This window comes from Adhaeribacter swui, assembly GCF_014217805.1.
Classification (GTDB): domain Bacteria; phylum Bacteroidota; class Bacteroidia; order Cytophagales; family Hymenobacteraceae; genus Adhaeribacter; species Adhaeribacter swui.
Genome location: NZ_CP055156.1, coordinates 3,287,270 through 3,402,612, shown reverse-complemented (window position 1 = coordinate 3,402,612; position 115,343 = coordinate 3,287,270). Strand labels below are relative to the sequence as shown.

Here is a 115,343-nt window from a genome sequence, read left to right as displayed (position 1 = left end):
TAAAATGAATGCTCAGAAAAAAGGCCAATAAAATAAACGAAATTTTCATAGCGATAAGGTTTAAATGTAAGCATCTACCCTCTTGATGTAAAACCAGGAGTAAATGCATAAACTTAGCCTACCAAAATACAAAATCAGTTATCGCGCGGGTTAATGGTGTCCGAAATTTTAATTTTTTAAAATTATCTTTTTCGTAGCCAAATTCTTTAATCTTTCTTCTGACTGGCCCGGAAAAGTTTTTGCTTTTCGTCTTTGGATAAGCTCTCGTAACCCGACCGCGAAATTTTGTCCAGAATTAAATCAATTTCGGTTTGCGAGGGTTCGCCACTCGACGACGCGGAAGAATAAGAAGTGCTGCGGCTTTGGTTTTTATAAGTTACTTTTAAAGGAGTACGGGGTTTAAAAAGATTCCGGAAAAAATTAGCAATCCCGTGAATAGGCCGCCCTAAATCGGTGCCCCGCTGCAGTTGTTTGATAAATACAAACCCGATTAATGCGCCGCCCAAATGCGCTAAATTACCGCCGGCATTATCGCCGATTGCGCCCGAAATAGATAATAAAACAAAAAAGGCGGCAATGTATTTGATTTTTACCGGACCAATAAACAATAAATTAAAAGTATAATTGGGCAGTAAAGTAGCGGCTGCCACGGTAACGGCCAACACACTCGCCGACGCCCCAATCATCGTAGCATAAATCGCCCGGCTTTGATAAAAAGGAATCAAGTTGTAGAAAAGCACAAAGAAAATTCCTCCGGCCAAACCGCCCAGCAAGTACAAGCTAACCAGTTTTTTATCGCCTAAATATTCCCGGATAATCATTCCAAACCAATACAGGTTTAGCATGTTAAAAATAATGTGAAAGAATTCCCGGTGGGTAAAAAAGTAAGTAAAAATAGTCCAGGGCCGGGTAAGGAATATGCCCGGATTAGCCGGCATGGCAATATAATCCAGAATGGTTTCAAAAACGCCATCGGTTTGCGTAGAGATTTTAAGGATTACCCGTACCAGGAGCAATACCACAAAAATAATTACATTAATCAGAATCAACTGATTAAGGGCGTTGCGTAACCGGAACGCATTCCGGATATCGTCAAAAATACTCGTCATAGAGGTTGGTTAGTAAAAATCAGTTCGGTTCCGTTCCCAAACTTTAATTAAGATAAACGCAAAAAGCATACCTCCCAAATGGGCATAATGCGCTACGTTATCGCCGGGCATGCGTTTTACCCCCGCGTAAAGCTCGTAGGCTCCGTAGAACAACACAAAATACTTGGCTTTAATGGGAAACGGAAAAAATAACAAAAATAATTCTGTATTCGGGAACAACATCCCAAAAGCCAGTAAAAGACCAAACACCGCCCCGAAGCCCCCACCATCGGAATGTTAATTATACTTTCGTAAATGTTTTTGATAGCTTTTTTAGAAGCCGCAATTATGGCCGGATCGTTAGCATTGCGTTTGTACTCCACAATAGCTTGCTTGTTGTAGCCGCCATCCAGGTGCTCGTCCAGGAAAGCATTTAAAGCTTCCGGTGACGGATTTACCAGAAAAGATTCCATTTGCTGCTGCATATTTCCAAACTCGTAAGTACGTACCCCGGTATATAATACGCCAGCTCCAATGCCGCAGATTAAGTAAAAAATTAAAAATCGCTGCGCGCCCCAACGGTACTCCAGCATCGGGCCGAAAATAAATAAACTGAGCATGTTGCTGAACAAATGCCCAAAGTTGCCGTGCATGAACATATAAGTAAAAAACTGGTACGGCCGGAAATACTGCGACCGGAAGCCGTATAAGGCAAACGGCGCCGAACTGCCAAAATAGCTGAAAGCCAAAAAAGCCACAACATTTATAATCAAAAGATTACGAACCGTGGGGGTTATGTTTATCATATCAAATAAATCAATTTTTTAAAAAAAAGTGTTGCAGCTGCCCCAGCTCCATCATCACTAACGTTTTCTGGCCCGAAGGCGTATAGTTGGGCATCTGACAGGCAAACAGTTTATCTACCAAAGCATTCATTTCTAAGTCGGTAAGTTTGCTGGTAAACCTGGATGATACCCGTTTGGCCATGGCCCGCGCCAGGTTTTCTTTCTTAGAAAGCGTTAACTCCTGCTGATTGTTTTTGTATTGCTCCAGTAATTCTTCCAGCAAAGCTTTTTCGTCGCGCGCGGGCACATCGGCCGGTATGCCGTTTAACACAATGGTGTGTTTACCAAACTCGCTAAACACAAAACCCAAAGCATTAAACTCACCGGCCAGTTGTTGCATCAAATCGTAATCGTTCGGCGAAAGTTGTACGGCTTGCGGGAACAACAAAGCCTGCGAACCGCCACTGTTCTTCTGCAGCGAAGCCGAGTATTGTTCGTACAAAATACGCTCTTGCGCCGCTTGCTGGTCCACGAGCATAATGCCCGATTTTACCTGCACCATAATGTATTTCTGGTGTACTTGCAGCGCTTTTTTACCTGAAGGTTCCGGATTACTTAGGTTACTGAACCCGCTTAAAAAATCCAGTTCGGTTAATTTACTTTCGTCGGGTTCGCGCGCAAATTCCCGCGATGGTTGCGTTAAAGGCTCAAATACCTTTTGCCAATCCTGTTGCTTGGTAACGTTACTTTTAACCGGATTTATTGAAATGGGTTTAGCCGGACTGGAGTTCTCCCGGATAAAATTTTCAAAATTACTCGCTTTTTCAAATTTATTCTCTTCAAAGGATGGCGTAACGGGCTTTAAAGGCGCAAAATTTACGTCGCCTTCAAAATCCAAGGACGGGGCAATGTTATGCACCCCCAACGATTGCTTTACCGCCGCCCGCACAATGGCATATACCGTTTTTTCGTCTTCAAACTTAATTTCAGTTTTGGTAGGGTGCACGTTTATATCAATGCTTTCGGGTGCAATTTCCAGAAACAACACGTAAAACGGATGGCTGTCTTTGGGCAATAATCCTTCGTAGGCGGTTTGCACGGCGTGGTTCAGGTACGAGCTGCGGATGTACCGTTCGTTTACAAAGAAAAACTGTTCGCCGCGGCTTTTTTTGGCAAACTCCGGCTTGCCAATGTAGCCTTTTACTTTTAAAAACGGGGTAATTTCTTCGCAGGTGGCTAACTGTTCGCGGTAATTATTGCCGAATAAGTTTACAATGCGCTGGCTTAATTTACCGGCGGGTAATTGAAAAATTTCAATCTCGTTTTGGTACAGCGAAAAAGCAATGTCCGGGTGGGCCAAGGCTACGTGCATAAACTCATCCAGAATATGGCGCATCTCAACAGGGTTGGATTTTAAAAAATTGCGCCGGGCCGGTACGTTAAAAAATAAATTTTTCACGCAAACCGAAGTACCATCGGGCACCGCCACCGGTTCCTGGCTAATAAACTCCGACCCTTCGATCACGAGTTTAGTGCCGGTATCGCTGGTGCGGGTTTTGGTTTTTAGTTCTACCTGGGCCACCGCCGCAATTGAGGCCATGGCTTCGCCACGGAAGCCCATAGTCCGGATCCGGAACAAATCTTCGCTGGATTTAATTTTGGAAGTGGCGTGTCGCTCAAAACACATGCGGGCATCGGTTTCGCTCATGCCCAGGCCGTTATCTACCACCTGAATCAATTGCTTGCCGGCTTCCTTCACAATTAACTGAATATTGGTACTCTGCGCATCAACTGCATTTTCGAGTAGCTCTTTCACCACCGATGCCGGACGCTGCACCACTTCGCCGGCGGCAATCTGGTTCGCTAAGTACTCGGGTAACAAATGTATAATATCGGGCATGCAGCACTCTCTTTTTTAAAATCGGGCAAACTTAACTAATATCTTTAAACCAAACACCACCAAACAACCAGACTAGCCTCTACCCGGAATCAACCAAATTACGTTATATTCCGGATTGATTTCCGTTTTTTAAAGTTAATCAATCAAAAAAATAATAGTATTATTACAAACGAAATGTTGGGTTCTGCGTTTTGTTTTTGTTTCGAGCGGTGTAATCAGGTTGTAATAAAATAAATTTTTCGGTCGGAAGTTAAAACTATACAGATAGGAGCCGAAATGAAAAAGATTGATTTTATCGCTTAAACTAACTTCGGCAAGCCGGTGTTGTAGTAGCACGAACCCTGGAGTCGGAGTAAAATCTATTATTACAAAATTAGGTTTTATTCTGACCTATTCAAATATATAGTACCCGTACCCATGTGGAAGAATTTTTTATTTTTTTTAATAATTAGTGCATTTATAGGGTTAAGTTTAGTGGTATCGTCGTTTACCCCCACCGATGAGCCAACGGTTACAGAAGCAGAAAATAGCTGGGTAGATAGTGTTTTTACTTCCCTTACTTTTGAGCAGCGGTTAGGCCAGTTGTTTATGGTTACGGCCCTTTCTAACAAAGGCTCGGCGCACGTACAGCAAATAGAAAAATTAATTACCAATTATAACATCGGTGGCCTGATGTTTATGTATGGCACCCCTTACAAGCAAGCGGCCTTAACCAACCAATACCAAGCCCGTTCCCGGGTACCTTTACTCATTGCCATGGATGCCGAATGGGGCTTAAATATGCGCCTGGATAGCAGCATGCACTTTGCCAAACAAATGACCCTGGGTGCGATGGCCGATGAGCACTACGTGTATTTAATGGCCCAGGAAATTGCCCTTAACTTGCGCCGGCTGGGCGTACAGGTAAGTTTTTCGCCGGTACTGGATGTAAACAGTAATCCGCAAAACCCGGTTATTGGCAACCGCTCTTTTGGCGAATCTAAAGAACAGGTAAGCCGCCGGGGCATAGCTTATATAAAAGGTTTACAGGATAACGGCGTTATGGCCGTAGCAAAGCATTTTCCGGGCCACGGCGACACCGATACCGATTCCCATAAAGCTTTACCGGTCATTAACTCTGATTTAAAACGGCTTACTGAAGTAGATTTATACCCTTTTATGCAATCGTTTCAGGCGGGGCTTAAAGGCGTAATGGTGGGCCACCTGTACATGCCCCAGTTCGACTCCACCGAGAAAAAAGCCACTACCCTATCGCATAAACTGGTAACCGGTTTATTAAAGCAAAAAATGAACTACCAGGGCCTGGTTTTTACCGATGCCTTAAACATGAAAGGCGTGAGCCAGGGTTACAAACCCGGCCTGGTGGATGCCCAAGCCTTGCTGGCAGGTAACGATGTTTTGCTTTTTTCGGAGGATGTGCCTACTGCTATCGCCGAAATTAAAAATGCCATTAACCGCGGCGATATAACGCCCGCAGAAATTGATGCCCGCGTCCGGAAAATTTTGCACGCCAAATACTGGGCCGGCCTGAACCGTTACCAGCCGGTAAATCTGGCGCATTTAAAAGAAGAATTAAACCGCCCCCGGAGCCGGGCCGTGCAACACAAGCTCTACGAAAAATCAATTACCTTAGTAGCTAATCATGGGAACGTACTGCCTTTCCGGGAAGTAGATACCACCCGCTACGCGCACGTGAGCATTGGCATCCGGCCCGATAATCCCTTTACCGAAACCTTACAACACTATGCTCCTTTTGCCACCTATAACGTGCGGGAACGCTACGTACCCGATTCGGTGCTGATTAACTTACGTAAAAAGCTAGGCGGTTACGATGTGGTGGTAGTAAGTATCCACAGCCTCAACAGCACCTCGGTAAGCAATTACGGCATCGGCGAAAATACCCGGACATTTATTAAAAATTTACAAAAAGAAAACCCCCGCCAGAAAGTAGTGGTTTGCGTGCTGGGCAATGCGTATAGTTTAAAGTTTTTTGAAGGTAGCAAGTGGCTGGTTTGTGGTTACGAAGATAATCCGGTGGCGCAAAGCGTGATACCACAAGTGTTGTTCGGGGCGTTGCCCGCCCAAGGCAAATTACCCGTTACCGCATCAGCGGCTTTTCCGGCGGGGTTTGGTTTAGAAACAGCCAGTTTAAACCGTTTGCGCTACGATGTGCCCGAAAGCGTTGGCCTGGACTCTAACGTACTCACCGAAATTGACGACCTAGCCATGGAAGCCATCAACGAGAAGGCAACGCCCGGCTGCCAAATTTTAGTTGCCCGCGACGGCGCCATTGTTTTTAATAAATCTTACGGAAATTTTACTTACGAATCTGCTAACCCCGTTACGGCCAGCACGCTTTACGATATTGCTTCTATTACCAAAGTAGCCGCCACTTTGCAGGCTATTATGTATTTAAAAGATCAGGGTAAACTGGATTTAAACGAAAAACTTTCGCGGTACTTGCCCGAGGTAATTGGCACCAACAAGCAAAATTTACTTATTAAAGATATTTTATTGCACCAGGCCGGTCTGCAGCCGGGCATCCCCAACTGGCAAAAAACTATTACGGCACAACAGTTAAGCCCTACGTATTACGCCAGCGCCCAAACTACCATTTACCCCAACGAAGTAGTACCGGGCGTTTACTCTGTTAAAACCATGGAAGACTCTTTATGGTCCTGGACGGTGCATTCCCGGTTATTGCCAAAGAAAAAAGGCACGCCCAGCGAAATGAAGTACAGCGACCTGAGCTTTTATATATTAAAGCGGGTAGCCGAGCGGTTACTGCAACAACCCATCGACCAGTTTACCAGCCAGTATTTCTACAAACGATTAGGTTTGCATTCAATCACTTATAATCCGTTAACCATATTTTCAAAATCGCAGATTGCCCCTACCGAGTACGATAATTATTTCCGGAGAACTTTGGTTTGGGGAACGGTACACGACCAGGCCGCGGCTATGTTGGGCGGGGTGGCCGGGCATGCCGGCTTATTTAGTACGGCTACCGATTTAGCCGTGCTCATGGAAATGAACCGGCAGAACGGTAATTACGGAGGTATTTCTTATTTTAAAAGCCCGGTAGTAACGGAGTTTGCCCAGCAACAAAACCCAACTAACCGTCGGGGTCTAGGCTGGGATAAACCCGACCCGAGCGGCATAGGACCTACCAGCAATAAAGCTTCGGTTAATTCTTTTGGCCATACAGGCTTTACCGGCACCTGTGCCTGGGTAGACCCGGACCAAAAATTAGTTTACATCTTTTTATCTAATCGGGTATACCCCACCGCAGCTAATCAAAAACTATTAACCCACAGCTACCGCACCCGCATCCACGATGTGATTTACAAGGCTATCCTGACTAAATCGTAACAAATTTTTAGTTAATTCACCGGAAACAGAATAGCCCGATTATCTATTTTTTTAAATTTTAGCTTTATTTACGGGCAGTTATTCTCCCTTTAATCTACAGTGGCCGTAAAAAGAAATTAATTAATGTAATGGTTTATCTTGGTTTACCCAGGATAGCTTTATTTAAACCGAACATTTGTTTCGCTGGTTGGTTGTAGTACCAAATTTACTTTAACTCATTTTTTATTAACATGAATATCGGAGTTGTTTGTTACCCAACATTTGGTGGCAGCGGTGTAGTAGCCACCGAACTGGGGAACGCCTTGGCATTGCGGGGCCATAAAGTGCACTTTATTACTTACAGCCAACCCGTACGGCTCGATTTTTTTAGCGCTAATGTATTTTATCACGAAGTTAATATACCGTCGTACCCTTTATTTCAACATGCCCCTTATGAACTGGCGCTGGCCAGCAAAATGGTAGATATCGTGCAATTCGAAAAATTAGATATTCTGCACGTGCATTACGCCATTCCGCACGCCTCGGCTGCTTTTATGGCCAAGCAAATTTTAAAAACCAAGGGAATTAACATTCCGGTAGTTACTACTTTACACGGTACTGATATCACACTGGTCGGCAAAGACTCGTCTTACGAACCGGTGGTAACATTTAGCATCAACCAATCCGATGGCGTTACGGCAGTTTCGAATGACTTACGCCAGGAAACGTATAAATACTTTGCCATCGAAAAAGAAATTGTGGTTATCCCCAACTTTATTAATCTGGAACGTTTCCGGAAACAACATAAAGAACACTTCCGGGCGGCGATTGCGCCTTTCGGCGAAAAACTTTTGGTGCATACGTCTAACTTCCGGGGCGTGAAACGGGTGCAGGACGTTTTAAAAATATTTGATAAAGTACGCCGTAAAATACCCAGCAAACTGTTACTGGTCGGCGACGGGCCCGAACGCCAGAAAATGGAAAAACTGTGCCGGCAACTAAAAATTTGCGGCGATGTGCGGTTTTTAGGCAAACTCGATGCCGTAGAAGAAGTGTTATCGGTGTGCGATTTGTTTTTAATGCCTTCTGAGAAAGAAAGTTTTGGGTTAGCCGCGCTCGAAGCCATGGCCTGCGAAGTACCGGTTATATCTACCAACGCGGGCGGTATTCCGGAGTTAAACCTCGACGGCATTACCGGTTTTGTAAGTAACATCGGCGACGTAGACGACATGGTAAAAAATGCCTTGTACGTGCTGGACGATGCCAATCTACCGCAGTTCCGGGCCAATGCCCTAGCCCGAGCCCGCGAATTTGAAGTAGAAAAAATTGTACCCCGCTACGAAGAAGTTTACCAGAAGGCAATTAACGAACAACTCCAGGAAGTAACAACCACAGCTTAAAATGGTTAATCATACTGACCAAAGTATAACCTATATAAAAATCAAACTAAAAAGAGCAGCTCGAAGCCGCTCTTTTTAGTTTAAAATGCAACCACGCCTTTTACGTACTTAATCTTTACAGTTATAACAGGTGGTTAAGTGAAATAGTAGAGGGTAAATACCCGCGCTTAAAGAATTAAATTATTAAAATGAAAGCTACCACTTATTTATTCGTAATCCTGATTGCTTTTGGTGCGGCCACAAGCTGTAACGGGAATAATAAAGCAAAAAACCAGGCAACAGCAGCGCATGAGTCTGCTAAGCTCGATCAAAGCTCCTATGAGATTTTAGGCATAAAGGCTACCGCAGCCGTCGAAAATTATTACGTACTGCTTAAATCCGGAACAACCGACTCTGCCTCTCTCCAGGGTTTTGCTAATAAGTTTAAAAAAGAACATTGCACGAAATGCACTATCAATCTGTATGATGATCGGGAAGTGGAAAACCTGGTAACAAAAAATTCCCTGGAAGGCAATGATTACCTGCAAGTAGCAGATCATTTTGTAGCTAGCCTACCAGCCAGCTTGAACACCATTCAGATGTATCCGTTGCAGGATAGTAAATACAAAGAATTAGGCGGTAAAAACTGGAAGAAAAGCCCTTTATAAAACTTATTCTAATAAGTTAGCCTACCTGTTTCGGCATACCGCCTTAACCGGTTTATTTGAGATTACCAGAGGTTCGCCGCGTATCTGAACCAATTCATATACCTCAATAACCCGTAAGGTTTTTCAATTTAAGCAGCGGTTAAAGCCTGTTATTTGCTTTATAAAAAAGAAAAATTTAAAAAAATGAAGCAACTGGATGATGCTACGTTGCAAATAAAACAAAAACTGCTTGATAAAATAGCAGCTTATCCGCTGGATTTTAGCCCAACCGATTTTGCCTTATTAGTTAATCCGGAAACCCAATTAACTTTTACCGACTTACGCGAATTACTCTTGCGCATCTTTGATTTAAACGAAAATTCCCTGCAGCAAGAATCTAACTCTACTACCGGGGCTATAGGTTTATTAAACAAAATCAGTACGTATTTCCGGCAGCGGCAGTATTACCGATTAATCAAAAACGGCTTTCGCGATTTGTCTTGCCCCGAACGCAAAATTATTGTGGCGGAAGGCGATTCGTGGTTTCAGTTTCCTTTGATTATCAAAGACATTGTAGATTGGTTGCGCACCGACCCCAACTTTGCCGTTTACAGCATTGCTTACGGCGGCGATTGGTTTACCAATATTTTATATGACGAAAAATACGTGGAAGAACTTTCTATTCACCGGCCCGACGTATTTTTAATTAGTGGCGGCGGCAACGATTTACTCAGCGCCAACCGCCTGGCTATTATGGTGGATGCCGAAGCCAAAGGCCCGCTACGATCTGCAACCGAGCTGAAAAATTTATTGGCTCAGGAAACAGAGCAAGACAAAGCCGACATGCTGGTGGGTTATCGTTACCTCACCAAAGATTTTTATTCTTTTATCTGGTTGTTAAAGGCGCAGTATTACAAATTGTTTCAGGGAATATGCAGCTCCGGCAAATTCGACAAAATGCAGATTATTACCCAGGGTTATGATTATGCCTTCCCGACGTATAAATACCGCTGGCTGCAGTGGTACCGGCTACAGCCTTTATTAAACTGGCTAGCCGGCTCGGGCAAATGGCTAAAACGGCCGCTCATGATTAAAGGCATCCGGAATCAGGAAATTAGTCGGCAAATTATAAAAGCCCTTATTTTTGAAGTAAATCAGCTATTTATCGAATTAACCAGCCAGTTTACCAACGTATATCATGTTGATTGCCGCGGCACGGCTCCCCACTTCCACGATTGGTTCGATGAGCTGCATCTGCCTTCCGAAAAATACCGCCAAATTGCCCAGGCTTATCAAAAATGCATTGTTAATCCGCCAGCTAATAAAGTAGCAAAAGTAGTATCGTAATTTTTTCCTTATCTTTATACCGGTACTTTTTAAAATTACCAGCTAAATCTCATTTAAAAGAAGCTGGTTTTTCATCTTAAATTTTAAATTTTTTTTAAAAAAACTGGTTTAGAAGCAATAATAACACGCTGATTTCTAATTTTTAGAATAAAGCCATTTATCGTTTCTATAAACTGTAAAAATTTTTCAACTTTGGCTTCTCATATCATTCTATTCTCTTTTTTGCCATGATCAAAGATAAATTCTTCATTATAGATTTTGATAGTACGTTTACGCAGGTAGAAGCACTGGATGAACTGGGGGAAATTTCGCTGAAAGACTACGAAGATAAAGCGCAGATTTTAGAAGAAATTAAAAATTTGACTAACAGCGCTATGGATGGCCGTAGCTCATTTACCGAAGGTTTAACCCAGCGGTTGGTTTTATTAAAAGCCAATAAAAAGCATTTAACCCCGCTCATTGCCACGCTTAAAACCAAAGTATCGGATTCTATTCGCCGCAACAAAGATTTCTTTACCGCCTTCGCCGATCAAATCCTGATTGTTTCCAGCGGTTTTAAAGAATTTATTACCCCTATTGTTACGGAGTACGGCATTAAAGAAGAAAATATTTATGCCAATACGTTTGTGTACGACGAGAACGACAACATTGTGGGCTTCGATCAGGATAACGTGTTGTGCCGTGATAAAGGCAAGATAAAATTACTGGAAAATCTGGCGCTGCAAGGCGATGTGTACGTGCTCGGCGATGGCTACACCGATTACGAAATTAAAGAAGCTGGCTTAGCCAATAAGTTTTACGCCTTCACCGAAAATGTAGCCCGCGAAGCGGTAGTAGCCAAAGCAGAACATATTGCCCCGAGTTTCGATGAGTTTTTATACCAAAATAAACTCCCAATGGCTATTTCTTACCCGAAAAACCGGATCAGCGTATTGCTTCTGGAAAACATTCACCCGGAAGCCGTGCGTTTGTTTAAGCAGGAAGGCTACCAGGTAGAAATTATGAGCACGGCTTTAAACGAAGAGCAATTGTGCGAAAAAGTAAAGAACGTTTCTATCCTGGGCATCCGGTCTAAAACCCAGGTAACGCAAAAAGTAATCGAAAGTGCCAATAAATTAATGGCGGTAGGCGCCTTTTGCATTGGCACTAACCAGATTGATTTAAAAGCCTGTGCCAAAGCCGGCATTGCCGCGTTTAATGCACCTTACAGCAACACCCGCAGCGTGGTAGAACTGGCAATCGGCGAAATCATCATGCTGTCCCGCAATATTCCGACCAAGAGCGAGAAAATGCACCAGGGCAAATGGGATAAATCGGCGCATAATAGCTTTGAGGTGCGGGGTAAAAAACTGGGGATTGTGGGCTACGGCAACATTGGCTCGCAATTATCGGTACTGGCCGAAGCTATGGGCATGGAGGTGTACTACTACGACATGGTAGAAAAGCTCCAGTTAGGTAACGCAAAAAAATGTACTTCTTTAAAGCAATTATTAAGCATTGCCGATATTATAACGCTGCACGTAGATGGCCGCGCCAGCAACAAAAATTTATTTGGTCCGGCGGAGTTTGAGGCTATGAAAGATGGCGTTATTTTCCTGAATTTGAGCCGCGGCCATTTAGTAGATATTCCGAGCCTGGTAAAAAATATAAAATCAGGCAAAATCATTGGCGCTGCCGTAGACGTGTTTCCGTACGAACCGGCCAACAACGCCGAAGAGTTTGTAAACGAGCTGCGTGGTTTACCCAACGTAATCTTAACACCGCACATTGGCGGTAGTACCTCCGAAGCCCAGGCCAACATTGCCAACTTTGTGCCGAATCGGATTATGGAGTACATTAACACCGGCAATACCTACCAAAGCGTTAACTTCCCGAACATTCAGTTACCCGAATTAAACAATGCGCACCGTCTTATTCACGTGCACGACAACGTACCGGGTGTGTTAGCGAACATCAATAACGTACTAGCCAGCCACCATGTGAATATCCTGGGCCAATACTTAAAAACCAACGAAAACATCGGCTACGTTATCACCGACATCGACAAAGCCTACGATAAAAACCTGATCGGCGACCTCCGCAGCATCGCCAACACCATTAAATTCCGGGTGCTATATTAATGAGTTGAAAGGTTGGAAAGTTGAAAAGTTAGAAGATTTGAAAGTTGAAAAATTTAAAAATTTTGGTAAGGACTTATGGTGTGATTTATATTTAGAGTCCACCTTGTAACCTTTCAACTTTCTAACCTTGTAAACTTTAAGCTGTCTAACTTTCCAACTTTTCAACCTTTCAACTTTCCAACTACAAAATGAACAACAAAATATACTTTACGCCGGGGCCTTCGGAATTGTATCCGACCGTAGCGGCGCATCTGGCTACGGCCATGGCTAACAAGGTTGGTTCTATTTCGCACCGGAGTCAGCAGTTTAAAGATATTTACGCGCACGCGGTAACCGGATTGCGCCAATTGCTGCAATTACCGGATAATTGGGATATTTTGTTTGTGGCCTCGGCAAACGAAGTGTGGGAACGCGCCATTCAGAATAACGTGGAGCGCAAAAGTTTTCATTTGGTAAATGGGTCTTTTTCGAAACGTTTTTACGAGATTTCCCTGGAATTAGGCCGCCAGGCTACCAAACACGAAGTAGCTTTCGGTGAAGGCTTTTCTATCGATGACTTAGATATTCCGGCTTCGACTGAGCTAATGGCCGTGGTGCAAAACGAAACCAGTTCCGGGGTAAGCACGCCGGTTACAGAAATAAATAAACTACGTACCAAATTAAACCCGGAAACCTTAATTTACGTGGACGCGGTTTCTTCCACGCCTTACCCTAACTTTGATTATAACCAGATAGATTCGGTTTATTTTTCGGTGCAGAAAGGCATGGGCTTGCCGGCTGGTTTAGGCATTTGGTTAGTGAACGGCCGGTGCGTTGCCAAAGCCGAAAATTTAAAAAATAAAGGCTTATCGCTGGGTTCGTACCACAGCATTCCGGCCTTACTCAGCAAAGCCCGGGCTTTCCAGAACCCCGAAACGCCTAACGTGCTGGCTATTTACCTGTTGGGTAAAGTAGTAGAAGAAATGAACCACCATGGTATCGCCACCATCCGGCAGGAAACAGAAACGAAAGCAAAACTTATTTACGATTACCTGGCTACCAGCCAAACTTTCAGCGCGGCGGTAACTAATCCGGCGCAACAATCCCAAACAACGATTATTGCCAATACCAAAATTTCATCCGCGGAAGTAATAAAAAAATTGGCGCCTTTTGATATGGTAGTGGGCAGCGGTTACGGCAGTTACAAAGACACCCAAATCCGGATTGCTAACTTTCCGGCGCACTCCGTGGCGCAAGTGCAAGCGCTGGTTTATAAGCTACAAGAGCTTTTTAACTAGCAACGACTAAGTAAAAGTAAAAACAAAGCCGGTAAGTATTCGCTTGCCGGCTTTGTTTTTATAAAATAATAGGTCTTTGGAAAAAAGCTGTTTGTGAAGACACAAACAGCGGTACCAGAAGCCGACAGCATCAGCCTTTGCCCGTGTGTACATCATTGCCGCCTGACTAAATCTATTATCTGGTTTAGGTTTAACGAAGTGTAACCTGAACCTACAAATCAATGCCTGTTTTCAACTGGCCGGAAGTTGAAAACTTCCTCCTATTATAACCCACCAGCTACAAGCTGGCAGGAAGAAAGAAAGGGCACCCACAGCTACAAGCTGGCGAAAGCAAAGAGGTATTGTTTCTCCCTTGTCCATCGCTTGCCTGCAATTATACCTTCCCTTAAAATAAATTTATGTGAAAATTTAAAAATTTAAAAAATCTGATTTATTTCCCGCTTAATAAAAGTTAAGGCAGGCGTGGTAGGATCGCTGTTTTGGGCAATTACAGTTTCCAGTATCCGCTTAGCTAAGTCAGTTCCTTTGGCATTTTCAGGCAGCTCATGAAAAGCTTTGTTTACCATGGTAACTACGTCTTCTTTGGCTTGTTTTACGTGTTCCCAGGCCGCCTCGCTCATATATACCTGCTGCGACACATTATGGCTAAACTCACTTCTAATTTCGGCCAGCAGCGTGTACTGAAATTCCACCGCATTTTGCCCGGCCGGACTCACCCGGATTAATAGATTACTCGGGGCAATGCGCTCCAGCAACAAACAAATCCGTTCGTAAGCCTGCAACCGGATGGGTAAAACAATGTCGGTATTTTTTAAGCGTATATCTAAAACGCGGCGCTGGGTTTCTTTGTCGAGGTATGCTTTTATTACCAGATACATGCTCAGAAGAACTATAGCCGCGGGAACGATTGCCATTAAAAAATTAAGAATGTACTCCTGCATAGTTTGTTTTTGTTTTCTTAGTTCCGGCCCAATTACCTAAATACCGGAATCATTTGTTTAAGCTACCTGTTACTTGTTTATATTGGTTGTGCAAAACAATAATAGGGAATATTAGTTATTTTTGAGAATAAATTATTAAACGACTTTTATGGCAACTTCCACTTTAAATAAAATTGCACCCATTACCATTACTCCCAAAGCTTTAGCCGAAATAAAAGCCATTATGCAGGATAAAAACGTACCAACCGATTATGGGTTGCGCGTGGGCGTACAAGGCGGGGGCTGCTCCGGCATGTCGTACTTATTAGGTTTTGATAAAAAGAAGGATGGCGACGAAGCGTACGAGATAGATGGCATTCAGTTGATCATGGATAAAAAACACGGCATGTACGTAATGGGCATGCAGATTGACTTCCAGGACGGCCTGAACGCCCGCGGATTTACCTTTAACAACCCGCAAGCCACCAGCACCTGCGGTTGCGGCAGTTCTTTTTCTTCTTAATCTTAGATGAAGCGTTACACATTTCACTGAAAAGCCACCAGAAGGTGGCTTTTTGTTTGGCACATTTTTAAAAATTAAAATTTTATTTCATTTCTAACGTACTTACTTGGAGCCTTTTCAAGTCTCCAAGCTCAGGTGCTGTCTAGTTTGATAAGTACCCAGTTTGCCTCGTGGCCGGCGGGCCTCTAAACCCCTCCGCCTACGGCACCTCCCCTAAAAACAGGGGAGGAAATGCCGCCATTCATTTTCCTCGACTGCGTCTGCGGAATTTTGCTCCGCAAAACCGGAACCCTAGCAGGTGCTCAACAGCCAAACTGGTATCTTTGCACTTAGCTACGACTTTTACTTATAAATTATTATTAAATTGTATAAAGCGGAATTCTTTAGTATCTGCTATTAGGAGAAGCAGAACCAGGAAGTTTAATTCCATTAACTCTTATAATTATTAGCCGCCACTTATATTTATTTTTCTTCTCTTTTGATTATATAAAATGTGAAAGAAAAGCTGGAGCTAAGCGCCACTGATACCAGTTTGGCTCTAGAGGGCCTTCTAAGATTCCGGTGTGACGAATAGCCACATTTCGCAGCGTAGAATAAAAGTAGAAATAACGGCATCTCCTCCCCTGTTTTTAGGGGAGGTCCCGCAGGGGGAGGGGTTTAGAAGCCCGTCGGCCATGAGGCAAACTGGTTACTTTTCAAGCTAGACAGCACCTGAGCTTGGAGACTTGAAAAGGCTCCAAGTAAGTACGATAAAATAACCTTCGGCTTAATATTTTAAAAACATATTACTAAAACTTCCATTTAACAGCTTATTTAAAGCCAATGCGGGTTCCGGCTTTTAGCCAGAGTAAAGTCGGATACTTTACCATGTAGGTAGGCACAAGTTTGAAAACTTGCGCCAGAAAAGGGAGATTTGACAAGCACAAAAAATTCTTCAGCTAGCAGCGAAACTTAAATCAGATATTAAGCTAATAACTCGCTTACGTGTTTCCGAATGTTAAAGCAAATCTGATCGATGGGCAAATCGTTGGCATCAGTGCCAAATGGGTTTTCAATTTCTTCGGCAATCAGCTCTAAACTGGCTAAGGCATATAAAATTAAACCCACCACGGGCACAATGTAATACCCCAAACTAAACACCCAGCCAAATGGCAAAGTCATGACGTAAAAGAAAATAAATTTTTTAATAAATACGCTGTAAGTAAACGGAATGGGCGTGTTTTTAATGCGTTCACAAGCGCCGCAGTACTCCGTAAATGTTTTTACCTCCTCGTTTAAAATCCACAACTGAGCATCGGTTATTTTGTTTTTTTTAAATAAATCATGAACCCGTTGGTACATGCTGGCAGCAATTTGATTGGGAATATGTTTGCCCGGTTTTAAATCCAGCACCGGATCTAGTTCGTGGTAATCTTCGTTTTCACGAAGTAAGTTTCTTAAAGCGTAAGCGTAATTCGGAATGGTTTTCCGGAAGAATTGCTTATCGCTTTCGTCGGTAACAAAAGCCTCTAGTTTAATAGCTAAGTTCCGGGAACTGTTAGTTAAGCCGCCCCAGATTTTACGCCCTTCCCACCAGCGGTCGTAGGCGGTGTTGGTCCGGAAAACGAGCAGCAACGAAATGACAAAACCCAGTACATTGTGCATCATGCCCACATTGCGCAAGTTCTGCGAATCGTTTACGCTGATAAAATTAATCTCGACGTAAGCAATGGCAGCCGAATAAACGCTAACTGCCAGCATTAAAGGCAACAATTTCCGGAAAGTATCGGCCCGGGAAAACCGGAAGATAAAAGTAAACCAGTCTTTGGGATTGTAATTAATCAAAATTTAAAAAATTGAAGTTAAATAAAGGTGAACTGTCGGCTCTTTTAAAAAATAGCAGCTAATAAAACAACCATTTAGATAATTCGCGGTACGTTGGTTTTTTGCCGTACAACAAAATACCTACCCGGTAAATGCGGGCGGCAACCCAGGTGGTGCAAACAAAGCCCAATATCAGTAACAGCATCGATAGTACAATTTGCCAGCCCGGTACGCCAAAAGGCAGGCGCAGCATCATGGCAATAGGCGAGGTAAACGGAATCATCGACATCCAGAAAGCCACCGGACCATCCGGATTTTTAATAATAACCGTTTGCGCCACAATAAACGACAGCACCAGCGGAATGGTAATGGGCAGCATAAATTGTTGCGTATCGGTTTCGTTATCTACCGCCGAACCTACGGCCCCAAACAAAGCGCCGTATAACAAATAGCCCCCTAAAAAGTAAAACACAAAACAAACCAAAAGTTTCGGGATATTCAGGTTATCCAGGGCGGTAAGCATGTTGTTCATTTCCCTGGCCTGCTCCGGGTCTTTGCTTTCTTTCAAAGTTTCGGTAATCCGGTCGTTCGAGAAACGGTCTACCTCAAAACTCGACGAAACCGCCGCCGTAACCGCCGACGACAGAATAATCCAAAGTAGAAACTGGGTGAGCCCCACCGCCGCAATACCAATAATTTTACCCGCCATTAACTGAAATGGCTTCACCGACGAAATAATAACTTCGACAATGCGGTTAGTTTTTTCTTCGATTACGCCCCGCATAATCTGCACGCCGTAAATAAAGATAAACATGTAAATTAGAATAGCGCCCAGGTAACCGGCAGCCGTGGTAACCATGGCATTGTTGCTTTGCTCGCCGCTATCGCTTAGGTTGGTGGTGCTTATATCTACGTCGGTTTTCATTTTATCCAGCACCTCCCGGTCAATGCCCGACTGCTTAAACTTTAAGGTTTCTACTTCTTTTTTTAAAATATTTTCTAATTGCACCAGCTTGGTAATGCCCAGGTTCGTTTTTGAATAAAGCCGGATACCGTCGGGTTTTTCTAAATTTAGTTTCGGGATGTACAACAAAGCCGTATAATCGGTTTTTAAAAAAGCCGCTTTTTGAATTTCTAAAGGCCCGCTCACCTGGATAAACTTTGTTTCGGCATTATCTTTAAAGGCATTGGCAAACAAACCGCTTTCGTCGAGCACTTCGATGGTATCGGTGGTATCGGATACGGTGGCTAACCAGATGGGCACTACCATAATAGAAGCCAGCAAGATAGGCCCCAGCAAGGTCATGATGATAAAACTTTTTTTCCGGACCCGTACCAGGTATTCGCGTTGAATAATAAGCCAGATTTTATGCATCCTGATTTTCTTTTACTTGTTTAATAAAGATATCGTTAATACTGGGTACCAGTTCCTGCAAAGCGTGAATTTCTACCCGGTCGATTAAATAACGCAGCAAATGGTTGGGTGTAACGTCGTGCAGCAGTTGTATTTTGGCCCGGAAAAAGTCGCCGGTTTGTTTTTGCTCTATCACCTTAAAATCGGGCGATAGCACCATCAGCCGCCCTTTGCCTTCTATTAAGTACGTGTTGGATTTGTAGGCATTTTTAATTTCCTGCACCGGTCCGTTTAAAATCATGCGCGACCGGTTAATTAAAGCAATATGGTCGCACAATTCTTCCACAGACTCCATGCGGTGCGTCGAAAAAATAATGGTAGAACCCGCTTCGCGGAGCGCCAGAATTTCGTCTTTAATTACGGTAGCATTAATCGGGTCGAAGCCCGAAAAAGGTTCGTCCAGAATAATTAACTCGGGTTGGTGCATTACGGTAGCAATAAACTGTACCTTTTGCTGCATGCCTTTCGATAAATCTTCGATGGTTTTACTTAGCCACGAGCGGATTTCCAGTTTATCTACCCATTTTTTAATTTTTTCGGTAGCTTCGCTTTTAGATAAACCTTTTAGCTGCGCCAGGTAGAGCAACTGCTCCCCTACTTTCATTTTTTTATACAAACCCCGTTCTTCCGGCAAATAACCCATCGACCGGATGTGGTTGGGATGCAAGGGCTGGTCTTTAAAGTAAATCTGGCCGGTGTCGGCTCCGGTAATTTGGGTTATAATCCGGATAAGGGACGTTTTACCGGCTCCGTTAGGCCCTAATAAGCCAAAAATACAACCAGTTGGTATGCTGAAAGTAATATCCTGTAAGGCCAGATGGTTCGCGTACTTTTTACTTACTCCGTCAATTTTAAGTATGCTCAAGGCGGTAGGTTTTATTTTCAAATTTAGGCTTTCCCGTTGGATACACAAGGTTTCAGCGCCATTGAACTTAAATTATCTTGGGAACTGGTTCTCTTTTTCAAGCCATTTACTGTCGGAAATTTTCCATCTCTTCTGGTGCAAGTTTTCAAACTTGTACCTACCTTTAAGGTAAAGTCTGTGACTTTACTCCGGCTTTTAGCCGGAACCCTGATCGGCTTTGGCAAACTGCTAAAAAGTTAATTTTTAAAAATTCACTATTCTACCAAACTTACTTGGAGCCGGTTCCAGTCTCCATATACAGGTTCCATCTTATTAGATACGGCTGCGTTTGCCTCATGGCCGGCGGGCCTCGTCCATCCCTGGTTCAGGCTGGTGATCTTTCCTTTCCTCGTATCTCGGAATGCTGCGCACCGGAAAGCTCAAAGGCCTTCACCAGGGATGGACTGAAATCAATTTTTTAAATTTTTAAAATTTTACTTTTTTTGAAATGGGCTGTTATACATGGAATTTGTATTTAAATCTAAGGCAACACGGCAATATTTTATCCTTATGTCCAACCAGTTTTGCTTCCAGAGCCAAAGAGGAAAACTCTCAATAGCATCTCATTTTTAAATTCTTCCTGCTATTTCAAAATACAGCACAAAATAAAATGCATAAAAAAGCCTCTTCTTTATTCAGAAGAGGCTTTCATTAACTTTAATCTTTGCAGATCTTAATAATCTGCGTAATCCTGTTAATCCGTGAAAATCCGCGATCTTATTGGAAGTATTCTTTCATTTTCTCGAAGAAGCCTTTTTCGTTTTTACCGGGGTTAGGCACAAAGTTATCGGAGCTGCGCAGTTTTTCTAAAATCTGACGTTCGTCGCTGGTTACGTTTTTGGGCGTCCAAACGTTAATGTGGATCAACTGATCGCCTTTGCCGTAACCGTTAATGTCTTTAATACCTTTACCGCGTAAGCGCAAAATTTTGCCACCCTGGGTACCCGGGTCAATTTTAATTTTTACTTTTCCTTCAATGGTAGGCACTTCAATGTTGGCTCCCAAAACAGCATCCACAAAACTGATGTATTGCTCAAATACCACGTTGTTGCCCTCGCGTTTCAGCAATGGATGAGCTTCTTCTTCAATCTGAATAAGCAAATCACCGGCAATGCCGCCGCGTTGCGGTACGTTCCCTTTGCCACTCATCGAAAGTTGCATGCCATCACCCACACCGGCTGGTACGTTAATCGCAATTACTTCTTCTTTTAACTCGCGGCCTTCGCCGTGGCACACATCGCAGTTCTGGCTTACTTTCTGGCCTTCACCATCGCACACGGGGCAGGTCGATGTAGATACCATCTGGCCCAGCATGGTGTTCACTACTTTTTTTACCTGGCCGGTTCCCTGGCAACCGCTACAGGTTTGCAGCGCGGTACCATTTTTAGAGCCGTTACCGCCGCAAGCATTACAAGCTACGTAGCGTTTTACTTTTATCTTTTTCTCAACGCCGTTGGCAATTTCTTCGAGGTCGAGTTTTAGTTTAATGCGCAGGTTAGTACCTTTCCGTACCCGGCGCCCACCCGAGCGTCCACCACCAAAGAACGAATCAAACGGGCTGCCACCGCCATTGCCAAAAATATCGCCGAACTGGGAGAAAATATCTTCCATGTTCATGTGGCCGTAACCACCGTTGCCATTTACGCCCTGGTGGCCGTATTGGTCGTATCGACCCCGTTTTTCCTGATCGCTCAGTACTTCATAGGCTTCGGCGGCTTCTTTAAATTTGTCTTCGGCCGTAGGATCATCCGGGTTTTTATCCGGGTGAAATTTAATAGCAATTTTGCGGTACGCTTTTTTAATTTCGTCGGCACTGGCGCTTTTGCTAACTCCTAATACCTCGTAATAATCTCTCTTAGCCATGGCCTATGCTCCTATAATAACTTTCGCGAAGCGAATTACTTTATCGTTCAGGTAATATCCTTTTTCTACCTGGTCTATAACTTTACCTTTTTGGGTTTCGTCGGGGGCCGGAATCTGGGTAATGGCTTCGTGCAGGTCGGCATCAAAAGTTTGCCCTACGGCTTCCATCGGCTTTAATCCTTTTTGCTGCATAATCGATTGCAGCTTATTATAAATTAAATCTACCCCGGCTTTCACGCCTTCTACATCCTGGGCCGTTTCCATCGCCTGACGGGCCCGGTCAAAATCGTCCAGTACCGGCAGCAAGGCCACCATCATTTCCTGGTTGGCGGTTTTTAATAAATCCAACCGTTCTTTCGAAGTCCGGCGTTTATAATTATCAAATTCCGAATACAAACGCAGGTACTTATCTTTTAAATCATTCAGTTCTGCTTCTGCTTTACTGCTCTGGCCATTTTCTTCTACCTTTTCCTCTTCGGCAGGCGTATCGGGCTGGGCAGAGTTGGTATCTTCCGGTAAACCAGCTTCGGTTACATTCTCAAATTCTTCGGCTTCGTGGTTCGTATTTTTATCCGCTGACATAGCTTATATTATTCTTCCTGTTGTGTTTGAAGGGAAGGTATCAATTTATTTGCCAAAGCCATATCGTGACAAACTGGCACATTGTACACCTTTAATTCCCTTCTGTTAAATGAAAATTTATCTTTTTTAATTCCGTATAAAAATTAAAAATTTAGCTGGCCGTTAAGACTTGCCAAATCATATCTTTTAAAACCTGAATATTTTTCTGGGTAATGCTGGAAATAAATACCGAAGGCACATTGGCCGGCAGCGTAGCCCGGATTTCGTTTTCCAGTTCTTCGTCCAGCAAATCCGATTTGGTAACGGCCAGCAAACGTTTTTTCTCCAGCAGCTCCGGATTGTAGGTTTCCAGTTCGTTCAGCAGAATCTGGTATTCGTTAGCAATGTCGGCGCTTTCGGCCGAAATCATGAATAACAAGATGGAGTTACGCTCGATGTGCCGCAAAAACCGCAAGCCCAAGCCCTTCCCTTCCGAAGCGCCTTCAATAATCCCCGGTATATCGGCCATCACAAACGATTTATAATCGCGGTAGGCCACTACGCCCAAATTAGGCACCAGCGTAGTAAAAGGATAGTTAGCAATCTTAGGTTTCGCCGCCGAAACTACCGATAGTAAAGTAGATTTACCCGCGTTCGGGAAACCAACCAAACCCACATCGGCCAGCAGCTTTAATTCCAGAATCACCCATTCTTCCAGGCCGGGTTCGCCGGGTTGTGCGTAACGGGGCGTTTGGTTGGTGGGCGATTTAAAATGCGCGTTGCCTAAACCACCCCGGCCACCCGGCGTTAAAATAACGGTTTGGCCGTCTTCGGTAATTTCGGTTTTAACTTCGCCGGTTTCGGCATCGCGGGCAATGGTGCCAATGGGTACTTCCAGAATAACATCGTCGCCGTTGGCGCCGGTAGAGGTGTCTTTACTACCGCCTTCGCCGTGTTTGGCAATTACGTGTTTCTGGTATTGCAGGTGCAGCAACGTCCAGAGTTGGGCATTACCCCGCAGAATAATATGGCCGCCGCGGCCGCCATCGCCCCCATCGGGTCCGCCTTTAGCATTTTTTTTATCCCGGAACAAATGTGAAGAACCTGGCCCGCCGTGTCCGGAACGGCAGCAGATTTTAACGTAATCAATAAAATTAGATGTAGCCACTAGTATGGGTTTAGTCCACGGTCCATGATCGATAGACCACGGCCATAGTTCGTAAGTTTAGAATTTTACAATTAGCTGTATTAGATTATAACAAATACCAGTAACTGCTTCGTTCTAAAAGTGGTTCAGTTAGTGCTTAATATTAAAATTAGGTTGCAGATTTTTTCACTTTTTTTAAAAAATCGGGTTAGCAGCGGCTTCACTTTTAGGCTACCAGCGAAATTTTAAAAGTAAGATCCTGTAAAATTCATCCTGGTAACCTAAAATAAGAGCTATACTTAACTGCTCTTCTCCCAAAGCAAATTGTAAAGTTCTGCAATTATAGTTGAACGATCACCTATGGTCTATCGACCATGGACTATCGTCTGTTTACGCTTTTAGCTGCGTAGCGTACGAATCAATGATATCGCAGATTTCGGTGAAAATTGCCTCGATTTCGCCGATGCCGTTAATAGCGTGGTATTTACCTTGGTTGGCGTAGTAGCCGGCTACCGGAGCAGTTTTGGTGTTGTACTCTTGTACCCGCTTTCTTACCAATTCCTCGTTTTGGTCGTCGGGGCGGCCGGAAGTTTGACCCCGCAGCAGCAGGCGTTTGGTTAGTTCTTCTTCGCTTACTTCCAGGGCAATCATGCCGCTGATGGCGGTATTGTTTTGATCCAGCAAAACATCCAGGCTTTCGGCTTGTTTTACCGTGCGCGGAAAACCGTCGAAGATAAAACCAACCGCATCTTTATTTTCTTTTAACTTAGAATCAATCATCCCGATTACCACTTCGTCGGGCACCAGCATTCCCTGATCCATGAGGCCTTTGGCCCGCAAGCCCAGCTCGGTGCCGGCCGCAATTTCGGAGCGGAGTAAATCACCGGTAGACAGGTGAATTAAATGGTAGGTATCAATTAATTTCTGACTTTGCGTTCCTTTGCCAGCGCCCGGAGGGCCGAATAAAACAATATTTAACATGCCTGAATTAAATTATTAAACTCAAAAGTACAAATAAAATTGATTACCAAAAGAAACACCGCACAGGAAACCCGATTCAGGAAGTAATTAACTACAAAATCAGGCTTCTTTTATTTTATACAAATGCCGCAAGTTGCGTCCTAAACCATTATAATCTAAGCCGTAACCCACCACAAAATCGTTCGGGATAGAAAGCGCCGCGTACTTTATCTGTAACTCGTGCTGCAAACAAGCGGGTTTTAAAAGCAAACTGGCAATTTCGATGGTAGCCGTTACATGGGTCTGCAGTTTCTCTAAAAGTTGGTGCACGGTATGGCCGGTATCCACAATATCTTCCAGAATAATCACGTCCCGGCCGGTCAGGTTTTCGTTCAGGCCCACTAATTCTTTCACGGAGCCGGTGCTTTGCGTGTTTTGGTACGAGGCTAATTTAACGAAGGAAATTTCGCAGGGAATACGCATTTCTTTCATTAAATCCGAAGCAAACATAAACGAGCCGTTTAATACCGCCAGAAAAAGCGGCGTTCGGCCGGCGTAATCCTGGTTAATGCGGGCGGCTAGCTTTTCAATAGCCAGTTTAATCTGGCTTTCCCGTAAATAAATTTCAAACTCTTTATCGTGCAGTTCAACAGTAGTCGCGCTCATTATTTAGTTGCAGGTTTCAGGTTGCAAGTTACAGGTTTTAGGTTGCAGGTTACAGGTTAGTGGTTTTCTTTATGTTTTCGGTTTGTTAAGCGATTATAAGAGCGGTTAATTTATAAAGCTGAAAATGAAAAAATTTAAAATACGCTTTAGTTGTGCTTAGAGTTAGCGCAGCGCTCTAAGTACCTTTTCGTGCGGCCAATCTCTGATTGGCGTTTATCGGAATTACTGGTCACGCCAATCAGAGATTGGCTGTCCAATAATGGGTAGAGACCGCTAACGCGAACTCTACCCATAACTTCCCTTGGTGAACTCTACCCATAACTTTCTATTTAAATTATCCTGCGGAAAGAGCTTATTACTGCATATATGTAAAGGCCGAAAAACGAAAAATTTAAAAAATTTGCTTTTAACTGTAGATATAATCAACCCTCAAACCAGAAAATAAAGGTAAAGCTTTTTGTAAAAAGAAAGCCCTTAAATTTCTTCAGGGCTTTCTTTCATTTTTTAAATTTTAGCTTTTTACCGGTGCGCCAGGTGTACTACTTTGCTATCTGGTTTAATAGCCGACACCGCCGGGGTAATGGTTTGCTGTTTTAATTGCTCGTGGTTTAATGCAGGAGCCGATTCGGTGGTAGTAACCGCAATGTGCGGCGCAATTACCAGCGAAACAATCGACATCAGCTTAATTAAAATATTCATCGACGGGCCGGAAGTATCTTTAAACGGATCGCCCACGGTATCGCCGGTTACCGAAGCTTTGTGCGCATCGGAGCCTTTGTATTCCATTTTGTTATTAATCATCACGCCTTTTTCAAAGGATTTTTTGGCGTTGTCCCAGGCACCGCCGGCATTGGATTGAAACATTGCCATTAAAACCCCGGATACTGTAACCCCGGCCAACAGACCACCCAACACTTCCGGACCAAAAGTAAAACCAACCACAATGGGCACAATCAAAGCAATAGCACCCGGTAACATCATTTCCCGGATAGCGGCCCGGGTAGATATCGCCACGCATTTATCGTATTCGGGTTTGCCGGTGCCTTCCATAATGCCGGGTATTTCGCGAAACTGCCGACGCACTTCTTCCACCATGGCCATGGCCGCCCGGCCTACCGCCGAAATTGCCAGCGCCGAGAAGATAAACGGAATCATGCCGCCCACAAATAAGCCCGCCAATACGCGGGCATTGGAAATATCAATAACGGTAATGTTAGCGGTACCCATAAAAGCCGCAAACAAAGCCAAAGACGTGAGCGCCGCCGAGGCAATGGCAAAACCTTTACCGGTAGCGGCCGTGGTGTTACCTACCGCATCCAGGATATCGGTGCGTTCGCGTACTTCTTTGGGTAATTCACTCATTTCGGCAATTCCCCCGGCGTTGTCGGCAATCGGGCCAAAGGCATCAATGGCTAATTGCATGGCGGTGGTGGCCATCATACCGGCCGCCGCAATGGCTACGCCGTACAAACCAGCCGCTTCGTAAGACAGAATAATCCCCCCGGCTAATACCAGAATCGGCAGTACCGTAGATTCCATGCCCACGGCTAAACCACCAATTACGGTAGTAGCGTGCCCGGTGCTGCTCTGGCGCACAATGCTCATTACCGGCCGTTTGCCCATGGCAGTATAATATTCCGTGATAATACTCATTAAAGTACCCACCACTAACCCGACCAACACGGCGTAAAACACATCCATCCGGCTAAAGTCGAAGCCCCGTAGGCTCAACGATTCGGGTAGCATAAAAGTAATTACAAAATAAGACGCTATGGCGGTTAAAACTACCGACGACCAGTTGCCCAGGTTTAAAGCCCGTTGCACATCGCCGCCTTCGCTCACTTTCACAAACAACGTCCCGATCATGGAGAAGATAATGCCCAGGCCCGCAATCACCATGGGTAACAAGATGGGAGAAATACCACCAAAATTATCCGTAACGGTAATCTCACGGCCCAGTACCATGGTAGCCAGAATGGTGGCTACGTATGAGCCAAATAAGTCGGCGCCCATACCGGCTACGTCGCCTACGTTATCGCCTACGTTATCGGCAATGGTAGCGGGGTTCCGCGGATCATCTTCCGGAATACCGGCTTCTACTTTCCCCACTAAATCGGCGCCCACGTCGGCAGCTTTGGTGTAAATACCGCCGCCCACCCGGGCAAACAAAGCAATACTTTCGGCGCCCAGCGAAAAGCCGGTTAATACTTCCAGGGCCCGTTCCATTTCTTCGGCGTTGTAGGTATCGCCCACAAACATGGCTTTAAAAACAATAAACAACGTCCCTAAACCCAAAACGGCTAAACCAGCTACGCCCATGCCCATCACGGCACCGCCCCCAAAAGATACATCCAGCGCTTTGGATAAACTGGTGCGGGCCGCCTGGGCCGTGCGCACGTTGGCCTTGGTAGCAATGCGCATCCCGATAAAACCAGCCAGCGCCGAAAACAAGGCCCCAATAATAAAAGCCACCACAATTACCGGCGACGAATTTTCGCCGACGGTACCCAGGTAGCCCAAAAACAAACAGGCAATAATGGCAAAATAAGTTAATACTTTGTACTCGGCTTGCAGAAAAGCCATGGCTCCTTCCGCAATATACTTGGCAATCGTCGACATTTTAGCGTCGCCGGAATCTTGCCGGCTCACCCAGGCAGATTTCACAAATGTATACAGTAAGGCAATCACTCCGAAAGCCGGAATCAGGTAAACAATGTTCTCCATGTAAACGGGTTTAAAGTTGTTGAAAATGCTTTAAATACTATATTGGTATCTGGTAAATTAAATCTTTTAATTCCACAACTGCAAGCCAATCACGGATTTAAACAGATTTAACAGATTACACGGATTTTAAAGTAATTAAGAAGCCATTGTGTATTTAAAAATTCATAGTTAAAGTTATAATGGCCGTATGTTTTCATTAACTAACACCTAACTTTAGGTATAAATGAGAGAAAACACGTCGATCAGTATTAAATCTTTTAAACTAGTAATTTAGATATAACAGATAGTAACTAGTTCAATAAAAACCTTAAAATTCAACTAAATTTTACGCAGTAATTGCTTTCACCTTTTTTATTATTCCAATTACAACATGCAAGAACCGGAAAAACTAATCTTTTCGACTATTACCAGTAAAATAATAGGTTGTGCTATGCAGGTGCACACGGTATTGGGTAACGGTTTTCCGGAAATTGTTTACCAACGTTCTTTAGCCATTGAAATGCAGGAAGCCGGATTACAATTTGCGCGAGAATTAGAAATGCCGCTATACTATAAAAATATAGAGGTTGGTACCAGGCGAGTTGATTTTCTGGTAGAAAGTAAAGTTTTAGTAGAGTTAAAAGCCGTTTCAGAGATTAATACTCTACATTACGCACAAATCATCAATTATCTTACTGCTTACAAATTACAGGTAGGATTGCTTTTCAACTTTGGAGAAGAAAGTTTAAAATTTAAACGATTTATAAAAAGCTAAAACTTAAATAACTTATCCTTTCCACAAATCCGGGTAGTTTAGCAAATAACTTTTCATTCAAAAATTTGCGTAATCCATTCAATCCGTTTAAATCCGTAATCTTTACCGGATATCTCACCAAAATACAGATGGTAAGAACCTGTAAGGCTAGTTTAATGGATAAACTTTAAAATGCTAAACAGCTTTATTAGTTAAATCACTCAGATAGTCCGTTTCATTTATCTATTTAAGAAATTTATTCAAGTAATTGAACGATTGTCGCTCCTATCATTTACCATCCAGAATCCGTGAAATCCGCTAAATCCGTTTAAATCCGCGATTAGAGTTCCCGCATCAGCACTTGATACAAGGCCACCATACTATCTATATCGTCCTTATGTACTATTTCGTCCGGCGAATGCACGTTGTCTTCCGGGGCACCCACAAAGCACCAGTCCCAGGGAATATCGCTTTGCTGCAAATCTTTGCCGTCGCTGCCGCCCGCCCCCTCTACTTCCAGTTGAAAAGAAACATGAGATTGTTGGGCCAAAGAGATAATTTTATTCACAAAACTGCGCCGCGGAATAAGCGAGTCGCGCATAGATATAACTACGCCCTGGCCAGGATGTACGCCATCGGTTACCCAGGTAATATCCGAGATTAAAGCTTGCTTTACCCGGTAGTTATCGTATAAGTAGCGGGCCAGGTAAGCCACCGAGCCGCCTTTATGTTCTTCCCAGCACGAAAACACAATAGCCCCGTTTTCCAGGGTTTCGGCTACGCGCAGGGCATTGTAAACCCCCAACCTATTGTCCAGGTAACACGATTGCACCGTATCCTGGGTTTCCCGGAAATTGCAGGCAAAAACCAGCTCCGTGCCCCGGTCAATTTCCCGCTCAAACTCGTACTGCAAACTGCCATCTTCCTCCGAAACCTGCAAGGTGCAGGCAATCGGGCCCTGACTGTCCTGGCCCACCAACTGGTAACCCGTTTCGGTATCGGGACCGCCAATTCTTACGAGCTGCCGGCCGTAGCGCACCGTAAAACCAATCGAATCGATGTGCGCGAAAATAGCCGTCCGGGGCTGACCAAAAACCAGAATAATGCAATCCTGAAAGTCTTCGCCCGCCAGCACCTGCGGCGTAACGCGCCAGTTGGCTTTGTTTTGTTCAATATAATTTAAAAGAAATTGCGTGAGTTGCACCTCGTTGCCCGAAGGGGCATGTATCTGGCATAGTTGTTTTAGTAGTTCCATCGTCGTAAAAATGCGTATACTGTAAATTTTTAAAAATCCGGGAGTACAAATCTGAAATACACTTTTGTTTGCCCTATCTCCCCATGCAGTTGTTTCGCTGCTTAAAAAATAGGGTTCCTGGTCGTGTTTCTACCTCCTGCACCGGTTATCCTGGCCGAATATTACGGATAAAAACTTGTTTTAGCCTAAGTTCGCTATACGTGCTTACCAGCACAAACGACCAATAAGCATAGCTGCCGGTGAGATAATGTTAATTTGTTGATTTTTTTTCTTCCAATCTATTTGGGTCATTCCGGAGAAATCTAATTGGTTACCTATTGATTATATCATTCTGGGATTAGATCCTTCTGGAATTAAATCCTTTTGCAATTTTTTGAATTCTTGTAGGATGAACAAAACAAAGAAGAATAACTCTCTAACGTTGGTTCGAGATAAGAAAAGAATACAGCGTTATTCATCTTTAGGTATGTCATCCTGAAAGGATCTAATCGGTTACCTACTGGTTAGATCCTTTCAGGATGACTTAAATGAATATAAAAATAATTAGAAAACTTTTTCTCTCTTGCTAGTACTTTTAGTTGTTCTTTGTGTAGATAAGTTCTTATCGAACTCACGTTCTTTATTAAATTTCGCCCGAACTCACGTTACAGGAGTGCTTCTGATTTTGAATAACAAATTCAAGACATCGCCATACCGGCTGGTACAAAATACCCAAGTCCCTCTGGTAAATAGTAAATTTTAAAAATTTAAATTTTTGGTTGCCAGGCCAGTTGCAGATTGCTGCTCTAAAATCGGGCGGACTGCTTTTGATTTACGTAGAAAAGAGTACAATAAACCTGGCTTCATTGCCCCGGGCTAACCTTTGATTGCTCTAAATGCAGCTGGTTGCTTCCGCTGCAGCGATCGTAACCTGCCACCCGTATTTTAACTTTAACACGAACCAGCTTTTATTATTTTTTACTTTTGGTAGGATTTATTCAAGAACAAGCAGCACTTTTGGCTAATTTTATAGAACATTACAATTATTTTGCCTCCGGAACCTTTATACGATAAATATTAGTTTAATTTTAACGTAAAAAGCTTTTTATTTAGCGCATGAAAAAACTGCTTTTATTCTTTTTAGTAGGTTTACTTCCGTTTATCAGCCTGGCCCAGGACCAGGGAGAGGAAGGTCCCAAAAAAGAAAACATGCCCCATGCCATTCCTCTGGACACGTTTTTCATGCGGGATTTATACATCGACTCCATTGATATTCTGCCGCAAGCCATCGAAACCGACGGCTGGCTGCTCCTGAACGAAGATATCAAAAACGAGTTAATGGGGGCCGTGGATAACATGTACAACGCCAAGTTCGAACGGGCCGAAAAGCAGTTCCGCTCGCTGCGGCGGCGGTACAAACAACATCCCATGCCTTACTTTTTAATGGGCCTGAGCAACTGGTGGAAAATTGTGCCCACCAACGTGCAAACCACCCAGTACGACGAGCCTTTCTTCGCCTACATGGATACCACCATTACTTTTGCCGAACGGATGTACGAGAAAGATAATAAAAATCTGGAAGCGGCCTTTTTCCTGTCGGCGGCTTACGGTTTTCAGGCCCGCTTACACTCCGAGCGCAGCAACTGGCGTAAAGCAACCGTGTGCAGCCGCCGGTCGCTGGAGTTTCTGCAAAAAAGCCGCGTCGCCAACGGTCTAAGTCCGGAGTTTTTGTTCGGCGAAGCCCTCTATAACTACTATGCCGTCTGGATTGCCCAGAACTATCCTTTACTCCGGCCCATTATTTTGTTTTTCCCGAAAGGCAACAAGCAGTTGGGCTTGCAACAGCTTAAAATGGTAGCCCAGAACGGATTTTACACCGGCACCGAAGCCAAGTTTTTTCTCATGAAAATTTTGGCGAACGAAGAAAACGACCACTTTGCCGCCATGCCCATAGCCCGGCAGCTAGCAACTACCTACCCCGACAACGCTTATTTCGAGCGCTTTTACGCCATGATGAATTTCCGGGAAGGCAACTTCCGGGAAGCCGAACGACTCGCCAACGACATCCTGACGAAGTACAACAAACGCATGCCCGGTTACGAAGCAATCGGGGGCCGCTACGCTTCATATTATTTAGCGTATATTTGCCAGAACCGGAAAGATGTAGCCAAGGCCAAGCTGCTCTACGAACAATGCATCCAGTTTGCCCGGCAAACCAACGAAGTGGAATCGGGTTATTACATTGCCTCGCATTTAAACTTAGGCCGCATTTACGCCCAGGAAAAAGACCTGGTCCGGGCCAAACAGCACTACGAAGAAGTAAAAGACAAAGCCGAACGCAAAACCGACGCCTTCCGCGAAGCCCGCGATTTTTTACGGAAGAATAAAAAGGTGTAAAGCGGTTCCAAGTTGTAGGTGACAAGTTGCAAGTTTTAACCTACTAATTATTTATCTCAAACTAACCACTTTAACTTTTAACCTACTCACAAGTGGATTCTAAAGACCTTTTACTTACCCCTATTTACCTAATATTAATTTACATTTTAGCTTATTGGGTAAGAGGTTCATTCACAAACCGGTACACTGAAAAGTATTTTATTCCGGCTTTAACGGTGAAATTGATCGGTGCAATTGCATTAGGCATTATTTATCAGTTTTATTATGGCGGTGGCCGACCCAGTGGAGATACTTTTAATTATTATAATCAAGGTCAAATTATAGTACAGGCTATTAATAGATCGTTTAGTACCGGATTAAAATTATTTATGGCGAATGGCGAATTTGATCAAGGCACACTCCAATACGCCAGCCGCATTTTATGGTATCGCTCTCCTACCGAGTATTTTATAGTAAAATTATCCGCTTTTTTCAGTTTACTCAGTTTTAATACCTATACCGTTATCGGCTTATTTTTTGCTGTTCTAAGCTTTAGTGGAATGTGGGCCTTGTACCAGACCTTTTTAAAAATGTTTCCACAACTTTATAAAGAGTTAGCCATTGCTGTTTTTTTTCTGCCTTCTGTTTTCTTCTGGGGTTCGGGCCTTTTAAAAGACTCTATTACACTGGGTGCCTTGGGCTGGCTCTTTTATGGATTTTATGCCACTTTTATTCAAAAGAAAAACTTACTTCTATCAGGTCTTATTATATTAGGAGCAGCCTACGTTATCTATACTGTTAAAGTGTATATTCTGCTATCCTTTTTACCACCTGCCCTATTTTGGGTATTTACCGAAAATAACCAGAGGATAAAAAGTAAAGCACTTCGTAATCTTGCTAAGCCCATCTTTATTGGACTTGGCTTAGTAGTTGCCTATTTAGGTGCTACCAAATTAACGGAAGGCGATACGAAATACGATTTAAACAATATTGAAGAAAGATCCCGTATTAACACTATATACCTCACCCAGCAAGTACAAACTGGTTCCGCGTATAACATTGGTATTTTTGATGGCAGTATTAGTAGCTTATTAACAGTTGGGCCTCAGGCAATCATTGTAGCCTTATACCGTCCGTTTCTGTGGGAAGTACGTAATCCGGTTATGTTTCTTTCGGCTATAGAAGCCAGTATCTTTATATTTTTAACGTTAAGATTCTTCTTTAAAACCGGGTTCTTCAAAACTTTGTTTTTAATCGGCTCAAAACCAATTTTAACTTTCTGTTTTCTTTTTTCCTTAATTCTAGCTTTTGGAGTAGGTACCAACAGTGGCAACTTTGGTACGCTGGTGCGGTATAAAATACCATTCATGCCTTTTTACCTGGCAGCTTTGTACATTATGCCTAGTTACACAAAAAGGCCTAAAAAGTTAGTCCGGTTAGTTAAAACCGCATAGTGTTGTTGTATTTTGTTACGAGCAGCTTTCCCCATTTCTAACCTAAGGCTGGGATCACAAATAATTTCTTTTAGATTATCGTACCATTCTTGTGGCGTATGACAAATAAACCCATTTACCCGGTCGTCTACAACTTCGGTATTCATGCCTACCGGAGATACTAACGCCGGAATGCCAAGCGCCATGTATTGTAAAGCTTTAAAGGCGCATTTTCCTTTTGCCCAGATATCATCTTTCAGCGGCATTAAACCTATGTTAAACTGAAGCAGATCCGCAATTTCCGTTTCTTTTTGCCACGGCTTGTACACTAGGGAACGAACAGGTAATTGGGGAGCCTGATTAGAAACAACCCAAAATTCAAATTGATACTCCTGTTCCAGCTTTTGCAGAACGGGAACTATTTGGTTTAAATATTTTAAGGTAGAATGCGTTCCCGTCCAGCCAATAATTACCTTCTCTGTATTCTGATCTTTTACTTGGTTATGCAGGTTTACCGTATCAATAGTAGTTGGATTCACAATGGCATTCGGGTTATATTGGCGGGCATAATTCTGGAGGTAGGTATTGCCACAACTTATTTTATACGCCCACTTGCAAATTAAACTTACTTTGTGGTGCCATTTGATACCGGCCACGATTTTATTATTTTCAGAAGTATTAGGTAGCCAGATAGCATCGTCAAAATCATAGATAATCCTTTTTTTTAATATTTTAGCCACTATCCACTCAAACCAGGGCGGCCCAATGGGAGTTGCCTCCCGGTGTATAAAAATATAATTGTAACGGGTAACTGTAAAAAGTAATAAAAACCGCTTAATAAAACCATTTATAATTCCCCAAGTTTTCTGCAAAGTATAACCTGGCTTGTATAAAATTTTCCAGGTGGGTTCATTTATAAACGGCACTAATTTAAACTGCCATTTCTTTTCCCGTAGAAATTCTAAGTACTGTTCAAACCGAAAACGCTGGGAAGGAGCCTTACTATGAGGATAGGGTACAACAAACAAAATCTTCATAGAAACATAAAAAAAAGGATTACAAGCATAATTTTAATCTACCTTACTAGTAGTATATATAGTTTTATTTCCCCCTAAATCAGTATTTAGATTTCCACAACAACTGTTCAGCCAATATCCCATTGATTTAGCAAGTGGATGCTCAAATTTAAAAGTACAGTTTTTATACTGTATGCTACGGATCAAAGCAATAAAATCACCTTTTGGATAATCCACATTTTTAAATAAGAAATTGCAATTACTAAATTGATATTTTTCTTCAGGGAGCCATGAACTTGAACCTTGAACCCAACATAGTTTTTTCTGATGAGCAATAAAAGAACATCCGCTAAATGAAACCCTCTTTCTACCATTAGATTCAATCAAAAACTTACCATAAACTGGTTTTCCTTCAAAAGGCTTATCTTCAAATTTACTATTAATAAATTTAGTAGCTGCAACATCGTTAGAGGCATTAAAACCATGAACAAAGGAGCCATATATATTACACTCTATGAAAGTAAATACAGGCCTATTAATCCATATAGACCATGCGGACACTCCCCAGAATGTACAATTTTTGAAAGTGCAATTTTTACTATCACCATTATCTGCAACCAGACCGCAACCATTGTTATTGATAAATTCACAATCCTCAAAATAACCATTATTGATAGGTCCAACTTCAGCTTCAATGTCAACACCTGCCCCTGGTGGTGAAGCAACTGATGCTTTTCCTGTATTATTAAAGGAGGATTTTTTTATTACTAACCCATTTCCACCAATCCAAGAAAACCCTTGCCTTCCATTAAAAGAGAACTTAGAATTAATAATTTCAATTTCATCTCTTAGATTATCATTAAAAGAATTTGCAATACTAATTCCATCTAAGGCGAAATGATGAACATCTACATTATTAATAATTAATTTTCTACAATTTTTTATAAAAAAGCCATAATGGGGTAATTGCCTTCCAACATCTCCATAAATTCCACCTAAACTTATAGACTGATTATTTCCATCAATTTCGAAGTCATTAACTTTAATGTTTTTGCAATTTTCAAAATTGATACAATGCCCGATAAATGCAGCGTACTTATAATCAACAAAATTTCTTTTAGAGCTAAAAACTTTTCCGGTACTTGGGTCAAAAGAACCAAATTTTAATCCTTTAATATACTTTAACTTACTACCTTTTTGCCCAGACAAGGTAAAATTCTCTATATTTTTAAATTTTAGTACATCGGCTCCTTCGTAAGCTGGTTTTCCTTCATGCCCCTTTGTAAAGGTTTGTTTTCCTATCAAATAGGTCCCTTTAGAAATAATTAATTTACCATTACCACCTCTTTTATTAAAATAAGCAGCTGCTTTTTCAAATGCAATTTGATCATTCGATTTTCCATCTCCCTTTGCTCCGAAATACTTAATATCTTTAATTACAAATCTATTTAGATTTACATCATAATCATTCACAAATAAAGATGTGTAGAAGAATATTAAAATCCAGTTAAAACTTAAAATCATGAATCAATTCTTGAAGTAGTAAGTAATTCATTATTTATATACTCATAAAAATTTCTTTATATAAGGATTTGTATTTTTCAATTGAACGATCTGAAAGAGCAAAGCTACGGCACCTTTTAATAACATCCTCTCTACTTTGCTCTCTTAACCATACTTTGATTTCATTTAGGACTTTATTATTAGAAATTTTTGAAGTATCATCCATAACAATACCAATTTTATACTGCTGACAGAAGATATAATCATCTGAAATTCCTTTAGGAATAATAATAGGTAAACCACAAGCCCAATATTCTCCATCTTTAATTGGAGAGCAAAATCTTTTACTTGGATTTTGTCTTACAGGAACTAAACCAAAATCTGAAGCAGATAAGAATTTACTTACTTCTAATCTATTTAAAGTTTTAACAATAAATTTTTCTTTGTTTAATTTTTTTTTATTTAGAAAACTATAAACATAGGAATGGTCATCAGGAGTTAAAATAAAATATTTAAAATTAATTAATTTATCTTGTTCCAGGTCATACATAAAATCGAATATTTCTTCATCCATATACATCCCCCCGAACTTTCCTAAATAGACAATAACGCAATCATCATCATTTACATTGAATTTGCTTCTAATTTCTTTCCGGTGCTTCTCAGAATAATAAAAACAACTTGCATCAACACAGGATGGCACTCTATGCAATGTAGCGTTAACACCCTGTAATTTTAGCCTATCAATCATTGCTTTCGTAGCAGTAAATATAAAACTTGCTCTAAAAGCCACCTTAACTTCCGATTTTTTTAAAAGTCTTGCTTCCCAAGAGGATTTCTTCCAAACGCCAGCTTCGATCATATAATCGGTATGGGGTTCATAAGTATGGACTAAATGCGGTACACGAAACAGAGTAGCTAAATGATGAGCAATTACGGCACCTGGAAATCCTTCTGAGTATATGGCCTTTGCTCTAAATCTTAAAATAAGATAACTAGCATAAATCAAACCCCAGGCAAAGTCAAATGCTTTTTTCAAGATTTTAAACCTTCCTGAATGCCAACTTGTCTGGAACCAAAGAATGTTTTCTCTATTTAATTCATCTTGAAAAAAATTCAACTCGCTCTTATCTGTAATTTTATATTTTTGCTGCTCAAAGGTTAAAATAATAAATCTCAGTTTCGTATCTGAGTTTAAGTTTCTAAAATATGGTAAAACTGCACTCTGAAAAATTGGATCTTTAAAGCTATAATAGGCAAAAATAAAGATATTTTTATAGTTATTTTTCATATCTAGCTTATAGCTCTTTTTCCAAAACCTGAACTATTCTTTCTGCACTTTTGCCATCTCCATAAGGATTAACAGCTTGCGCCATTTTATTATAAGTCTTCTGGTCTTCGTAAATTCGTTTAAATAAATTAACAATATTACTGGCAGTAGTACCTGCTAATACGGCGCAACCTGCCTCTATCCCTTCCGGTCTTTCAGTATTATCGCGCATAACAATCAAAGGAATATTTAAAGAAGGCGCTTCTTCCTGTATGCCACCAGAATCAGTTAAAATAAGAACAGATTTACTCATTAAGTATAACAACTGATCATATGGCAGAGGATCTATTAAATGAATATTTTTATATTCTTGCAGAAACTTGAAAACCGTTTGTCTTACATTAGGATTTAAATGTACTGGATAAACAAATGATAGTTCTTTATGCTTATCCGCAAGCATCGCTAAAGCTTTACAGATTTCTTCAAAACCTTTACCGAAATTTTCTCTGCGGTGGCCTGTTACCAGAACTAACCTTTTATTTTCAAAATCAGGAAAACTAATCTCTAAGTTAGTCTTATATTTTTCTTCATCGGCCGCAATTTTTTTCATCGCCAATATCAGGCTGTCTATAACTGTATTTCCTACAATGTAAATACCATTTAGATTCTCTTTCTCAAGAGCTTTAGCTGCTTTTTCAGTTGGCGCAAAATGAAAGTCAGCAACAAGCCCAATTATTCTCCTATTTACTTCCTCCGGGAAAGGCGAAAATTTATCGTAAGTTCTTAAGCCTGCTTCTATGTGAATAACCTTTACTTTGTTGTAAAAGCAAACCATAGATCCAACCATTGCCGTAGAGGTATCGCCCTGCACAATTATACCATCAAATTTATACCTGCTGATAACTTCTTCTAGTTTTTGAAACAATATGGAGGTTAAACCTGATAAACCTTGGTTATTAGACATTACATTTAATTCAATATCAGGCCATAAATTAAAAAAAGAAAAGATTTGCTCCAGCATTTCTTTATGCTGACCTGTTGAAATTAGAACAGGATTGAAAAATTTACTTTCCTTAAACTTTAAATAAAGAGGTATTAATTTAATAGCTTCCGGCCTGGTACCTAGCACTATTGCAATTTGCTTCATAAGGTTTCTATAATCTGCGCTAATCGTTTAGCATTGTATTCGGCGTCATAAAGAGGATCAATATGGCTAATTTCAAAATATCCTCTTCTTTTAGCTGTGAAAGCGTTAATAGCCCTTGATATATATTCTTTTAATAGTTCTTTGTTTTTATGTTCAACTACATCGCCTAATCCTTTTTCTATAATTTCCCAGGAGGAACTATTTTTGCTGGTAATAGCAAGAACTCTTCGCTTAGCAGTCATATAATCCAGGAGCTTAGACGGAAAATACATTGCTTGCCGTGGATCTTTTATAGGATTATCAATTACGAGCAAGACATCTGCATTTCTTTGTAATGCTAAAGCATTCTTAAACGGCATTTCTCCTAAATGTTTCACAAAAGGTAAAGTACAAGAATCGAAAAGCCCTTTATTATACCTATCCAGAGCTCCGGCAAATAAAAACTCAACATTGTCAAATAGAGAAGAATTGTAAGTAAACATTTCATCAAGAGTTTCAAAAAGTACTTTCGGGCTTCTTTCTTCTACTAATCCCCCAGTGTACACAAACTTAAGTTTTTTCTCAAATACAAATTCTGATTTTAGAATATCATCATTATCAAAAACATTTGGGAATAACACGAACTTGTGCTTATAGTTAGGATATAGTATTTTATAGTGCTCAATAGTTAAATTAGAAGTAAGGCAAATCTTATCAGCATTTTCAAAACATTCCTTTTCCATTTTCTTATGGCTTATATAAGTTTCACCTGTATAAGCATGTAAAGGAGAATCTGCCCACGGATCGCTTAAGTGCATAACCCAAGGAACCTGGTAGAATTTCTTAAGCTTAAGTGCCATAATACTAGAGCTCAAAGGAAATGATCTGGAATATATAACATCTGGCTTTGTGGTTATTTGGCGAGTTACTTGCCTCCATTGCCAATGAAAAGTAAATTTTGAATCAGGATTCTGCAAAATATTCGGCGATATCTTGCGTATTAAAAAGTTAGTTAGCTTATTTTCAGCGATTTTAATTTCAACTTTAGATTGACTTTTACTTACATAAGATTCCAATTGAGCATCGTAAGGCATAAAGAGCGTAGGAATCTTAGAAGTTACAACATTGATATCAATACCTTCAATTATTGAAAGGTATTTAAAATACTTGGCATTCTGTAAGCACTCTGGATCACTTTTAGGAGGAAAAGCAATCGAAACCCACAACACATTCTTCACAATTTTATATACTTCAGAATTATACTTTCTATTCTATCAAGTTGTTTTGCATAGGTATTATCATAAGCAAAGGCTTTTCTTTTATGTTGCAAATCTAAACTATTGTAGTAATCTAAGCTTGTTACAACTTTTGAAAACAAGATTGGTAAATTTTCATTATTATCAGCCATGACCAACAAATCCTTGTATCTGGCATATTCGTCTATATAATGACTTAAAACAATCTTACCTGTACTAAAGTATTCTAGAAGCTTGTGAGGATTTGCCATAGAAGCAATATTCTCATCACCTTTATAGCACATTAGAAACATATCGAACAAACACAAATAATGAGGGAGTTCTTTAGAAGGGATCTGCCCTAAAAAATAGACATTAGGAAGCACTTCTAATTGATTAAAAAACTCTTTATTTATTTCGGCATTACTTAAATTATTTGAATACCTTGGACCTATAAAATAGAACCCACAATTTAGATTTTCTGAAATTATTTTATAAAGCCTCTCTTTATCTAAATACTTATAATTTAAATTACCGACATATCCTACTTTAACTAATTGATCACCAACAAGAGAATATTTAATCAAACTTTTATTATCAATAAAATGAGAGGCCAATCCATGATTAACAAAATACTTTGGAAGCTTTATTTCACTAAATTTGTTAAGTATTTTATGTGCCGTTGAAAATATCACATCAGCATTTTTTGCAATTAAGTATTCTTTAGTTGTGTGATGCACATCCACTGAATGATAAATCTTAAATTTTGATAAAAATAAATTTAATTTTTGAAATCTAAACGGATCAAAGCTCCAAACAATATCTAAATCCACATTTAAAACCTTCAATATTCTTGTTATATCTAGTTTCATTAAAAAACTAGACAACCCAGCTGGCAATTTATTTAAACCTCTAAATATGGGGGTATAATCAACTATTTTGAGATTGGAACAGTCATTTAACTGCTGAACAAATACTTTTTTACCTAAACCCTTACTCGGCGGATTAAGATAGAATACGATATTACCTCGTTTAACTAATTCTAAGGCATAATGATGCTTTGAAACGAAATTCGCCCCCCAAGGTTCAGGAGATATTAACAATATATTACTCATTCAAATAAACATTCTCTACTAACTCTAACAATTGTTTACAAGATTTTGCAACATATATTTTGGCACCGGAAAGTTTTGGAAAAATTGTTTCAAATTCGTTACAAACATGTTCAATCCCTTTACTTGATAGAATAATATTTTTACCACCAAAGTAACTTGCTAAAACAGCAGTACCACCATGAACTGAAATAAACTTTTCACAATTCGCATATAACATCAATTGAAATTGATTAAAACTATCAAATTTATTTTCCGAGCTATTAAAAAGATCCTCTGCAAATAGAATTTTATCATAGTACTTGTTCCGAATAACCTCTTTTTCATTTAAATTATAAACTTTACTATTGTCATTAACAATCAAGTCTGAAGAAGGTCTATTATAAATTAATGTAAAATTAGGAGAAAGAACTTTAATCAAGTATTCTAATGAGGGAATATCAATATACGAAATAGGCCCCCCATCCCATTCTGAGTTATATCGATTTGCTATAACAACAATTGGTTTATCAAAAATAAATAGATTATTTTTATAATGACTTTTGAATGGAACTTGCGCCCACTTACTATAATCATACTTCAAGCTATGATCTTGGCTATTTGGTATTTCTATATCATAATTAAAATCACACCATACTCTTTCCTCATATTTCTCTATATGATTTTCTGAAAAAAAATATAAACCTTTAGTCTGTTTTGAAGAATATGTTTGTTTTAACGTTCCATTTAAATGATGCCAATATGCAAAAGGCACAACAAATTTTAATTCTGGAGCAAATTCACTATTATAGCAGATTACTTTATATGGCTTTTTTAAAATAAAATCATGTATAAAATATTTACATTGGACAATTTTACCTAAATAAAAGTATCTTATGAAGTATCGACATGTTTGCGGCATTTCATAATGCCTTATCAATATATACAACGTTAAAAGCTTATTAAAAAATAGCTTAAATATTTTACTTATATAATTTAACACTTTTCAAAAGTTAACTTAATAATATATGCTACTTATTACTACTAATTAATCTAGCTATTTGTAAGTAGTAAGTTTGATACATCTTTCTCATATTCCAAATAGATTTTAATGAACTATAATTATACTTAAAGTCAATTCTATTTTCTAATTGATTATAATTTTCTCTAACTAAGAGATTAAATAAAGATTTAAGTGTAATTTTTAAAATATATAAAGTATCTTTAATCCAAGAATACTTGTTTAATTTACGACCATTGATTAAATGCAAATAGATCAACAATTGAATACTAGAATAAGCAATAGCACTTGTTAATTTTTGCAAATAATTAATTGTTAATCTTTCAGCTGGCATATAATGATAAAATAATAACTTTTCATCATAATATAGTTTATACCCAATTAATGTAGCAGCATAACAAAGTTCATAATCTCCACCCGAAGAAAGTAATGCACCTTTTCGATCGGTTAAAATACTCTTAAACCCTTTCTGATTAAGTCTAGTAAATACTTCTTTTTTTATAAACAAACCTGCACCATAAAGCGCAGGTTTGTTTGAATCTATATAACCAGATTTATTGAATTGTGGTGCAGTTGCATAGAAACTACTGTATCTGTTATACCAAGCTGGTATATTTACGTCCGAAACTACTTCGCCTTTTCCACCTACTATGCCAACTTCATCAAATTCTTTTAAAATAGAAAAACCTAATTCCAAATAATTAGGAGTTAACCAATTATCATCATCACAGAATAAAATAAAACTAAACTTAGAACACTCTACTCCCATCTCTCTAGCAAAGGTCAATCCAGGTTTGGGTTGTTTTACTACACGAAATGGAATATTAGTATTGTATTTTTGCCATTCATATTTAGCAACTTCAAAAGTATTATCAATTGATGCATTATCAATAACAATAAGTTCCCAAGAGACAATCTCCGAAACTTGCTGTAAAGCTAATCTTTTTAATGTTTCTGGCAATCTAATAGCACTATTATAACAGCAGACAATTACTGAAATACCAAGTTCATTTGAGCTGTTCATTAAACAAAATTTTATTATTTAGATGCAATAATTATAATGTAAACGATTTTGAATACAATGTATTAAATTGTATTATTTTACAAATATATCATTACATATTTTTATAATTATATAGACTACTAACAATTTTTAATTATACTACAAAAATATTACTGACTCTCTAAAGACCTGTGGAAATGACTCTAGATATTCATTGTAATTAGAGTCAAATTCTGCTATATAATTAGCATAAGAATATACTTCATTTCCAAATAGATTTGCATAAAACCCTATAGAACTTATATTAACAAAAAATTTAATATTATTATTACTCTTTGCTATACTTTCTATTGGTACAGAGTACGGAATTTCTTCGAATAATATTTTATTATCTACACTAAGCATTTTCCTAAAATATTCATCTTCATTTCTTCCCAATTGAGCTGGATGAAGTTTAAAATAAATTTTATTATACCTTTTTTCTTCAAAATACTTTAATAACTTTAATATACCACCTATATGAAACTGTATTTTAGTAATGTTATAAATAGAAATAGCATCAAAAATCCAAATAATGCTATTATCATATTTATACTTTAATTTTATACTATTGTACTGGAAGTTCGGATTTAGTACTATTAGGTTATTATAACCAGGAAATGCTTTTGATGATATTGCATATAATTTTTTATAACCATCCATCATTGGATTCTTATTCTTTATTCTAAATAAATAGGCGATTCTAACATAAAAACCTATTTTATAATTTTTACTATCTATAATATTCTTATGCTTATAGCTTCCTAAACCCTCTTCCATAATACTATAGCCTAGGCATTTAGAATTTGAAATAAGTAATTGTATAGATTTTATACCTGTTTGTGGTACATAAAGATAAAATGAATCATTATAAGTTATTTCTTTTATATACCGATCAAATAACCAAAGCTTTTTGAATGACTTAGTTATATTAAAATGAGCAGGAAACTGATCAGGAGGTGACGTAAATTGCCATTTAAAACTTAAAAATTTATTATCTATTACAGCTTCACGATCAAGTATTATGATTACATCTTTAATTAAAATATTTTCATGTTCTATAATTGCTTCAGCTATAATAGAAGTTATAGTACTATGAACAAAAAAAACATGCTTCATTAGATATTTTCTTTATTTAATTCTCTATATAGTTTATACAGAAGCAAACTTATAAAACATGCAAATAAAATTGTGATAGTAATTTTAAATCTCACATTAATATCTTTCAATATAAATACTGTTGTAGATAAAAACAGTATAATAAGCATCCATCTTAAAGGATAATATTTAACATCTTCAATCTTTTTGAAAACATTTAGAAAGTAAGCAGAAAAACCCATATAAAGCAAAGACAAAAAAGTAGTAACTGCAGCAGCGTAGATACCATAAATAGGAATAAATATTAAATTTAAAACGAGATTAGTGATACCTGCTATGAAAGAAATTTTCCATAACTGACTAGTTTTCTCATGATAAAACAATTTGTTTACAGCACCCACATACATAGGTCTATAGGAATATGCCATTATAATTAATATACCTACCACATAGCCTTTTTGTAATTCCTTGTTACTAATTAAAATTTGAAAAATTTCCTTAAGCCATAATGCCAAAATAGAACATATAAATAACACACCTCCTTGTAGTAAGAAAGTTAAATCACGTGCTGCATATTGTGAACTAGTAGTACCTTTTGCATAATACCTCAAATAAAATGGGGATACGGCCTGATTAATGGCCATCACCAAAAAACGGATATAATTACCAAAATTATACCCTACATTATACAATCCTAAACTATTAATATTCACTTTATAATAACCTAAAATTACTCTATCAGCACTATCTAATAAATAAGAGGAATAATAGTGTGGGATAGTAGGTAAACTTATCTTGAGGTATTTTTTTACTCGTTTCAACTTGAATTTAAAATTTGGACTTAAATCATGTTTAAAATATACAGGATAAACATAGAATAAGAATGTCACCAATACAGCCGTTGCAGATGAAATAAACCAACCTAAGTATCCCATTTTCAAATAGGAAATTGTAAATAGATTCATGAATACTGCAACAAAACCTGAAGTTGCGGAAATAATGCCTATCACTAACGGCTTTTGTTCTAATTGATAATAGTAATTACCAATAATATTGGTTGTGTTGAATAAAAGTGGAGGCAGGCAATTCAAAAATATTATAGTATATAAGTGCTCGTTTGCCTCAGAAGGTAAAATACAGTATAAAAAGAGAGCTAATAAAAAGGTATAGGCAATAGACCAAACCGATAGAATCCCGTGAATCTCTTTCCAAAATCCTTTGTAACGAGTTCGTGCTTTGATAAAGTAATTACTTAATACTACTGGAAGACCTAAACCACCAATTGCTCCTAATGCACCAGTATACGCCTCTACTAAACCAGCAATTCCGTAATCTTTAGTAGTTAAATCTTTAGTAATAATGGGCAATATAAACAAACTAGCAATTTTAGGGAGCTGAGGAGCTAAACCATAAATTAAAGTATGGGAAATTAACTTTTTTAACATTCAACAGAATTACTTAAAACCGGCCTTTTAAAAATTCAGCAAAGCTCCAATCTAACGGAGTATCCAGATCAACTGAAGTAATATCATCCATTACATATTTCTTTACTCTATCTAAACCAGTCAGCGACTTAGATTTAAGCATTTGCGGATTAATTATATAAAGAGCACCGTTATATTGATAAACTATTGGGCAATCTTGCCGACGGACGAAATTGGCTTTTTTTGACTTCTCTAAATAACCGTGTTCATTCTCTTCGGCCAATACATAATACGGATTCGCATCGGTTACTTTTACCGAAACTACCATGTCCATGTCAGGCGAAAATACCAGCAGGGCTTCTTTCACTTGTTCTGCTTTCCGGAACGGAGAGGTAGGTTGTAATAATATTATTTTATCAATAGTAGCTTGCTTTTGTTCATAGAAATTAAGGGCATGTAGTAAAACCTCGTTCATGCCGGCGGTATCACTGGCTAGCTCAGGCGGTCTCTTAAAATCAACCTTAAACCCGTATTCCGTTACTGCTTTAATTATGGCATCATCATCCGTAGATACACAGATAATATCTTCTGGTTTAGCTACCGCTTTTGCTACGTCTAATGTATAGTGTATTAAAGGTTTCCCATTTAAAGGTTTAATATTCTTACCCGGTATTCCTTTAGAACCACCTCTCGCCGGAATAATATATAGGTCTGCCATCACCAATTAATATGTTTTATATCTTCCTGCGCTTTTAAGTAATCTTCTTGTTTACCTATATCCAACCAGTATCCCAGAATAGGATAAGAAATTACGTTTTGGTTATTTTTAATTAGCAATTCCATTAAATCGGTGGCATTATAGAATACTCCTTTCGGAATTAACTTTAATATTTCTCTTTTTACCAGGTAAATACCGGCATTCGAGTAATAGGTATAACTGGGTTTTTCTTTAAAATCCCGGATTTTAGAGTCTTCCACTTCCAGAACAGCATAAGGAATGTTTACCTGGTAAGGTACAGTTGCAATGGCAATATCAGCATTGCGGTCCAGGTAAGATTGAAAGAAATCTTCAAAATCAATGTTAGTGAGCAAATCAGAGTTCATAATCAACACATGCTTACTCTGAAAATCTTCGATTAAGCTGATGGCGCCTAAAGTGCCTAACGCCTCTTTTTCAGCAATGTACCGGATATTAGCCCCTTTGGCCTGACCATTACCAAACGCTTCAATTAATTGCTCGCCTAAATATTTAATGCTAATCGTAATATTTTCTATACCGAAGTAGATCAACCGATCAATATTATGCTCAATGATAGGTTTAAGCCCAACTTTTAAGAGTGGCTTCGGTATAGAATCCGTTAAAGGCCTTAATCTTTCCCCGCGCCCTCCGGCCATAATTACGGCATCTACTGGTAGCAGCGATTTTTTACTGGCCAGATCAATAATTTTAATTAACTTTTTGTTTTCATCTACTATTGGTACCAAGGCTATTTTACTCTTCCGGAGCATGGCAATGTTTTCTAAAGAAGATTGCCCCTCGTACAAAAACCGAAAGTTCCGGAACATAAAGTTTTCAACGGAAGTGTCAATATCCTTTCCGGCAATAAGCCCCCTTCGAATGTCCCCATCGGTCAGGGTACCTTGCAGTATTCCATTGTCATCAACAATAAAAAGTGTTTTAAATTCTACTATTGCCCGATCTAATTGAATAAGCGCTTCTCTACCTGTGGTACTTGGAGGAATAATATTATTATCTAGGGACATCATTAAATTTAATTCACCTTAAATATTACTAAATGTATAATTGGTTAATTTACTTATCAATGTATTTGATTACCTGGAATGATTCTGCATATTCAACACCAACACTGGCTCCTCTGTAAGTTGCTAATGCTTCAATATTCTTCAAGCTTCTTGGAAAAGGATGTTCTCCTATTTCTGATTCATAAATTTTCATTATATCTAATTTTTTGTTTAGAAATTTAGATATATCAATAAAATAGTTTGGAATAAACGCTTTCTCTAATAAGGCTGGGCCAAACTCTGTTTCAGAAATAGTTTCATACATTAATACTTGCTTTATAAAAGGATATCGAAAAGATTTTGTACAAGCCATTACTGCATCAAAAATTATTCTATGATCTGAATGTGCATCAGATCGATTGTGGCAATAAATAATTTCTGGTTTAAAATCATTAAATACTGAAGATACTTTAGGAACCATTTGAATAATTGAACTACTGGACAGCGACATAGTAGGAAAATCAAGTTTTATAATTTGATCTACCCCTAATTCTTTGGCTACTTTCTGAATTTCAATCTGACGACTTAATACCCTATCTTTAGAGAATCCCTGATGCTCAAAAATGTTAGTTACAATTAACCAACAAACCTTATCTCCACTAGCTTTATGTTTTAAAATGGTGCCTCCTACTCCTAAAACTTCATCATCAGGGTGTGCAGCAACTACTATCACATTTCTCATAAATAGTCTCCCGTGTTTGGTAGAATCTCAAAACCATGTTCAACTAATTCAATTGCTCCATTAGATGTTTTCACTCTAATTATATTACCAGTCACTTCAAGGACTTTACCTGGCTCTATATTTACTTCACTCCACAGAATTGGATTTGCTTTCCAAATTTTTATTTGTTCTCCTTTATAATCAATATGAGCTCCAACATACGGCTTGGTTAATGCTCTCACTAGATTATAGATAGTCTTAGAATTCATTCTAAAATCAATTTTTCCATCCGCGATTCCTCTTTTACGCCAGGTATTTCCTTCTACAGGTTGTTTTACAGTTATTAAATTACCCTCTTGAAGAGCTTGTGTAAAGGTTGGAATTTGAACAAGGGCAGCTTCAATTATTTTATTATATAATAACATCGCATCATCAGTATCTGAAATATCAATAAACTGCTGAGAAACAATATCTCCGGTATCTGCTCCTTCATCCATAATAAAAAAAGTAGAAGCTGTCTTTTTTAATCCAAGAACCAATGCCCAAGTAAGCGGATGCCGACCTCTATTATAAGGAAGTGCGGCTGGATGAAATCCTATAACACCTAAAGGAGCAGTGTTTAAAAGATCAGTTTTGATTAAGCTAGACCATCCAAAACAATATATAACATGAGGCTCTAAATGCTTAATATAAGCTATGTTATTAGGATGATTAATATCATTAACATATTTAAAGGGAATACCTTCCCTTAAACATATTGGAGTTAAATCTTCAAAATCTGAATTAAATTCATTTTTTTCCTTTGTTATTACGCCCACCACATTCGCACCTATTTCAATCAGCTTTTCTAAGGTAACTCTGGAAAACAATACCGTACCTATAAATACAATGCGCATGTTACAAAATATCGTAAAACTGCTTTTTAATTAAGTTTTCTAGTTCAATGCTTTTAAGTACTGGAACAATTTGTTCAGATGCGTTTCTACTACCATATGGATTTTCAACATGAATCAGCGTTTCTTTAAACTCAACAGTAAACAATTTAGCTAAGCCCTGCTGAATTGATTCTATGGTAGGTTCACAATCTATTACACTAGTGGCTTTTATTCTCCCCTGTTGTCTCGCTCCTATATTTAAAGTACCCACTTTGAAGCTGGGGGCTTCTATCAAACCACTTGACGAATTACCAATAACGCCATCCACAAATTGCAAAGCAGATAAATAACGGAGTTGTCCTAAGTTTGTAAAAGCAATTGATTTTTGATTGTTTTCTGACACAAATTGATCGATCAAATTAATTATTACTCTACCATCTGTATCTGCATTTGGCTTCGTAAAAATTAAGCCGACTTCATCAAGATCATTAAGTGCGTTCAATAGATTGTTAAATTGCTCTTCAGCAGTAGCCATCTCTAATGTTACTGGATGAAATGTAATTAAAAGATTTCGTGGCAAAAGCTGGAATTGAATAGACTCCTCAAATGCTTCTTTATTTAGTAATTTAACTCTATTAATATTTTCTATTCCTAATGCTCCTACATTCCAAACTCTGGCAGGGTTCTCTCCTAATTGGATAACCCTATTACGATATATTTCAGTTGAGGTAAAATGCAGATGGCTCATTTTTGTTATAGAGTGCCTAATAGGTTCATCAATTAACCCGAAAGTTGACTCTCCCCCGTGGCAATGTGCAACGGGAATCCGAGAGACCATTGCAGCTGCAACTGCTGAGAAAATCTCAAATCGATCTCCTAACACTAAAATTAAATCTGGCTTCAACTCTTTATAAGCTTCTACAAAGCTTATTAGTCCTAATCCCATAGCTTTACCTACACCAACTGAGCTATCAGAGGATAAAATGGTTTCAATTTTTTTATTGATAATAAAACCATCAGACTCTATTTGCCGATAAGTTAAACCAAACTCAGGAGATAAATGCATACCTGTTACCAGTATCAAAAGTTCTATCTCATCATCTTCCTTTAAAGCTTTTAAAGTCCAATATAATAAACCATATTCAGCTCTTGTGCCTGTAATAACAGCAATTTTCCTCTTCATCTAAAATCTTCCCATTTTAAAATGTCCCCCTCAAATAGGTCATTAGTTGCGACTTTCCCACAAACGTGTTCCCATAACATTGGAGATATACCACCAGCTGGTCTTTTAGCAATAAGATGATCCGCAGTAATCATTTCGTTTTGATTAACTTTCTTGAGAATATGAATACTTTTTCTTACTACTTCTTTATTTTTCAGTTCGGAGGGCGATGGCCTTTTAATACCATCTCCCATAGCGGCCTCTATATTGCGGATAGCCGTAACCATGGCTTTTAATTCATGGGGCTCCAAGGAGGCAATATGATCCGGCCCTTCCATCGTTTTATCTAAGGTAAAATGCTTTTCAATGCAAACGGCTCCCATAGCTACCGCTGCAATTGGAACCTCAATACCTAAAGTATGATCTGAATACCCCACAGGTACCTGAAAAGCTTGCCCGATTGAAAGCATGGCTTTTAAGTTTACATCCGGCATGGGTGTCGGGTATTCTGTATTACAATGTAGAACGGTAATATGGGCTCTATTGGTGCCGGCGTTTTCCAGAACCTCCAAGGCCGCTTCAATTTCAGCCAGATTAGCCATACCGGTAGATAAAATCACCGGCTTCTGCAAAGAGCCAATTTTTTGTAGATAAGGAAAGTTGGTAATTTCTCCGGAAGGAATTTTAAAAATATCTATGCCTAAGTCATTCAGGAGATCAATACTTTCCAGGTCAAAAGCAGTAGATAGAAACTTAATATTTTTGGTTCTGCAGTATTCGATTAAAAGGTGATGGGTTTTAGTGTCTAACTCTAGTTTTTTTAACATGGCAAACTGAGAGTTATCATTGTCGTTAATATTCTTAGCCTGGTATTCGGCTTTTCTAGCTGATTTACTTACTAATTTCTCTGCCTGAAAAGTTTGAAACTTAACATAATCTACTCCGGCTTCTACAGCAGCATCTATCAGCTTCTTGGCAAGCTCGATACTGCCATTATGATTTACTCCGGCTTCGGCAATTATAAGCGTTCTGTTCATTTCATATTTCTTTAGCCGGATTACCAACTAAAACAGAATTTGTCTTTCCTGTTTTAAGCACAACGGCACCGGCTCCTATAACTACTTTATCCTGAATAAAAATTCCGTTCTTCAGAATGGCCCCACTTCCAATAAAGACTTCATGGCCTAGGCTACATTCCCCATTGATCACCGCTTTGGTCGAAATATGGCAATGATCTCCAATGGTAGCATCGTGCTCCACGATAGCCGAGGTATTGATAATGCTATTTTTACCAATACGGGCAGCGGCATTTACAAAGGCCTGGTGCAATACTACGGTACCTTCCGCTAAGGTTGCGTGTTTAGATACATACGCCGTAGAAGCCACAATAACCGGCAAAATAGCCCCGGCATCTTTGGCCAGTTGAAATAATTGCTTTCGTTTAGCCGCACTTTTTAATTGCCCCACGGCAATAATCACGTTGGGTATACTGGTAATAAACGCATGCAAATCGGCATCGGTACCCAAAACCGGGTAACCCAATAGGGTTTGTCCCACTTTATCCGGACTATCGAGAATACCCGCAATTTCGAAACGCCCTTCCGACTCGATAGCTTCTATTACGGATTTGCCATGCCCGCCTGCGCCTAATAACAGAATACGTTCTTTAGCCATTCACTCGCACGCTACTGGGTATATTAACTAATCTTTCTTCTATCCATTCGGCTACCGGCAAATCCGTCCGGGGGCAGTCTTTAAACATATCCAGGCGGTGCATTAATTGCCAGGCGGGGCGGGTCATTACCCCGTGGTCGTTGCTATAAGCCAATAAGGCATCGCGGTGGCTCCTGTTGGGGCAAAGTACAGCATTGAGCCAGTAATTAGACCGTGCTCCGGCAGGTTCCTGTATTAACTTAAAAGCAGTTTCTCGCTCGAAATACTTTTTGTACTGTTGCGTTAATTCGCGCTTATTCGAAATAAATTGATTTAGTTGCTCCAGTTGGGCGCAGGCCATTGCGGCGTTTAAATTTGGGAGGCGGTAATTAAAACCAATATGATCATGCACGAAGTCCCAACGATGCGGCACTTTGGCCTGGGTGGTTAAATGCTTGGCCATTTTCCCCAGCTTTTCATCATCCGTTACAATCATGCCGCCGCCGCCGCTGGTTATTGTTTTGTTGCCGTTAAAGCTGTAGGTACCCAATAACCCGAAGGTACCCGTTTGTTTTCCCCCGAAAGTACTCCCCAGGGATTCCGCCGCATCTTCTATCACCGGAATAGCATACTCCCGGCAACTGTTTATTATTTGTTCGATTTCAGCGGGATGGCCGAAAGTATGCATGGGCACACAAGCGGCTATTCGTTTTCCGGTTTCTCTGTGGTAGGTATTACCCGCACGAAATTCGGTTTGATTTTTTAAAAAATCGCTTAAAACATCCGCAGAAAGCCCCAAAGTAGATTTATTTATATCCACAAATAACGGCGAAGCACCTACGTAGGAGATGGCATTGCAGGTAGCAATAAAAGAAAAGGGCTGGGTTATTACTAATTCGTTGCGGTTTACGCCGGCCAGCAATAAAGCCATGTGCAAGGCGGCCGTGCCATTAACCGTAGCTACCGCATAGCGGGCACCAGTATAATCCCGGATCATGGCTTCAAACTGATCCACGTACTTACCCACCGACGAAACGTAAGTAGAATCGATTGCGTCCAACACATACTTCCGTTCGTTCCCCACAAAACGGGGTTCATGCAACGGTATAAATTCCTGCCCCGGAAAAAGCTCTTTAATAAACTGACAAAGCGCTACAATGGCACTGGAAACAGCATGTTCGGTAATGGGCTGAGAAGTTAAAGACATATTTACTTACAGTACCTATTTTTTTATTATAAACAACTGATTTTAAACGTTGTAAATATCTGCTTTGTACTTAGCTAAATTTTCAGGTTGTTTAAACCAGTTAATCGTTTCGTCTAAGGCTTGGCTAAAACTATACTGCGGTTGCCAATTGGTAAGGCGCTTGATTTTTTCATTAGAGCCGAAAAGCCTTTCTACTTCACTTTTTGCCGGCCGCAACCGAACATCATCGCTAATTATTTGGGCTTGCGGGTTAATTTTAGCAATTAACATTTGAGCTAATTCGCCAATAGTAATTTCGGATTGAGTAGCAATATTTACTTCTTCACCGATGGTTGCTTCTGCTTTCGCAATCTCCACAAAGCCATTAGCCGTATCTTTTACAAAGAGTAAATCTCTGGTGGGGTGTAAAGACCCTAATTTAATTCCATTTTTACCGGCAAGTAATTGCGTGATAATAGTAGGAATAACCGCCCTGGCAGATTGCCGGGGCCCGAAAGTATTAAAAGGCCGCACAATGGTAACGGGCAGATTAAAGCTCCGGTAAAAAGATTCCGCGATTGCATCTGCGCCAATTTTAGTAGCGGAATAAGGAGACTGCCCTTGTCGCGGATGTTTTTCGTCTATGGGTACATAAAGAGCTGTTCCGTATACCTCGGAGGTGGATGTAACCAGAATTTTCTGCACTCCTAAATCCCGGGCTGCTTGTAAAATATTTAAAGTGCCTTTGATATTCGTATCTACATAGCTATCCGGGGAGTGGTAACTATAAGGGATAGCGATTAAAGCCGCCAGATGAAATACGATTTCACAACCCTGCATAGCCGTCCGTACCCCATTAGAATCCCGCACATCACCCGTAAATACTTCTATTTGTTGCAACTGATCTTTAGCCAGGGTATCTAACCACCCCCAGGTATTAAAAGAATTGTAATAACAAAAAGCTTTTACTTGGCAGCCTTCCTCTAAAAGCCGTTCTACTAAATGGCTACCGATAAAGCCATCCGCACCGGTTATAAGAACCTTTTTATTTTTTAAATTCATTAATGCAGTTAACCAAATTTAGATCAATTTTTAAAATCCACTAAAGTTTCTTTGTTAAGTAACAGAAAGCTTTTCTGCTTTATATGTACACTTAGTACTATATTCCTGCAAAACCGCTAAAGTTCTATTTACCTTTAAACTTATTTAAACAAAAGTAGGATTTTTAATCTTAATAAATAACTATTTTGAATTAATGTAATTTTAATTTATCGTCTTAAAGCTTATCGCTGGTTTAAACATCTAGCATTCTGCATATTTCCGATCAAGATCTATCTAAAAAAATTCTATTTAATTTAAATACAAGCAACTATGCAGCATTCTGTTTATTCCTTAAATATTTATATTTTAATTTAATATTTTATTTATCTTAGGAACAATATCAATAAGTTAACTTGAACCCGACAGAAGTATTAATTTACTCAAATAGAATAGCCAATGGCAGTAGTTATAAAATCGCTATAACTATAGTTTTGCTGTTTTTGAATCCTTCAGAAGGAAATAGAATAAGATAACTTTCTTTTAAATGGTTTCTTTTCTTATCTCAAACTCAGGGTAATTTAAATAACATCTATTGTAAACTTTGATCAGAAGTTCTAAATCCTACCCCTACTCCCTTCAAAGAGGGACTTTTTTCATTTAATCGGTTTAATCTAAAAATCTAGGGTATAGACTCACTAAGTTTTGACTTTGATAAAAACAAAAAAACCGCAGGGTAACTGCGGTTTTTTAAAATTTAAAATATAACGATCTTACACGTGTTGCTTAAAATACTCCAGGGTGCGTTTTAAACCTTCGGAGCGGGAGATTTGAGGTTCCCAACCGAGAATTTCTTTGGCTTTGGTAATATCCGGACGGCGCTTTTGCGGATCATCTTTGGGCAATGGCTGGTAGCCTAAGTTTAAAGGCACGCCGGTTAAATTACAGATTTCCTCGGCAAACTCTTTAATGGTAATTTCGTCGGGGTTCCCAATGTTTACCGGCAACGGATAATCGCTGAGTAACAAGCGGTAAATTCCTTCGATTAAATCATCGACGTAGCAGAAAGAACGCGTTTGCGAACCATCGCCAAAAATCGATAACTCTTCGCCCCGTAAGGCTTGCGTAATAAAGGCCGGCAATACGCGGCCATCATCCAGGCGCATGCGCGGGCCGTAGGTATTAAAAATCCGGACAATGCGGGTTTCCAGACCGTGGTGCATGTGGTACGCCATGGTCATGGCCTCCTGAAACCGCTTGGCTTCGTCGTAACAGCCCCGGGGGCCTACCGGGTTTACGTTGCCCCAGTACTCTTCTACCTGCGGGTGAATTTCCGGGTCGCCGTATACCTCCGAGGTAGACGCAATTAACATGCGGGCGCCTTTGTTTTTAGCTAAACCCAACAGATTATGCGTTCCCAAAGACCCTACTTTGAGGGTCTGAATGGGAATACGCAAATAATCAATGGGGCTGGCCGGCGAGGCAAAATGCAGGATGTAATCCAGATGCCCCGGCACAAACACGTACTTGGATACATCGTGGTGGTAAAACTCGAACTGCTCGAGTTTAAATAAATGCTCAATGTTACTTAAATCACCGGTGATGAGGTTATCCATGGCAATAACATGGTAACCTTCCCGGATAAAGCGGTCGCAGAGATGCGACCCTAAAAAGCCGGCACCGCCGGTGATCAGTACGCGTTTTCTTGTCATTGAAGGATTATACGGTTGCTACATCGTGAAGATTCGTCTTCACACCGATGCAATAATACGCAAATCCTGCTTCTTGGATTTCTTTAGCTTCATAAATATTTCGGCCATCGAAAATAACTTTGTCGTTCATTAACTTACCTAACACTTTCAGGTTCGGGGTACGGAACTCCGGCCACTCGGTAATAATTAATAAAGCATCGGCATCAATTAAGGCATCGTGCTGATCATTCGCGAAAACGATGGTATCGCCTAAGCTGTGTTTCGCTTCTTCCATCGCTACCGGATCGTAAGCCCGCACGTTAGCGCCAGCGGCTAATAATTTCTCGATAATTACCAAAGACGGCGCTTCGCGCATATCATCGGTTTTTGGTTTGAAAGAAAGGCCCCACAAAGCAAAAGTTTTACCGGCAATGTCGCCGCCAAAATGATCCATTACTTTGTTGAATAAAACGGACTTCTGGTTTTCGTTTACCGATTCAACCGCTTTTAAAATTTGCATGCTGTAACCGTTCTCCGAAGCTGTTTTAATTAAAGCTTTTACGTCTTTCGGGAAGCAAGAACCGCCGTAACCAATACCAGGGTAGATAAATTTGTTACCAATCCGCGGGTCGCTGCCAATGCCTCTCCGAACCATGTTTACATCGGCACCCATAATTTCGCACAGGTTGGCAATGTCGTTCATGAAAGAAATTTTAGTAGCCAGCATGGAGTTAGCAGCGTATTTGGTCATCTCGGCCGAAGGCACGTCCATGAAAATGATCGGGTGACCATTTAACAAGAAAGGCTTGTACAAGCGGCGCATTACTTCTTCGGCGCGGGCAGATTCAACCCCCACTACAATACGATCTGGTTTCAGGAAGTCGTCGATTGCGGCGCCTTCCTTCAGGAATTCTGGGTTAGAAGCCACATCAAACTCTACGTAAGAATTGCGGAGAGCTAATTCTTCGGTGATAGCCGCTTTTACTTTAATAGCAGTACCAACCGGCACGGTGCTCTTGGTTACTACCACGGTGTAGTTATTCATGTATTTACCAACGCTGCGGGCAACGGCCAATACATATTTTAAATCAGCGCTGCCATCTTCGCCGGGAGGGGTACCTACCGCGATAAAAGCAACATCCGCATCCTGAATGCTCGATTCAATGTCGTTAGAAAAGTGCAGGCGACCTTGAGCAGTGTTCCGTAACACCATTTCTTCTAATCCTGGCTCATAGATCGGCAGGATACCTTTCTTCAAATTTTCAATTTTTTTTACGTCAATGTCAATACAGGTAACATCCATGCCCACTTCGGCCAGACAGGTTCCGGTAACCAGGCCTACATAGCCTGTTCCTACAACTGCAATTTTCATATTATTTTTGGTTAATAGTTAGAGATTTTTGGTGTAACAAGTTTCTCGGATATAAAATTACTAATTATTTTTTGAATTATAGAAAAAAATTAAAAAACTAAATATTTTAAGGCAAATTTCATAATTAATTAACCGGATTTTTAAAAATTAAAATTTACCTCCGGTTAAGTTATTATTACCTAGTTACTTACCAATTGATTTTACGTTCTTAAAATTGGTTTTTACTATATTTCCCGATTTTAACAATTATCGTTCCTGTTTTTGCCAAACTTTGTTTTTCTGCCGAAATTTTTCAATTTTTTAAAAAAATTTTATAATTATTATTCTCCTCCATTGGCCTTTACCCTGCTAAACCAGATATCTTTTCTTAACTATTGGTTGCATGCGGTTTTAAAGATTTAGGCCATCCACTTTTTCCACCAATATTGGAACACGATTAAAGCCCAGATGCGGGCGTGCACATCTTCGGGGTTCGCCGAAAACAGCTTTTCTTTTAACTTCCGGATTTCGTTTACGCTAAAAATATCCTGCGCATGAATAAATGCATCCGATAACAAATCATCGGTAATTAAGGTTTTGAGTTCGTTCCGGAACCATTTCAGCAAAGGCACTTCAAAGCCGTGTTTGGGCCGTTGGTACAACTCGGCGGGTAACATTGTCCGGAAAGCATCCTGCACAATTTTCTTTTTCATGCTTTTATCTATTTTGGACGCCTGCGGCAAACTAAAAGCAAAGTTTACCACCTTGTAATCCAGAAAAGGCGTGCGCACCTCCAAACTGTTCGCCATCGACATTAAGTCTACTTTGGTGAGCATATCGTTGGGCAATACCAGCTGCATATCGGTATACAAAACTTCGTTGATGTCGCCGTCTTCGTGAATGTGCTCCAGAATGCGTTTTTTGCGCTTTTTGTAGATGTTTTTGGCCATGGCCCGGCGTACCCGCTTATTTAATAAATGGCCGGCTTCGTCTTCGTCGGCCAGGGTAGCCCAGTTGTAGTACCGGTCTTTGGCCGAAACCGACATGCCCTCGGCAAAGCGTTGAAACTGGCGGACCCGGTTGCCCCAGGCCGAGTTGCGCGATTTAGGTAATACATCCCAGAGCGGCCCCAGAAAAGTAACTGCTTCGGCCAGAAAGCCGCCTTGCCGCACTTTAAAATCGCCCATGTGTTTGTTGTAGCCCGCAAACAACTCGTCGGCGCCATCGCCCGATAAGGCCACGGTAACTTTTTCGCGGGTACGTTTACTTAAAATATACACGGCCAAAGCCGAGGAATCGGCAAAAGGCTCGTCGGTATAATTTAATACATCAAACAAATGGTCGTACAAATCCTGGTTGGTTAAAGAAAAAACCGTGTGATTGGTTTTGTATTTATCGGCCACTAGTTGCGCGTACCGGGTTTCGTCGAAGAAAGGCTCGTCCTGGTAACCAATAGAAAAAGTATTCAGGTGCGCAGTGTGCCGGGAGGCCAGGGCCACAATTACCGACGAATCGATGCCGCCGCTGAGAAAAGCACCCAAGGGCACGTCCGCAATTAACCGCCGCTGCACAGCCTCATCCATCAAGGTAACCAGCTTTTTCTGTTGTTCTTCGTAAGACAAAGGGTTTTTCTTGGCTTTTTTGCGATCGAAGGGAATGCGGTACCAGGCTTTTTTTAAAACCCGGTTTTTCTTGATGTATAAATAATGGCCGGGTTCTAATTTTTTTACGCCTTTAAATATAGAGGCCGGCCCCGGAATGTAGTTAAACTGCAGGTACTGGTACAACGAAACATAATCAATCTTGCGTTGAATGCCAAAAGCCAGCATGGCTTTCATTTCGGAGGCAAACAGCAAATGATCTTCGTCTTTGTAAATGAGCAGGGGCTTCACCCCCATCCGGTCGCGGGCAATAAACAAAGAATCTTCTTCTTTGTCGTAGATGGCAAAAGAAAAGAACCCGTTTAGTTTTTTTAAAAAATTCCGGCCTTCGGTAATGTATAATTTTAGCAACACCTCGGTATCGGTGCCGGAGAAAAAAGTGTAGCCACTACGGACCAGCTTCTTTTTTAATTCCTGAAAATTAAAAATTTCGCCGTTGAACACGATCACGTACCTACCGGATTCGTCGGTCATGGGCTGCGCACCATCGGCGCTTAAATCCAGAATAGAAAGGCGCCGGTGGCCTAAACCTACATTCTCGAATACAAAATGGCCTTGCGAATCGGGTCCCCGGGTTTCCAAGGCATTGGTGGAAGCTTTGAGTTTAGTTAAAACCTCGCGTCCTTTGTCACTGAAAGCATATACTCCTGATATTCCGCACATGAGGCAAAATTACGAGTTATCACGAAACAATTTAACTTTAAAATGGGCATATTGCCTTTAGGATGGTTTAATCCAATTAAAAATGAAACGCATCCGGGTAGATTTACTGATTACGCCCAACTAAGTTGAGCTGCCAAATAAAATAACCTGACCTTACCGGATTTTTTTAAAATTTTTAATTTTTAGCTACCGAGCGGTAAACATATTCCTGGCTCTCCCAAAACAACGTTACCTTATTCCATCTCGGGCGGCAGTACCCGGTTTAGCTGCCGGATTCCTGGCAAACCGCTTACCACAACACATTCATTATCAATAAATAATATACGATCTCAACAGGTAATCCACAATTTTCTGGTTTTAGGGTGGATAAATATTCAGGGCCGAATGGTTCTTTTCCTTTTTCATAATTTTTATTTTTACCCACATCGCTAAACGAGTGGGCCTATGCAGCAGAGAGAGATAACCAGATCGTATATTGTTATTTTATTGGGGGTTTTACTGGCCATGGCTTCCTGCCGTTCTAGTAAACCTACTTTTAGCTTTGGCCAAAAGCCTTCGGGCATGGCTCTGGATACCAGCCAGCGGATGCTGGAAAAAGCTTTTATTAAAAAATCGCGCAAACTCGACCGGGTAGCCCGCCGGATGGAACGCCGGAATGCCCGCTACGCCAAAACGCACGTCGACCGCAAAATAGCGAAAGTTATTCAGGTAGCCCGTTCTTACCGCGGCACGCCTTATCGTTTTGGGGGCACCACCCGCATTGGTATGGATTGCTCCGGTTTACTGTGTACTTCTTTTAAAAGCATTAATGTAACCTTGCCCCGCAACTCCACCGACCAAAGCAAATATGGCCGCACCGTACGCACCAGCGACATCCGGGAAGGCGACCTGGTGTTTTTTGGCGCCAACAAGTTTAGCAATAAAATTACGCACGTGGGCATGGTTACCGACGTAAAAGGCAAAGACCAGGTTATGTTTATTCATGCCTCTACTTCGCTGGGCGTAATCGAAGACAACTTATACTCCCGGTATTACCAGAAGATTTTTATAAAAGCGGTACGGCCAAAAATTTAAAAATTTAAAAAATATCTGCTCCTGTCCGGAATACCTACAATACGAAGCTGTTTTGTATTTAATAAAAATAGAGGCAACATTCGCCTTGGGTGGTGTCTTCACCACCAAAACAGGATAGATCAGCAAAATACTACTCCGGGAAGCTTCTGATTAGTACCCTTATTTATTACATCTTAGAATACGCAACAGTTTTTAAAGGAAACAGGTATTCTATTTACTATATAACGTGAGTTCGATTTAAGTACATTTTAGGTTTCCCTTATCCATTTTGGTCATCCTGAAAGGAACTAACCAGTAGATAACCGATTAAATCCTTCCAGGATGACGTATTTAAGAATGAATAGCCCTGTTTTCTTTTCTTATCTCGAGCTCACGTTTTATAAGCCATTTTAAAAATACCCCGCAGCCTTCAAGCCTTTATCTATAAAAAAGATAGAGGCTTTTAATTTTCAAGGCCCTACCTCCTACTACCCGAAACCCACTGGCAAACCCCTCCGGTTAGAACTTCTATTTTTTAGGCGGCCTACCATTTATCCTTTGTTTTTACCCCATTCTTAACTTTCTCAAAATCAGTTAATTTTAAATTTTTTAATAAATCAAAGCGTTTATTAATATTTTTTTAATACAAAAGCCAAAAACTTGAATTAAATTTGTATTAAGAAATTTTAAAAACTTAACCTTACTGCATGATCTAAATCTTTTCCCATTCCACCATTCCTTTTTAACTAACTCAGATGTAACCAGTTAAAATAACTTAGTTGCTTAATTCTCGTTTTAACTTTATTCCTGTTCCTTTTTCTATTCGCGTAAACAAACAATAATTATTATTCTTTATGAAGAAGTACTTACTCACTATCCTCTTCTTGTTATTGGGTACAGCCAGCCTGTACGCCCAGGTAACAACCAGTAGTATTACCGGTTCAGTAAGAGATGCGAACGGCGAAGCCTTAATTGGTGCTACCGTAAAAGCGACCCACCAGCCTTCGGGTACGGTGTATGGCACCGTTACCAACGTCGATGGCCGTTTTAACATTCAGAATATGCGGGTAGGTGGCCCCTACGCCGTAGAAGTAAGCTATATTGGCTTTCAGACGCAAACGTATAACAATATTTCCCTGGCATTAGGGGTACCTTACTCTTTGGACGCCCGCGTGGGCCAATCGAGCACCGACTTACAGGAAGTAGAAATTGTAGCGGACCGTTCCGATGTGTTTAACGCCAACAAAACCGGGGCTGCCACCAACATTGGTACCCAGCAAATTGCTACTTTGCCCACCGTAACCCGCAGCTTAGAAGATTTTACCCGTTTAACGCCCCAGGCCAACGGCGTAGGTTTTGCCGGCCGCGATAACCGCTATAACAACTTACAGATTGATGGCGCCAACTTTAACAACGCCTTTGGCTTAAGCGCCCAGGATTTATTGCCCGGTGGCGCTACCCGCCCGATTTCGTTGGATGCGGTAGAAGAAATTCAGGTAAACATTGCCCCTTACGACGTACGCCAATCTGGTTTTACCGGGGCCGGCATTAACGCCATTACCCGCAGCGGTAACAATAATTTCTCCGGTTCGGCTTATACTTTCCTCCGGAACCAGGATTTACGGGGCACCAAAGTAGGCGGCGCCGAAGTAGTAAACCCCGATAACCGCACCCTGACCTACGGTGCCCGTTTAGGCGGTCCTATTATTAAAAATAAATTATTCTTTTTTGCCAACTACGAACACGAGAAAGAAACTTTTCCGGGTATTACCTGGGTAGCCAGCCGACCAGGTGCTACCGGTAACGTAGCCCGTACTACCGTAGAAGATTTAGAACGGGTGCGCCAGCATTTAATTTCTACTTACGGCTACGACCCGGGGGCTTATGAAAATTACGCCAACAAGTTTACGAACCTCAGCGACCGTTTAATTGCCCGCCTGGACTGGAACATTAACGACAAGCACAAAGCCACGCTGCGTTATACTTACGCCGAAGGTACCAGCGACCAGGTAGTAAACGACAACTCCGGTCCGAACCCCCGCTCTTCTTCTTCCCGGGTGAGCACGAACTCTTTGGTTTTTTCTAACTCCAATTTCAGTTTTTTAAATAAAATCAGTTCCTTAACCGGTGAATTAAACAGCACTTTAACGCCTAAATTATCAAACCAGTTATTAGCCACTTACAGCCACAGCCAGGCTACCCGTTCTTTCCCCGGCAGCCGTTTCCCGTTTGTTGACATCTGGAAAGACGGCGACCAGTACATGAGTTTTGGTACCGAGCTGTTCTCCGGCGACAATGATTTGATTAACGATAATTACAGCTTTATCGATAACGTAACTTACTTAGCGGGCAAGCATACCCTTACCGGCGGTATCAGCTACGAGCAAATTGAGTACGGTAATAAATATTTACGGATGTCGACGTCGTATTACCGTTACGCTTCCGTGGATGATTTTATTAATAATGCCCAGCCAACTTCTTACGGCATTACTTACCCCTACGGCGACCCGTACGAGAGCATTACCTTTGGTTTAGCCGGCGCTTACATTCAGGACCGGGTAGCCTTTACCAACCGTTTTGATTTAACTTACGGCTTGCGGGCCGAACTACCGTTATACCTGAACGATTTAGGCGCGAACCCCGCGGTAGATAATTTACAATTGTTAGACCAGGATGGCAACGCCACAACCTACTCCAGCTCGCGTTGGCCGAAGCAAAAAGTTATGTTTTCGCCCCGCGTAGGCTTTAACTACAATGTTTTGGAAGATGGTTCTTTAAAATTACGCGGCGGAACCGGTATTTTTGCCGGCCGGGTACCGTTTGTATTTTTAACCAACATGGCCGGTGGTACCGGTTTAACCAAAAACAACTTAGAACCCGTTCCTGCTACTGCCCTAAATACCATCCGGTTTAATCCGGAGCCTTTGTATTGGGTACAGAATGGTCCGCAGGATGTGTTTTTACCAACGCCCAGCTCCGGTATTCCCAGAAGTATTTCTGTAGTAGATCGCGATTTTAAAATGCCGCAAATCTGGCGTTCGAGCTTTGGCGTAGATTATGTTATTCCGGGTACGCCTTTGGTTGCCACCGCCGATGTTTTATATTCTAAAGACATTCAAGGGGTATACATGTATAATGCCAACCGGAAACCGGCTACCCAGCAAATGAATTACGCCGGCGATACCCGGGATTTCTGGGGTGGTAGCGCCAATGCGAATTACACCAACGCTACCGGTAGCATTGCTGCCGTATTATCAAACACCAAAAAAGGCCATTCTTTTTCTTCTACCGTAGGAGTTACACTGCCTAACCAAAACGGCTTCTTTGGTAATGTGGCTTATACCTACACCCAGGCCAAAGATATTACCGGTAACCCTGGTTCAGCGGCAGCCTCGGCCTGGTCTAACAACTACTCCGTAAACGACCCGAACGAGCAACTGTTGGGCATTTCGCAGTACGCCAGCCCGCACCGGGTAGTAGGTAGCATTTCTTACCGCAAAGAATACCTGAACCATTTAGGCACTACCGTTTCTTTATTCTACGAAGGCTCGCACCAGGGCCAGGGCAATGGCGGTCGGTTTGCCTACACCACCCGCGGCGACCTGAACCAGGACGGCGTTAGCTTAGACTTATTATACATCCCGAATAATTCATCGGAGTTAAACTTTGCCCCCATTACTGCCGGCGAAGTTACTTTTACCCCCGAGCAGCAAAGAGCCGCCTTCGATGAGTTCGTGAACAACAGCAAAGTTTTAAAAAATAGCCGTGGCGGCTACGTAGAACGAAACAATGGCTTAATGCCGTGGTTAAACCGTTTCGATTTCCGGTTATTGCAAGATGTTTTCACCAACATCGGCGAGCGCCGGAATACCTTGCAGTTAAGCCTGGATATTCAGAACGTAGGCAACCTGCTTAATTCTGATTGGGGCGTAATTCAGCAATTAAACGGGGGCTCCAGCTTTAACTACCCGTTATTAAACGTGGCCAGCGTAACCCCCGAAGGCGTTCCTACTTTCCAGATGATTACCATCCGGAACGAGAACAACCAAACGGTATTACCTACCTCGCCTTTCCGGAATTATCTGGCAACTACCAATACCTGGCGCATGCAGTTAGGTTTGCGGTATAGTTTCTAATACAAAAGAACCAGTCTGTTAAAAAGCCCGCCGGTTACGGCGGGCTTTTTTTAAAAATATTTTTTTCCAGGCTATACTATATTTAAAAATTTCTTTTACTTTTGTACCACCAAAACGCAAGGGGGATTAGCTCAGCTGGCTAGAGCGCTTGCATGGCATGCAAGAGGTCATCGGTTCGACTCCGATATTCTCCACTGATTGATAAGCACTTATAGATGAATTTCTGTAAGTGCTTTTTTATTTGCACACAGGTACACACCATTGCCCTTTCCCCCTTTCTAAATTATTTCTGTACTTAATTAAAATAAAATTAACTACATAAAAAAAGCCACTCGAAAGAAAGTGGCTTTTCAATGGCATAAATTTATACTATCGAGTAACGCCTTGGTGAGTTAAAGTGATAAATCCTAAGAAGGTATAATCACTTGTAATTACACCATAAGGATCCTGTTTATCCCGCAAAGTGTATAAACCACTATCTTGTTAATACCATTGGCTACTTCTATACCTGGTAAATAGATTTATCATTACAGTAATTCGTATCATTTGTGCTACATACATTCTGCTTTTCCACCGGTAAAAAGTAGCCCAAATATTATATTAGAACTTGACGGATTAAAAAATTTATTTCTAATACCGTTGAAGAAGAAATAGACCTACCATTTTAAGTTTTAAAAATAATTAACATTAAAAAAATTAAGAAAACATTCAAGTAACACTTTGCCGGTACACAATATTTGTTAAAACTATTATTGTTTGATATTGACCTCCCAAAACGAGAAAACCCTTCCAAAATGGAAGGGTTTTCTTTTTCCCCGCAATCCACCAAATATCAGAATAACAAAATAAAACACTGATTATCAATACAATAAAAACCAAATAAAACCCAATATTTCCTGCTGGCACAGCAATTGGCAAAGGAGGTTCATACTAAAATAAAAATTAGAATATGGACTTACTCTTAACCCCGCTTTTGCTTTTTGCCGGTCTGGCCTGTTTCGGGCTGTTTTTTAAAACCGTGTCTTATTTCGAGCACATTTAACCACGGCCCCATCATGATGACACTTTTGTTTTTCCTGGCTTTGGCCGTGTTTGGGTACCTGGTGTACGTGTTACTCCGGCCCGAAAAATTTTAACCTGCAATTCCTCAAAACATGAATACTGAACTCCTCAGCATAATTATTACCTACGGCCTTACCTTGGTACTGGCCATTCCGCTCGGCAAATACATTGCTAACGTTTTTAAAGGCGAACGCACGTTCCTGGATTTTCTGGCGCCAGTAGAACGGGCCATCCTGCGCTTTTCCGGCATTGATGCCCGCCGCCAAATGAACTGGAAACAACACCTGGTTGCGCTGCTCACCATAAATATGCTGTGGTTTGTGTACGCGCTGGTAATATTGGTTACGCAAGGTAGCCTGTTCCTGAACCCCGACGGCAACCCGTCTATGACACCCGATTTGGCGTTTAACACCGCCATTAGCTTCTTGGTAAACTGCAATTTACAGCATTATTCCGGCGAAAGCGGCCTCACGTATTTATCGCAGTTGGGCATTATTACTTTTTTGCAGTTTGTGTCGGCGGCTACGGGTATTGTGGCTTTAATTGTGGTATTTAATGCTTTGCGCGAAAAAACCACGCAAAACCTGGGCAATTTTTTCGATATTTTATTAAAAGCAACTACCCGCATTTTAATACCGCTCTGTTTGGTAATAGCCGCTATTTTGGCCTTTAACGGTACGCCCACCAGTTTTACCGGCAAAGATAGTTTGGTTACCCTGCAAGGTGATAGCGTACAGGTTGCACGGGGCCCGGCGGCCGGCATGATTGCCATTAAACACCTGGGCACCAACGGCGGCGGCTGGTTTGGCGTTAATTCGGCGCACCCTTTAGAAAACCCCAATTACCTGACCAACATGACCGAAATGGTGGCGCAGGTCATTATTCCGCTGGCCTTAATATTTGCCCTGGGCTTTTACCTGAACCGCAAAAAACTGGCCTGGGTTATTTACAGCGTCATGACGGCGGGTTTCCTGTTGTTTTTAATCCCGACCATTATTGCCGAAACCGGCGGTAATCCGGCGCTAGAACAGATGGGCATCGCGCAGCAAATGGGCAACATGGAAGGCAAGGAAATCCGGTTTGGCGCCACAGCCTCGGCTTACTGGAGCGCCGTTACCACAATTATTTCTACGGGTTCGGTAAACAGCATGCACGATAGTTTTATGCCGGTTTCGGGGCTGATGCAACTCCTGGCCATGATGACCAACGCGTTTTACGGCGGCTGCGGCGTGGGCGTTCTCAATTATTTTATTTACCTGATTATTGCCGTGTTTATCTCGGGGCTGATGGTGGGCCGCACGCCGGAGTTTCTGGGGCATAAAATAGAAGCCCGCGAAATGAAAATTGCCGTGTTAATTGCCTTGCTGCACCCGTTCCTGATTTTAGTGGGCACCGCTTTATCGACCTGGACTTTTGTAAATTATCCGCAAGCCAATTGGGCCGTGCAACCCGCCAACTGGTTAAATAATCCGGGCTTTCATGGCTTTTCCGAAATGCTCTACGAAAATACGTCGGCGGCTGCCAACAATGGCTCTGGTTTTGAAGGTTTGGGCGATAATAATCTATTCTGGAACATTGTTACTGGCTTTATTTTAATCCTGGGCCGTTTCCTGCCGATTATTGGTCCGGTGGCGATTGCGGGTTTGCTGGCCGGTAAAAAATTCATCCCCGAAAGCGCTGGCACTTTGCGCACTGATACCAGCACCTTTGGTATCATGACTTTTGCCGTGATCATGATTATTGCGGCCCTGGCATTTTTCCCGGCTCTGGTAGTTGGTCCGCTGGCCGAATATTTCACCCTTCACTAAATTTTTAAATTTTTTAAAAAATGACTGCTCCCAATACTTCCTTGTTTCAGAAGGAATTAATAAACGAAGCGCTCAAACAAGCCTTCGTAAAACTGAACCCCAAAAGTATGTTCCGGAATCCGGTAATGTTTACCGTTGAAATCGGGACGGCGATTATGCTGCTGGTAAGCTTGAGCGTTTTAGTGGCGCCCGACAAAACCCAGGGCAGCTTTGGTTATAATTTTACCGTGTTTCTGGTTTTATTTTTAACCTTGTTGTTCGCCAACTTTGCCGAAGCCATTGCCGAAGTCCGCGGCAAAGCCCAGGCTAACAGCTTACGCAAAACCCGCGAAGAAACGCCCGCTATAGTTATTCAATCGGATGGCTCACCCAAAACCATCTCCTCGTCGCAGTTAAAAAAAGGCGACATTTTCCTGGTAAAGGCCGGTGAAATTATTCCCACGGACGGCGAAATTATAGAAGGCTTAGCCACTATCGACGAAAGCGCCATTACCGGTGAAAGTGCTCCGGTCATTCGGGAAGCGGGCGGCGATAAATCCAGCGTAACGGGCGGTACCAAGATATTATCGGATAAAATTAAAGTAATGGTAACCACCCAGCCCGGCGAAAGCTTCCTGGATAAAATGATTGCCCTGGTAGAAGGCGCCAGCCGCCAGAAAACCCCCAACGAGATTGCCCTTACCATTTTGCTGGCTGGTTTTACCCTGGTGTTCGTGATTGTGTGCGTTACCTTAAAACCTTTCGCCGATTACGCCAACACGCCCATTTCCATTGCCGCGCTGATTTCCTTGTTTGTGTGTTTAATTCCCACTACCATCGGGGGCTTGTTATCGGCCATTGGCATTGCCGGCATGGACCGGGCTTTGCGAGCCAACGTGATTACCAAATCCGGTAAAGCCGTGGAAACGGCCGGCGACATTGATGTACTGCTCCTGGATAAAACCGGCACTATTACTATTGGTAACCGCAAAGCCACCAGCTTTTACGCCCGGCATTTAGTCGACGAAACCCATTTTATCCGGCTAAGTTACCTGAGCTCTTTAGCCGATGATACGCCCGAAGGTAAATCCATTATTGAACTGGCCAATAGCCGCGTGAACGGGCAACAGCTAAACGGCGTAAAGTTATCGGACTCAGCTTTTGTTAAATTTACCGCCGAAACCCGCAGCAGCGGCGTGAATTTACCCGATGGTACCCGTATCCGCAAAGGCGCATCTGATGCCATTCGTACCATCACCGAAAAAGCCGGTAACCCATTCCCGGAAGATATTGCCATTAAGGTAAAAGAAATTTCGAGCAACGGCGGTACGCCCCTGGTAGTAAGCGAAAACGAAAGCGTAGTGGGTGTAATTGAACTACAAGATATTATTAAAACCGGTATATCAGAGCGGTTTGAGCGGCTGCGCAAGATGGGCGTAAAAACCGTAATGGTTACCGGCGATAACCCTTTAACCGCCAAGTTTATTGCCGAAAAAGCGGGTGTAGATGATTTTATTGCCGAAGCCAAACCCGAAGATAAAATGAACTACATTAAAGCCGAGCAAGCCCAAGGCAAACTGGTAGCCATGATGGGCGACGGCACCAACGATGCGCCTGCTTTAGCCCAGGCCGACGTAGGCGTAGCCATGAACTCCGGTACCCAGGCGGCCAAAGAAGCCGGTAACATGGTAGACCTGGATAATGACCCCACCAAACTCATCGAGATTGTGGAAATCGGCAAACAATTGCTCATGACCCGCGGCACACTCACTACTTTTTCCATTGCCAACGACGTAGCCAAGTATTTCGCCATTGTACCGGCTTTGTTTATCGCGGCCATTCCGGCTTTGCAAGGCTTAAACATTATGCGCCTCAGCAGTCCCGAAAGCGCCATTTTATCGGCGGTAATTTTTAACGCGGTTATTATTCCGTTCTTAATTCCGCTGGCTTTAAAAGGCGTGGCTTACAAGCCCATTGGCGCTAGTTCTTTGCTCCGTCGCAACTTGCTGTACTATGGTTTTGGCGGCGTTATTATCCCGTTCATTGGTATTAAACTGATTGATGTAGTAGTGTCTTGGTTTATTTAAAAAATTTAAGTTTTTCAGTAACAAAGCTGGCGCGAGTACACCACGCTCGTGTCTAACCACGTGGTAGGCCTCTGGCCGGGCAAACCGATAAACTTATTTCAAAAGCGAATTAGCCGGCAAATTTCAACCGGCCAGAGGCCGGACGATAATCATCACGAGCGAAGACGCTCGCGATAGAATGAGAACATAAAAAGTCCCTCTTCGGAAGGGGTAGGGAAAATCACCCTCTCGTTTCAGCAAAAATTTAAAAAAACAGAAATGAAAACGTATTTAATTCCTTCTATAAAATTATCCTTCGTGCTGCTGGTTCTATGCAGCGTTATTTACCCGGTAGTAGTAGCCGGCATTGGCCGGTTAGCGCCGGGTCAGGGCAATGGCGTAAAATTAATGCATAACGGTCGGGTAGTGGGTTATGCCAACCTAGGTCAGGTTTTTACCCGGCCCGAGTATTTCCAAGGTCGGCCGAGTGCGGTAGATTACAATGCCGCCGGGTCGGCGGGTTCCAACAAAGGCCCTTCTAACCCAGATTATTTAGCGGTGGTAAAAGCGCGGGTAGACACTTTTCTGCTGCAAAACCCCACCGTAAAACGCGCCGAAGTGCCCAGCGAATTAGTAACGGCCTCGGGCAGCGGTTTAGACCCGGATTTATCGGTAGCCGCCGCCACCGTGCAAATTAACCGGGTAGCTGCCGCCCGTAATTTGCCCCCTGAGCAGGTAGCTGCCCTCATAAAACAACATACCCAAGCACCGCTGCTGGGCTTTCTGGGTCCCGAAAAAATCAACGTTTTAAAATTAAACCTTGCCTTGGATCAACTGGCTGCTGGTGGTAAGTAAGAGCTAAATGCTCGTAAAAAAAAGCTATAACGGTCTCTTCTCAGTTTTTACTAGATTATATCATAATGAAAGGGTTGTGGACTGTTTATCTTTGGAGCCGGTTCCCGTCTCCATGCTTTGGTGCTATCTAACTTGTTTGCTTCAAGTTTTGCCTCGTGGCCGGTAGGCCTCATTTGGCTCTTTCGGGCTGGTCTAAGCTTCCTTTCCTCCTTTCGTCGGAATGCTGCTGCGCAGAACCGGAACCTTAGAAGGCCCTCAACAGCCAAACTGGTGTCTTTACGCTTAGCTACCAAGTTCTAATTAAAGTCAAAGTTATGCTGATTTATAAAAATTCTATTTCAGGTAAAAGGCTTACAAAATGCAAAAACAGAAATTAGTAAAAGCAGTAGTTAGAAGAAATGACGCTAGTCGGGGCAACGAGGGCCTGCTGGTTTTCCGGTGCCGAAAGGCATTCCGCAGCGGAGCAAGGAAAGGAAAAGCAGCCCGCCCGAGTGTCCCGACGGGGCCTGCCGGCCCGAGGCAAACTCAGCCGGTTAAAGTCCATTAGCATCATTGCCCGGAGACGGGAACCGGCTCCAAAGAACTACTCGAAAACCAGTAAAAAGCTTGTTTTAAAAAGCTAAAGAATAAGGCTTAAAAGAAGCCATCAATCCTAAAACTTAAAAATTACATGAAATTACTTTATCTACTTTTTACCCTCATGCCAGTATGGAGCTTTGCCCAAACCGATTCAACCAGCCAGGTTACGTTTAGCGGCTACGCCGACGTGTATTACGGGTATGATTTTAATACACCGCCCACGCACGAGCGGCCTGGTTTTTTGTACAACCACAACCGCCACAACGAATTTAACGTGAACCTGGCATTATTGAAGGCCGCTTATGCCTCCGACCGGGTGCGGGGTAACTTGGCTATCATGGCCGGCACCTACACGCAGTATAATCTGGCGGCCGAGCAGGATTTGTTAAAACATGTTTTTGAAGCCAACGCCGGCGTGCGGTTAGCCCCCGAACTTTGGCTCGATGCCGGTATTTTTGCCTCGCACATTGGCCTGGAAAGCGCCATCTCCAAAGATAATTATACTTTAACCCGCAGCCTGGCCGCCGAAAACACGCCTTACTATGAAAGCGGAGCCAAATTAACTTACGAGGCGGGCAGCAAATGGGTAATTACTGGCTTGGTATTAAACGGCTGGCAAAATATCCGGGAACCGGAAGGTAACTCCAACAAAGCTATCGGTACCCAAGTTCAGTTTAAACCAAACGCCAACATTCTGTTAAATTCCAGTACGTTTATCGGCAACGAAAAACCGGATAGCGTTCGGCAACAGCGCTATTTTCACGATTTTTACGCCACTTTCCAGCTCAGCGAACAACTAAAGCTGGCCGCTATTTTTGATATGGGGGCTGAGAAACGGGCAGCTAGCAGCCGCGACAACCAGACGAGCGATAAATACAATACCTGGTTTAATCCCACTTTATTGCTGCATTACAATTTTACGGATAAAGTAGGTTTGGGTGCCCGCGCCGAGTATTACCACGACCCGAACGGCGTCATCATTGCCAGCGGAACGGAGAACGGATTTAAAACTTATGGCTATTCTTTAAACCTGGATTACGCGCCCGTACCAAATGTATTACTACGTCTAGAAGGTCGTTTGCTCGATAGCAAAGATGCTATTTTTACCCGCGCCAACCGGGCCGTAGATCAGTCCGCAGCTATTACTTCCTCCATCGCCATTTCGTTTTGAATAATAAGTAAAAGGTAAAATAGAGTAGTTGTTCGTTGTTCGTTATTAGTTGTTCGTTACTCTGATGCTGTACCTTTAAAATTTGAAAAAGTCTAACATCCAATATCCAACATCCAACATCTAATATCTAACGTCTAACGTCCTGCTAATATGCCGGAACAAGAGCAATCGGTGCAGCATTTTCTCGATTTGATTCAGAAGTCGAAGCGGGGAAAATTTAAAATTTACATGGGCATGAGCGCCGGCGTAGGTAAAACGTACCGCATGCTCCAGGAAGCGCACGCTCTGCTTAATAACAACATCGCGGTGCAGATTGGCTACATCGAAACCCACAACCGAGTAGAAACTCATAATCTGTTGGTGGGTTTACCCGTTATCCCGCGCCGCAAGTTGTTTTACAAAGGCAAAGAGCTCGAAGAAATGGACCTGACTGCTATCCTCACCATCCGGCCGGAAGTAGTATTGGTGGATGAACTGGCGCACACCAATCTGGAAGGCTCGAAAAATGAAAAGCGCTGGCAGGATGTAGTAGAACTGATTAATGCGGGCATCAACGTGATTAGTGCGGTAAATATTCAGCATCTGGAAAGTTTAAACGCCGAAATTGAAGAAATTACCGGTATTGCCATTAAAGAGCGGGTGCCCGACAGCGTACTGTGGCTGGCCGATGAAGTGGTAAACATTGACTTAACGGCCGAAGAATTAATTACTCGGTTAAAAGAAGGTAAAATTTACGACCCTTCGAAAATTGAGATTGCGCTGAATAATTTTTTTAAAACCGAGAAAATTCTGCAGCTCCGCGAAATGGCTTTACGCGAAGTAGCCAACCAGGTAGAACGCAAAATAGAAGCCGAAATACCACTGACCAATCAGCTCAAGCCCGAGCGGTTCATGGCCTGTATCAGCACCAACGAGGCTTCGGCGAAAAAAATGATCCGCAAAACGGCCCGGCTGGCTGCATATTACAACTCGCCCTGGCTGGTTTTGTACGTACAAACGGCCCGTGAAGCCGGTGATAAAATTGGCCTTGCCGCCCAGCGGCATTTGATCAATAATTTAAAATTAGCGGCGCAACTCGGCGCCGAAGTAATAAAAGTGAAAAATGAAGATGTAGCCCAGGCCATTGTGGAAACAGTATCGCAAAAGCAAATTACCACGGTTTGCATGGGCAAACCGCATTTAAGTTTTATGCAATACGTGTTTAAACAAAGTATCTTCAGCAAATTGCTGCAGCAAATGCCTCCGGAAACCGATCTTATTATTTTAGCCTGATGAAAATTAAAACCAAACTCTCGTGGGGCCTGGGTTTTTTGTTTGCGGTAATCTTGTTATTGGCCGGCTTAGGGGCTTATTATGCCAACCGCCTGGCCAAAGAAGCCGGCGAAGTTTTAAAAGATAATTACGAATCGCTGGAATACGGCAAAAACATGCTCCAAGCCACCGACCAGTTTTTACCGGAAGACTCCTTAGCTTATGCCGCCGCGATTAAAATTTTTAAAAAAAATTTACAGAACCAGCTAAATAATTTAACTGAACCGGGCGAGCAAGCCATTACCATTGCCATTAAAGAAAACTTTGATCTTTTCAGGCAAACAGCCGGGCCAAAGCAAGACTTGGCTGCTACTAACAAAATAATGGCGGCTATCCGGCAAGATATATTCCGGCTTACGGATTTAAATATGCGGGCCATTGTTCGCAAAAATCAGGTAGCCCAGCAAACCGCCGACCAGGTGATCATGTACCTGGTAATTATTGGCACCTTCAGTATTCTGGTAACGCTTACTTTTATTTTAAATTTCCCGGGTTACATTGCCAATCCTATTCGCGAGCTAACCGCCAGTATTAAGCAAATTGCCAATCGTAATTACGAGCAGCGCCTGCACTTTAAAGCCCAGGATGAGTTTGGTGAATTAGCCGACGCCTTTAACCAAATGGCCCGCAAACTCGACGAGTACGAACACAGCAACCTGGCCCGCATTATTTTTGAAAAACGGCGCATCGAAACCATTATCAACAACATGTCGGATGCGATTATCGGGCTGGATGAAAAACAAATTATCTTGTTTGCCAACAACGAAGCTACTTTACTGCTGGGCTTAACCGAAGCAGATTTAATTAATAAATACGCGCCCGATGTAGCCCTACAAAACGATTTACTGCGGCACCTGCTGGCCGTAAATGAATCAGTTCCGTTGCAGATTTTTAACGAAGGCAAAGAAAGTTACTTCACCAAAGATGTAATTCAGATTAAATCACCCGGTACCGCCAACGAAGAAGAAAAGCTGATCGGCCGGGTAATTATTTTAAAAAACATTACTCAGTTCCGGGAACTCGACCTGGCTAAAACCAACTTTATTGCCACTATTTCACACGAGCTCAAAACCCCCATTGCTTCCATTAAAATGAGTTTAAAACTGCTGCGCGACCACCGTATTGGCGCTGTAAACCAGGAGCAGCAAAAACTAATGGAGCACATTGCCGAAGACAGCAACCGCTTGCTGCGTATTACCGGCGAGCTGTTAAATTTAGCCCAGGTAGAAACCGGCAATATTCAACTACATTACCGGGAAACCCAACCTACCGAAATCATTAATTACGCTACACAAGCCATTTTATTTCAGGCCGAGCAAAAACATTTAAAACTGGAAACCAATCTGCCCAACGAATTGCCGCCGGTAAACTGCGATTTAGAAAAAACAGCCTGGGTGCTGGTAAACTTTTTATCAAACGCCATCCGGTACAGTCCGGAACAAGCCCGTATTGTTATTAGTGCCGGGTCCGTTACCTCCTCGAACAACCGGTTTGTGCGTTTTTCGGTGCGGGATTTTGGCCGGGGCATCGATGCCCGCTACAAAGACCGCATTTTCGATAAATTTTTTCAGGTACCCGATGCTGAGTCTATTAAAGGCGGTACCGGTTTGGGATTAGCTATTTCTAAAGAATTTATAACGGCTCAGGGCGGTTCTATTTGGGTGGAAAGTGAACTGGGTGAAGGTTCTTCTTTTAGCTTTAGTTTGCCAGTAGTTTAACTAAATAATAGTAACATTGCACTACAAGCAATGCCGTTATGACGAATGGGAATATATTAATTATTGATGATGAAGAAAAACTACGGGGGCTACTCGCGCGCATAATCAACTTAGAAGGGTACAAAGTATGGGAGGCACCTAATGCGAAAGCAGGATTAAATTTATTAGAGAAAGAAAACATTGATATCATTATAAGCGATGTAAAATTGCCGGATATTAATGGTATAGAACTTACTGCTCAAATAAAAAAGAAATACCCCTGGACTGAGATTGTGGTATTAACGGCCTACGGTACTATTCAGGATGGCGTAATGGCGATCAAAAACGGCGCCTTTGATTACCTTATTAAGGGAGACGATAACGACCGAATTATACCACTCCTAAGCCGGGCTATGGAAAAATCCCGCTTACAACACCGGATTGCGCAGTTAGAAAAGCAAGTCGAACAAAAGTACAGCTTTCAAAATATTATAGGTAGTGCCCCTGCTTTCCGCACGGTCATCGAGCTGGCTACCCGAGTAGCCCAAACCAATACTACTGTTCTTTTATTAGGTGAAACCGGAACAGGTAAAGAAGTAATTGCTCAAGCTATCCATAACGAGGGAACTCGTAAACAGAAGCCATTTGTAGCGGTTAATTGCAGTGCCTTTCCTAAGGACTTATTAGAAAGTGAATTGTTTGGTCATAAAGCCGGTGCTTTTACCGGAGCAATAAAAAACAAAGCCGGTCTTTTTGAAGAAGCTCATGAAGGCACTATTTTCCTGGATGAAATCGGCGAAATGAATTTGGAGTTACAAGCCAAGTTGCTGCGGGTACTCGAAACTGGTACTTTTATAAAATTAGGTGATAACAAACCCACTACCATTAATGTGCGGATAATAGCCGCCACCAACCGGAACTTACAACAGGAAAGTGAAAAAAATCATTTTCGATTAGATTTGTATTACCGCCTTTCTGTTTTTCAAATTACTTTGCCACCTCTTCGGGAACGAAAGAAAGACATTGATTTATTAGCCAACTACTATTTGTCAGTTTACGCAAATAAACTAAACAAGAAAATAACAGGTATTGATAAAAACTTTCGGGATTTGCTCCAGGAACATGCTTGGAAAGGGAATATCCGGGAATTAAAAAATGTAATAGAAAGAGCAGTTATTCTAGCGGACCCACCTGAATTAACAGTTGAGCAGCTACCCTTTGAAATACGTTTTGCAACTTCCCCCCCCGAAAAAACACTATTTGACTTAGCTACTGTAGAAAAACACCATATTCAGAAAGTTTTACATTATACCAAAGGGAATAAAACGGAATCTGCTCGCTTACTTAATATTGGTATAACCACTTTATACCGAAAAATCCAAGAGTATGTGCTGGAATAATGCAGTTTTTAAATTTAAGAAAAGCAATCTTTCCTAAAAAACTTAGCTCTTTCCTGCCCATGGGGACGGATCATTGTGAAACCATAAGCATGGAAAACCTGGTAGCTTTGTAAAATAGCTTTACAGGTTAAGCGATAAAAAATTCTATTTAATTTATCAAGTTAGCATACTTGTATAAAAAAGGTATTGGGAATTCGTTGTTTTTGCCCACTTCTGCCGCTTAGTGCGTAACAAATGATGGCTCCGTAGTAAAACATAAAGCTTATACCGCTTCTGTTTGAGCTGATGTTAAGCTAAGAAGTCAATTAGCAGGTGATGGAGTTTTCCCGTACCTACCTACACCGGGTAATTGCTCCCGCAACTTTACTACTTGCGCCAAAATAACCGTCTAATTCACGATCTTTTATTCTTGTTGCTATAACTGCTGATAATAAGCTCGCCTTGAGCTAGCTGCGCTTGGGCTTCGGTTAATTGTTGCTTTAACTATTCAACGGTGGCTTCATCAGAAAAGATGGTCTTGGTGGATAATATCTTAACAGCCTGGTTCTCTAGTATCAGCGATTCCTTTCTTGTAAGTTGGATACTGAAACCTGGTATTACTGGGTAAATTGTTGGATGGTCAGCATACCAGCGCAAATTTCTTCGACAATCCTTCTTTATAGTAGCTCTAATAATTTTACTTATAAGAAAATAATTTTAATAACAGCTTAAATAATTTATGGAATCTAGCAGATGGTGCATCTGTAAAAGAAAAACCTGCGGATACCATGCGAAACTACTTCCACTCTTTTTGCAACAAATTATTCTGCTTTATTCCGTTGACCCCTAATTGCAGGCGGCACATTTTTTGCCGGAAACCGGGGCCTATGTTTTAACCTCGCTATCTGACTAAGAAGTATACTTGATCTGCTTTTTATTAAATCGCGCAGGAAAAGAACTGACACTCATTGCTGAAACCAGGAAAAGTAGGATCAACTTCGCCGCTAAGTTCGTGGTTATGAAACTTGCTGCTACCGAGGCTCCTTTCCAGTGCGCCTGACCCCTTCTAGCTCGCCACCTTAAACTATAAACCATAAATTTTTTACTATGAAAAGCTCCTCTTCTTTACGCATCCAATTAAACTACGCTTTCTCCTTTACGCTGGCCATTATCTTGGTACTGTTATTTACTCCAAACCGCTTGATGGCTCAAAGTACCAACCAAAACACGACGGATCTGAAACAGTTTGCCGGCACGTACCAGTTACTAGGTAAACAAGATCTGGCCTTGCAGATCAGCCCGGCTGCTAATGGCTTAACCTTAAAAGAAATGTGGAGCAATCGGGAGATTAACTTTAAGCAAAATGCCGGCTTAAGTTTTGTAGCCGAAGAGCATCCGGATTTTACTTTGGATTTTGCCCGGGATGCCGGCGGTACTATTCACCAGGTTACGGCTTTTAAAAGAGATATCTGGATCAGATCAAATCCTGGTAACAGCGAAAAGCAACGAACTGCCGCAGAAACAACGCGTTTAAATCTGGCATACCAAAAAATATTCCTGGCTTTCCAGGAAGCCATTAACACCAACGCGACCGATCAGATCCAAAACTTTATGAAAACCTACCTGGATGAAAGTTTACTCTCGGCTGCAACCATGGAAGGTTTAATTGCCAAAGCCAAAGAAATGTACCAGAATACGGGTGGCATTACCTTGGACCCTACCAAACCCATTAATCCGGAAACGGGCACTGCTACTTTTAAAAGCAAAAAGCAAGGTATCCCCTTTCAAATGAACTTTACCTTAAATACAGCCGGCAAAATTACCAACTTTGGTATGCAGGAGTAAACTCCCGGAAGCCCATTGGCAGGAGAATCTAGTTTCGCTACGAAAGTATCCAGGAAATAAAAGCCGTCTTCGTTTTCTTATTCCTCCAGCGTATAGAATAACAGAACCAAGATGGCTTTTTTTAAAAATCTCTCTTTAACTCATGCCTCATGAATAAAGCGCTGTTACTGCTTTTTGGACTATTCTTTTTTTGGCTACCGCTGCTAACCACCGCGCAAAGCTATCTGGCGGGAAAGTTGGATAGCTTCATGCAAGCCCAAGTGGCCAGCGAAAAATTTAACGGTAACGTGCTGGTAGCCCAGTCCGGAAAGATCATCTACCAAAAAGCTTTTGGTTACCGAAATTACAACACGAAAGAAGTTCTGGACAATCAATCTGTTTTTGAATTAGCTTCGCTCTCTAAGCCATTTACGGCCATGGGCATTTTGTTATTAGTGGAAAAGAATCAGCTAAAACTAAGCGATACCTTAAGAAAGTTTTTTCCCCAACTGCCTTACTCCCGGGTTACGCTGCAGCATTTACTAACGCACACTGCCGGCTTACCCGATTACATGGATATGCTGAAAAATTGGTCTGCTGCTAAAGCAGCCTCTAACAAGGAGGTGATTAACTTTTTAGCCGAATCAAGACCAGTCGCTTACTTTAAACCGGGTGAGCAATGGAAATACTCCAACACGGGCTATGTTTTATTGGCATCCATCCTGGAACAAGTAACCGGACAAACCTTTTCTGACTATTTAACCAAGTATATTTTCCGGCCTTTAAAGATGGCGCATTCCCGGGTATACCTGTCTAAGCAAACCGGCGAGCAGTTCTCCAATTATGCCACCGGATACGTGTATTCTGACCGGCGAAAAAGATATGTTCCGCCGGATAGTTTACTAACCTATAATTTTGTGATTCCCCAGGCGGGCATTCAAGGCGATGGTGGCGTGCATTCTACCACGGCTGATTTGTTAAAGTGGGATCGGGCCTTGAAAAAGAACCAATTACTTAGCCCAGCCACCCAACAGCAGATGCTGGCGGCCCAGGTAGCCATAGATCCTTCTTCGGGCATGTATGTTGCCACGGGGGTGCAGCATTATGGTTACGGCATGGGAGTAGGCCAGAATAAGTATGGCAACTACCTCTGGCACGGGGGTAACAGGCCCGGTTATGCCACTAACCTGATCCGTTATGTGGCGCCAGATGTTACCATTATTGTTCTTGCCAATTGTACCACCAGCGATAATACTTCTCAAGTACTAAAAATATCAAATGGTATAGCGGACCTGGTGTTAGGCAAGTAATATTCTTAAACTTGATTTACTTAAAATAGCCAGCCATACTGCCTGGCTAAAACCCTAAAATACAAGTTACGGCACAATAGAGGTAAACAGGTAAACGGCAAATATTACTAAAAGTACGATACCGTGAAGGATATTGGTGCGGCCGGTAGAAAGCGGTATCATGATAGTAAACAACGAGAGAAATAATAAAACAATCGATTTTACATCGATGCCCAGGGTAATGGGTAAGCCCGTGAAAGAAGACATAACCGCTACGGCCGGAATAGTTAATCCAATGCTGGCTAAGGCCGAGCCCAATGCCAGGTTTAAACTGGTTTGCAACCGGTTATTTTTAGCGGCCCGCCAGGCGGCCAAACCTTCGGGTAGTAAAACCAGGCCGGCAATAATAACCCCCACAAAAGAGTTGGGCGCCCCCAAACGAACCACCCCGGCCTCGATGGTGGGCGCCAGCGCTTTAGCCAATAAAACTACCGCTCCCAGACAACTTAGCAAAAAGGCCAGACTCAGCAGTGCTACCTTGGTGGTTGGAGGTGCCGCGTGAAGGTCTTCGTCGTTTTTAGCGTTGGGCGGCAGAAAAAAGTCGCGGTGGCGAACCGTTTGCACAAGTACAAAAGAGCCGTAGAGAATTAAAGAAACAATACCAATAAAGATTTGCTGCAGATAATTAAACACCGGCCCGGCCATGCTCGTGGTATAATTAGGCAAAACCAAGGTAAGGGTTAATATAGCAATTAGGGTAACCAGGGCGGCACTTACTCCTTTTACCCCATAAGCTTGTTCGTGGTAGCGGGCACCGCCAGATAACAAACATAAACCTACTATGCCGGTTAACAGAATCATAACGGCGGCAAATACCGTGTCCCGGGCCAGGGCGCTGGCTTCCGGGCCACCCGCCAACATCAACGAAACAATCAAAGAAACTTCAATAAAGGTAACCGCAATCGCTAACACCAAAGTACCAAACGGTTCGCCTACGCGGTGGGCCACTACTTCGGCGTGGTAAACGGCCGCCAAAACCCCACCGATTAAAGCATTAGCCAGTATTACGGTATAAAGATCACCCCACCCCATAGCAATTCCGGCGTAAGCTAACCAAGCAAAAACAGGGGCTATTATGGTCCAGAGGGGTAGGGATAGTTTTAGCTTCATTCGATTTTATTTATTTTAAAAATGTAACGCCAGATACACCGTATTTTTTACCTGACTGTAAAAAAACAACTTTCCTTACAACCAGCTACTCCGGCTTAAGTTTTAATCCGATTTTTAAAATTTTTATTTTTCCGGTCGCCGATTTCAGGATTATGCCTTTATTGGCCCTTATTGCGGCATGGCCAATAAAGGCAAAGTAGGCTGATAAACAAGCTCTTTACCGATGTTACTTTGAAAAAGATTTTCAAAAAAATCTTGTTTCGGTACGGATACCGCCACCAGATCTACCTGGTTGTCTTTTACAAACGTTTGAATACCCGTTACTATATCTTCCTCAGCAATCTGTACCAATCTGTAATCTGAAATTGAAAATTCTTTAAAAACATGGTGCAGGTTGGCTTCTTCTTCTCCATTTTGGGGCGGACCGGTTGTAATAACCGAAATAAAAACCGGACTGGAAAAAGATTGGTTAAAGCCGAAAAGTTTTTGCAAATAAGTATCTTCTTCTTTTTCCGGAGTTGTCAGGTAAGCCAGGTGTTTTATTGTTGTAAAGCGGGCATCAACCGGAATTACCAGCACGGGGCAAACAGCTTCTTTAATAAATTCGGAGGTATTGGTACCAACCATTTTATCCAGAAAATTGGTAGCGCCTTTGGTTCCCATAATTACCAGGTCTATCCCGTGTTCCAGAATAAACTGATTTAAGCCCGCCTGAAACGATCCGTGTTTTGACTGATCGATCACGGCCACTTCGCAATCAATGTTTTTCTTTTGCCGCAGCTTATCGGCAATTTTATTTAGTTGAGCGTAGTAGTGGATGTCTGTTTTTTCGGTGAGGCTAACCAGTTTGCCGCTTCGCACGGGTAATATTACAAAATTTACAACGTGCACAATCAGTAATTTTCCGTTGAGTTGGCTCGTTAAAGAGGCCGCATAATTGAGCGCGTTGGTCGCATTTTTAGAGAAATCGGTGGGTACCAAAAACGTTTTCATAAGACTTGCTTTTAGCATGAACATTAGAGTTGTTCCGGTGAAAGAGTAGCTTATATACGCAAATCATTTTATAAAATCATTCTTTCTGATTGTTAATTTAACAAACGCTCTTGCTCCCAAAGGAATAAAATTAAAAGACCTGGAAAATAAGGCCAGGTAAAAACCCACATAAAACCAGTATTTTTTAAAAATAAAGTATTCTGGTGGCTTTATTCTATTCTATAACTAATAATGCTTAATACAGAGGTGGCTTGTACCCTTACAGCATTGTCTCTAAACAACTACAATTAGCTGATTTACTTGTACTTAAAAACATTCATTTAACCCAGCCCGCAGGTAGCAAAAGGGCGCACAAGCCGGCTTGTGTTTAATTTAACTTGGCCGGCACGTTGCTTTTTTGTTGAAAATTGCTTTAATTTGAAATTAATGAAATTTTAAAAACAGACCGTGCTGCCACCTAATAAATCTTTTACTTCTTTTTCAAAGCCTGTTTCGGGCTTTGTTGCAGCGTCGCATCACGTATCGTTGAGTGATGTGCTTACCGGTTATTGCCTTTTCTTTTATACTGCTCCTAAAGACTTTTACATATAAGCCGGAGGCCGGAAGCTTCCGGCCCTACCTTACACTGAAATTTAGCTGGGGAGTGGCTTAAACAGTACTCTCTTTTGCTACCATTACTGCTTTACCCCGGTTTTCCGAATTTTTTCTGAGAAGTAATTTTTTATAGCTATTGCGCTACCGTAAGGCTTGTTTATGTCTTTACGGGTATGCTATTGGCCGCGTGGGTTATTTTAACTGCCCATGTACGGCTATTTGGGCATTATTTAAAAATGTGCTTTTCTGTTAATTCTTCCGGGAAAAATACCGTGGCGGCAGCCTTCTTTTTTATAAAACCTATTGTAATTAAAACCTAAACTAAAATTATAAACGCCATGAATACCATTTATTTAACCGAAAAAGATTACCAGCGACTACTTACTTTAGTGCAAGCCCAACGCCATGTAAACGGTACCAGCTCCGTAGAAGCCCTTGGAAAAGAGTTAAAACGCGCCAAAGTAGTAGCCCCCGAAGAAATTCCGGTAGATGTAATTACCATGAATTCTACGGTTCGGCTAAAAGAACTAAAGAGTAAGGCCGAGATGATTGTAACCATTGTTTATCCCAAAGAAGTGGATTTGCCTTCCCGGAAAATATCGGTATTAGCCCCAATTGGTACGGCGGTATTAGGGTGCCGCGTTGGCGATAAAATAGATTGGCCTTTGCCCCAAGGTACGGCAACTTACCGGGTAGAAGAGCTTATTTATCAACCGGAAGCCGCCGGCGACTTTCACCTTTAATCATATTGGTGCTGCGCCTTCGTTCTAAACAAAAAATTTAAAAAATCCGATAACGCCCGGATTACAGAACAGAAGGCTAATGCTGCATAAGTAATAATTTAAAAAAATCAAAAAAGATGAACACGATATATATGACCGACAAAGATTACCATCGCTTGCACAGTTTGGTGCAACTGGTATCTGTTGTGCGGGGGCCCCAGGTGGTAAAAGCCCTCAGCAAAGAATTAAGGCGGGCCAAAGTAGTGGCCGCCCACGAAATTCAGAAAGATATTATCACCATGAACTCTACTGTGCAAATAAAGGAGCTGAAAAGCAAAGAAGAAATGGAGATAAAAATAGTTTACCCAAAAGATTCTAACCTGGCTAAACAACGAATTTCGGTGTTAGCTCCTGTGGCTACGGCGGTAATAGGCTGCAAGGTAGGCGACGAGGTTGAGTGGCCCCTGGCCGACGAAACTCTTATTTACAAAGTAGAAGAAATCTTGTACCAGCCCGAGGCCGCCGGCGATCTACATCTGTAAAAATTTAAAATTTTAAAAATTTGTGTTTGAGCACAGGGTGCTCAGCCGCATTTTAAACTAAAATCCGCTACATGGGTATTTCGAATTATTTCATGCAGGAAATTGCGATTGACTTAGGAACCGCCAATTTTCTGGTTATTCAGGAAGATAAAATTGTGGTAGACGAGCCATCTATTGTGGCATTTAACCGGAGTTCCGGGCGCGTGTTGGCTATTGGCCGCAAAGCCATGCAAATGGAAGGAAAAGCGCACGACGAAATCCGCCTGGTGCGCCCTTTAAAAGACGGCGTTATTGCCGATTTTCACGCGGCGGAGCAAATGATTAAGGGCATGTTGCAAATGATTAACGCCAACCGAAAGCAATTTTTTTCTTCTTTTCGCATGGTTATTTGTGTGCCTTGCGGCATTACCGAGGTAGAAAAAAGGGCCATTCGCGATTCAGCCGAAATAACCGGGGCGAAAGAAGTTTACCTGATTCATGAACCCATTGCCGCCGCCGTTGGTATTGGCCTGGACGTGCAGGAACCCACCGGACACATGATTGTGGATATTGGCGGGGGCACCACCGAAGTGGCCGTGCTGGCTTTAAGCGGCATTGTCTGCGACCAATCGTTACGGGTAGCCGGCGACAATTTTGATGCGGATATTGTGGATTATATGCGGCAGCAATACAATGTTTTAATTGGGCAGCCCACGGCAGAAAAAATAAAACTGGCTGTGGGTGCGGCCCAAACCGAAATACAGGATCCGCCCGCTGATTTTGCGGTACGCGGCCGCGACCTAATTAGTGGTCTGCCGAAGCAAGTGCGGGTATCTTATTATGATATGGCCGAATGCCTGGACCGGTCATTAGCCAAGATCGAAGATGCCATTTTAAAAACCCTGGAAATAACCCCCCCGGAGCTTTCCTCCGATATTCACCAGTCGGGCATTTATTTAACAGGAGGAGGCGCCCTGTTGCGGGGTTTAGATCAGCGGATTGCGGCCAAAACCAAACTACCCACGCACGTGGTAGAAGATCCGCTCCGGGCTGTGGTAAGAGGTACCGGTATTGCCCTGAAGAACATTGGCCGCTTCCGGTTTTTGATGCGCTAACGTACTTGCGCGCTACAGGCTTGTAAAAATATTAAAAAAAAGAGTACCTTAAAACGATGTATTTTCCGAAATACTGCTCCAGCACATGCCAGCTATGTTCCTATTCTTCCAAGCTAGTCCCATAACTTTTACCGGCAGTATTATTTTTTAAAAATTTTGATTTTGGATACCAGTTAACCATAAACCCAGCACCACCATGTTAAAAAACATATCTTTTTACCAGCAAAATAAAGAAAGGCTTAAGAAAATATACCGGGGCAAGTATATCGTAATTAAAGAACAAAAAGTATTAGGCGCTTTTAGTACCTGGCAGGAAGCCTGCGCCAACGGATTGAAATTATTAAAGAACGACAACTTCCTGGTTAAATACTGTCAGTAAATTTTAAAAATTTAGAATTCTGTCAACCTACTATGCAACAGATAGCTTAAGACAGGTGCAGAATTTGACGCTAAACTGTTCCGTTGTTCAGCGAGTTTTTAGCGTCTTGATTTTTTTGGTTCTTTTTGTATCAAGACAAAAAGAACAAGACCTGAGCAATGAAACAACTCCACTAAGATATTAAGCGACCGCCGCAGCTATGCGAACGAGAATTTTTAATTTCTTGCAAGTAAAGCAAGTCACGGCAGTAACTTCCGGGCCATAAAAATGTTGGAAGAAAATCCGCGCCATAGAAAGCTTATGCAAACCAATAACTTAATTTAGTTTTTATAGCACCCCACTAAAACACGATAAAACAAAAATAATAAAAACAAGCACTTCGCAGAAACAAAATACTTTCTACAGATTACATTAAAAAAGAGCAATTCTTATTAATTTTGCAGTTAAAATTATAAATACCCTGTTAAATTTTATTAAAAGCTGTATTCCCTAAACTTACAACTCTAAAATACAGTTATTTATATACAAGAGTATTAATTAAGCACAATAATGCATAAAGGTATTTATTGTTTCTTATTTGTTTTCAGCTTTTTAATCCACACGGTGGTATATGCTTTTTTTCCTAAAAAGCACAGGGTGGACCGGCTACCCTATGCGCAAATAACCGAATATTTTAAGCAGGAAACGCAAGCAAATAAGAATGCTAACAAATGCCATCAAGCTGATTTGTTCCAGGACCTGTTATTTGAGATAATTGAATTATCGCAGGAATTTAGCGACCTGGGACAGTCTAATTTTCATCTGTTACTTAACCACGTTTATAAGAATTTTGGGCGCTTTTTACCTAGAGTACAGGTAAAACTGGCCTTTATTTCTATTCCTGTTATTACTAGCGAAAAACCGGCTGGCATTTATGCCCGATGTGCCTCGCTACTACCTAATTATTACGCCTTTCTCTTTCGTTTAACCCCCTTTTAAACAGGTTTAATTCCGGTTTGCCGGAACACTTTTTTTAATTTTCTCTAATTTTTTAGCGACCGGCATTGCTATGTCCGGCCGTGAACCAATTTGTATTTGCTGCTGCCAACCCGTTTGGCCAAAGCTTTCAAACAAACCAAGTCATGCTAACGATAAAAAAAGTATTAAACCTGTTATATTTATTTGTATTCGGATTATTAATTAGTGGCTGCACCGCCCAGGGTGAGGTAGAAAAGAAAAATCCGGAGATACCCACTTTGCCTGTTACGCAGGTCATTACTAAAGACACCGTACTGCACCACGATTATGTAGCCGACATCCAGGCGCAACGGCACGTTGAAATTCGAGCCCGGGTAAAAGGCTTCCTGGATAATATTTACGTAGACGAAGGGCAACAGGTAAAAAAAGGACAACCGCTTTTCCGGATTAGCTCCGAAGAATATGAAGCCGAACTTGCCCGCACTAAAGCCAACCTGAACAGTGCCATTGCCGCCGCCAAAGGCGCCCAGCTCGAAGTAGACCGGGTAAAAACCCTGGTAGAAAAGCGCGTAGTTACTAAATCGGAACTGGAAGTGGCCCAGGCTAAACTTAACGCCGCCAAAGCCGGCATCGAAGAAGCTAAATCGGCTCAGGCCAATGCGGCTACCAAACTTTCCTATACCTTTATCAAAGCTCCGTTTACCGGCATCATCGACCGCATTCCTTTAAAAGTAGGAAGCTTAGTAGATGAAGGAGCCCTGCTTACTACCTTATCCGATTTAGGTTCGGTGTACGTGTATTTTAACGTTTCAGAAAAAGAATATTTGCATCATATTAAAGCGCAACAGCAAGGCACCAGCACCAGCAGCGAGGTAGTAGATTTGGTACTGGCCGATGGCACCCGGTATGCGCAAAAAGGTAAAATAGAAACCGTAGAAGGAGTTATTGAAGCCAATACCGGTGCTATTGCTTTCCGGGCTAAGTTTCCAAATCCAAAACAACTGTTAAAACACGGCTCTACCGGTCGTGTGCGCCTGACCAACGAGGTAGAAGAAGCCCTCCTGATTCCGCAAAAAGCCGCGTTCGAAATTCAGGATCAGAATTTTGTGTATGTGGTAGACCAGAACAACACCTTGAAAATTAAAAATTTTAAACCCCGGGCGCGCTTATCGCACTTCTACATCGTAGACTCTGGCCTGCAACCCGGCGACAAGGTGGTATACGAAGGTGTACAGGAACTACGCGATGGCTTAACCATTAAGCCGGTTTATATTCCGATGGATAGCTTGTTAACGGCCCAGAACCAAAGTTTATAAACCAACAAAGTCGAAAATAGCAGCAACTGCCGGAATAATTCCGGCGGATAGATACCCTTTTAAGTAAACTCAAAATGTTTAAGATATTTATAGAGCGACCGGTGTTATCACTGGTAATATCGCTATTTATAACCATGTTGGGCGCTTTGGCGCTCTTTAACCTGCCCGTTACGCAGTTCCCCGATATTGTGCCGCCTTCGGTAACGGTTACGGCTAAATATACCGGGGCCAACGCCGAAGTATGTACCAAAGCCGTAGCTACGCCCCTGGAACGCGCCATTAACGGCGTTCCCGGCATGACCTATATGTCGTCGGTGTCGAGTAACAACGGCATTACCTTAATCCAGGTGTTTTTTGAAGTAGGCACCGACCCGGATTTAGCGGCCGTAAACGTGCAAAACCGCGTAACTACCATTCTGGATGAACTACCCGAAGAAGTAATAAAAGCCGGGGTAACCACCGAAAAAGAAGTAAACAGCATGCTGCTTTACTTAAACCTGATGAGCGAAGACCCGAGTGCCGGCGAACAGTTTGTTTACAATTTTGCCGACATCAACGTATTACAAGAATTAAAACGGATTGATGGCGTTGGTTTCTGCGAGATTATGGGCCAGCGCGAATACTCCATGCGGGTCTGGCTGAAACCGGACCGCTTAGCAGCTTACCAGGTTTCTACGGACGAAGTAATTAATGCCATTCGGGCGCAGAACGTAGAAGCGGCACCCGGTAAAGCGGGCGAAAGCGCCGGCGATTCGCACCAGATGTTGCAATACGTTTTAAAATATACCGGTAAATTCTTCGAACCGAAGCAATACGAAGATATTGTAATCCGCTCCAACGACGATGGTTCTGGTTCGGTGCTGCGCCTGAAAGATATAGCCGAAGTAGAATTTGGTTCTTTAAGCTACGGCATGGTTTCTAAAACCGATGGCCGTCCTTCCGCTTCCATTATGATTAAGCAACGGCCGGGTTCGAATGCCCGCGAAGTAATTGCCAACGTAAAATCGCGCATGGCCGAATTAAAAGAAAGTTCGTTCCCGCCCAAAATGACCTATAACATTGCTTATGATGTGTCGCGCTTTTTAGATGCTTCCATGAGCGAAGTAATCCGGACTTTAATTGAAGCTTTTATTCTGGTTTTTATTATCGTGTATATTTTCCTCCAGGATTTTCGCTCGACGCTTATTCCGGCTTTAGCGGTGCCCGTTTCTTTGATAGGAACGTTCTTTTTTATGCAGCTATTCGGGTTCTCCGTAAACCTGCTTACTTTATTTGCCTTAGTATTGGCCATTGGGATTGTGGTGGATAATGCCATTGTGGTAGTAGAAGCGGTGCACGCTAAAATGCACGAAAAACACATGCCGGCCCGGCAAGCAACCCTCGAAGCCATGGGCGAAATCAGCGGGGCGATTGTGGCTATTACCCTAGTAATGTCAGCAGTGTTTGTACCGGTATCTTTTATGTCCGGTCCGGTAGGTATTTTTTACCGGCAGTTCTCGTTAACCCTGGCCATTGCGATTGTTATTTCGGGGGTAAATGCCCTTACGCTTACGCCGGCTTTGTGCGCCCTCATGCTGAAACCCAGCCACGGCACTAAAAAGAACAACTTCATCAACCGCTTCTTTAATAAATTCAATCGCGGCTATAACGCCATGGAGGGTTCTTACAAAAGTTACGTGCGCAAGCTGGCAGGTCGCCGGATGGTGACCATTGGTTTGTTCCTGGTATTCTGCGTGGGTTCCTGGGCCTTAACCAAAGTGTTACCAACGGGTTTTATCCCGACGGAAGACCAGGGCATGATTTACGTGAACGTGACTACTCCGGCCGGAGCTACCGTGGAACGGACCGAATACGTGCTCGACAAAATTCAGGAAGCAACTAAGGGCATCAAGGCAGTAGAATCCGTTTCGACGTTGGCCGGTTTTAGCTTGTTAACCGATGCAGCCGGCGCTTCTTACGGCATGGGCATGATTAACCTGAAAGCCTGGGAAAACCGGGAAGAATCAGTGGATGATATTATTGCGGTACTGGAAGAAAAAACCAAAAATTTAAAAGACGCCAGCATTGAGTTTTTCCCGCCGCCTACTGTGCCCGGTTTTGGTAACTCCAGCGGTTTTGAGTTACGCTTGTTAGACCGGAAAAAAAGTGAGGAACTGCAAGGTACTGCGGATGTGACGAACAAGTTTATTCAGGCGATGCAAAAAACGCCCGAGATCAACAGCGCTTTCACAAACTTCGACCCAAATTTCCCGCAGTACATGATTCACGTGGACCAAGACATGGCGGCTAAAAAAGGCGTGACTATTGATAATGCCATGAGTACGCTGCAAACTTTACTAGGTAGTTACTATGCTTCCAACTTTATCCGGTTCGGGCAGATGTACAAAGTAATGGTGCAGGCGCCACCGGATTATCGTTCTACCCCGGAAGATGTTTTAAAATTATTCGTAAAAAATAATCAGGGCGAAATGGTGCCATTCTCTACTTTTATTACCCTGGAGCGAGTGTACGGACCGGAGCAACTTACCCGCTATAACATGTACACCTCGGCCATGATTAACGGCACGGCAGCACCGGGTTACAGCAGCGGTGACGCCATTCAGGCGATTGAACGGGTAGCCAAAGAAACCTTACCCCGCGGCTATACTTTTGAATGGTCCGGGATGACCCGCGAAGAAATTTTATCGGGTAACCAGGCGGTGTACATCTTCCTCATCAGTTTACTTTTTGTGTATTTGTTGCTGGCTGCCCAGTACGAAAGTTTCTTGTTGCCTTTGCCGGTAATTTTATCTCTACCAACCGGTATTTTCGGCGCTTTCCTGTTTTTACAGCTCATGGGCTTGCAAAATAACATTTATGCCCAGGTGGCCCTGGTAATGCTTATTGGGTTGCTGGGTAAAAATGCCATTCTGATTGTGGAGTTTGCCATTCAGCGCCGAAAAGAAGGTTTAACTATTTTAAAAGCGGCAGTTGAGGGGGCAGTTTCCCGCTTGCGACCTATTCTAATGACTTCTTTTGCCTTTATCGCGGGTTTAATTCCGTTGTGTATTGCCAGTGGTGCAGGTGCTATGGGGAACCGTTCCATCGGCACAACGGCAGCGGGCGGTATGCTGGTAGGTACTATTTTCGGGGTTATTTTAATTCCGGGCTTGTACGTACTGTTCGCCAAATTATCGGAAGGTAAAAAAGTAAAAACTTTAAAAATCGCCAAAAAATCTAAAGCCCTGGAAACCGCTTAATCCTGATTTTTTAAAATTTTAGTAAAATCCCGATGAATAAAGTCCGGCGGATGGATGCATCCGCCGGCGCATTGGGCTACTAATTTTTTAAAATTCTTCTTGCTTCAGATTAAGCTGAAAAATGCCTGCGGTTTCTTTCATTTTAAAATTTCAATTCATGTATTTCAGAAATTCCTTATATAAAATCTCTTTATTTCTTTTTTTACTGGCCTTTTTAGGGGCTTGTAAAGCAACGGACCCACTGGTTTTGCCGAAAGGTAAAACGCTGCCTGCTTCTTTTGGCGCCACTTCCGATACCAGCAGCCTTGGGCAAATGGCCTGGCGCAGCTTTTTTACCGACCCTAACCTGGTAAGTTTAATTGATACGGCCCTGCGCAATAACCCCGATTTGTTAGCCGCCGCACAACGCGTAGATATGGTACGGTCGAATGTACTGTTGGCCAAAGGCGCTTTGTTACCGGGCATTCAAGGCGTGGCCTCGGCCGGAACTACCAAGTTTGGCGATTACACCATCGATGGGGTAGGTAATTACGACACCAACTTTTCGCCGAATATTGATGAGAAGCAGCGCATCCCGCAAAAAGCCGTTCCGGATTACTTTTTAGGTTTCCGGAGTTTTTGGGAAATTGATTTATGGGGGAAACTACGAAAAACCCGCAAAGCCGCTTACGCCCGCTTTTTAGCCTCCGAAAAAGGCCGGCAATTAGTACAAACGTCTTTAATTGCCGAAGTAGCTAAATTGTATTACGAGTTATTGGCGCTGGATAGTGAACTGGCCATCCTGGAAAAGAACATTCAGTTGCAAAAGTTAGCCGTGGAGTTAATGGATGCCCAGAAAACTGGGGGACGGGCTACCGAATTAGCGGTGCAGCAATCCCAAGCCCAGCTCCTGAACACCACCAGCCTGCAAGCCGAAAAGCAACAGCAAATTGTAGCCACCGAAAATTTATTAAATCAATTACTCGGCCGTTTTCCGCAACCCATTACCCGGGGCAATCCCATTCAGCAACAGCAACTACCAGCTACCATTCAGGCGGGCATACCCGCGCAGTTATTGGCCTTGCGCCCCGATGTAAAACAAGCCGAGCTGGAGTTAGTAGCCGCAAAGTTGGATGTTGGGGCTGCCCGGGCAGCGTTTCTGCCGTCCTTAACTATTTCGCCACACTTAGGATTAAACGCTTTTAAAGCTTCGTTGCTTTTAAATACGCCGGCTTCGCTGGCCTATGGGGTTCTGGGTGGATTAACAGTGCCGCTTTTAAACCAGAACCAATTAAAATCGCGACTAAAATTTTCGACGGCGGCTAGCAAAGAAGCTTTTTACAATTACCAGAAAGCTATTTTGATTGGTTACCAGGAAGTAGCTACGGGCCTATCAGCTATCGAAAATTTTAAAAAAGTAGCGGAAATCAAAAACCAGGAAGTGCAGACCCTACAAAATGCCGTAAACTCGGCTAACGCCCTTTTTGCGGGCGGTTACGCTACCTACCTGGAAATTATTACGGCCCAAAAAGGCGTGTTAGCCGCTGAACTGGAATTAAACCAAAACCAGCGGGCCATGTTCCAATCTACCGTAGATGTGTACCGGGCTTTAGGCGGTGGGTGGCAGTAATTTTAAAAATTTGCTTTTTTACCAAGCAGCAGGTAATAACAGGTGGTTCTCTTAGATAAATTGTATTTAGAATGCGTGTAAATTAAGCTGCTTGGTAGGCGTTCTTGTTTTAAGTTACATTTATTTATGCCTATATAAATAAGCCGGAAGCCTCCTAAGTTTCCGGCTTATTTTTTTATTTCCAATTGCTAATCAAATTACTAGGTACTCATATTTTTAGATACCAGCTTAAGTTAATCCAATAATGCTGATTGGTAGCGTTGTTTAAAAACGAATTTACGCGATAATCTAAACCAAATTCTAATTTACTGGTATCGGTAAACTCGTAGCCCAGCAACGGAATAAATCGCAGTTCCAGGTCATAGCTTTTGCCTTGAAATGAATTTAAATACTCGTTATTAAATTTAAAATAAAACTCTTTGGGATCTATTGATTGTCCGCTCAATGGAAATTCGGGAGTTATCCGGTATCGGATGCGGTATTCCGTGGGGCTTTCCGGGTCAAAGGTTTGATCGGTGGTAAATCGATGCGCGAGGCGAAAAAAGCTATAGCCTTTTACTATAGTAAACTGCTGCGTAGCCCTCTGTATAAATCTGTTATCTTCGATTCGCATTAAGTAGCCGGCCGCCAGAGAGTTATTTAAACCTACTTTTTTAGAAAGAGTCAGAGAAAAATCAGATAAAACGTACTTAAAACGGGAACCTTCTCCATTCTCAAGATCGTCGGGTAACTTTGCTTGCCGCGATTCCCATTTAAAGTTTAAACTCCAATCTTTTTTTAAACCTTTATTAATATTAATAGCCGGCAAAGTACCGATTTGTGCTTGGCTTTTTAAGGAACAAAGCAAGACAAAGCTTACAAGTAAAGTTGCGGTTAATCTAAAATGCAAGATTGTCAATGTTTCTGAAAATTATTTCTGCAGTAGCTACCATTTCACCAGTTTGCGAGAAGGTGATCTCGTACAACTTTACTTGCCTGCCTTTGCTACCTTTTACCACTATTTCGTATTTGGTAGCATACTCCTTAGTTGTTTCCTGGTTCTTTAGTAAAGCCAATAACGTGGAAGTTTGCCCGGTGTATTGAACCTGTATTTTATTAATTTTATAATTGGTGTATGCAGCACTCAGGTTCTTCGAAATATTTTTTTGCGTTTCTTCCGGAATTTCTGACCAGTTGATTTGCACTTCCACATCTTGCAGATTGCCTTGGGTATCAAATTCCAGACTGTGTTTTTTTTGATTATGGGTTACCTTGGCTTCAATGGTATTGCCATTTAAACTTTCTTCCCGGTACCATTTTACTCTTCCCGAAAAAGAAAGCGCTTCCACAAACTTCTTAGCTTCTGCCGGTACTTTATTTTGTTTTAAGCGGTATTCTTTTTCGTACTTTTTTTGGCCAAAAGCCTGAACAGCCAGTAGCAAAAGCACCGCTAATAATAAGGGCGTTTGTAAATTCATGCTGATCGTTTTTTAAAAATAAAGGTTATACGCCACTAACAACTAAACATGTAATTGCCCCAACTGGCAGGAACCGGATTAAAGAATAGCCAGTTTTTTAATCGGGGCAAATTAATTTATCAAAAAATCGTTGTGGCCTAAATAGAAGGGAAGTTTAAAATTATTTACTTCCTTTTATCTCTTCCGAGTTATCTGTTTTAAGTAAAGAAAACACGACACTTACTGTAATTATAAGCCCGATAACAATTAAAGATATAAAAGTGGGCACCTTTACTACGTCTACCAAAACCATTTTTAGACCTACAAATACCAAAATTACAGCTAACCCCGTAGACAGATAAACAAAGCGGTGAACCACGTGCGCCAAAGCAAAGTAAAGCGACCGAAGGCCCAAAATGGCAAAAACGTTGGATGTATACACAATAAACTGGTCTTGGGTAATGGCCAAAATGGCCGGGATGCTATCTACCGCAAAAATAAGGTCGGTGGTTTCGATAAGAATAAGAACCAAAAAGAGCGGCGTTGCCATAACTTTGCCACCTTGCTTTACAAAAAATTTGTCACCCTCTAATTGGTTGGTAACCGGCATTATTTTCCGGAAAAATTTAATTACCGGATTTTTCTCCGGTTCCATTTTTTTATCCTGTTCGGTAAACATTTTGTAACCGGTATAAATCAGGAAAACGCCAAAAATATAAATTGTCCAATGAAACCGTTCGATTAAGGCTACGCCGGCAAATATAAAAATCACGCGCATGATTAAAGCCCCCAGAATACCCCAGAATAAAATTTTATGCTGATAAATAGCGGGTATTTGGAAATAACTGAACACCAAAACAAAAACAAAAATATTATCGACGCTCAGCGATTTTTCGATCACGTAACCAGTTAAAAATTCAATTGCTTTGGGCTCGCCGAACCAGTAATAAATCAGGCTGTTAAATATCAAGGCCAAACAAATCCAAACAGCCGACCAGGTTAAGGCTTCTTTTATAGTAATTACATGCGCTTTGCGGTTAAATATCCCTAAATCCAGGGCTAACATCACGAGCACAAAAACATTAAATCCAATCCAAAATGAGCTATTAACTTCCATTTTTTAAATTTTTAGCGGATAGCAATATTAGGTAATAAGAGCGGGTAAAACGTATTAATCCGTTAACAAAAAATTAAATATTTTTAAGTTTCTGTTTCACTCTACTATTAACGACTTACTAGCTGCCAGGTTTTTCCAAAGCATTAGTTAAGAAGTGGAAGTTACATGGTATTTATGCTAAAAAGGTTTTAAATAAATTAAGTTTGGAAAGTAGTGCCTTGGCAGATTTACTGTGTAGAAAATTAGAATGTGTACTGTACGGAGATGAGTAATTGCGTTAGCTAAGTTTGATATTGGTTTGCGCACAATACTACTATGGCGCGGATTTACTTCCGTGTCTTGCAAATTATATTCGTTCGCATAGTTGCTGTACTAGCTCGGATTGCTTAGTGAAGTTGTTTCATTGCTCAGGTTCTGTTCTTTTTGTCTTGACACAAAAAGAACCAAAAAAGTCAAGACGCTAAAAACTCGCTGACCGCTCGAACAGGTTAGCGTCAACACTTGCACCTAGCTAAAGCTGTTTGTTGCATTGCAGGCAAGTAAAATTTTAAAATTTAAAAAATTCAAATTTCAAGATACCGCTTATGGAATAGTGTACCGGTAATTGTTTTTTTAGATGTTAAAACCTGAGAAGGAGCCTAGCTGGCAATAACTTTACTTCCTTGATTGAGTATTTTTAAATACAATTTTCTTTGATGGAGTAGGATATAGAATCAAGGAACAATGGCACTTTTGGCAATCAGTAGATTAATTGTATTACATTTAGGCTGCGGCTAAGATATCGGCTACTTCGTCTTGGGCTAGGGGTTTATTTAAAAAACGTACTACATTAGAATAAGTGGTAGAACGTTGGCGGTCCAGCTCACTTGTCGAAGAAGTTAAGATGTATACTTTATGGCTCATGTTACGGGCTACCATGTTTTCTAAAAATTGCCAGCCATTCATTACCGGCATATTCAAGTCTAGAAAAATAAGCGTAGGATTTACTTCTTCCAAAAGGTTTAACGCTTGCTCTGCATCGGTATAATCGCACACCTGCAAATCTTCATCCACGTTACTAATCACTTTTTTGGTAATAAAGTTATTAATCATATTATCATCCACTAACATTACCTTTTTCATAGATTGTTTACAGTATGGCGTTATTCTGCGAAATTTCTTTTCTGGCGTTGTCAATAATGCTGCCATTCGTTTTTTAAAAATTAGTAAATATTACTATTTTAATATAGCTACTAGAAGAATTTCTGCTTTTTAAAATTAGGCTACCTTAAATACAATGCTGGAATGAGTTAAATGCTATTGCTGGAAAGCGCTATTGCTACTTACTTTTTTCTAATTTTTAAATTTTTTATTTTTTAAATTTTCTACTTTAAGCCATGATGATGCTATTCGGTTGCTTCTCTGTACCATCTCGCCTCTTCTTTATTTAACAAACTTAATAGGCGCATAACCATTCCTCCTTTTTTGGAGTAGGTTAAATTCTAATTTATCGCAAAAGAATGGAGCCTTATCTCCTGATTATCACAATTATTGGTCTGGCAGCTTTAACCATGGCCTGGCTCCCCACCTGGCTGGCCAAGGTGCCCCTTTCGTACAGTATTTTGTTTGTGGTTTTTGGTTATCTGCTCTACCAACTGCCCTTGCCCCTACCCGAACCCGATCCATTAGCCAACAAAACCTTAACGGTTCGCCTCACCGAAATTGGGGTAATTATTACGCTCATGGGCACTGGCATTAAAATTAACCGGGCTTTTAGTTGGAAAAACTGGAAAATACCTTTTCTGCTCATTTTTGTTACCATGATTTTGTGCATTGCTGGCTTAAGTTTATTAAGCTGGTGGTGGTTAGGTTTGGCTCCTGTTTCCGCACTTTTGTTAGGTGCGGCAATGGCACCTACCGATCCGGTACTGGCTGCTGATGTACAAGTGGGGCCGCCTAGTACCGAAAAAGAAGATCACGTGCGTTTTTCTTTAACTGCCGAGGCAGGCATGAACGATGGCATGGCTTTTCCGTTTACCTGGCTGGCCATTGTGCTGGCTATTTCAGCTACTACCGGCGAAGATTGGTTTTGGTCGTGGTTGGGCTACGAGGTAGTGTATAAAATAGTGGCGGGGGTAGGCGTTGGCTACTTCATGGGACGGTTTTTGGCACATTTGGTTTTTCGTTTACCCGAAAAATCTAATTTTCCGGCAACTGAAGATGGTTTTGTGGCCATAGCCGCCACTTTACTTGTTTATGGTTTAACCGAAATAATACATGGCTATGGCTTTATTGCCGTGTTTATTACGGGCCTTACTTTGGGGCACCAGGAACGAACCCACGAATTGCACCGGGAATTACATGATTTTACCGACCAGATGGAAAGGCTTTTTCTGGTAATTGTTTTAATACTACTGGGCGGAAGCATTGCCACTGGTCTGCTCAATACCTTAACTATACCGGGAGCCATGGTAGGTTTATTGTTTGTTTTGGTTCTGCGCCCTTTATTTGCCTACTTAACTATTTGGAGGCAAAAAATTAATTTCCGCGAAAAAATTGCTATTAGCTTTTTTGGTATCCGCGGAATCGGATCTTTTTATTATTTAGCATTTGCCGTAACCGAAGCCACCTTTCCAGGGGAACAACAACTTTGGAGTATAGCGGGTTTTATCGTGTTAATTTCTGTACTGATACATGGCATTATGGCGTATCCGGTAATGAGCTACTTAGACCGAAAAAGAACCCCCTCCGACCTGACCATTGAATAATGCCCAAAGACAAAAAATTAAAATTTTAAAAAATCACGCTACCGGTTGATTTGTTTTTAGTTTAAAGTTGTTGCTTGCTGCTGTTAGATGTAATTTTTTAATAAAAGCGATTAATTAAACGCTAATAATTTCCCGTTTCCTTCATCAGGAATGCCGATAAAAATTAAAAAATTTAAAAATCAGCTACTCTCCCGGGAGTGCAAGTTATTTATGCTTTCGCACCTTATCTGGTACCGGTTTTTAAAATTTCATCTTCCAACTAAACCAAAAAGAAAGGATGCAGTGTACGTATACAACTGCATCCTAGTCAACCAACCCAAATAGTAATTTTGTTAGAAAGCGTTTTAAATTTTAGAATCGGTAATTAACACTCAACCGCACATTTCTTGGCGGATCGGTTTGCGTATAATAAGCATTTAACCACGAATAGTAGGAGCCGCTATACAGGTAATCGTCCAGAATATTATAAACATTGGCGGCAATCCGTATTTTATTGTTTGACCAATACACGCCACCATCTAATTTAAAATAGGTAGGCAATGTTTTACTCGGGTCCGGAGATACGTCCCAGTAAGTTTCCCGGCCCGAAAGCAAAGTGAACCCTCCGGAAACCCCAAATCCTTTAACTACACCATTTTGCAGCGTGTAATTAGCCCAGGCATTGGCCGTATGCCGGGCAAAACCCGGTACAATGTCGCCGACCTGAATATTGGGCTGCACCCCAGTTGTTTTAGTTACTTTAGATTCGGTTAAGGCGTAATTTGCCGTAAGCGTTAGGCCCGGTAAAATGGTACCCCGCAAATCAAATTCAATTCCCTGCGATTGTTTTTGACCTATCTCGGCTACTATCCCCGACGAAGGTGGCGCCGTTGGATCAGCCACTGCTTCGTTATTTTTTAAAATTCGATAGAGCGAGACCGTGGTATTCCATTTACCATCTAACCAATCCCGTTTAAAACCCAGTTCCAGGTTATTTCCCGTTAATGGCTGAATAGCTTCGCCATTGGCTTTAATTCCATTCTGCGGGGTAAAAGCCTGGTCGTATAAGGCATATACCGACGTAGACGGCGTAATAGATGCGCTTAATCCAACGCGGGGAGTAAAATGATTGTCGCCGATTGGAGATGGACCATACGCCTGTTTTACATAAGTGTACCGCCCCGCCAATGTTAACCGCAACTTGTTTTCAAAAAAACCTAGTTCATCCTGTAAATAACCAGCCGCGTAGCGTTGATCGATATTAGCACCGATGGCAAAAGCGCGCTGCTCCAACGGCGTAGAAAAATCAAATTGCGGATATCCATTATTGGGTACCCCATTGTTGGGGTTATGGATGTCGAATTCACCGCCTACGGTGTCCAGGGCATGGCTTTGCCCCCAGTCAGCAATATATTGTTTGTTAGCCATATCTAAACCACCGAGAACACGATGCTTGATTGCGCCGGTATTAAATTCACCATTCAGAAAAACCTGCCCCATCGTCATTTTGGCATTTGCTTCCCAACTGCTAATGCCTCTGATAATTTTACCATCCGGGCTGATAGAATTTGGCCAAGCTGATGACCCTAGGGCGTAGTAATTGAAGCGGGCTACCTGGGCGGTAAGTTTCCATTTTTCGTTAATATCGTGTTGCAGGTTTATAAAGGCGCTATGATCATTGATCGTTGACCCCGGTAATCCGGTTGGCAGCATGGTAAAGTTAACGGGTAGCGTAGCAAAACCTTGAGTATCGAAAACGTAGAAAGAGCCCACGTTGCTCATATTAGCGCGTTGATAGGTGTATTCGGCGGTCAATTTGGTTTTATCATCGAGCTGGTACGATATAACCGGGGCAATTACATACCGATCATTGTACTCATTAGCGCGGTGCGATTTTCTGTTTTGCGCCGCCAGATTAAGCCGGTACAGGATGCGTCCATCCTTCGACAAGCGGCCATCTAGGTCCAACGAGGTACGGTACAGGTCAAAACTACCAACTGTAAAAGCTACTTCGCCCGCCGAACGACCGGTAGGTTTTTTGGTTACCACATTGTACAAACCGCTCGGCTCCCCATTACTAAGCATAAAACCGGCCGGGCCTTTTACAAATTCAATATGATCCACAAAAGCCATATCTTCGGTGAGCGGCCCCCAATAAGAATTAACGGCATTAAAACCGTTCCGGAATGCTTGCATTTGCGAACCGCGGGCTACAATATTGGTATACAAATCCGCCCAGTGTTCTGACCGGTAGGCTCCGCTTACGTTCCGGATCACCCCATCGCTCATGCTTATTACCTGCTGGTCGCGCAGTACATCTTTGGTAACTACTTGTATGTTCTGGGGGGTTTCCAGTAAAGGAGTCGTTATCCGGAGACTGGAAGAAGGTTCATCCACTTTATAGTTATCCCGGCTGCCCGAAATAACAATCTCCTGTAATTGCGCTGAATTTTCTTTTAATATAAAGTCTATTATGGTTTGTTGCCCCGCAACAACTTCCACGGTTTGTTCCTGGGTTTCCAGCCCAACAAAGGAAGCAACAACCGTATACGAACCGGGCACTACGCCCGAAATAACGTAACGTCCCCGCTTATCAACGGTAGCGCCTTTGGCCGAACCCTTTAATGCCACATTTACAAATTCCGCGGGAGTGCCATCCGAAGAAGTTATTTTACCACCAATAGAGCCATTTCTTTGGGCATAAACGCTGATACTTAAAATAAAAAAAGTGAGGAAGTATAATAGACGCATAGTTAAGTAGTTTAGGTGATTTTTTAAATTTTTATCAACTGGATTAAGAGTTATGGATTAAAATCTGATGAATGCTAAGCAGCGCTAGCCTGTTTCTAAAATTGCTGATTACCTGCATGTCAATCAAAAAATATTAGGAGGCTTCGCCTGGGAGCAAGCAACATACAGGCAGATAGGTTTAAGGATTGCCCATCCAGTAGAATTAATTGTAGATGCCAGTGGCCAATTGCAAGTAGGTTTGGGTACGCCACCGCCTGTTCCAAATAGGTAAATCATATTAATTAATATCTCTTAATTTTATTTAGATTAATTTTAAATAATGGCAAAGATTAAGAGACATTTTTAATTTTACAAATATTATTTAGAACAACTCTAAATAATATTTGTAAACCGAACAATCTGTAGGTATTTCAGTTTAGCTACCCGGCTAAAATTAAAAATTGACCTGGCTAATAATTTTTTACTAACGTAAGAGAGGGGAAATTTGCAGAAACAGCAATCAGGCAGTAAGGCATTGATTCAGGGTTATTATTTAGTTAAATACAAAAATTTAAAATTAGTACTATGGAAGTGAAAGAAGTTAAAGCATTTGGAACCGAAGCCGCCGAAGCCCCTTTAAATCAGTTAAACATTAATCGCAGAAAACCAACGCCGCATGATGTAGAAATAGAGATTTTATATTGTGGGGTTTGCCATTCAGATTTGCATACCGCCCGAAACGAATGGCACGGTACCATTTACCCCTGTGTACCCGGTCACGAAATAGTAGGCAGAATTGTTAGTGTAGGCGATCATGTAAAAAAATTTAAAGTTGGTGATTTAGGGGCAGTAGGCTGCATGGTTGATAGTTGCCGGGAGTGCGATTATTGCAAAGAAGACTTAGAACAATACTGCGAAAAAGGCAATATTCAAACTTACAATTCCCCGGACAAACACCTGGGCACCCAAACCTACGGTGGCTATTCTGAAAGTATTGTGGTAGATGAAAGCTTTGTTTTGCGGGTACCAGAAAATTTAGACCTAGCCGCTACTGCGCCTTTGTTGTGTGCCGGTATCACTACTTATTCGCCTTTAAAACACTGGAACGTGGGTCCGGGTCAAAAAGTAGGGGTTGTGGGTTTGGGTGGTTTAGGCCACATGGCGGTTAAGATTGCCAAAGCGATGGGCGCTGATGTAATTGTATACACTACTTCGCCATCCAAGGTAGAAGATGCCAAACGCTTGGGAGCAGATGATGTGGTACTCTCGAAAGACGAAGAACAAATGAAACGCTACGCCGGCAAATTGCATTTTGTACTCGATGCCGTTTCGGCCCAGCACGATATTAACGCTTATTTAGGTCAACTACGGGTAGATGGTACTTTAGCCTTGGTAGGAGCTCCGGAATACCCGCTGCCGGTAGCCGCGTTCAGCCTTATTCCTTTCCGGAGAAGCTTTGCCGGTTCTATGATTGGCGGCATTGCTGAAACCCAGGAAATGCTGGACTTCTGCGGAAAACACAATATCGTTTCGGATATTGAAATAATTAACATTCAACAAATTAACGAAGCCTACGAACGACTTCTGAAAGGCGATGTAAAGTACCGGTTTGTGATAGATATGGCCTCTATAAAAAACTAAAGCTTTTCAACAGTGAGGCTTCACCCGGTTTGATTTCCGCGTGTACTACTAACCAGAAAACTAAAATTGGAAAGCTTTTCTCAAAACGCAGCTAACAAAACTGCAAAAATTTAAAAAATGCATAAAAGAATAGAGCCGAAGTTTTGTCTCTATTCTTTTATGTAAAAAATACTAGTAAATAAGTCAACGTATATTTTGGATAATTTTACGCTGGCGCCGGAAAATTTACCGAATAAAGATGTCGGTATTGAAAGGCACAAATAACATCCGTTTATCACCGGTTCTGCCAATATCTACTTTATTCGAAACCAGCGGCGCCATAAAATTGAGGCTCACCTGGTTGCTGCTAATACTTACCTCGGAAAAGAAGTAGCCTTTGCCGTTATAGAAGTAACCAAGGAACTATTTACCGGCAAGCTACCCTGGAGCATTTCTAAATGACACCGGGCGCCAAAATGTTCGGCATCCAGAGCTAAGATGGTTTCAAACTCTTCCCGCACTTTTTCTTTTTCTTCTAAACCCAAGTAGCCTAAGCCGCGCATAAAACGGCAATGAATTTGATTTCTCTGGTTCAAATCATCGTCAAAGATTAATAAATTAGGCAGCGATACGGCGAAATAGTCAATAGTCACTTCGTCGTGGAGGTGCGTATTGGCGTAGTTAATTAAACTTTCAAATTTCTGCTGGGCTTTAGCCTGTTCTTGTAACTTTTTATGGGCCAAACCCTGGTAAAAGATTTTATCGGGTTGCTGGTCGTTGTAAAATACAGCGGCGGTGGGTTCGTCGAGGCCTTGGGTAGCTTTTTTTAAAAATTCCTGCGCTTTATCTTCCTGTTTTAATCCCTCATAGGCGCAACCCAGGAAATAAAAAATATCGTTTTCCTGTGCCCCGAAAAGTTTACCTTCACCTAGGTTATGCGGGTATACCTGGGCTTTCTCCAGCAAGGTAATGGCTTCCGAAAATTCGACCTGAGTTATTTTCTGTTTGGCCATTTGGATCAGGCAGTAGGTGTACTGGCCGGAAACTTTGCCTTCGCCGCCCTCCCAGGGGTGAAATTGCCGCCGGGATAGCAGCTCAAAAGCTTTTTCGTATTGCCCTAAAAAGTTACAGGCCGCAATAACCTCCAGGTACAGGTCGTCGCGTTGCTGCGCCGTTTCCCAGTTTTCCTCTAAAAACTGGAGGCGTTGCTGCGGGTCGCAGTTTAAGCGTTTGTACAATTGGTCCAGTTCCATTAAAACCCGGGCATCGGTTTTATCCAGGGCAAAGGCTTTTTCAAAACAAGTTAAAGCGGCTTCGGGGTTGTTTTGCTTATTAAAATAAGCAATGCCTAAATTCCGGAGAGCCGTGGGAAAATCGGGGTTTAAGGTAACGGATTGCTCCCAGTAAGAGATAGCTTCGTCGTACTGGCGTTTGTCGTAGAACAAATTGCCCAGGTAGTACGGGGCCATGGCATCGGTAGGGTTTACCTTAATCGCTAAGGTTAAGATTTTAATCTCGTCGAGCCGGTTCGGGAAACACAAATACGGATTGGATTGCGCCGCTTTTTTAAAATAAGCAAGCGCTTCGGTTTCCTGGTTTAGGTAATAGGTAAAGGCACCTAAACAGTAAAACACCATCGGGTTTGTAGCATCCTCTTTTACCGCCAGACTTACTAATTCCGTTGCCTCCTGGAATAAACCCGCGGCGGCGTAATCTAGGGCGTATTCGATAAAGTTTTGCGCGTAACCCCGGGATAAATCCAACAGTTCTTTCTGGCATTGTTCCGCATCTGCCAGTTGGTTAGTTTTTTTAAAAATTTGTATTTTCTCAAACAACGCGCCCAGGTTGAAACCATCCCGTTTTAAAGCTTCTTCACAAACAATAAGCGCTTCTTCGGTTTTGCCTAAATACCTTAGAGCGGCCGCTTTAATTACGTAGGCTTTGCTGTTGTTTACATTTCTTTCCAAAGCCAGATTACTGTGCTGCAAAGCATCTTCGTAATTTCCGCGGCGGAGATCAATCCGGGCTACCGAAAAATAGCCGGTATCTTTCCAGGCGTTGCTCCAGGTGGCTTTGTAAAATGCTTCGTAGGCTTCATCCGACCGGTCGAGGTAATACAGGCATAAACCTAAATTGTAGTAAGGCTCGCTGTCATTGGGGTTCGGGTTAAGCTGGGTGCCGGTTGCTATGGCTTTCCTAAAAAATGCTTCGCTTTTAGCGAATTGGCCGCGGCGCAAATACCATAAACCTAAAGCATTATTGTTCCGGATGTCGCCGGGTTCTCTTTCCAGCGCTTTCTGGTAATACGGCACCGGACTATACGTGGCATGGCGGTATTGTTCCAGGTGTTGCCCGGTTAAAAATAACTGCTCATTGCTATCGATCTCATCTGGCAGCAAAGCGGGTTTAGCGGGTTCCGGAATCGCATTTTTCTTGTTTTTGGCCGGCTCGTACCGGATCAGCTCCTTACCGGAAGCAGCGTAAATTGCCAGGAACAGTTCTTCCTCCCTGAAATCTTCGCCTACCAATAACTCTTTGGTATAGACTTCTTCCGGGGAAAGGGAGATCGTTTCTTCCCAGTTTTGCTCTTTATACCGAACCTCTAACTGCAGTTGCTTTTGCCCGGAAGTAGCAAATACTTTTACCTGAATACTACTTTCGGCATTGGCTATTGAAACCAGCAAATCTTTGGTTGCATTTTTCACAACGCCTAATTCACGGTAAGGCAGAAAATACTGGGTAAACGATTTTTCTTCGTAGGGCATCAGCCAGCTAAAATCGGGCTGATTATCGGTAAAAACGCCCGTCATTAACTCAATATACGGCCCGTCTTCGTCGGTTAGGTTGCGGTCCCAGGCCTGGCCGAAATCGCTGTGCCCCCAGGTCCATTGTTTTTTGCCCGGCGATACGTGGTGGTTAGCCACGTGCAACACGCCCGCCTGGGTATCGTGCTCGTAACCGCCCACAAAATCGTAATCGGAGTTAATGGCCATGTACGAAGTAGGCACCGGAATATTTTTGTACATGGAAATATCTGTACCCGGCGAATAATCTACTTTGTAATACGTACCCGTGGCAATTGGGAAAGTAGATACATCGCGCTTGCCGTGGTCGAAAACGGCATTTACATCCGGCGGAAAAACGGACTGGTAATAATCGTTTACTTTTACGGCCGGATTGGCCCACCACAAAAAGGTTTGCGGCAAAGCCGAGCGGTTGAATAATTTGGCTTTAATTTCGAGGTAAGCTTTGTCGGGGTACAAGGTAAAACCGGCCATGCCTTTGGTGTGAAACATGCGTTCCACCTCGTTCACCCACACGGTTTTGCTACCGTCCGGGTTTTCTTCCAGTTTAAAATCAACGGGTTCGAAGGTGCTGGGCCGGTGGTGCTGGGGCCAGTTAAACTCAATGCCCCCCGAAATCCAGGGCCCGGTTAACCCCACCAAAGCAGGCTTAATTACCTGGTTGTAGTAGATGAAATGCCTTTGTTTAATTTTATCGTAAGCCATTTGCACCCGCCCGCCCAGCTCCGGCAGAATCATAATTTTTAAAAATTTATTCTCCAGAAAAAGCGCGTGATATTCTTGATCTTGTTTTTCGTCGAATATTTTTTCGATTACCGGATTGGGATACACCACGCCGCTGCTACCTTGGTATACTCTTTTTTCAAAAAACATGGGGTTTTTATCGGGCTGGCCAATACCGTAGGTCGGGATGGTTACTTTCTCTTCCCACGCCTGTACAAATAAGTTTTCCATGAGCTACCAGGATTAATGTCTGACTAAAGTGTGTTCTAATTCTTCTAAGGTTTGGCCCTTGGTTTCTTTTACCCGGAACAGCACAAATAAAAAGCCGGCCAGGCAAATAGCGGCATACAGGTAAAAAGGACCAAAAGTACCGAGTTGCTCCGCCAGAATCGGGAAGGTAAATACCAGCACAAAGTAGGCCGCCCACAACGAAACAATGGCTACCGAGGAAGCCACGCCCCGGATTTTATTCGGAAATATTTCGGAGATCAGCACCCAGGTTACCGGCGCCAACGACACGGCGTAAGTGCAAATGGCCAGCAGCACAAAAACGGACACCAGGCCCGCCGAATATTGATTTTGCAGCAGAAACGCCAGAATAATATAAATAACTGATAAGCCAATGGAGCCAATTAACATCAAAGGCCGGCGCCCTAGTTTATCTACCTGCCACATGGCCAGCAGCGTGAAAAGCAAATTTACCACCCCAATGGCCACGGTTTCGAATAATTGCCGGTCGAGGTTAGCGCCCACCGATTCAAAAATAGTGGAGGTATAATTAAACACCACGTTAATACCGCAGAGCTGTTGAAATACCGCCAGAATAATCCCGACAGTGACGGCCGGCCGTACTCCTTTTTCAAAAACTGCCCGGAATGATTGCTTTTTGACGCCCGTAAGCGATTGCTCAATGGCTAGACGCGTAGACGAAGCAAATGCGGCCGAGCCGATTTTATGTAGTACCAGATTGGCTTTCTCCGTTTGGCCCACTTTTATCAGCCATCGTGGACTTTCGGGTATCCAAAGCACGCCAAAAATAAAAATAACCGAAGGCACCGCCCCTAAACCAAACATCCAGCGCCAAGCATCCGGACCACCATCTGCCAGAAAATAATTCACCAGGTTGGTTACCAGAATACCAATTACTACGGTTAACTGGTTAATGGCTACGTTCCGTCCCCGGACTTCGGCCGGCGATATTTCGGCAATGTACATGGGGCACAACATGGAGGCCATGCCTACCCCAATTCCGGCCATGAAGCGCAGCAAAACAAAAACCGTAAGATTCCCCGCCAGCGCAATCGCCACCGAGGACACCGTAAATATTAAAGCCGCCAGCATTAAACCTGGCTTGCGCCCGTACTTTTCGGCCAGCCCCCCGGCAATGAGGCAGCCCACAATACAACCCAAAGCCAAGGATCCGGTTAGAAAACCTTCCCACACGGCATTGAGATTAAACTGCGACCGCAGAAAAGGCAAGGCTCCGGAAATTACCGCAAAGTCGAACCCGAACAGGTAGCCACCCAAAGCCGAGACAAAGGAAATGCCGACGATATAAGAATTGTTAAACTTTTCCGGTGTAGTCATAAGGCAGTATTAATTTTTTAAAATTGAGGAATTTACAGATAAAGCAACATGGACAAAGGAAGGTAAATAATGGATAATATTATCCTGAGCAGAATTGTTTCTCAGGATAGCAAAGGCAAGCTTACCATTGTTTACTTCCCTGCATTGATGCTCCATTATAAGATTATTTACCAAAATGACTGATAACTAAATCTGGTATCCTTATTTTTAAAGCCGCAAATGATATAGATTATATTATCCTTGTTTCTTACCCTTAAACAGAGTAAAACAAACTAGAGAATATTGCAGAATTAACAACGAGCAGGTTTAAATATACTATTTTTTTAAAAAATGGCGGATCAGAAAAGAGGAATAAAAGAAGGTTTTCTGGGGCAGCGTTTATTCGTGCTCCCCCCGGAAATTCAGCAAACCATTATGCAAAATCCAATCATTAATAATTTTTACCTTACAGCCATGGGCCATTACCCCCGGGCGGAGTACCACGAAATTGAAAGAGAACAAGGCTGCGCGGAATACATCTTTTTTTATTGCACCGAAGGTCTGGGGTATATTACTTTAAACGATACCGAATACCAACTGGAGCCCAACACGTATTTTATTATTCCGAAAAATACCCGGCACCGCTATTGGAGCAGTTTGCCCAATCCCTGGAGTATATACTGGGTGCACTTTACCGGCAATTTGGCCAGCCAGGTTTACGAGCGTTCGTTGCTAGATAATACACCCCAGGTGCAGCCCATTCCTTTTGAAGAAAGCCGGATTAATCAGTTCGAGCAGATTTATGCCATTCTGGAGAGCAGTCATCAGGAAAAGGAACTGGAAATCGCAAACCTGAACCTGCTGGATTTTATTACTTCGGTTATTTATTACAAAGCAGCCAATCCCGCCCTGTACGATCTGGATGCGGTAAGTAACTCAATTAAGTACATGAAGGCGAATTTACATTTGCCCTTAGAGATCGAGGCGCTGGCCCGGCAACAAAAGATTTCGGTGCCGCATTATTGCCGGATTTTTAAAAAAAAGACGGGATCTTCGCCCATAAATTATTTCAATCACCTTAAAATTCAGAAATCCTGTCAGTACTTATACTTCACCGAAAAAAGCATTAAAGAAATTTGCGCTGAACTCAGCATCGACGATCCTTTTTACTTTTCCCGCTTATTCCGTAAGGTAATTGGCATGCCTCCATCCCGGTACAAAAAACTGCACAAGAAGATTAAATAGCCACCAGAAACGCATTAGGCTGCTCTGTGTTTTTTTAAATTTTACAGCGGCGGAGTAGCTTAACCAGAAGGAATACTTATTTTATTTAGGCTTTTTCAACCTAAACATTCAACTTAAATTTAAATAAAATGCTTTCGTCGTAGGTTTCGCCGGGAGCCAGGTAAGCCGGGGGAAAATGCGGTTGGTTGGGGCTGTCCGGATAATGCTGGCACTCCAGGCAAATTCCGTCGAAAGGCTGGTATGCGGCTTGGGTGTGGCCGTAAAATTTGCTCTTCAGAAAATCGCCGGTATACACCATTACTCCGGGGTAAGTTGTAAAAACATCCATTCGCCGGCCCGTGGTTTCTTCCTCTAGGGTACAAGCGTGTTTTAGGCGATCTGTTTTGTTATTGTCTGCTAAGATGTAGTAATCGTTTACTGCGCAAATGCCTTTACTTTGGGCAATGCGGTCTTTTATTTTGGTGGCGTTAAAAGCTTGATTGCCGCAGTTCATAATTTTGCCGGTGGGCAGAAAATCTGCGGCCATTTCGAGCATTTGTTCCGCGTACACGGTTAGTTTATGGTCGGTCATGTCGCGGTTGGTGCCGGATAAATTAAAATACGCATGGTTAGTGAAATTGGCGATGGTAGGTTTATCAGTTACGGCCTGATAGCGGATGCTAAGTTCGTGCGCTGCATTCCAGGTGTAAGTTATTTTCAGGTTTAACGTACCAGGGTAGCCACCCTCACCATCTTTACTGGTTAATAAAAAAGAAACAGCTTCCGGGTTGATTTCTACGCTAAATACTTTGGCATGGAACCCTTGAAAGCCACCGTGATTGGTATTAGGCTTATCATTGGGTTCTAAGGTAAACTTCTCGCCTTTTAGTTGAAACCTGGCCGATGAAATACGGTTGGCAAACCTACCAATGGTAGAACCTACGTAACACTTATCCTCCAAGTAAGCCTCTAAACCAGAGAACCCCAACACCACCGGACTTAGTTTCCCACTTTTCTCTGGCACCACCACCGATACGAGCGTAGCCCCGTAATTGGTAAGCTCCACGTAACTACCGTCTGTATTTTCCCAGCGGATCAGGAATACTTCTTGTTCCTGGTAGTTGCCCCAGGGGGTAACGCTGATGTTTGGTTTAGCTGCTTCCATTTATATACCCGATGGTTTCGCGCCTAAAGTATCGCGCTAAAATATAAATTGTAAGTTTAAAGCTTTACAGCAGCCCTGGAATTTTAAAAATTTAAAAATTAGTACTTATTAAATAAACAGCCCTACTGCCCGTTGGTATTCGGAAGCCCAAGCTACATGCCTGTTTAACTTGCCCTACTAAACTATTAGGAAATTTAATGATACGATTAAGCCATAAAAAACAAAAGCCACTCTTGCGAGTGACTTTACCTGATTTAGTAAATTTATTTCATCTAAGCCGCCATTATACTTTTAAACTTGTCTTCGGTTAAGGGTTTCTCCAGAAATGCCACCACCGGGTACTCATGAGCCAAAATATAATCGATAGGGTTATTAGAAGTGGTTAAAATAGCAATTTTCATCGGTAACTCCGACAACGCTGAATTTTGCAGCTCCTGCAAAAATTCAAAGCCATTCATTACCGGCATGTTTATATCCAGCAAAACCAGATCCGGACAATTATTGGAAGAACAAACCTGGTTTAATACCGATAAAGCTTCTTCGCCGTTACCGGCAGTTAAAATCTGATTTTTCTGATCTACACTCCGGATTACCCTTTTAATGAGGTATCTAGTGGTATCGTCGTCGTCTACAATAAGTATCATAATTAGGCAGTTTAGATTTTCTGATAAAGAATTTTGATGGTCGGGAGAGTAAAAATAAAAGAACGTAGCCTACGTTTACCAACTTAGATAAATAGCAACCTAAACGTATATTCTAATTTCTTGTCCGCTATAGGTTATTAAATTCGTAAGTGGTGATTATTTTCTAAAAGCATTAACTCATTAAGCAAATCAACTTTCATAACACAGTATTCTAACATTTTGGTTATATTTTGTTCTTCCTCAATGCAGGTATCCAGGTAACTGATGGTTTTTTCTAACTGCATTTTATTTAATTGCTGACCAGGTTCCCAGTGTATTTTTAAATTATCTGTTTGTTTCACGCCCATGTATATGTTATAATGGGCTTTTACGACAATACTGGACAAAGATATTATTCTAAGCTGCTTCTTACTTAGCCTTTTTATAATATTCTAGCTGAACCTTTCTTTACTCCTGTATGATTGCCGAAATAGTACAATTAGGTGCTGCCACACCCACTACGGCACATTGTTGGCGGCCAGAATTAATCGGATTACTTTATTTTAAAAAATTTATTTTTTAACAAGATGGCAGGCTAAACATAAACTTTTAAATAAAGTAAAAGTAAAAAGCACGGCATGAAAAAACTTATTGCAATACTAAACAAGATTGGTTTAACATTACAAATTGTAAAAACTGCTTTTGCTGCGTCGTTGTCGTGGTTTGTAGCTACCAGTTTGCTGCACTCCGAGTATCCTTTTTTTGCCGCCACTGCTGCTATTATAACCGTTCAGGTTACCGTGGCCGACTCGGTTAATAAAGCCAGCCAACGGATTATCGGGATTATTGGCGGGGTATTATTGAGCATGTTGCTGGGGCATTGGTTTCAGATAGGGGCCATATCTATCTTTTTTATAATAATTCTGGGGATGGGAATTGCCAAAGCCCTGCGCATGAACCAACAGATTATTTCGCAAATAGCTATTAGTTCTTTGTTAGTGCTGGCTTTTGGCCAAACCCGGGAAGGTTACGCTTACGAAAGAATTATTGAAACCATTATCGGCTCGGGCATTGCCGTATTAATAAACGCTTTAATTATTCCGCAAAACGCCGTACCCAACGTAGAAAAGGGCATTATTACCTACAGCAAACTGGCCGCTACTACCCTCTCCAATTTAACTGCTTTATTAGATACTACCAGCGATATGATTATAACCGGCCGGGCAGCCGTAGATATTCTCATAAAAGAAGATGAGAAATGCCAGGACACTTTGGAATTGGCTGAACAAAGCTTAAAATATAATCCGCTTTTAACTAATCTGCGGGCGCGGCTTAGCCAACTAACAGAAATCATTATTCAATTACAACGAATCACCATTCAGATAAGGGGCATCCGGCGGGGCCTGGTAGATTTACAAAATATTTCGCAGTATCAATTAGAGCCAGACTATTTGCAGCAATTAAAACAAACCATAGAAACTACGGCTACCTGCATTGCTGCTTACGGGCAAACCGCGGTTCATTCTACCCAAGAAAACATAAACTTTCTTTCGGAAGCCATTCAGGTAGCCCTAACGGCCCAGGCGCAATTTTTAAATAATTTATCTGATATCAGCTCCCTGGCAACGCTCCGGGATTTAGGAAGCATTCTTACCGATTTAGGTAGAATTGTTTCTGAAACCGCCACGCTGCCTGAAGTAGCCGAGAAATTAAATGCGCTGCAAGACTAAGCCATAGCAAGCACTACTTCTGTTACTAAAAAGCTAAACGTGGCTTACTCTTAATCATCGGAATTTTTAAATTTTGTTCATTAAGAGCTGATCCGATACTTTTAACATAGTTTCGTAATACGTGGCGTTTAACTGCTTAATGTATTTATCCATGTCTTCCGATTCGGCACGAATATAACCGAGGGCCGTACGTAGCGTTTCTTCATCTATGTTTTTTTTACTTAAGGCGGCTGTTAACCCCAAAATATTAGCCACTGGTTTGCGCATTACGTGCGAAATTTCAAACAACAGTTGTTCTAAGGTTTTTATGTACTCTTTTCTTTCGGTAATGTCCTGAAAAGTACCGTACCAAACCACTGAGCCGTCTTCGCGCCGCTCCGGCTTGGCATTGGCCCAATGCCAAACGGTAGCCCCGTTATCCGCAATGGCCCTGTATTCGATACTCCAGTTGGTTAGGTTTAGGTAAGATTCCTGCAAACTTGCTTTAATGGTTCCTAAATCGTCCGGGTGAATAACAGCAAATACTTTTTCCGGATTAATTTTTAAATCTGCCGGATTAAGGTGTTGATGAACCGTGGTAATGCCTTTACTGATAAACGGAAAAGATAACCTGCCGTTGGGAGCCATTTCTAACTGAAAAATGGCACCCGGCGCCTGGTCGGATAACTTGCGCAGCCGGGCCGCACTTACTTCTATTTTGTCGTCTTGCTCCAAAATAAGCTTGCGGGTTTCTAAATACCCAATGGCTTTTTTGGCCAGCAACTGTAAAGCTCTTTTTTGCGATTCGGTAATATGGCGCGGCTTATCATCAACCACGCACAGCGTGCCCAGCACATTACCTTTAGGCGTTTCCAGGGGTGCCCCGGCATAAAAGCGAATGTTAGGACTACCTAAAACGTAAGGATTAGTTTTAAACCGTTCGTCGTTCAAAGGATCATTCACCACTAAAACTTCTTTGGGGTTTTGCAACGCATGTTGGCAAAAAGAATGTTGCCGCGCTGTTCCTTCCTCGTCTACCCCTTTTTTGGCTTTAAACCACTGCCGTTCATAATCAATAAAAGAAACCAAAGAAATAGGGGTATCACAGATTACAGAAGCTATTTCGACTAACTCATCTAGTTCTTTCTCGGGCAAGGTATCTAATACTCTATATTCGTATAATTCCTGTAGTCTAGCTTGTTCATTCATGAATAAATACTTTATGCTAATAGGCTATAATCCTGAAGAATCGCCGATGGTGTTTTTGATTATGTTACCAGTTGCTAATAACTGCTTTACCTACAACTTTATAAATGCTTTTGTTTAAAGCAAACTTAAAATTTGCCACTATAAGTTACATAAAAAATATTCCTGATTTACAAGATTCAGAAAAATTATGATTATTTTCAGTTAAAATCAGCTTTAATCTAATTAAAATCATATTAATTATAATTAATCATACAAAATAAATCAGATTTTCAATTTAAAATTTCAGTACAAATCTAAGATTAGAAACTTATCCTAAAAACTGCGGAGCATGGTTATAACAGCTTAGCTTTGCAAGCCGCCGGAGAAAAATTTTTAAAATTTGTGGATAAAAAGTACCTGATTAGCATGTTCCCCAAAAGAATTGGGCAAAGCATTAGTAATGGCAAGCATAACACCCGCATTTTTACCGTAGCTGTGGCTACCAACAACTTTAAAGAAGCTTGGTATTAATCAGCTATTTTTTACTCCATAGCCGAAGCAAGTAATTTTTTAAATTTTAAATTTCTACTTAACCCAATACTACCGGGTAATTCTAAAACAAAGCAAACAATCCGTTACTTTCTGGTTTAGATTAAATTTAAAAATTGATTATCTGCTTTTTCAGCGCTGGTTTTACTGATGCTTTACTTATCACCAGCTAATAATTCAACGTCGCCGCGCTGGTTCATTAAAAGCTGTAGATGCGCAAGGAATAATTGTTGGTTTGACTCTATTCCCGGATTTTTTCGGTAAGCAGGCGGGCATACTGTTGATGCATTTCGGTTTCTTTATTGTATTGTTCCAGGCTATTGTCGTAGAAACGTGGTTCGCCCAGAACCACCCGGTAAGCGCCGCAATTTTGCGGCCCATAATCATAATAAAGATATTTTCCGAAAAAATTCGTTACACACCTTGGGGTAAACTACTTTTTATTCGCGTAAGTTATGCGGTAAACGGTTCCTTTTAAATCATCGGATACGTACAAAGCGCCATCGGGCCCCTGAGCCAGACCACAAGGGCGGTGTTGGATTGGGCCGGTAGGCTGCACCAGATCTACGCCGGCAAAATTATCCGCAAAAATTTCCCATTTGCCCGCAGGTTTACCGTTTTTAAAAGGAATAAAAGCTACCACATAGCCTTTTTGCAACTCCGCAGATTTACCATGAAAAGCAATAAACGCCCCGTTTTTGTAACGGGCCGGAAACATATTGCCCGTGTAAAATAATAACGCATTTGGCGCTAAGTGCGCCGGAAAAGCCACGAGCGGATCCAAAGCTGTTTCGCCCCCGGTTTTTTGGCCATCGCCCCCGTACTCTGGTGCCAGCATTTTTTGCTTTTTCTGGTGGTCGTAATAAATATATGGCCAGCCGCCGTCGGCTCCTTTGGGCAATTCATATAAAGTTTCGGCGGGCAAAATTGCATCCTGCTCGGGCGTATAGTACTGCGGAAACAAATCGTGCATGGCTCCGCGGCCGTGCTGCAGGGCAAATAAAGAATTGGTGTTGCTGTTCCAGTCCAGGCCTACTACGTTTTTTAAACCGGTGGCGTAATGCACGGCGTTGCCATAACTTTGGTTGGGCTTATCGGTTTTAAACTGCCAAATGCCACCTACCGAGTCTAACAACGGACAAGGCATTTGGCCTTTGCCGGAACCTTCTTGGCGGCAAGCATCGGAGTAAGAACCTACCGTTACGTACAAATTGCCTTGTTTATCCAGAGTAATCGATTTAGAAACATCGCGCGTTTTAGCCACCAAGCCCTGCACAATAGATTCGGGTTGCTCCGGTTTTAGTATTTCTTGTTTCGCATTAAGGAGGTACCGGTAAACCCCGGTGTTAGAAGCAGAATACAAATAATTATTCTGGAGGGCAATGCCGGTACCCGGATAGTTGCCTATGCCCGTTTGCTGATCCAGGTAGCCGTCTTTATCTGTATCGCGCAAATGATACAAGCCTTTCCCATCTTTTAGCTTGGTTAATTTTACATACAAGTCGCCTTGTTTGGTTACTACTAGGTGGCGTACCGCCCCTAAATCATCGGCCACTACAGTAGCTTTAAAACCGGTAGGCAGCTGAAGCGCTACCGCCTCTTTGCTTTTTTTAATTTTTACAGTTTTACCTTGATGATGGTAAGCCGATAATACAACAACACAAGCCAATGCCGCTACTAACTGCGCAGCCCGTCCCAGGTTTCTTTTCATAAATTTTTGCGGATAAACAATTTTTTAAAATTTCTCTTCGAATTTTCTTCAGGCAAGTGGCGCAAAGATTTTTAAAATTTTACTTTACCGGTCACCAGATTTTAGCTCACGAAGGCACATTATATATGCTTTGGCAATATATTACTTTAACTTAATTTTATTATCCCTATTTACGCTTACTTTTTAACCCCAAAACAATCCTGGTTTTGTACGGCTTCCGGCTCCGCAGGTAATTTTTAAAAAACTATCGTCCGGAAAGTTAAATTTACCCTGGCCTGGTTTATGGTTTTGATGGGAGGCAGCCGGTGTAGCCAGTTGGTTTGCGTGGCGCCTTTCATGACAAGTAAACTGCCGTGTTCCAGTAAAACCGACACCGTTTCTTTAGTTTGTTTGTGTTTAAAACTGAATTTGCGTTCGGCCCCGAAACTTAAAGAACCAATAGCCCCATTTTTCTTTAAATCTTTTTCGCCGTCGCTGTGCCAGGCCATTCCTTCGGTGCCATTATGGTACAGGTTTAGTAAGCAGGAATTAAAATTCTCTCCGGTTTCTTTTTCTGCTAATGCTTTTAATTCTAACAGTTCCGGAGTCCAGGGCAATGCCCGTTTGGTAGCGTTGGAGTAAGTATATTCAAAACTTTGGTCGCCGTACCAGGCTACTTTTCTTTTGGTGATAAACGTTTTCCCAAAAATGTGGGCTTCGTCGTTTTTCCAGGCAATGTGGTGCAACAAGCGGTGCAAATAATTATCTGCCTGTTCGTTGGTTATTATTTTGCCGTAATAATTTACAATGCCGTCCTGGGGCAATAAGTTTTTATCAGGTTCCGGCACCAGCGCAAACAAATCCATTCTTCTATCTTTTTATAAACCCGCTATAGGTCATGGCCGCAGGAAAAAATTTAAAAAT

85 protein-coding genes, 1 tRNA gene and 1 pseudogene (1 of these 87 cut by a window edge) are annotated in these 115,343 nt (G+C 41.8%); 34 read left to right on the top strand and 53 right to left on the bottom strand.

From position 1 onward, the window contains the following. From HUW51_RS14350 to mutL, 5 genes and pseudogenes are all read right to left on the bottom strand, one after another. Positions 1–49 carry the 5' end (the start) of a hypothetical protein gene (locus tag HUW51_RS14350; RefSeq protein ID WP_185270326.1) on the bottom strand. The gene continues 341 nt to the left of window position 1, outside the view, so only the first 49 of its 390 coding nucleotides appear in the window; it begins with the start codon at positions 47–49; its stop codon lies beyond the left edge, outside the window. 157 nt (positions 50–206) lie between these two features. Further along, a complete protein-coding gene (locus HUW51_RS14345; protein WP_185270325.1) occupies positions 207–1,109 on the bottom strand; it encodes a rhomboid family intramembrane serine protease in 903 nt (300 codons plus the stop codon). A 9-nt stretch (positions 1,110–1,118) separates the two neighbouring features. Then, positions 1,119–1,331: a hypothetical protein gene (locus tag HUW51_RS24870; RefSeq protein ID WP_394353934.1), complete on the bottom strand. Its 213-nt coding sequence runs from the start codon at positions 1,329–1,331 to the stop codon at positions 1,119–1,121. A gap of 320 nt (positions 1,332–1,651) precedes the next feature. Continuing rightward, positions 1,652–1,741: pseudogene (locus HUW51_RS24925) on the bottom strand (rhomboid family intramembrane serine protease); the annotation flags it as partial. Positions 1,742–1,904: 163 nt separating this feature from the next. After that, the gene (gene mutL, locus HUW51_RS14335) at positions 1,905–3,773 is read right to left on the bottom strand and encodes a DNA mismatch repair endonuclease MutL (RefSeq protein WP_185270324.1); all 1,869 of its coding nucleotides are present in this window, start codon (positions 3,771–3,773) and stop codon (positions 1,905–1,907) included. A gap of 417 nt (positions 3,774–4,190) precedes the next feature. Here mutL and HUW51_RS14330 point away from each other — a divergent pair, with 417 nt between their 5' ends. From HUW51_RS14330 to HUW51_RS14305, 6 genes are all read left to right on the top strand, one after another. Then, complete coding sequence (locus HUW51_RS14330; RefSeq protein WP_185270323.1) at positions 4,191–7,145, top strand: glycoside hydrolase family 3 N-terminal domain-containing protein; 2,955 nt, start codon at positions 4,191–4,193, stop codon at positions 7,143–7,145. A 230-nt stretch (positions 7,146–7,375) separates the two neighbouring features. Then, positions 7,376–8,524, top strand: coding sequence for an N-acetyl-alpha-D-glucosaminyl L-malate synthase BshA (gene bshA / locus HUW51_RS14325; protein ID WP_185270322.1), 1,149 nt, complete (start codon positions 7,376–7,378; stop codon positions 8,522–8,524). Positions 8,525–8,712: 188 nt separating this feature from the next. Then, positions 8,713–9,171, top strand: a complete 459-nt coding sequence (locus HUW51_RS14320) for a hypothetical protein (protein WP_185270321.1) — start codon at positions 8,713–8,715, stop codon at positions 9,169–9,171. A 183-nt stretch (positions 9,172–9,354) separates the two neighbouring features. Continuing rightward, entirely contained in the window at positions 9,355–10,497 is a 1,143-nt protein-coding gene (locus HUW51_RS14315; RefSeq protein ID WP_185270320.1) for an SGNH/GDSL hydrolase family protein, read from the top strand. A 227-nt stretch (positions 10,498–10,724) separates the two neighbouring features. Further along, positions 10,725–12,617, top strand: a complete 1,893-nt coding sequence (gene serA, locus HUW51_RS14310) for a phosphoglycerate dehydrogenase (protein ID WP_185270319.1) — start codon at positions 10,725–10,727, stop codon at positions 12,615–12,617. A 188-nt stretch (positions 12,618–12,805) separates the two neighbouring features. Next, positions 12,806–13,894: an aminotransferase class V-fold PLP-dependent enzyme gene (locus HUW51_RS14305; protein ID WP_185270318.1), complete on the top strand. Its 1,089-nt coding sequence runs from the start codon at positions 12,806–12,808 to the stop codon at positions 13,892–13,894. A gap of 416 nt (positions 13,895–14,310) precedes the next feature. Here HUW51_RS14305 and HUW51_RS14300 read toward each other — a convergent pair whose 3' ends face one another. Beyond that, entirely contained in the window at positions 14,311–14,835 is a 525-nt protein-coding gene (locus HUW51_RS14300) for a DUF7935 family protein (protein WP_185270317.1), read from the bottom strand. Positions 14,836–14,983: 148 nt separating this feature from the next. On the opposite strand from HUW51_RS14300, the gene HUW51_RS14295 reads away from it, so the two are divergent. Beyond that, a complete protein-coding gene (locus HUW51_RS14295) occupies positions 14,984–15,337 on the top strand; it encodes a HesB/IscA family protein (protein ID WP_185270316.1) in 354 nt (117 codons plus the stop codon). Between the two features lie 963 nt (positions 15,338–16,300). Here the strand turns inward: HUW51_RS14295 and HUW51_RS14290 are convergent. From HUW51_RS14290 to HUW51_RS14250, 9 genes are all read right to left on the bottom strand, one after another. Continuing rightward, the gene (locus HUW51_RS14290) at positions 16,301–17,161 is read right to left on the bottom strand and encodes a bestrophin family protein (protein ID WP_185270315.1); all 861 of its coding nucleotides are present in this window, start codon (positions 17,159–17,161) and stop codon (positions 16,301–16,303) included. 58 nt (positions 17,162–17,219) lie between these two features. Beyond that, on the bottom strand, positions 17,220–18,515 hold the full coding sequence (locus tag HUW51_RS14285; protein WP_185270314.1) for an ABC transporter permease: 1,296 nt from the start codon (positions 18,513–18,515) through the stop codon (positions 17,220–17,222). Next, positions 18,508–19,419: an ABC transporter ATP-binding protein gene (locus HUW51_RS14280; RefSeq protein WP_185270313.1), complete on the bottom strand. Its 912-nt coding sequence runs from the start codon at positions 19,417–19,419 to the stop codon at positions 18,508–18,510. The genes HUW51_RS14285 and HUW51_RS14280 overlap by 8 nt, the downstream gene beginning before the upstream one ends. A 756-nt stretch (positions 19,420–20,175) precedes the next feature. Beyond that, positions 20,176–21,321 carry a molecular chaperone DnaJ gene (gene dnaJ / locus HUW51_RS14275; protein ID WP_185270312.1) on the bottom strand — a complete coding sequence of 382 codons (1,146 nt, stop codon included), beginning with the start codon at positions 21,319–21,321 and terminating at the stop codon, positions 20,176–20,178. A 3-nt stretch (positions 21,322–21,324) separates the two neighbouring features. Further along, complete coding sequence (locus HUW51_RS14270; protein WP_185270311.1) at positions 21,325–21,903, bottom strand: nucleotide exchange factor GrpE; 579 nt, start codon at positions 21,901–21,903, stop codon at positions 21,325–21,327. Positions 21,904–22,054: 151 nt separating this feature from the next. Next, positions 22,055–23,050: a GTPase ObgE gene (gene obgE / locus HUW51_RS14265; RefSeq protein ID WP_185270310.1), complete on the bottom strand. Its 996-nt coding sequence runs from the start codon at positions 23,048–23,050 to the stop codon at positions 22,055–22,057. 369 nt (positions 23,051–23,419) lie between these two features. Beyond that, positions 23,420–24,010: an adenylate kinase gene (locus HUW51_RS14260; RefSeq protein ID WP_185270309.1), complete on the bottom strand. Its 591-nt coding sequence runs from the start codon at positions 24,008–24,010 to the stop codon at positions 23,420–23,422. A 99-nt stretch (positions 24,011–24,109) separates the two neighbouring features. Next, the gene (gene hpt, locus HUW51_RS14255; RefSeq protein WP_185270308.1) at positions 24,110–24,655 is read right to left on the bottom strand and encodes a hypoxanthine phosphoribosyltransferase; all 546 of its coding nucleotides are present in this window, start codon (positions 24,653–24,655) and stop codon (positions 24,110–24,112) included. Positions 24,656–25,174: 519 nt separating this feature from the next. Further along, entirely contained in the window at positions 25,175–27,379 is a 2,205-nt protein-coding gene (locus HUW51_RS14250) for a sodium-translocating pyrophosphatase (protein WP_185270307.1), read from the bottom strand. 370 nt (positions 27,380–27,749) lie between these two features. On the opposite strand from HUW51_RS14250, the gene HUW51_RS14245 reads away from it, so the two are divergent. Next, positions 27,750–28,133 carry a GxxExxY protein gene (locus HUW51_RS14245; protein ID WP_185270306.1) on the top strand — a complete coding sequence of 128 codons (384 nt, stop codon included), beginning with the start codon at positions 27,750–27,752 and terminating at the stop codon, positions 28,131–28,133. A gap of 319 nt (positions 28,134–28,452) precedes the next feature. Here the strand turns inward: HUW51_RS14245 and HUW51_RS14240 are convergent, their stop codons facing one another. Then, the gene (locus HUW51_RS14240) at positions 28,453–29,367 is read right to left on the bottom strand and encodes a M20/M25/M40 family metallo-hydrolase (protein WP_185270305.1); all 915 of its coding nucleotides are present in this window, start codon (positions 29,365–29,367) and stop codon (positions 28,453–28,455) included. 1,095 nt (positions 29,368–30,462) lie between these two features. On the opposite strand from HUW51_RS14240, the gene HUW51_RS14235 reads away from it, so the two are divergent. Together HUW51_RS14235 and HUW51_RS14230 are read left to right on the top strand one after the other, a co-directional pair. Then, a complete protein-coding gene (locus HUW51_RS14235; protein WP_185270304.1) occupies positions 30,463–31,743 on the top strand; it encodes a tetratricopeptide repeat protein in 1,281 nt (426 codons plus the stop codon). Between the two features lie 215 nt (positions 31,744–31,958). Beyond that, a complete protein-coding gene (locus tag HUW51_RS14230; RefSeq protein WP_185270303.1) occupies positions 31,959–33,176 on the top strand; it encodes a hypothetical protein in 1,218 nt (405 codons plus the stop codon). On the opposite strand, the gene HUW51_RS14225 is transcribed toward HUW51_RS14230, so the two are convergent. The 22 genes from HUW51_RS14225 to asnB form a co-directional block, all read right to left on the bottom strand. Continuing rightward, positions 33,128–34,192, bottom strand: a complete 1,065-nt coding sequence (locus HUW51_RS14225; protein WP_185270302.1) for a glycosyltransferase — start codon at positions 34,190–34,192, stop codon at positions 33,128–33,130. The genes HUW51_RS14230 and HUW51_RS14225 overlap by 49 nt on opposite strands. Positions 34,193–34,225: 33 nt before the next feature. Next, entirely contained in the window at positions 34,226–35,695 is a 1,470-nt protein-coding gene (locus HUW51_RS14220) for a right-handed parallel beta-helix repeat-containing protein (protein ID WP_185270301.1), read from the bottom strand. Between the two features lie 34 nt (positions 35,696–35,729). After that, the gene (locus tag HUW51_RS14215) at positions 35,730–36,965 is read right to left on the bottom strand and encodes a glycosyltransferase (protein ID WP_185270300.1); all 1,236 of its coding nucleotides are present in this window, start codon (positions 36,963–36,965) and stop codon (positions 35,730–35,732) included. Between the two features lie 7 nt (positions 36,966–36,972). After that, positions 36,973–38,091 (bottom strand): non-hydrolyzing UDP-N-acetylglucosamine 2-epimerase, encoded by a 1,119-nt coding sequence (gene wecB / locus HUW51_RS14210; protein ID WP_185270299.1) that lies wholly within the window; start codon positions 38,089–38,091, stop codon positions 36,973–36,975. Beyond that, entirely contained in the window at positions 38,088–39,308 is a 1,221-nt protein-coding gene (locus HUW51_RS14205) for a glycosyltransferase family protein (RefSeq protein ID WP_185270298.1), read from the bottom strand. Before HUW51_RS14205 ends, wecB begins: the two co-directional genes overlap by 4 nt. Next, positions 39,305–40,420: a glycosyltransferase family protein gene (locus tag HUW51_RS14200; protein WP_185270297.1), complete on the bottom strand. Its 1,116-nt coding sequence runs from the start codon at positions 40,418–40,420 to the stop codon at positions 39,305–39,307. The genes HUW51_RS14205 and HUW51_RS14200 overlap by 4 nt, the downstream gene beginning before the upstream one ends. Further along, on the bottom strand, positions 40,413–41,399 hold the full coding sequence (locus HUW51_RS14195) for a hypothetical protein (RefSeq protein WP_228466640.1): 987 nt from the start codon (positions 41,397–41,399) through the stop codon (positions 40,413–40,415). Before HUW51_RS14195 ends, HUW51_RS14200 begins: the two co-directional genes overlap by 8 nt. 28 nt (positions 41,400–41,427) lie before the next feature. Then, positions 41,428–42,441 (bottom strand): glycosyltransferase, encoded by a 1,014-nt coding sequence (locus tag HUW51_RS14190; protein ID WP_185270296.1) that lies wholly within the window; start codon positions 42,439–42,441, stop codon positions 41,428–41,430. 138 nt (positions 42,442–42,579) lie between these two features. Continuing rightward, positions 42,580–43,578, bottom strand: a complete 999-nt coding sequence (locus tag HUW51_RS14185; protein ID WP_185270295.1) for a polysialyltransferase family glycosyltransferase — start codon at positions 43,576–43,578, stop codon at positions 42,580–42,582. Then, complete coding sequence (locus HUW51_RS14180) at positions 43,578–45,002, bottom strand: oligosaccharide flippase family protein (protein ID WP_185270294.1); 1,425 nt, start codon at positions 45,000–45,002, stop codon at positions 43,578–43,580. The genes HUW51_RS14185 and HUW51_RS14180 overlap by 1 nt, the downstream gene beginning before the upstream one ends. Before the next feature lie 13 nt (positions 45,003–45,015). Continuing rightward, a complete protein-coding gene (locus tag HUW51_RS14175; protein ID WP_185270293.1) occupies positions 45,016–45,699 on the bottom strand; it encodes an acylneuraminate cytidylyltransferase family protein in 684 nt (227 codons plus the stop codon). Beyond that, a complete protein-coding gene (locus tag HUW51_RS14170; protein WP_185270292.1) occupies positions 45,699–46,748 on the bottom strand; it encodes a nucleotidyltransferase family protein in 1,050 nt (349 codons plus the stop codon). The genes HUW51_RS14175 and HUW51_RS14170 overlap by 1 nt, the downstream gene beginning before the upstream one ends. Positions 46,749–46,794: 46 nt before the next feature. Further along, positions 46,795–47,466 (bottom strand): PIG-L deacetylase family protein, encoded by a 672-nt coding sequence (locus HUW51_RS14165; RefSeq protein ID WP_185270291.1) that lies wholly within the window; start codon positions 47,464–47,466, stop codon positions 46,795–46,797. Continuing rightward, entirely contained in the window at positions 47,463–48,341 is an 879-nt protein-coding gene (locus tag HUW51_RS14160; protein WP_185270290.1) for a formyltransferase family protein, read from the bottom strand. The genes HUW51_RS14165 and HUW51_RS14160 overlap by 4 nt, the downstream gene beginning before the upstream one ends. A 1-nt stretch (position 48,342) precedes the next feature. Then, positions 48,343–49,503 carry a UDP-N-acetylglucosamine 2-epimerase gene (gene neuC / locus HUW51_RS14155; RefSeq protein WP_185270289.1) on the bottom strand — a complete coding sequence of 387 codons (1,161 nt, stop codon included), beginning with the start codon at positions 49,501–49,503 and terminating at the stop codon, positions 48,343–48,345. After that, positions 49,500–50,546: an N-acetylneuraminate synthase gene (gene neuB / locus HUW51_RS14150; protein ID WP_317175601.1), complete on the bottom strand. Its 1,047-nt coding sequence runs from the start codon at positions 50,544–50,546 to the stop codon at positions 49,500–49,502. The genes neuC and neuB overlap by 4 nt, the downstream gene beginning before the upstream one ends. Continuing rightward, the gene (locus tag HUW51_RS14145; protein WP_185270287.1) at positions 50,521–51,156 is read right to left on the bottom strand and encodes an acetyltransferase; all 636 of its coding nucleotides are present in this window, start codon (positions 51,154–51,156) and stop codon (positions 50,521–50,523) included. Before HUW51_RS14145 ends, neuB begins: the two co-directional genes overlap by 26 nt. Beyond that, the gene (locus HUW51_RS14140; protein ID WP_185270286.1) at positions 51,149–52,342 is read right to left on the bottom strand and encodes a LegC family aminotransferase; all 1,194 of its coding nucleotides are present in this window, start codon (positions 52,340–52,342) and stop codon (positions 51,149–51,151) included. Before HUW51_RS14140 ends, HUW51_RS14145 begins: the two co-directional genes overlap by 8 nt. A 42-nt stretch (positions 52,343–52,384) precedes the next feature. Then, positions 52,385–53,383, bottom strand: a complete 999-nt coding sequence (locus HUW51_RS14135) for an NAD-dependent 4,6-dehydratase LegB (protein WP_185270285.1) — start codon at positions 53,381–53,383, stop codon at positions 52,385–52,387. Positions 53,384–54,132: 749 nt separating this feature from the next. Further along, on the bottom strand, positions 54,133–55,071 hold the full coding sequence (locus HUW51_RS14130; protein WP_185270284.1) for a UDP-glucuronic acid decarboxylase family protein: 939 nt from the start codon (positions 55,069–55,071) through the stop codon (positions 54,133–54,135). A 7-nt stretch (positions 55,072–55,078) separates the two neighbouring features. Beyond that, positions 55,079–56,422, bottom strand: a complete 1,344-nt coding sequence (locus HUW51_RS14125; RefSeq protein WP_185270283.1) for a UDP-glucose dehydrogenase family protein — start codon at positions 56,420–56,422, stop codon at positions 55,079–55,081. Positions 56,423–56,820: 398 nt separating this feature from the next. Beyond that, positions 56,821–58,725 carry an asparagine synthase (glutamine-hydrolyzing) gene (gene asnB, locus HUW51_RS14120; RefSeq protein ID WP_185270282.1) on the bottom strand — a complete coding sequence of 635 codons (1,905 nt, stop codon included), beginning with the start codon at positions 58,723–58,725 and terminating at the stop codon, positions 56,821–56,823. A gap of 444 nt (positions 58,726–59,169) precedes the next feature. On the opposite strand from asnB, the gene HUW51_RS14115 reads away from it, so the two are divergent. From HUW51_RS14115 to HUW51_RS14055, 13 genes are all read left to right on the top strand, one after another. Then, positions 59,170–59,799, top strand: a complete 630-nt coding sequence (locus HUW51_RS14115) for a C40 family peptidase (RefSeq protein ID WP_228466636.1) — start codon at positions 59,170–59,172, stop codon at positions 59,797–59,799. Positions 59,800–60,632: 833 nt separating this feature from the next. Beyond that, positions 60,633–63,914: a TonB-dependent receptor gene (locus HUW51_RS14110; protein ID WP_185270281.1), complete on the top strand. Its 3,282-nt coding sequence runs from the start codon at positions 60,633–60,635 to the stop codon at positions 63,912–63,914. A gap of 120 nt (positions 63,915–64,034) precedes the next feature. Continuing rightward, a tRNA-Ala gene (locus HUW51_RS14105) sits at positions 64,035–64,108 on the top strand. 786 nt (positions 64,109–64,894) lie between these two features. Beyond that, on the top strand, positions 64,895–65,050 hold the full coding sequence (locus HUW51_RS24595; RefSeq protein ID WP_228466631.1) for a potassium-transporting ATPase subunit F: 156 nt from the start codon (positions 64,895–64,897) through the stop codon (positions 65,048–65,050). A gap of 18 nt (positions 65,051–65,068) precedes the next feature. Next, the gene (gene kdpA, locus HUW51_RS14095) at positions 65,069–66,784 is read left to right on the top strand and encodes a potassium-transporting ATPase subunit KdpA (RefSeq protein ID WP_185270280.1); all 1,716 of its coding nucleotides are present in this window, start codon (positions 65,069–65,071) and stop codon (positions 66,782–66,784) included. Between the two features lie 20 nt (positions 66,785–66,804). Beyond that, entirely contained in the window at positions 66,805–68,850 is a 2,046-nt protein-coding gene (gene kdpB / locus HUW51_RS14090) for a potassium-transporting ATPase subunit KdpB (RefSeq protein ID WP_185270279.1), read from the top strand. A 258-nt stretch (positions 68,851–69,108) separates the two neighbouring features. Next, positions 69,109–69,684 carry a K(+)-transporting ATPase subunit C gene (locus HUW51_RS14085; protein WP_185270278.1) on the top strand — a complete coding sequence of 192 codons (576 nt, stop codon included), beginning with the start codon at positions 69,109–69,111 and terminating at the stop codon, positions 69,682–69,684. Between the two features lie 670 nt (positions 69,685–70,354). Beyond that, positions 70,355–71,434 (top strand): porin, encoded by a 1,080-nt coding sequence (locus HUW51_RS14080; RefSeq protein WP_185270277.1) that lies wholly within the window; start codon positions 70,355–70,357, stop codon positions 71,432–71,434. 150 nt (positions 71,435–71,584) lie between these two features. Further along, a complete protein-coding gene (locus tag HUW51_RS14075) occupies positions 71,585–72,706 on the top strand; it encodes a universal stress protein (protein ID WP_185270276.1) in 1,122 nt (373 codons plus the stop codon). Further along, positions 72,706–74,463, top strand: coding sequence for a HAMP domain-containing sensor histidine kinase (locus tag HUW51_RS14070; RefSeq protein ID WP_185270275.1), 1,758 nt, complete (start codon positions 72,706–72,708; stop codon positions 74,461–74,463). The genes HUW51_RS14075 and HUW51_RS14070 overlap by 1 nt, the downstream gene beginning before the upstream one ends. Positions 74,464–74,501: 38 nt before the next feature. Next, positions 74,502–75,842 (top strand): sigma-54-dependent transcriptional regulator, encoded by a 1,341-nt coding sequence (locus tag HUW51_RS14065; protein ID WP_185270274.1) that lies wholly within the window; start codon positions 74,502–74,504, stop codon positions 75,840–75,842. A 1,086-nt stretch (positions 75,843–76,928) separates the two neighbouring features. Further along, complete coding sequence (locus HUW51_RS14060; protein ID WP_185270273.1) at positions 76,929–77,666, top strand: hypothetical protein; 738 nt, start codon at positions 76,929–76,931, stop codon at positions 77,664–77,666. Between the two features lie 149 nt (positions 77,667–77,815). Then, positions 77,816–78,955, top strand: a complete 1,140-nt coding sequence (locus HUW51_RS14055; RefSeq protein ID WP_185270272.1) for a serine hydrolase domain-containing protein — start codon at positions 77,816–77,818, stop codon at positions 78,953–78,955. 66 nt (positions 78,956–79,021) lie between these two features. Here the strand turns inward: HUW51_RS14055 and HUW51_RS14050 are convergent, their stop codons facing one another. Continuing rightward, entirely contained in the window at positions 79,022–80,104 is a 1,083-nt protein-coding gene (locus tag HUW51_RS14050; RefSeq protein ID WP_185270271.1) for a calcium:proton antiporter, read from the bottom strand. Positions 80,105–80,272: 168 nt separating this feature from the next. Continuing rightward, entirely contained in the window at positions 80,273–81,097 is an 825-nt protein-coding gene (locus HUW51_RS14045) for a universal stress protein (protein ID WP_185270270.1), read from the bottom strand. Between the two features lie 932 nt (positions 81,098–82,029). Here HUW51_RS14045 and rnk (HUW51_RS14040) point away from each other — a divergent pair. From rnk (HUW51_RS14040) to HUW51_RS14010, 7 genes are all read left to right on the top strand, one after another. Continuing rightward, complete coding sequence (gene rnk / locus HUW51_RS14040) at positions 82,030–82,434, top strand: nucleoside diphosphate kinase regulator (protein WP_185270269.1); 405 nt, start codon at positions 82,030–82,032, stop codon at positions 82,432–82,434. A gap of 116 nt (positions 82,435–82,550) precedes the next feature. Next, positions 82,551–82,955, top strand: coding sequence for a nucleoside diphosphate kinase regulator (rnk, locus tag HUW51_RS14035; RefSeq protein ID WP_185270268.1), 405 nt, complete (start codon positions 82,551–82,553; stop codon positions 82,953–82,955). 71 nt (positions 82,956–83,026) lie between these two features. Next, positions 83,027–84,049 (top strand): rod shape-determining protein, encoded by a 1,023-nt coding sequence (locus tag HUW51_RS14030; RefSeq protein WP_185270267.1) that lies wholly within the window; start codon positions 83,027–83,029, stop codon positions 84,047–84,049. Positions 84,050–84,245: 196 nt separating this feature from the next. Then, positions 84,246–84,428, top strand: coding sequence for a hypothetical protein (locus HUW51_RS14025; RefSeq protein ID WP_185270266.1), 183 nt, complete (start codon positions 84,246–84,248; stop codon positions 84,426–84,428). A gap of 1,121 nt (positions 84,429–85,549) precedes the next feature. Continuing rightward, positions 85,550–86,701 carry an efflux RND transporter periplasmic adaptor subunit gene (locus HUW51_RS14020; RefSeq protein ID WP_185270265.1) on the top strand — a complete coding sequence of 384 codons (1,152 nt, stop codon included), beginning with the start codon at positions 85,550–85,552 and terminating at the stop codon, positions 86,699–86,701. A 74-nt stretch (positions 86,702–86,775) separates the two neighbouring features. After that, entirely contained in the window at positions 86,776–89,940 is a 3,165-nt protein-coding gene (locus HUW51_RS14015; RefSeq protein WP_185270264.1) for an efflux RND transporter permease subunit, read from the top strand. Between the two features lie 157 nt (positions 89,941–90,097). Then, positions 90,098–91,549 carry a TolC family protein gene (locus HUW51_RS14010; RefSeq protein WP_185270263.1) on the top strand — a complete coding sequence of 484 codons (1,452 nt, stop codon included), beginning with the start codon at positions 90,098–90,100 and terminating at the stop codon, positions 91,547–91,549. 208 nt (positions 91,550–91,757) lie between these two features. Here the strand turns inward: HUW51_RS14010 and HUW51_RS14005 are convergent, their stop codons facing one another. The 4 genes from HUW51_RS14005 to HUW51_RS13990 all read right to left on the bottom strand — a co-directional run bounded on the left by HUW51_RS14005 (position 91,758) and on the right by HUW51_RS13990 (position 95,224). Next, positions 91,758–92,438, bottom strand: coding sequence for a DUF2490 domain-containing protein (locus HUW51_RS14005; protein WP_228466629.1), 681 nt, complete (start codon positions 92,436–92,438; stop codon positions 91,758–91,760). Then, complete coding sequence (locus tag HUW51_RS14000; protein WP_185270261.1) at positions 92,428–93,006, bottom strand: hypothetical protein; 579 nt, start codon at positions 93,004–93,006, stop codon at positions 92,428–92,430. The genes HUW51_RS14005 and HUW51_RS14000 overlap by 11 nt, the downstream gene beginning before the upstream one ends. Before the next feature lie 160 nt (positions 93,007–93,166). Beyond that, positions 93,167–94,102, bottom strand: a complete 936-nt coding sequence (locus HUW51_RS13995) for a TerC family protein (RefSeq protein ID WP_185270260.1) — start codon at positions 94,100–94,102, stop codon at positions 93,167–93,169. Positions 94,103–94,864: 762 nt separating this feature from the next. Further along, positions 94,865–95,224 carry a response regulator gene (locus tag HUW51_RS13990; RefSeq protein WP_185270259.1) on the bottom strand — a complete coding sequence of 120 codons (360 nt, stop codon included), beginning with the start codon at positions 95,222–95,224 and terminating at the stop codon, positions 94,865–94,867. Between the two features lie 377 nt (positions 95,225–95,601). On the opposite strand from HUW51_RS13990, the gene HUW51_RS13985 reads away from it, so the two are divergent. Beyond that, positions 95,602–96,849, top strand: coding sequence for a cation:proton antiporter (locus HUW51_RS13985; RefSeq protein ID WP_185270258.1), 1,248 nt, complete (start codon positions 95,602–95,604; stop codon positions 96,847–96,849). Positions 96,850–97,200: 351 nt separating this feature from the next. Here HUW51_RS13985 and HUW51_RS13980 read toward each other — a convergent pair whose 3' ends face one another. Then, the gene (locus HUW51_RS13980; RefSeq protein ID WP_185270257.1) at positions 97,201–99,579 is read right to left on the bottom strand and encodes a TonB-dependent receptor; all 2,379 of its coding nucleotides are present in this window, start codon (positions 99,577–99,579) and stop codon (positions 97,201–97,203) included. A gap of 564 nt (positions 99,580–100,143) precedes the next feature. Between HUW51_RS13980 and HUW51_RS13975 the strand changes: the two genes are divergently transcribed. Further along, complete coding sequence (locus tag HUW51_RS13975; RefSeq protein WP_185270256.1) at positions 100,144–101,199, top strand: NAD(P)-dependent alcohol dehydrogenase; 1,056 nt, start codon at positions 100,144–100,146, stop codon at positions 101,197–101,199. A 353-nt stretch (positions 101,200–101,552) separates the two neighbouring features. Here HUW51_RS13975 and HUW51_RS13970 read toward each other — a convergent pair whose 3' ends face one another. After that, entirely contained in the window at positions 101,553–104,936 is a 3,384-nt protein-coding gene (locus tag HUW51_RS13970) for a DUF5107 domain-containing protein (protein ID WP_185270255.1), read from the bottom strand. Between the two features lie 12 nt (positions 104,937–104,948). Next, on the bottom strand, positions 104,949–106,292 hold the full coding sequence (locus HUW51_RS13965; RefSeq protein ID WP_185270254.1) for a sugar porter family MFS transporter: 1,344 nt from the start codon (positions 106,290–106,292) through the stop codon (positions 104,949–104,951). 330 nt (positions 106,293–106,622) lie between these two features. On the opposite strand from HUW51_RS13965, the gene HUW51_RS13960 reads away from it, so the two are divergent. Continuing rightward, positions 106,623–107,516: an AraC family transcriptional regulator gene (locus tag HUW51_RS13960; RefSeq protein WP_185270253.1), complete on the top strand. Its 894-nt coding sequence runs from the start codon at positions 106,623–106,625 to the stop codon at positions 107,514–107,516. Positions 107,517–107,616: 100 nt separating this feature from the next. Here the strand turns inward: HUW51_RS13960 and HUW51_RS13955 are convergent, their stop codons facing one another. From HUW51_RS13955 to HUW51_RS13945, 3 genes are all read right to left on the bottom strand, one after another. Beyond that, positions 107,617–108,660 (bottom strand): aldose epimerase family protein, encoded by a 1,044-nt coding sequence (locus tag HUW51_RS13955; protein ID WP_185270252.1) that lies wholly within the window; start codon positions 108,658–108,660, stop codon positions 107,617–107,619. Positions 108,661–108,932: 272 nt separating this feature from the next. Continuing rightward, the gene (locus HUW51_RS13950) at positions 108,933–109,304 is read right to left on the bottom strand and encodes a response regulator (protein WP_185270251.1); all 372 of its coding nucleotides are present in this window, start codon (positions 109,302–109,304) and stop codon (positions 108,933–108,935) included. Positions 109,305–109,441: 137 nt separating this feature from the next. Then, complete coding sequence (locus tag HUW51_RS13945; protein ID WP_228466627.1) at positions 109,442–109,651, bottom strand: hypothetical protein; 210 nt, start codon at positions 109,649–109,651, stop codon at positions 109,442–109,444. 270 nt (positions 109,652–109,921) lie between these two features. Here HUW51_RS13945 and HUW51_RS13940 point away from each other — a divergent pair, with 270 nt between their 5' ends. Further along, complete coding sequence (locus tag HUW51_RS13940) at positions 109,922–111,013, top strand: FUSC family protein (protein WP_185270249.1); 1,092 nt, start codon at positions 109,922–109,924, stop codon at positions 111,011–111,013. Between the two features lie 66 nt (positions 111,014–111,079). Here HUW51_RS13940 and HUW51_RS13935 read toward each other — a convergent pair whose 3' ends face one another. From HUW51_RS13935 to HUW51_RS13925, 3 genes are all read right to left on the bottom strand, one after another. Next, positions 111,080–112,201: a GAF domain-containing protein gene (locus HUW51_RS13935; RefSeq protein WP_185270248.1), complete on the bottom strand. Its 1,122-nt coding sequence runs from the start codon at positions 112,199–112,201 to the stop codon at positions 111,080–111,082. A 961-nt stretch (positions 112,202–113,162) separates the two neighbouring features. After that, positions 113,163–114,440 (bottom strand): PQQ-dependent sugar dehydrogenase, encoded by a 1,278-nt coding sequence (locus HUW51_RS13930; protein WP_185270247.1) that lies wholly within the window; start codon positions 114,438–114,440, stop codon positions 113,163–113,165. 236 nt (positions 114,441–114,676) lie between these two features. Then, positions 114,677–115,285, bottom strand: a complete 609-nt coding sequence (locus HUW51_RS13925) for an alpha-ketoglutarate-dependent dioxygenase AlkB family protein (protein WP_185270246.1) — start codon at positions 115,283–115,285, stop codon at positions 114,677–114,679. Positions 115,286–115,343 lie beyond the last annotated feature (58 nt).

What these genes read in the sequence shown, in the direction of transcription:
- HUW51_RS14345 (WP_185270325.1), bottom strand. Translation starts at nt 1,109, where the DNA reads ATGACGAGTATTTTTGACGATATCCGGAATGCGTTCCGGTTACGCAAC.
- HUW51_RS24870 (WP_394353934.1), bottom strand. Translation starts at nt 1,331, where the DNA reads ATGTTGTTCCCGAATACAGAATTATTTTTGTTATTTTTTCCGTTTCCC.
- mutL (WP_185270324.1), bottom strand. Translation starts at nt 3,773, where the DNA reads ATGCCCGATATTATACATTTGTTACCCGAGTACTTAGCGAACCAGATT.
- HUW51_RS14330 (WP_185270323.1), top strand. Translation starts at nt 4,191, where the DNA reads ATGTGGAAGAATTTTTTATTTTTTTTAATAATTAGTGCATTTATAGGG.
- bshA (WP_185270322.1), top strand. Translation starts at nt 7,376, where the DNA reads ATGAATATCGGAGTTGTTTGTTACCCAACATTTGGTGGCAGCGGTGTA.
- HUW51_RS14320 (WP_185270321.1), top strand. Translation starts at nt 8,713, where the DNA reads ATGAAAGCTACCACTTATTTATTCGTAATCCTGATTGCTTTTGGTGCG.
- HUW51_RS14315 (WP_185270320.1), top strand. Translation starts at nt 9,355, where the DNA reads ATGAAGCAACTGGATGATGCTACGTTGCAAATAAAACAAAAACTGCTT.
- serA (WP_185270319.1), top strand. Translation starts at nt 10,725, where the DNA reads ATGATCAAAGATAAATTCTTCATTATAGATTTTGATAGTACGTTTACG.
- HUW51_RS14305 (WP_185270318.1), top strand. Translation starts at nt 12,806, where the DNA reads ATGAACAACAAAATATACTTTACGCCGGGGCCTTCGGAATTGTATCCG.
- HUW51_RS14300 (WP_185270317.1), bottom strand. Translation starts at nt 14,835, where the DNA reads ATGCAGGAGTACATTCTTAATTTTTTAATGGCAATCGTTCCCGCGGCT.
- HUW51_RS14295 (WP_185270316.1), top strand. Translation starts at nt 14,984, where the DNA reads ATGGCAACTTCCACTTTAAATAAAATTGCACCCATTACCATTACTCCC.
- HUW51_RS14285 (WP_185270314.1), bottom strand. Translation starts at nt 18,515, where the DNA reads ATGCATAAAATCTGGCTTATTATTCAACGCGAATACCTGGTACGGGTC.
- dnaJ (WP_185270312.1), bottom strand. Translation starts at nt 21,321, where the DNA reads ATGGCTAAGAGAGATTATTACGAGGTATTAGGAGTTAGCAAAAGCGCC.
- HUW51_RS14270 (WP_185270311.1), bottom strand. Translation starts at nt 21,903, where the DNA reads ATGTCAGCGGATAAAAATACGAACCACGAAGCCGAAGAATTTGAGAAT.
- HUW51_RS14260 (WP_185270309.1), bottom strand. Translation starts at nt 24,010, where the DNA reads ATGTTAAATATTGTTTTATTCGGCCCTCCGGGCGCTGGCAAAGGAACG.
- hpt (WP_185270308.1), bottom strand. Translation starts at nt 24,655, where the DNA reads ATGAGCGCGACTACTGTTGAACTGCACGATAAAGAGTTTGAAATTTAT.
- HUW51_RS14250 (WP_185270307.1), bottom strand. Translation starts at nt 27,379, where the DNA reads ATGGAGAACATTGTTTACCTGATTCCGGCTTTCGGAGTGATTGCCTTA.
- HUW51_RS14245 (WP_185270306.1), top strand. Translation starts at nt 27,750, where the DNA reads ATGCAAGAACCGGAAAAACTAATCTTTTCGACTATTACCAGTAAAATA.
- HUW51_RS14240 (WP_185270305.1), bottom strand. Translation starts at nt 29,367, where the DNA reads ATGGAACTACTAAAACAACTATGCCAGATACATGCCCCTTCGGGCAAC.
- HUW51_RS14235 (WP_185270304.1), top strand. Translation starts at nt 30,463, where the DNA reads ATGAAAAAACTGCTTTTATTCTTTTTAGTAGGTTTACTTCCGTTTATC.
- HUW51_RS14225 (WP_185270302.1), bottom strand. Translation starts at nt 34,192, where the DNA reads ATGAAGATTTTGTTTGTTGTACCCTATCCTCATAGTAAGGCTCCTTCC.
- HUW51_RS14220 (WP_185270301.1), bottom strand. Translation starts at nt 35,695, where the DNA reads ATGATTTTAAGTTTTAACTGGATTTTAATATTCTTCTACACATCTTTA.
- HUW51_RS14215 (WP_185270300.1), bottom strand. Translation starts at nt 36,965, where the DNA reads ATGAAAAATAACTATAAAAATATCTTTATTTTTGCCTATTATAGCTTT.
- wecB (WP_185270299.1), bottom strand. Translation starts at nt 38,091, where the DNA reads ATGAAGCAAATTGCAATAGTGCTAGGTACCAGGCCGGAAGCTATTAAA.
- HUW51_RS14200 (WP_185270297.1), bottom strand. Translation starts at nt 40,420, where the DNA reads ATGAGTAATATATTGTTAATATCTCCTGAACCTTGGGGGGCGAATTTC.
- HUW51_RS14190 (WP_185270296.1), bottom strand. Translation starts at nt 42,441, where the DNA reads ATGAACAGCTCAAATGAACTTGGTATTTCAGTAATTGTCTGCTGTTAT.
- HUW51_RS14185 (WP_185270295.1), bottom strand. Translation starts at nt 43,578, where the DNA reads ATGAAGCATGTTTTTTTTGTTCATAGTACTATAACTTCTATTATAGCT.
- HUW51_RS14180 (WP_185270294.1), bottom strand. Translation starts at nt 45,002, where the DNA reads ATGTTAAAAAAGTTAATTTCCCATACTTTAATTTATGGTTTAGCTCCT.
- HUW51_RS14175 (WP_185270293.1), bottom strand. Translation starts at nt 45,699, where the DNA reads ATGGCAGACCTATATATTATTCCGGCGAGAGGTGGTTCTAAAGGAATA.
- HUW51_RS14170 (WP_185270292.1), bottom strand. Translation starts at nt 46,748, where the DNA reads ATGATGTCCCTAGATAATAATATTATTCCTCCAAGTACCACAGGTAGA.
- HUW51_RS14165 (WP_185270291.1), bottom strand. Translation starts at nt 47,466, where the DNA reads ATGAGAAATGTGATAGTAGTTGCTGCACACCCTGATGATGAAGTTTTA.
- HUW51_RS14160 (WP_185270290.1), bottom strand. Translation starts at nt 48,341, where the DNA reads ATGCGCATTGTATTTATAGGTACGGTATTGTTTTCCAGAGTTACCTTA.
- neuC (WP_185270289.1), bottom strand. Translation starts at nt 49,503, where the DNA reads ATGAAGAGGAAAATTGCTGTTATTACAGGCACAAGAGCTGAATATGGT.
- HUW51_RS14145 (WP_185270287.1), bottom strand. Translation starts at nt 51,156, where the DNA reads ATGGCTAAAGAACGTATTCTGTTATTAGGCGCAGGCGGGCATGGCAAA.
- HUW51_RS14140 (WP_185270286.1), bottom strand. Translation starts at nt 52,342, where the DNA reads ATGTCTTTAACTTCTCAGCCCATTACCGAACATGCTGTTTCCAGTGCC.
- HUW51_RS14135 (WP_185270285.1), bottom strand. Translation starts at nt 53,383, where the DNA reads ATGAATTTAAAAAATAAAAAGGTTCTTATAACCGGTGCGGATGGCTTT.
- HUW51_RS14130 (WP_185270284.1), bottom strand. Translation starts at nt 55,071, where the DNA reads ATGACAAGAAAACGCGTACTGATCACCGGCGGTGCCGGCTTTTTAGGG.
- HUW51_RS14125 (WP_185270283.1), bottom strand. Translation starts at nt 56,422, where the DNA reads ATGAAAATTGCAGTTGTAGGAACAGGCTATGTAGGCCTGGTTACCGGA.
- asnB (WP_185270282.1), bottom strand. Translation starts at nt 58,725, where the DNA reads ATGTGCGGAATATCAGGAGTATATGCTTTCAGTGACAAAGGACGCGAG.
- HUW51_RS14115 (WP_228466636.1), top strand. Translation starts at nt 59,170, where the DNA reads ATGCAGCAGAGAGAGATAACCAGATCGTATATTGTTATTTTATTGGGG.
- HUW51_RS14110 (WP_185270281.1), top strand. Translation starts at nt 60,633, where the DNA reads ATGAAGAAGTACTTACTCACTATCCTCTTCTTGTTATTGGGTACAGCC.
- kdpA (WP_185270280.1), top strand. Translation starts at nt 65,069, where the DNA reads ATGAATACTGAACTCCTCAGCATAATTATTACCTACGGCCTTACCTTG.
- kdpB (WP_185270279.1), top strand. Translation starts at nt 66,805, where the DNA reads ATGACTGCTCCCAATACTTCCTTGTTTCAGAAGGAATTAATAAACGAA.
- HUW51_RS14085 (WP_185270278.1), top strand. Translation starts at nt 69,109, where the DNA reads ATGAAAACGTATTTAATTCCTTCTATAAAATTATCCTTCGTGCTGCTG.
- HUW51_RS14080 (WP_185270277.1), top strand. Translation starts at nt 70,355, where the DNA reads ATGAAATTACTTTATCTACTTTTTACCCTCATGCCAGTATGGAGCTTT.
- HUW51_RS14075 (WP_185270276.1), top strand. Translation starts at nt 71,585, where the DNA reads ATGCCGGAACAAGAGCAATCGGTGCAGCATTTTCTCGATTTGATTCAG.
- HUW51_RS14070 (WP_185270275.1), top strand. Translation starts at nt 72,706, where the DNA reads ATGAAAATTAAAACCAAACTCTCGTGGGGCCTGGGTTTTTTGTTTGCG.
- HUW51_RS14065 (WP_185270274.1), top strand. Translation starts at nt 74,502, where the DNA reads ATGACGAATGGGAATATATTAATTATTGATGATGAAGAAAAACTACGG.
- HUW51_RS14060 (WP_185270273.1), top strand. Translation starts at nt 76,929, where the DNA reads ATGAAAAGCTCCTCTTCTTTACGCATCCAATTAAACTACGCTTTCTCC.
- HUW51_RS14055 (WP_185270272.1), top strand. Translation starts at nt 77,816, where the DNA reads ATGAATAAAGCGCTGTTACTGCTTTTTGGACTATTCTTTTTTTGGCTA.
- HUW51_RS14050 (WP_185270271.1), bottom strand. Translation starts at nt 80,104, where the DNA reads ATGAAGCTAAAACTATCCCTACCCCTCTGGACCATAATAGCCCCTGTT.
- HUW51_RS14045 (WP_185270270.1), bottom strand. Translation starts at nt 81,097, where the DNA reads ATGAAAACGTTTTTGGTACCCACCGATTTCTCTAAAAATGCGACCAAC.
- rnk (WP_185270269.1), top strand. Translation starts at nt 82,030, where the DNA reads ATGAATACCATTTATTTAACCGAAAAAGATTACCAGCGACTACTTACT.
- rnk (WP_185270268.1), top strand. Translation starts at nt 82,551, where the DNA reads ATGAACACGATATATATGACCGACAAAGATTACCATCGCTTGCACAGT.
- HUW51_RS14030 (WP_185270267.1), top strand. Translation starts at nt 83,027, where the DNA reads ATGGGTATTTCGAATTATTTCATGCAGGAAATTGCGATTGACTTAGGA.
- HUW51_RS14025 (WP_185270266.1), top strand. Translation starts at nt 84,246, where the DNA reads ATGTTAAAAAACATATCTTTTTACCAGCAAAATAAAGAAAGGCTTAAG.
- HUW51_RS14020 (WP_185270265.1), top strand. Translation starts at nt 85,550, where the DNA reads ATGCTAACGATAAAAAAAGTATTAAACCTGTTATATTTATTTGTATTC.
- HUW51_RS14015 (WP_185270264.1), top strand. Translation starts at nt 86,776, where the DNA reads ATGTTTAAGATATTTATAGAGCGACCGGTGTTATCACTGGTAATATCG.
- HUW51_RS14010 (WP_185270263.1), top strand. Translation starts at nt 90,098, where the DNA reads ATGTATTTCAGAAATTCCTTATATAAAATCTCTTTATTTCTTTTTTTA.
- HUW51_RS14000 (WP_185270261.1), bottom strand. Translation starts at nt 93,006, where the DNA reads ATGAATTTACAAACGCCCTTATTATTAGCGGTGCTTTTGCTACTGGCT.
- HUW51_RS13995 (WP_185270260.1), bottom strand. Translation starts at nt 94,102, where the DNA reads ATGGAAGTTAATAGCTCATTTTGGATTGGATTTAATGTTTTTGTGCTC.
- HUW51_RS13990 (WP_185270259.1), bottom strand. Translation starts at nt 95,224, where the DNA reads ATGAAAAAGGTAATGTTAGTGGATGATAATATGATTAATAACTTTATT.
- HUW51_RS13985 (WP_185270258.1), top strand. Translation starts at nt 95,602, where the DNA reads ATGGAGCCTTATCTCCTGATTATCACAATTATTGGTCTGGCAGCTTTA.
- HUW51_RS13980 (WP_185270257.1), bottom strand. Translation starts at nt 99,579, where the DNA reads ATGCGTCTATTATACTTCCTCACTTTTTTTATTTTAAGTATCAGCGTT.
- HUW51_RS13975 (WP_185270256.1), top strand. Translation starts at nt 100,144, where the DNA reads ATGGAAGTGAAAGAAGTTAAAGCATTTGGAACCGAAGCCGCCGAAGCC.
- HUW51_RS13970 (WP_185270255.1), bottom strand. Translation starts at nt 104,936, where the DNA reads ATGGAAAACTTATTTGTACAGGCGTGGGAAGAGAAAGTAACCATCCCG.
- HUW51_RS13965 (WP_185270254.1), bottom strand. Translation starts at nt 106,292, where the DNA reads ATGACTACACCGGAAAAGTTTAACAATTCTTATATCGTCGGCATTTCC.
- HUW51_RS13960 (WP_185270253.1), top strand. Translation starts at nt 106,623, where the DNA reads ATGGCGGATCAGAAAAGAGGAATAAAAGAAGGTTTTCTGGGGCAGCGT.
- HUW51_RS13955 (WP_185270252.1), bottom strand. Translation starts at nt 108,660, where the DNA reads ATGGAAGCAGCTAAACCAAACATCAGCGTTACCCCCTGGGGCAACTAC.
- HUW51_RS13950 (WP_185270251.1), bottom strand. Translation starts at nt 109,304, where the DNA reads ATGATACTTATTGTAGACGACGACGATACCACTAGATACCTCATTAAA.
- HUW51_RS13945 (WP_228466627.1), bottom strand. Translation starts at nt 109,651, where the DNA reads ATGGGCGTGAAACAAACAGATAATTTAAAAATACACTGGGAACCTGGT.
- HUW51_RS13940 (WP_185270249.1), top strand. Translation starts at nt 109,922, where the DNA reads ATGAAAAAACTTATTGCAATACTAAACAAGATTGGTTTAACATTACAA.
- HUW51_RS13935 (WP_185270248.1), bottom strand. Translation starts at nt 112,201, where the DNA reads ATGAATGAACAAGCTAGACTACAGGAATTATACGAATATAGAGTATTA.
- HUW51_RS13930 (WP_185270247.1), bottom strand. Translation starts at nt 114,440, where the DNA reads ATGAAAAGAAACCTGGGACGGGCTGCGCAGTTAGTAGCGGCATTGGCT.
- HUW51_RS13925 (WP_185270246.1), bottom strand. Translation starts at nt 115,285, where the DNA reads ATGGATTTGTTTGCGCTGGTGCCGGAACCTGATAAAAACTTATTGCCC.